108 protein-coding genes, 2 pseudogenes and 2 riboswitches (1 of these 112 cut by a window edge) are annotated in these 113,333 nt (G+C 56.9%); of the genes and pseudogenes, 55 read left to right on the forward strand and 55 right to left on the reverse strand.

Annotated elements, in window-relative coordinates:
• Positions 1 to 108: 108 nt before the first annotated feature.
• The 4 genes and pseudogenes from JQR90_RS15240 to JQR90_RS15255 all read left to right on the forward strand — a co-directional run bounded on the left by JQR90_RS15240 (position 109) and on the right by JQR90_RS15255 (position 3,599).
• Complete coding sequence (locus JQR90_RS15240; protein ID WP_122041821.1) at positions 109 to 906, forward strand: outer membrane protein OmpK; 798 nt, start codon at positions 109 to 111, stop codon at positions 904 to 906.
• 105 nt (positions 907 to 1,011) lie between these two features.
• Positions 1,012 to 1,542, forward strand: a pseudogene (locus JQR90_RS15245) (TetR family transcriptional regulator C-terminal domain-containing protein); the annotation flags it as partial.
• Positions 1,539 to 2,129: an IMPACT family protein gene (locus JQR90_RS15250; protein WP_434140103.1), complete on the forward strand. Its 591-nt coding sequence runs from the start codon at positions 1,539 to 1,541 to the stop codon at positions 2,127 to 2,129. The pseudogene JQR90_RS15245 and the gene JQR90_RS15250, both read left to right, overlap by 4 nt.
• Positions 2,130 to 2,390: 261 nt before the next feature.
• Positions 2,391 to 3,599 (forward strand): ammonium transporter, encoded by a 1,209-nt coding sequence (locus tag JQR90_RS15255; RefSeq protein WP_434140104.1) that lies wholly within the window; start codon positions 2,391 to 2,393, stop codon positions 3,597 to 3,599.
• A gap of 381 nt (positions 3,600 to 3,980) precedes the next feature.
• Here JQR90_RS15255 and JQR90_RS15260 read toward each other — a convergent pair whose 3' ends face one another.
• Positions 3,981 to 5,084 (reverse strand): calcium:proton antiporter, encoded by a 1,104-nt coding sequence (locus JQR90_RS15260; protein WP_010795504.1) that lies wholly within the window; start codon positions 5,082 to 5,084, stop codon positions 3,981 to 3,983.
• Positions 5,085 to 5,507: 423 nt separating this feature from the next.
• On the opposite strand from JQR90_RS15260, the gene JQR90_RS15265 reads away from it, so the two are divergent.
• Positions 5,508 to 6,455, forward strand: a complete 948-nt coding sequence (locus tag JQR90_RS15265; protein ID WP_010795505.1) for an adenosine deaminase — start codon at positions 5,508 to 5,510, stop codon at positions 6,453 to 6,455.
• A 70-nt stretch (positions 6,456 to 6,525) separates the two neighbouring features.
• Positions 6,526 to 7,317 (forward strand): histidinol-phosphatase, encoded by a 792-nt coding sequence (gene hisN / locus JQR90_RS15270; RefSeq protein WP_010795506.1) that lies wholly within the window; start codon positions 6,526 to 6,528, stop codon positions 7,315 to 7,317.
• A 7-nt stretch (positions 7,318 to 7,324) separates the two neighbouring features.
• Here the strand turns inward: hisN and JQR90_RS15275 are convergent, their stop codons facing one another.
• A complete protein-coding gene (locus JQR90_RS15275) occupies positions 7,325 to 8,245 on the reverse strand; it encodes a LysR family transcriptional regulator (protein ID WP_037029754.1) in 921 nt (306 codons plus the stop codon).
• A gap of 93 nt (positions 8,246 to 8,338) precedes the next feature.
• On the opposite strand from JQR90_RS15275, the gene JQR90_RS15280 reads away from it, so the two are divergent.
• The 4 genes from JQR90_RS15280 to JQR90_RS15295 all read left to right on the forward strand — a co-directional run bounded on the left by JQR90_RS15280 (position 8,339) and on the right by JQR90_RS15295 (position 13,293).
• Positions 8,339 to 8,632 carry a putative quinol monooxygenase gene (locus JQR90_RS15280; protein WP_010795508.1) on the forward strand — a complete coding sequence of 98 codons (294 nt, stop codon included), beginning with the start codon at positions 8,339 to 8,341 and terminating at the stop codon, positions 8,630 to 8,632.
• Positions 8,633 to 8,642: 10 nt separating this feature from the next.
• Positions 8,643 to 9,662 carry a zinc-binding alcohol dehydrogenase family protein gene (locus JQR90_RS15285; RefSeq protein WP_010795509.1) on the forward strand — a complete coding sequence of 340 codons (1,020 nt, stop codon included), beginning with the start codon at positions 8,643 to 8,645 and terminating at the stop codon, positions 9,660 to 9,662.
• Positions 9,663 to 9,811: 149 nt separating this feature from the next.
• A complete protein-coding gene (locus tag JQR90_RS15290) occupies positions 9,812 to 13,045 on the forward strand; it encodes a bifunctional diguanylate cyclase/phosphodiesterase (protein ID WP_073449903.1) in 3,234 nt (1,077 codons plus the stop codon).
• A 77-nt stretch (positions 13,046 to 13,122) separates the two neighbouring features.
• Positions 13,123 to 13,293: a hypothetical protein gene (locus JQR90_RS15295; protein WP_010795511.1), complete on the forward strand. Its 171-nt coding sequence runs from the start codon at positions 13,123 to 13,125 to the stop codon at positions 13,291 to 13,293.
• Between the two features lie 5 nt (positions 13,294 to 13,298).
• On the opposite strand, the gene JQR90_RS15300 is transcribed toward JQR90_RS15295, so the two are convergent.
• A complete protein-coding gene (locus JQR90_RS15300) occupies positions 13,299 to 14,477 on the reverse strand; it encodes a Bcr/CflA family multidrug efflux MFS transporter (protein ID WP_010795512.1) in 1,179 nt (392 codons plus the stop codon).
• Between the two features lie 129 nt (positions 14,478 to 14,606).
• Between JQR90_RS15300 and JQR90_RS15305 the strand changes: the two genes are divergently transcribed.
• Positions 14,607 to 15,239 (forward strand): TetR family transcriptional regulator, encoded by a 633-nt coding sequence (locus tag JQR90_RS15305; RefSeq protein WP_010795513.1) that lies wholly within the window; start codon positions 14,607 to 14,609, stop codon positions 15,237 to 15,239.
• Here JQR90_RS15305 and JQR90_RS15310 read toward each other — a convergent pair.
• Complete coding sequence (locus tag JQR90_RS15310; RefSeq protein WP_010795514.1) at positions 15,218 to 15,415, reverse strand: heavy-metal-associated domain-containing protein; 198 nt, start codon at positions 15,413 to 15,415, stop codon at positions 15,218 to 15,220. The genes JQR90_RS15305 and JQR90_RS15310 overlap by 22 nt on opposite strands.
• Positions 15,416 to 15,582: 167 nt before the next feature.
• Here JQR90_RS15310 and JQR90_RS15315 point away from each other — a divergent pair, with 167 nt between their 5' ends.
• The 4 genes from JQR90_RS15315 (at position 15,583) to cyoB (ending at position 21,186) form a co-directional block, all read left to right on the forward strand.
• Positions 15,583 to 16,116, forward strand: a complete 534-nt coding sequence (locus JQR90_RS15315) for a cytochrome b (protein ID WP_010795515.1) — start codon at positions 15,583 to 15,585, stop codon at positions 16,114 to 16,116.
• Positions 16,117 to 16,182: 66 nt separating this feature from the next.
• Entirely contained in the window at positions 16,183 to 18,567 is a 2,385-nt protein-coding gene (locus tag JQR90_RS15320) for a heavy metal translocating P-type ATPase (RefSeq protein ID WP_010795516.1), read from the forward strand.
• On the forward strand, positions 18,564 to 18,974 hold the full coding sequence (cueR, locus tag JQR90_RS15325; protein ID WP_010795517.1) for a Cu(I)-responsive transcriptional regulator: 411 nt from the start codon (positions 18,564 to 18,566) through the stop codon (positions 18,972 to 18,974). Before JQR90_RS15320 ends, cueR begins: the two co-directional genes overlap by 4 nt.
• 187 nt (positions 18,975 to 19,161) lie before the next feature.
• Positions 19,162 to 21,186, forward strand: coding sequence for a cytochrome o ubiquinol oxidase subunit I (cyoB, locus tag JQR90_RS15330; protein WP_010795518.1), 2,025 nt, complete (start codon positions 19,162 to 19,164; stop codon positions 21,184 to 21,186).
• Between the two features lie 77 nt (positions 21,187 to 21,263).
• On the opposite strand, the gene JQR90_RS15335 is transcribed toward cyoB, so the two are convergent.
• The 5 genes from JQR90_RS15335 to JQR90_RS15355 form a co-directional block, all read right to left on the reverse strand.
• Positions 21,264 to 22,127 (reverse strand): isocitrate lyase/PEP mutase family protein, encoded by an 864-nt coding sequence (locus JQR90_RS15335; RefSeq protein WP_010795519.1) that lies wholly within the window; start codon positions 22,125 to 22,127, stop codon positions 21,264 to 21,266.
• 146 nt (positions 22,128 to 22,273) lie between these two features.
• On the reverse strand, positions 22,274 to 22,903 hold the full coding sequence (locus JQR90_RS15340; protein WP_073449899.1) for a phosphatase PAP2 family protein: 630 nt from the start codon (positions 22,901 to 22,903) through the stop codon (positions 22,274 to 22,276).
• Between the two features lie 166 nt (positions 22,904 to 23,069).
• Positions 23,070 to 23,807 carry a substrate-binding periplasmic protein gene (locus tag JQR90_RS15345; RefSeq protein ID WP_010795521.1) on the reverse strand — a complete coding sequence of 246 codons (738 nt, stop codon included), beginning with the start codon at positions 23,805 to 23,807 and terminating at the stop codon, positions 23,070 to 23,072.
• Positions 23,804 to 25,720 (reverse strand): GGDEF domain-containing protein, encoded by a 1,917-nt coding sequence (locus tag JQR90_RS15350; RefSeq protein ID WP_313727630.1) that lies wholly within the window; start codon positions 25,718 to 25,720, stop codon positions 23,804 to 23,806. The genes JQR90_RS15345 and JQR90_RS15350 overlap by 4 nt, the downstream gene beginning before the upstream one ends.
• On the reverse strand, positions 25,711 to 26,469 hold the full coding sequence (locus tag JQR90_RS15355) for a substrate-binding periplasmic protein (RefSeq protein WP_010795523.1): 759 nt from the start codon (positions 26,467 to 26,469) through the stop codon (positions 25,711 to 25,713). Before JQR90_RS15355 ends, JQR90_RS15350 begins: the two co-directional genes overlap by 10 nt.
• 186 nt (positions 26,470 to 26,655) lie before the next feature.
• On the opposite strand from JQR90_RS15355, the gene ada reads away from it, so the two are divergent.
• Entirely contained in the window at positions 26,656 to 27,717 is a 1,062-nt protein-coding gene (gene ada / locus JQR90_RS15360) for a bifunctional DNA-binding transcriptional regulator/O6-methylguanine-DNA methyltransferase Ada (protein ID WP_010795524.1), read from the forward strand.
• A gap of 25 nt (positions 27,718 to 27,742) precedes the next feature.
• Positions 27,743 to 27,982: a hypothetical protein gene (locus JQR90_RS15365; protein WP_010795525.1), complete on the forward strand. Its 240-nt coding sequence runs from the start codon at positions 27,743 to 27,745 to the stop codon at positions 27,980 to 27,982.
• 31 nt (positions 27,983 to 28,013) lie between these two features.
• On the opposite strand, the gene bfr is transcribed toward JQR90_RS15365, so the two are convergent.
• The 6 genes from bfr to JQR90_RS15395 form a co-directional block, all read right to left on the reverse strand.
• Positions 28,014 to 28,505: a bacterioferritin gene (gene bfr, locus JQR90_RS15370; protein WP_010795526.1), complete on the reverse strand. Its 492-nt coding sequence runs from the start codon at positions 28,503 to 28,505 to the stop codon at positions 28,014 to 28,016.
• 44 nt (positions 28,506 to 28,549) lie between these two features.
• The gene (locus JQR90_RS15375) at positions 28,550 to 29,443 is read right to left on the reverse strand and encodes a PA4780 family RIO1-like protein kinase (protein ID WP_010795527.1); all 894 of its coding nucleotides are present in this window, start codon (positions 29,441 to 29,443) and stop codon (positions 28,550 to 28,552) included.
• Positions 29,444 to 29,537: 94 nt separating this feature from the next.
• Positions 29,538 to 30,491, reverse strand: a complete 954-nt coding sequence (locus JQR90_RS15380; RefSeq protein ID WP_010795528.1) for a biotin-dependent carboxyltransferase family protein — start codon at positions 30,489 to 30,491, stop codon at positions 29,538 to 29,540.
• Positions 30,488 to 31,168 carry a 5-oxoprolinase subunit B family protein gene (locus JQR90_RS15385; protein ID WP_010795529.1) on the reverse strand — a complete coding sequence of 227 codons (681 nt, stop codon included), beginning with the start codon at positions 31,166 to 31,168 and terminating at the stop codon, positions 30,488 to 30,490. Before JQR90_RS15385 ends, JQR90_RS15380 begins: the two co-directional genes overlap by 4 nt.
• Positions 31,165 to 31,911, reverse strand: coding sequence for a 5-oxoprolinase subunit PxpA (locus JQR90_RS15390; RefSeq protein ID WP_010795530.1), 747 nt, complete (start codon positions 31,909 to 31,911; stop codon positions 31,165 to 31,167). Before JQR90_RS15390 ends, JQR90_RS15385 begins: the two co-directional genes overlap by 4 nt.
• A gap of 97 nt (positions 31,912 to 32,008) precedes the next feature.
• A complete protein-coding gene (locus tag JQR90_RS15395; protein WP_010795531.1) occupies positions 32,009 to 32,923 on the reverse strand; it encodes a LysR family transcriptional regulator in 915 nt (304 codons plus the stop codon).
• 359 nt (positions 32,924 to 33,282) lie between these two features.
• Between JQR90_RS15395 and JQR90_RS15400 the strand changes: the two genes are divergently transcribed.
• The 3 genes from JQR90_RS15400 to pcp are packed head-to-tail and all read left to right on the forward strand — an operon-like array spanning position 33,283 to position 35,619.
• Positions 33,283 to 34,014 (forward strand): DUF969 domain-containing protein, encoded by a 732-nt coding sequence (locus tag JQR90_RS15400; protein WP_010795532.1) that lies wholly within the window; start codon positions 33,283 to 33,285, stop codon positions 34,012 to 34,014.
• A gap of 4 nt (positions 34,015 to 34,018) precedes the next feature.
• Positions 34,019 to 34,969 carry a DUF979 domain-containing protein gene (locus tag JQR90_RS15405; RefSeq protein WP_010795533.1) on the forward strand — a complete coding sequence of 317 codons (951 nt, stop codon included), beginning with the start codon at positions 34,019 to 34,021 and terminating at the stop codon, positions 34,967 to 34,969.
• 8 nt (positions 34,970 to 34,977) lie between these two features.
• Positions 34,978 to 35,619 carry a pyroglutamyl-peptidase I gene (pcp, locus tag JQR90_RS15410; protein WP_010795534.1) on the forward strand — a complete coding sequence of 214 codons (642 nt, stop codon included), beginning with the start codon at positions 34,978 to 34,980 and terminating at the stop codon, positions 35,617 to 35,619.
• A 58-nt stretch (positions 35,620 to 35,677) separates the two neighbouring features.
• Here pcp and JQR90_RS15415 read toward each other — a convergent pair whose 3' ends face one another.
• Entirely contained in the window at positions 35,678 to 36,529 is an 852-nt protein-coding gene (locus JQR90_RS15415) for an urea carboxylase-associated family protein (protein ID WP_010795535.1), read from the reverse strand.
• Positions 36,530 to 36,695: 166 nt separating this feature from the next.
• On the opposite strand from JQR90_RS15415, the gene JQR90_RS15420 reads away from it, so the two are divergent.
• From JQR90_RS15420 to JQR90_RS15445, 6 genes are all read left to right on the forward strand, one after another.
• Positions 36,696 to 38,057 carry an MATE family efflux transporter gene (locus tag JQR90_RS15420; RefSeq protein ID WP_010795536.1) on the forward strand — a complete coding sequence of 454 codons (1,362 nt, stop codon included), beginning with the start codon at positions 36,696 to 36,698 and terminating at the stop codon, positions 38,055 to 38,057.
• A 174-nt stretch (positions 38,058 to 38,231) separates the two neighbouring features.
• A complete protein-coding gene (locus JQR90_RS15425) occupies positions 38,232 to 39,284 on the forward strand; it encodes a GGDEF domain-containing protein (protein ID WP_434140105.1) in 1,053 nt (350 codons plus the stop codon).
• Between the two features lie 53 nt (positions 39,285 to 39,337).
• Positions 39,338 to 39,478, forward strand: a complete 141-nt coding sequence (locus JQR90_RS15430) for a hypothetical protein (protein ID WP_010795538.1) — start codon at positions 39,338 to 39,340, stop codon at positions 39,476 to 39,478.
• 131 nt (positions 39,479 to 39,609) lie between these two features.
• Complete coding sequence (locus tag JQR90_RS15435; protein WP_010795539.1) at positions 39,610 to 40,137, forward strand: hypothetical protein; 528 nt, start codon at positions 39,610 to 39,612, stop codon at positions 40,135 to 40,137.
• A 474-nt stretch (positions 40,138 to 40,611) separates the two neighbouring features.
• Positions 40,612 to 41,661 carry an acyltransferase family protein gene (locus JQR90_RS15440; RefSeq protein ID WP_010795540.1) on the forward strand — a complete coding sequence of 350 codons (1,050 nt, stop codon included), beginning with the start codon at positions 40,612 to 40,614 and terminating at the stop codon, positions 41,659 to 41,661.
• A 114-nt stretch (positions 41,662 to 41,775) separates the two neighbouring features.
• Positions 41,776 to 42,363, forward strand: a complete 588-nt coding sequence (locus JQR90_RS15445) for an O-methyltransferase (RefSeq protein ID WP_010795541.1) — start codon at positions 41,776 to 41,778, stop codon at positions 42,361 to 42,363.
• Positions 42,364 to 42,409: 46 nt separating this feature from the next.
• Here the strand turns inward: JQR90_RS15445 and JQR90_RS15450 are convergent, their stop codons facing one another.
• The 7 genes from JQR90_RS15450 to JQR90_RS15480 all read right to left on the reverse strand — a co-directional run bounded on the left by JQR90_RS15450 (position 42,410) and on the right by JQR90_RS15480 (position 52,629).
• On the reverse strand, positions 42,410 to 42,817 hold the full coding sequence (locus JQR90_RS15450; protein WP_010795542.1) for a hypothetical protein: 408 nt from the start codon (positions 42,815 to 42,817) through the stop codon (positions 42,410 to 42,412).
• 159 nt (positions 42,818 to 42,976) lie between these two features.
• Complete coding sequence (locus JQR90_RS15455) at positions 42,977 to 43,987, reverse strand: class 1 fructose-bisphosphatase (RefSeq protein WP_010795543.1); 1,011 nt, start codon at positions 43,985 to 43,987, stop codon at positions 42,977 to 42,979.
• 123 nt (positions 43,988 to 44,110) lie between these two features.
• Positions 44,111 to 46,210 (reverse strand): glycogen debranching protein GlgX, encoded by a 2,100-nt coding sequence (glgX, locus tag JQR90_RS15460; protein ID WP_434140106.1) that lies wholly within the window; start codon positions 46,208 to 46,210, stop codon positions 44,111 to 44,113.
• Between the two features lie 58 nt (positions 46,211 to 46,268).
• Positions 46,269 to 48,707: a glycogen/starch/alpha-glucan phosphorylase gene (locus JQR90_RS15465; RefSeq protein ID WP_010795545.1), complete on the reverse strand. Its 2,439-nt coding sequence runs from the start codon at positions 48,705 to 48,707 to the stop codon at positions 46,269 to 46,271.
• Positions 48,708 to 48,894: 187 nt separating this feature from the next.
• A complete protein-coding gene (estP, locus tag JQR90_RS15470; RefSeq protein WP_010795546.1) occupies positions 48,895 to 50,829 on the reverse strand; it encodes an esterase EstP in 1,935 nt (644 codons plus the stop codon).
• A 133-nt stretch (positions 50,830 to 50,962) separates the two neighbouring features.
• Complete coding sequence (gene mutM / locus JQR90_RS15475; protein WP_010795547.1) at positions 50,963 to 51,775, reverse strand: bifunctional DNA-formamidopyrimidine glycosylase/DNA-(apurinic or apyrimidinic site) lyase; 813 nt, start codon at positions 51,773 to 51,775, stop codon at positions 50,963 to 50,965.
• A gap of 29 nt (positions 51,776 to 51,804) precedes the next feature.
• Entirely contained in the window at positions 51,805 to 52,629 is an 825-nt protein-coding gene (locus JQR90_RS15480) for an HDOD domain-containing protein (RefSeq protein WP_371106371.1), read from the reverse strand.
• A gap of 214 nt (positions 52,630 to 52,843) precedes the next feature.
• Between JQR90_RS15480 and JQR90_RS15485 the strand changes: the two genes are divergently transcribed.
• On the forward strand, positions 52,844 to 53,383 hold the full coding sequence (locus tag JQR90_RS15485) for a type 1 glutamine amidotransferase domain-containing protein (RefSeq protein ID WP_010795549.1): 540 nt from the start codon (positions 52,844 to 52,846) through the stop codon (positions 53,381 to 53,383).
• Positions 53,384 to 53,541: 158 nt separating this feature from the next.
• Positions 53,542 to 54,735 carry a class I SAM-dependent rRNA methyltransferase gene (locus JQR90_RS15490; RefSeq protein WP_010795550.1) on the forward strand — a complete coding sequence of 398 codons (1,194 nt, stop codon included), beginning with the start codon at positions 53,542 to 53,544 and terminating at the stop codon, positions 54,733 to 54,735.
• 39 nt (positions 54,736 to 54,774) lie between these two features.
• Here JQR90_RS15490 and JQR90_RS15495 read toward each other — a convergent pair whose 3' ends face one another.
• From JQR90_RS15495 to JQR90_RS15505, 3 genes are all read right to left on the reverse strand, one after another.
• Complete coding sequence (locus JQR90_RS15495; RefSeq protein ID WP_010795551.1) at positions 54,775 to 55,680, reverse strand: AEC family transporter; 906 nt, start codon at positions 55,678 to 55,680, stop codon at positions 54,775 to 54,777.
• Between the two features lie 78 nt (positions 55,681 to 55,758).
• Positions 55,759 to 56,370 carry a CPBP family intramembrane glutamic endopeptidase gene (locus JQR90_RS15500; protein WP_312483163.1) on the reverse strand — a complete coding sequence of 204 codons (612 nt, stop codon included), beginning with the start codon at positions 56,368 to 56,370 and terminating at the stop codon, positions 55,759 to 55,761.
• Positions 56,371 to 56,382: 12 nt separating this feature from the next.
• Positions 56,383 to 56,529: a hypothetical protein gene (locus JQR90_RS15505; RefSeq protein WP_010795553.1), complete on the reverse strand. Its 147-nt coding sequence runs from the start codon at positions 56,527 to 56,529 to the stop codon at positions 56,383 to 56,385.
• A gap of 129 nt (positions 56,530 to 56,658) precedes the next feature.
• On the opposite strand from JQR90_RS15505, the gene JQR90_RS15510 reads away from it, so the two are divergent.
• Together JQR90_RS15510 and JQR90_RS15515 are read left to right on the forward strand one after the other, a co-directional pair.
• Positions 56,659 to 57,924 carry an Hsp70 family protein gene (locus JQR90_RS15510; protein ID WP_010795554.1) on the forward strand — a complete coding sequence of 422 codons (1,266 nt, stop codon included), beginning with the start codon at positions 56,659 to 56,661 and terminating at the stop codon, positions 57,922 to 57,924.
• A gap of 119 nt (positions 57,925 to 58,043) precedes the next feature.
• Positions 58,044 to 58,499, forward strand: a complete 456-nt coding sequence (locus tag JQR90_RS15515; protein ID WP_037030473.1) for a GyrI-like domain-containing protein — start codon at positions 58,044 to 58,046, stop codon at positions 58,497 to 58,499.
• A 9-nt stretch (positions 58,500 to 58,508) separates the two neighbouring features.
• On the opposite strand, the gene JQR90_RS15520 is transcribed toward JQR90_RS15515, so the two are convergent.
• From JQR90_RS15520 to JQR90_RS15530, 3 genes are all read right to left on the reverse strand, one after another.
• Positions 58,509 to 58,775, reverse strand: a complete 267-nt coding sequence (locus tag JQR90_RS15520) for a PAAR domain-containing protein (RefSeq protein ID WP_010795556.1) — start codon at positions 58,773 to 58,775, stop codon at positions 58,509 to 58,511.
• A 93-nt stretch (positions 58,776 to 58,868) separates the two neighbouring features.
• On the reverse strand, positions 58,869 to 60,080 hold the full coding sequence (locus JQR90_RS15525) for an N-acetylmuramoyl-L-alanine amidase (RefSeq protein WP_010795557.1): 1,212 nt from the start codon (positions 60,078 to 60,080) through the stop codon (positions 58,869 to 58,871).
• Positions 60,081 to 60,398: 318 nt separating this feature from the next.
• The gene (locus tag JQR90_RS15530) at positions 60,399 to 61,283 is read right to left on the reverse strand and encodes a lipase family alpha/beta hydrolase (RefSeq protein WP_010795558.1); all 885 of its coding nucleotides are present in this window, start codon (positions 61,281 to 61,283) and stop codon (positions 60,399 to 60,401) included.
• A 183-nt stretch (positions 61,284 to 61,466) separates the two neighbouring features.
• Between JQR90_RS15530 and osmE the strand changes: the two genes are divergently transcribed.
• The 6 genes from osmE (at position 61,467) to JQR90_RS15560 (ending at position 69,759) form a co-directional block, all read left to right on the forward strand.
• Positions 61,467 to 61,799: an osmotically-inducible lipoprotein OsmE gene (gene osmE / locus JQR90_RS15535; protein ID WP_010795560.1), complete on the forward strand. Its 333-nt coding sequence runs from the start codon at positions 61,467 to 61,469 to the stop codon at positions 61,797 to 61,799.
• Positions 61,800 to 61,869: 70 nt separating this feature from the next.
• Complete coding sequence (locus tag JQR90_RS15540; RefSeq protein ID WP_010795561.1) at positions 61,870 to 62,619, forward strand: Mut7-C RNAse domain-containing protein; 750 nt, start codon at positions 61,870 to 61,872, stop codon at positions 62,617 to 62,619.
• A gap of 13 nt (positions 62,620 to 62,632) precedes the next feature.
• Positions 62,633 to 63,919, forward strand: a complete 1,287-nt coding sequence (locus JQR90_RS15545; RefSeq protein ID WP_010795562.1) for a GDSL-type esterase/lipase family protein — start codon at positions 62,633 to 62,635, stop codon at positions 63,917 to 63,919.
• A 350-nt stretch (positions 63,920 to 64,269) separates the two neighbouring features.
• Positions 64,270 to 66,108: a dihydroxy-acid dehydratase gene (gene ilvD / locus JQR90_RS15550; protein WP_125887418.1), complete on the forward strand. Its 1,839-nt coding sequence runs from the start codon at positions 64,270 to 64,272 to the stop codon at positions 66,106 to 66,108.
• A gap of 343 nt (positions 66,109 to 66,451) precedes the next feature.
• Positions 66,452 to 69,103: a bifunctional diguanylate cyclase/phosphodiesterase gene (locus JQR90_RS15555; RefSeq protein ID WP_434140787.1), complete on the forward strand. Its 2,652-nt coding sequence runs from the start codon at positions 66,452 to 66,454 to the stop codon at positions 69,101 to 69,103.
• A gap of 86 nt (positions 69,104 to 69,189) precedes the next feature.
• A complete protein-coding gene (locus JQR90_RS15560) occupies positions 69,190 to 69,759 on the forward strand; it encodes a hypothetical protein (RefSeq protein ID WP_286787903.1) in 570 nt (189 codons plus the stop codon).
• 29 nt (positions 69,760 to 69,788) lie between these two features.
• Here JQR90_RS15560 and JQR90_RS15565 read toward each other — a convergent pair whose 3' ends face one another.
• The gene (locus JQR90_RS15565) at positions 69,789 to 70,403 is read right to left on the reverse strand and encodes a DedA family protein (RefSeq protein ID WP_150346722.1); all 615 of its coding nucleotides are present in this window, start codon (positions 70,401 to 70,403) and stop codon (positions 69,789 to 69,791) included.
• Between the two features lie 59 nt (positions 70,404 to 70,462).
• On the opposite strand from JQR90_RS15565, the gene JQR90_RS15570 reads away from it, so the two are divergent.
• The 3 genes from JQR90_RS15570 (at position 70,463) to JQR90_RS15580 (ending at position 72,688) form a co-directional block, all read left to right on the forward strand.
• On the forward strand, positions 70,463 to 70,603 hold the full coding sequence (locus JQR90_RS15570) for a hypothetical protein (protein ID WP_167517209.1): 141 nt from the start codon (positions 70,463 to 70,465) through the stop codon (positions 70,601 to 70,603).
• 117 nt (positions 70,604 to 70,720) lie between these two features.
• Positions 70,721 to 72,097: a nucleobase:cation symporter-2 family protein gene (locus JQR90_RS15575; RefSeq protein ID WP_010795568.1), complete on the forward strand. Its 1,377-nt coding sequence runs from the start codon at positions 70,721 to 70,723 to the stop codon at positions 72,095 to 72,097.
• A 108-nt stretch (positions 72,098 to 72,205) separates the two neighbouring features.
• Entirely contained in the window at positions 72,206 to 72,688 is a 483-nt protein-coding gene (locus tag JQR90_RS15580; protein ID WP_010795569.1) for a metallophosphoesterase family protein, read from the forward strand.
• A 9-nt stretch (positions 72,689 to 72,697) separates the two neighbouring features.
• Here JQR90_RS15580 and JQR90_RS15585 read toward each other — a convergent pair whose 3' ends face one another.
• From JQR90_RS15585 to JQR90_RS15595, 3 genes are all read right to left on the reverse strand, one after another.
• Positions 72,698 to 74,188: an NCS1 family nucleobase:cation symporter-1 gene (locus JQR90_RS15585; RefSeq protein WP_312601784.1), complete on the reverse strand. Its 1,491-nt coding sequence runs from the start codon at positions 74,186 to 74,188 to the stop codon at positions 72,698 to 72,700.
• Between the two features lie 391 nt (positions 74,189 to 74,579).
• Complete coding sequence (locus JQR90_RS15590) at positions 74,580 to 75,200, reverse strand: TetR/AcrR family transcriptional regulator (RefSeq protein ID WP_150348581.1); 621 nt, start codon at positions 75,198 to 75,200, stop codon at positions 74,580 to 74,582.
• A gap of 65 nt (positions 75,201 to 75,265) precedes the next feature.
• A complete protein-coding gene (locus JQR90_RS15595; protein WP_010795573.1) occupies positions 75,266 to 75,670 on the reverse strand; it encodes an acyl-CoA thioesterase in 405 nt (134 codons plus the stop codon).
• 186 nt (positions 75,671 to 75,856) lie between these two features.
• Positions 75,857 to 75,952: riboswitch (S-adenosyl-L-homocysteine riboswitch) on the forward strand.
• A 69-nt stretch (positions 75,953 to 76,021) separates the two neighbouring features.
• Here JQR90_RS15595 and ahcY point away from each other — a divergent pair.
• The 3 genes from ahcY to JQR90_RS15610 all read left to right on the forward strand — a co-directional run bounded on the left by ahcY (position 76,022) and on the right by JQR90_RS15610 (position 80,485).
• Positions 76,022 to 77,428, forward strand: a complete 1,407-nt coding sequence (gene ahcY, locus JQR90_RS15600) for an adenosylhomocysteinase (protein ID WP_434140107.1) — start codon at positions 76,022 to 76,024, stop codon at positions 77,426 to 77,428.
• A gap of 117 nt (positions 77,429 to 77,545) precedes the next feature.
• On the forward strand, positions 77,546 to 78,394 hold the full coding sequence (metF, locus tag JQR90_RS15605) for a methylenetetrahydrofolate reductase [NAD(P)H] (protein WP_010795575.1): 849 nt from the start codon (positions 77,546 to 77,548) through the stop codon (positions 78,392 to 78,394).
• Between the two features lie 147 nt (positions 78,395 to 78,541).
• A complete protein-coding gene (locus JQR90_RS15610; protein WP_010795576.1) occupies positions 78,542 to 80,485 on the forward strand; it encodes a DEAD/DEAH box helicase in 1,944 nt (647 codons plus the stop codon).
• An 87-nt stretch (positions 80,486 to 80,572) separates the two neighbouring features.
• Here the strand turns inward: JQR90_RS15610 and adeC are convergent, their stop codons facing one another.
• The 6 genes from adeC to JQR90_RS15640 form a co-directional block, all read right to left on the reverse strand.
• On the reverse strand, positions 80,573 to 82,093 hold the full coding sequence (adeC, locus tag JQR90_RS15615) for an AdeC/AdeK/OprM family multidrug efflux complex outer membrane factor (RefSeq protein ID WP_010795577.1): 1,521 nt from the start codon (positions 82,091 to 82,093) through the stop codon (positions 80,573 to 80,575).
• A gap of 2 nt (positions 82,094 to 82,095) precedes the next feature.
• The gene (locus JQR90_RS15620; RefSeq protein ID WP_010795578.1) at positions 82,096 to 85,233 is read right to left on the reverse strand and encodes an efflux RND transporter permease subunit; all 3,138 of its coding nucleotides are present in this window, start codon (positions 85,231 to 85,233) and stop codon (positions 82,096 to 82,098) included.
• 14 nt (positions 85,234 to 85,247) lie between these two features.
• Positions 85,248 to 86,462, reverse strand: coding sequence for an efflux RND transporter periplasmic adaptor subunit (locus JQR90_RS15625; protein WP_010795579.1), 1,215 nt, complete (start codon positions 86,460 to 86,462; stop codon positions 85,248 to 85,250).
• A gap of 383 nt (positions 86,463 to 86,845) precedes the next feature.
• Complete coding sequence (locus tag JQR90_RS15630) at positions 86,846 to 87,424, reverse strand: YceI family protein (protein WP_026003820.1); 579 nt, start codon at positions 87,422 to 87,424, stop codon at positions 86,846 to 86,848.
• Between the two features lie 30 nt (positions 87,425 to 87,454).
• A complete protein-coding gene (locus JQR90_RS15635) occupies positions 87,455 to 88,003 on the reverse strand; it encodes a cytochrome b (RefSeq protein ID WP_010795581.1) in 549 nt (182 codons plus the stop codon).
• Positions 88,004 to 88,199: 196 nt separating this feature from the next.
• Positions 88,200 to 89,774 (reverse strand): flavin monoamine oxidase family protein, encoded by a 1,575-nt coding sequence (locus tag JQR90_RS15640; protein WP_010795582.1) that lies wholly within the window; start codon positions 89,772 to 89,774, stop codon positions 88,200 to 88,202.
• Positions 89,775 to 89,905: 131 nt separating this feature from the next.
• On the opposite strand from JQR90_RS15640, the gene JQR90_RS15645 reads away from it, so the two are divergent.
• Positions 89,906 to 91,309, forward strand: a complete 1,404-nt coding sequence (locus JQR90_RS15645; RefSeq protein ID WP_010795583.1) for an adenosylmethionine--8-amino-7-oxononanoate transaminase — start codon at positions 89,906 to 89,908, stop codon at positions 91,307 to 91,309.
• A 71-nt stretch (positions 91,310 to 91,380) separates the two neighbouring features.
• Here the strand turns inward: JQR90_RS15645 and trxB are convergent, their stop codons facing one another.
• Together trxB and JQR90_RS15655 are read right to left on the reverse strand one after the other, a co-directional pair.
• Positions 91,381 to 92,343, reverse strand: coding sequence for a thioredoxin-disulfide reductase (trxB, locus tag JQR90_RS15650; RefSeq protein ID WP_010795584.1), 963 nt, complete (start codon positions 92,341 to 92,343; stop codon positions 91,381 to 91,383).
• 177 nt (positions 92,344 to 92,520) lie between these two features.
• Positions 92,521 to 93,120 (reverse strand): peroxiredoxin, encoded by a 600-nt coding sequence (locus JQR90_RS15655; protein WP_010795585.1) that lies wholly within the window; start codon positions 93,118 to 93,120, stop codon positions 92,521 to 92,523.
• A gap of 236 nt (positions 93,121 to 93,356) precedes the next feature.
• Between JQR90_RS15655 and cysZ the strand changes: the two genes are divergently transcribed.
• Complete coding sequence (gene cysZ / locus JQR90_RS15660; protein WP_010795586.1) at positions 93,357 to 94,127, forward strand: sulfate transporter CysZ; 771 nt, start codon at positions 93,357 to 93,359, stop codon at positions 94,125 to 94,127.
• A gap of 28 nt (positions 94,128 to 94,155) precedes the next feature.
• Here the strand turns inward: cysZ and JQR90_RS15665 are convergent, their stop codons facing one another.
• Both JQR90_RS15665 and JQR90_RS15670 read right to left on the reverse strand, forming a co-directional pair.
• Positions 94,156 to 94,638, reverse strand: coding sequence for a glutathione peroxidase (locus JQR90_RS15665; protein ID WP_010795587.1), 483 nt, complete (start codon positions 94,636 to 94,638; stop codon positions 94,156 to 94,158).
• A gap of 126 nt (positions 94,639 to 94,764) precedes the next feature.
• Positions 94,765 to 95,250, reverse strand: a complete 486-nt coding sequence (locus tag JQR90_RS15670; RefSeq protein ID WP_010795588.1) for an FKBP-type peptidyl-prolyl cis-trans isomerase — start codon at positions 95,248 to 95,250, stop codon at positions 94,765 to 94,767.
• Here JQR90_RS15670 and JQR90_RS15675 point away from each other — a divergent pair.
• Positions 95,219 to 95,519 (forward strand): annotated as a pseudogene (locus JQR90_RS15675) (DUF3565 domain-containing protein). The gene JQR90_RS15670 and the pseudogene JQR90_RS15675 sit on opposite strands and share 32 nt — an antisense overlap.
• Before the next feature lie 109 nt (positions 95,520 to 95,628).
• Positions 95,629 to 96,558, forward strand: coding sequence for an acyltransferase (locus tag JQR90_RS15680; RefSeq protein WP_010795589.1), 930 nt, complete (start codon positions 95,629 to 95,631; stop codon positions 96,556 to 96,558).
• Here the strand turns inward: JQR90_RS15680 and JQR90_RS15685 are convergent.
• Both JQR90_RS15685 and JQR90_RS15690 read right to left on the reverse strand, forming a co-directional pair.
• Complete coding sequence (locus JQR90_RS15685) at positions 96,540 to 97,325, reverse strand: MBL fold metallo-hydrolase (protein WP_434140108.1); 786 nt, start codon at positions 97,323 to 97,325, stop codon at positions 96,540 to 96,542. The genes JQR90_RS15680 and JQR90_RS15685 overlap by 19 nt on opposite strands.
• 63 nt (positions 97,326 to 97,388) lie before the next feature.
• Positions 97,389 to 97,973 (reverse strand): ACP phosphodiesterase, encoded by a 585-nt coding sequence (locus tag JQR90_RS15690; RefSeq protein ID WP_239382609.1) that lies wholly within the window; start codon positions 97,971 to 97,973, stop codon positions 97,389 to 97,391.
• 82 nt (positions 97,974 to 98,055) lie between these two features.
• Between JQR90_RS15690 and JQR90_RS15695 the strand changes: the two genes are divergently transcribed.
• The 3 genes from JQR90_RS15695 to JQR90_RS15705 all read left to right on the forward strand — a co-directional run bounded on the left by JQR90_RS15695 (position 98,056) and on the right by JQR90_RS15705 (position 100,870).
• Positions 98,056 to 99,021 (forward strand): 2-hydroxyacid dehydrogenase, encoded by a 966-nt coding sequence (locus tag JQR90_RS15695; RefSeq protein ID WP_239382607.1) that lies wholly within the window; start codon positions 98,056 to 98,058, stop codon positions 99,019 to 99,021.
• Between the two features lie 29 nt (positions 99,022 to 99,050).
• The gene (locus JQR90_RS15700; RefSeq protein WP_434140109.1) at positions 99,051 to 100,046 is read left to right on the forward strand and encodes a methyltransferase; all 996 of its coding nucleotides are present in this window, start codon (positions 99,051 to 99,053) and stop codon (positions 100,044 to 100,046) included.
• A 56-nt stretch (positions 100,047 to 100,102) separates the two neighbouring features.
• Positions 100,103 to 100,269: riboswitch (yybP-ykoY riboswitch) on the forward strand.
• A gap of 16 nt (positions 100,270 to 100,285) precedes the next feature.
• A complete protein-coding gene (locus tag JQR90_RS15705; RefSeq protein ID WP_239382603.1) occupies positions 100,286 to 100,870 on the forward strand; it encodes a TMEM165/GDT1 family protein in 585 nt (194 codons plus the stop codon).
• 72 nt (positions 100,871 to 100,942) lie between these two features.
• Here the strand turns inward: JQR90_RS15705 and JQR90_RS15710 are convergent, their stop codons facing one another.
• From JQR90_RS15710 to JQR90_RS15725, 4 genes are all read right to left on the reverse strand, one after another.
• Entirely contained in the window at positions 100,943 to 101,764 is an 822-nt protein-coding gene (locus tag JQR90_RS15710; protein WP_010795595.1) for a M48 family metallopeptidase, read from the reverse strand.
• Positions 101,765 to 101,881: 117 nt separating this feature from the next.
• Positions 101,882 to 102,499, reverse strand: coding sequence for an SOS response-associated peptidase (locus tag JQR90_RS15715; protein ID WP_434140110.1), 618 nt, complete (start codon positions 102,497 to 102,499; stop codon positions 101,882 to 101,884).
• A 67-nt stretch (positions 102,500 to 102,566) separates the two neighbouring features.
• Positions 102,567 to 102,827, reverse strand: coding sequence for a DUF2007 domain-containing protein (locus JQR90_RS15720; protein WP_010795597.1), 261 nt, complete (start codon positions 102,825 to 102,827; stop codon positions 102,567 to 102,569).
• Positions 102,827 to 103,009, reverse strand: a complete 183-nt coding sequence (locus tag JQR90_RS15725; protein WP_010795598.1) for a CPXCG motif-containing cysteine-rich protein — start codon at positions 103,007 to 103,009, stop codon at positions 102,827 to 102,829. Before JQR90_RS15725 ends, JQR90_RS15720 begins: the two co-directional genes overlap by 1 nt.
• A gap of 159 nt (positions 103,010 to 103,168) precedes the next feature.
• Here JQR90_RS15725 and JQR90_RS15730 point away from each other — a divergent pair, with 159 nt between their 5' ends.
• Positions 103,169 to 104,335 carry a 1-acyl-sn-glycerol-3-phosphate acyltransferase gene (locus JQR90_RS15730; RefSeq protein ID WP_010795599.1) on the forward strand — a complete coding sequence of 389 codons (1,167 nt, stop codon included), beginning with the start codon at positions 103,169 to 103,171 and terminating at the stop codon, positions 104,333 to 104,335.
• A gap of 51 nt (positions 104,336 to 104,386) precedes the next feature.
• On the opposite strand, the gene JQR90_RS15735 is transcribed toward JQR90_RS15730, so the two are convergent.
• Positions 104,387 to 104,971: a YajG family lipoprotein gene (locus tag JQR90_RS15735; protein WP_074822384.1), complete on the reverse strand. Its 585-nt coding sequence runs from the start codon at positions 104,969 to 104,971 to the stop codon at positions 104,387 to 104,389.
• A 153-nt stretch (positions 104,972 to 105,124) separates the two neighbouring features.
• Between JQR90_RS15735 and JQR90_RS15740 the strand changes: the two genes are divergently transcribed.
• Positions 105,125 to 105,562, forward strand: coding sequence for an acetyltransferase (locus tag JQR90_RS15740; protein WP_286787891.1), 438 nt, complete (start codon positions 105,125 to 105,127; stop codon positions 105,560 to 105,562).
• A gap of 47 nt (positions 105,563 to 105,609) precedes the next feature.
• Here the strand turns inward: JQR90_RS15740 and JQR90_RS15745 are convergent, their stop codons facing one another.
• The 3 genes from JQR90_RS15745 to JQR90_RS15755 all read right to left on the reverse strand — a co-directional run bounded on the left by JQR90_RS15745 (position 105,610) and on the right by JQR90_RS15755 (position 107,023).
• Positions 105,610 to 105,897, reverse strand: coding sequence for a PA4642 family protein (locus JQR90_RS15745; RefSeq protein WP_010795602.1), 288 nt, complete (start codon positions 105,895 to 105,897; stop codon positions 105,610 to 105,612).
• Between the two features lie 90 nt (positions 105,898 to 105,987).
• Entirely contained in the window at positions 105,988 to 106,464 is a 477-nt protein-coding gene (locus JQR90_RS15750; protein WP_219651135.1) for a WbuC family cupin fold metalloprotein, read from the reverse strand.
• 1 nt (position 106,465) lies between these two features.
• Positions 106,466 to 107,023, reverse strand: a complete 558-nt coding sequence (locus tag JQR90_RS15755) for a hypoxanthine-guanine phosphoribosyltransferase (RefSeq protein WP_010795604.1) — start codon at positions 107,021 to 107,023, stop codon at positions 106,466 to 106,468.
• A 175-nt stretch (positions 107,024 to 107,198) separates the two neighbouring features.
• On the opposite strand from JQR90_RS15755, the gene upp reads away from it, so the two are divergent.
• Both upp and JQR90_RS15765 read left to right on the forward strand, forming a co-directional pair.
• The gene (gene upp / locus JQR90_RS15760; RefSeq protein WP_010795605.1) at positions 107,199 to 107,837 is read left to right on the forward strand and encodes a uracil phosphoribosyltransferase; all 639 of its coding nucleotides are present in this window, start codon (positions 107,199 to 107,201) and stop codon (positions 107,835 to 107,837) included.
• Positions 107,838 to 107,890: 53 nt separating this feature from the next.
• The gene (locus JQR90_RS15765; RefSeq protein WP_019364865.1) at positions 107,891 to 109,105 is read left to right on the forward strand and encodes a uracil-xanthine permease family protein; all 1,215 of its coding nucleotides are present in this window, start codon (positions 107,891 to 107,893) and stop codon (positions 109,103 to 109,105) included.
• A 46-nt stretch (positions 109,106 to 109,151) separates the two neighbouring features.
• Here JQR90_RS15765 and hemH read toward each other — a convergent pair whose 3' ends face one another.
• A complete protein-coding gene (hemH, locus tag JQR90_RS15770) occupies positions 109,152 to 110,177 on the reverse strand; it encodes a ferrochelatase (protein WP_010795607.1) in 1,026 nt (341 codons plus the stop codon).
• On the reverse strand, positions 110,174 to 111,082 hold the full coding sequence (locus JQR90_RS15775) for a TIGR01777 family oxidoreductase (RefSeq protein WP_010795608.1): 909 nt from the start codon (positions 111,080 to 111,082) through the stop codon (positions 110,174 to 110,176). Before JQR90_RS15775 ends, hemH begins: the two co-directional genes overlap by 4 nt.
• A 176-nt stretch (positions 111,083 to 111,258) precedes the next feature.
• Here JQR90_RS15775 and JQR90_RS15780 point away from each other — a divergent pair, with 176 nt between their 5' ends.
• Positions 111,259 to 112,245, forward strand: a complete 987-nt coding sequence (locus JQR90_RS15780; protein ID WP_286790330.1) for an NAD(P)/FAD-dependent oxidoreductase — start codon at positions 111,259 to 111,261, stop codon at positions 112,243 to 112,245.
• A 161-nt stretch (positions 112,246 to 112,406) separates the two neighbouring features.
• Positions 112,407 to 113,333, forward strand: partial view of a YbgA family protein gene (locus JQR90_RS15785; protein ID WP_286790331.1) — the 5' portion only. It continues 45 nt past the right edge of the window; only the first 927 of its 972 coding nucleotides appear in the window; the start codon lies at positions 112,407 to 112,409; its stop codon lies beyond the right edge, outside the window.

Below are 113,333 nucleotides of genomic sequence, written 5' to 3' on the forward strand. Positions count from 1 at the left end.
CCGCCGCCCAAACCTTGGCTCTGTTCTTGCTAAACGGGGAAAAGCCTGACCGAGCGAACAGGTTTGGAGCGTTTATTACTAAAAACGACTTTTCTCTAGGAGCAGACAATGAGCCGCGCCCTTTCTTCCGTTGTATTAGCCAGCGGCCTGTTGTTAACAGGAAATGCTATGGCTGATGGCATGTTACATTGGCAGGACAATAGCCTTACCTACCTATACGGGCAAAATTACAAGGTTGATCCTGATACCCAGCAAACGATCACCTTTGAACATGCCAGTGACTGGTCATGGGGCGATATCTGGTTTTTTGTCGATAACAGTTGGTACAACGGTGTCGGGCGCTCCAACGCCAATGGCCATCACAGTTACTATGGCGAATTCAGCCCTCGCTTCTCGCTGGGTAAGCTGACGGGTACCAAATTAGAGCTTGGCCCGATCACTGATGTGCTGCTGGCCACTACCTATGAGTTTGGTGAAGGTGATGTCGATAGCTACCTGATCGGCCCTGGTTTCGATCTGAAGGTGCCCGGCTTCAATTTCTTTACTCTGAACTTCTACTATCGCAAGCCTGAAGGTAGCCGGGTTCGCTCAGGCGCCTGGCAGGTTACGCCCGCATGGTCCATTACTTTGCCGGCGGGGACTTCAGATATCCTGTTTGACGGCTATATCGACTGGGTCGTTAATAATAGAAACGATAACAAAACTCCTAGTCGCAGCTATCACGCCAATTTCCACTTCAACCCACAGATCAAATATGACCTTGGCAAGGCGATGGGCTACGAAGCCAAGCATATGTATGTAGGGGTGGAGTACGATTACTGGTCTGACAAATACGGCATCAAAGACAGCCAAGCTTTTCGCACGGACCAGAATACTTTTAGCGTAATAGCCAAATATCATTTCTAAAAGCTTAGGCGCAGCGCCTATTTGATGCGCTGCGCCTGCTTATGCTACTCATTTTATCAAGCGCCGTTCTCAAAACGCGGCACTCCTGAGGCCCTAACTGGCTTCATGAATACCATTGCCCAGCGGGTCAGCTTGCCCAAGGCCAACGTACATTACTGTTTCAATAACACGTTAGGCTTCATATGGCTCTGCTGGCCAATATCCTTGAGCTCTGGCAGTACATTTAACACGCTTGCGTTTGAAGAGCATCCTGCCGAAGCATTGGCTCGCTACATTCAAGCCAAAACGACGCTTTCTCGGCGGTATCTTCTAGCCTCGTGTATTTTTGCCATGGAAATTGTTGGTGACGGTACTTGCCTGTATGAATATTTCGATCAGGACTACCGGAACTGGTTTAGGCAGCGGGCAGCTGTCTTTGAAGCATGGATCAAACACGGCAAAATGGATCCCGTTGACCCTGTACATCTTATTTTCGTGTTACGAGGCAGCACTTAGCACTATGCTGACTTTTCCAGCCGACTCTGCCATGTGACAGGACGCAACCAATTGACTGACCAGGATTTCGAGGCAGCGCCCCATACGTTGACTCATATCATATTCAAGGGCTGTAGCCTTCAGCTGCCGGCTCGCATATGAGCGAAACACTATTAGTTGAAGCGGTCTTTCAGGAAGAGATGCGCAAGAGTCGCTTTCAGGCTTTTGCTGCACCTATTTCAAGTGCTGCCGATGCGCAGACTTTTATTGACCGGGTCAGCGACCCTGGCGCTACTCACAATTGTTGGGCCTGGAAGCTTGGCCAACAATATCGCTTCAACGATGACGGCGAGCCTGGCGGGACTGCCGGCCGCCCCATCCTAACGGCCATCGAAGGGCAGAACTGTGACCGTGTGGTTGTAGTGGTAACACGCTGGTTCGGTGGCATAAAGCTGGGGACAGGTGGATTGGTGCGTGCATATGGAGGCTGTGCTGCCAAATGCCTTCAACAGGCTGAGCTTGTGGAGTTGGTACCTCGAGTTCTGGTGGCCTGCCACTGCACTTATTCTGAGCTTCCCCTGCTCGAATCCAGACTACATGAGTTTGATGCTCTTCTAGACGACAAAGCATTCGGTGCCTCGGGTGTCGATATTCGCCTGGCTTTGCCGGAAGAGCGTCTTTCTCCTCTAGAGCGCTTTCTGGCAGATGTTAGCCGGGGCCGCATAGCGTTGCACCGCATCCAGGAATAAGACTACCCAAGCGAAGCGTATAGCTTCGCTCTTCACCGCTTCGAACGGCACAAGAATTGCTGCTTTATGGTGCGCAGGAGAGAGACCCTGCTCTGCAAGCGTGCAATTGAGGCTTGCGGGCTCGTCTTCTCTGCCATTTAACATCTGCACCTAACATCAAAGCATGTAAATCACGTCAGGCAAAATGCGCCATTTCAGTGCGCCGACCTTGAATACTGACTGCTTTTGGTGCCGTTATTCATTCTTGTGTAACTGCCAATCATGAACGAACTGCAAAGCGCCGTAAGCATTCTGATCCACGGATCCAACACATTATTCATTCTGGTAGGCGCTGTCATGGTTTTGGCCATGCATGCTGGTTTTGCCTTTTTGGAAGTAGGCACGGTTCGCCAGAAAAACCAGGTCAATGCGCTATCAAAAATACTGGCCGACTTCGCCATTTCTACCCTGGCTTATTTTTTTATCGGGTATTGGATTGCCTATGGCGTCAACTTCTTTGGCCCGGCTGAAACGCTAATGGCCGATAACGGCTACGCCTTGGTGAAGTTTTTCTTTCTGCTGACATTTGCAGCCGCTATTCCGGCGATTATTTCTGGCGGTATTGCTGAGCGGGCACGGTTTGCACCACAGCTCTGCGCAACGGCTCTAATCGTGGCTTTTATCTATCCGTTTTTTGAGGGAATCGTCTGGAATAACAACCACGGCGTACAAGCGTGGCTTGAAGCCTCTTTTGGCGCGAAGTTTCATGACTTTGCCGGATCGGTTGTGGTGCACGCCGTTGGGGGTTGGCTTGCATTGGGAGCCGTCCTGTTACTCGGCCGCCGTAACGGTCGTTATCGCGATGGGCGGCTGGTGGCGTTCCCTCCCTCCAATATTCCTTTCCTCGCACTTGGCTCATGGATTTTGATTATTGGCTGGTTTGGCTTTAATGTCATGAGCGCTCAGACACTGGACGGCGTGAGCGGTCTGGTTGCCGTAAATTCGTTGATGGCCATGGTAGGCGGTGTCGTGGCGTCGCTTATTTTTGGCCGAAACGATCCGGGCTTTCTACATAACGGCCCACTGGCTGGACTGGTCGCGGTTTGTGCCGGTTCGGATTTAATGCATCCTATTGGTGCATTGGCAACAGGCCTAGTTGCTGGAGGGCTCTTCGTATGGGCATTCACTGCCACCCAGGTGAAATGGAAAATCGATGACGTTCTGGGCGTCTGGCCTTTGCACGGCCTATGCGGCGTCTGGGGTGGTATCGCATGTGGCATCTTCGGGCAACCCGTGCTGGAAGGCCGTGGAGGCGTAAGCCTTGTAAGCCAGCTGATTGGCACATGTATGGGCGTAGCGATTGCACTGGCAGGCGGACTAATCGTTTATGGCGTCATCAAAAAAGTGCTTGGTCTGCGTCTGACGCAAGAGGAAGAGTATTACGGAGCGGACTTATCCATCCACAGGATTTCTGCTACCAATCCAGAATAAGTGCTTGATTTCAAAGCGTGTATAGGATTAGCAGGCGCGTTGAGAGGCTCGACTTGCTCACACTTAACGTGGATGGGGCTGTGGATAAGCCAAGGATACATGTGCCAAACGCATACGTTGCGCGGCCTAGGGAAAATTGATCACTTTTTGATCACTCCATGACGGATTGCTCCTTTATCTTGCTCCCTTATAGATTTTCAGCCCTACCCTACTGCTAATGGCCTACAGGCCTTCCCTTGCCTAGCCGTTTATTAGGAGTCTAGTAATCCCAATTGTTACCAAGAATATGGCAGGCCGAAAATAAGGTGCATTGAATTTTCAAGTTGCCACTTTCTGAACGATGCATGGAGCGGGCAAGCATTACCAAGCCCGCCCTCAGGATCAGAGACCGATGATTGTCAGCATAATAAAGGTCAGGAACAGTACAAAGTGAGTCATGCCTTCAATTGCATTGGTCTCACCGTCATTGAGATTGATGGCAGCAATGATGAGGGTGACACCCATCATGACCGTCTGCACTGGGGTCATAGCCATTTGCATAGGCTGCCCAGTATAAAGTGCAATGGCCTCAACAACCGGCACCGTTAGAATAACGGTGGAAAGCGATGCTCCCAACGCGATGTTGATAACAGACTGCATGCGGTTGGCCATAGCTGCACGCAAGGCAGTAAGAATCTCTGGACTGGCCGAGATAACGGCAACCACCAAGGCAGACACCATAGGCGGAACCGGCAGCCCTTCAAGACCAGCGTCCAGTGATTTTGACATGACTTCGGCCAATGCGCCTGTCACTACCACGCCTACAATCAGCAGACCAACCGATAACCCTGTATTCGCTGGCGCTTCGTGCTCTACGACAGTTGAGTCACCAGCAGGCTTCTTTTTCTTCTTTTCTGGATAGTTGTAGCTGAAGAAGTAACTATGGGGACCAGTCTGCATCCGCAGAAACAGGGCATACATCAAGACCATTACGATAATGGTAAAGCCGGAGTAGACATGCCAGCGCTCGACCGGAATGAATTCCGGCACCAGCATGGAGATACTCACTGCGGTCAGGATCATTACCCCATAACTACGGCTGGAATCATCATTGTAGCGCTGCTCGCCATGCTTGAGCCCTCCAAGAAGAGCGGCCAAGCCGATCAGTCCATTGATATCGAGAATAACAGCTGCGTAGATCGTATCTCGCGCCAGGGTCGGCGAGTGATCGTGCCCCATCATAATGGCTAGGATGATCACTTCTACCAGCACCGCCGAAAGCGTCAGGATCATCGTACCGTAGGGATCACCCACTTTTTCAGCAAGCACCTCTGCATGGTGAGCAACACGCATGGCAGCGCAGATGATGGCTGCGATCAGGGCCACCGCCCCGACCAAGGCAATCGTCTGGCCGCTTCCTACCAATTGATGCTCGAAGACATAGGCCAGCACGCCGGCCGCAATGGCGATCAGCAGGAATGCTTCGCCCCTCAATGTTGAAACCATGTAAGTCGTATCCTTTGAAAGACTCGCCTCATGCGGCGAAAGGCCAGCCAATTGACGGCATAGGGTTACGACATGTTTCAGCGCGTGATTTCGCCATCGGCCTGCAAAAAATCATTGCACTCCGCTAAAACGCTCTCGTGCCACAGGGACTCTTTCAGAAAACGACTGGCAACCTGTAGGTGAGATCGAGCTGCTAGTTGAGGATTTCTATCTGAACGCTTTTCCTGCTCGCCTCTTTCCACAATAAACAACACAGAGGTAAGCCGGGAGGCTGCCAGACTGCAAGGCGTCGGCCTGACACTCTGCACGGGCATTGATAGCGCTTTGCCTGCTTCAATACTCCGCTCAGGCAGTAAAGACCTGCGCAGCGCCGGTGGGCATGACATAATTCCGGGCAAATCGCTGTTAATGAGTAATCCCACCATGTACGACTGGCTCAATGCCCTCCCCAAAGCCGAACTTCATCTTCATCTGGAGGGCACGCTCGAGCCCGAGCTCATGTTCAAGCTGGCTGAGCGCCATGGCATCCAGCTGCCTTTCGAGAATGTCGAGGCGCTGCGCAAAGCCTACTCCTTCAACAACCTTCAGGAATTCCTGGACCTGTATTACCAGGGCGCGAATGTTCTGCGCACTGAAGAAGACTTTTACGACCTGACGTGGACCTATCTGCTCAAGTGCAAGGAACAAAACGTCATTCATACCGAGCCGTTCTTCGACCCGCAAACGCATACAGACCGTGGTATTCCGTTCGAAGTAGTCCTGCGCGGTATCCAGCAGGCGCTCAAGGATGGCGAGCAGAAGCTGGGTGTAACCAGCGGCTTGATCCTGAGCTTCCTGCGTCACCTGTCTGAAGACGAAGCCCAGAAGACATTGGATCAGGCGCTTCCCTTCCGTGACGCCTTTATTGCGGTTGGCCTGGACAGCTCTGAGATGGGTCATCCGCCAAGCAAGTTCAAACGTGTTTTCGACCGCGCGCGCAGCGAAGGCTTTGTTGCTGTGGCACATGCTGGCGAGGAAGGCCCGCCCGAGTACATCTGGGAAGCTCTGGATCTGCTGAATGTGGTCCGTATCGACCATGGCGTCCGTGCAGCCGAAGATGAGCGCCTGCTGCACCGCCTGATTGACCAGCAGATTCCGCTGACGGTCTGCCCGCTGTCCAACACCAAGCTGTGCGTGTTTGATGACATGAGCCAGCACAACATTCTCAAACTACTTGAGCGTGGCCTGAAAGTGACCGTGAACTCTGACGATCCAGCCTATTTCGGCGGCTACGTGACCGAAAACTTCATGGCACTGTACGAAAGCCTGGGCATGACTCAGGATCAGGCCAAACGCCTGGCCCAGAACAGCCTGGACGCCCGCCTGGTCTGACAGGTACTACCGGTCGCTCTCGTGCGGCCGGTTTTCATTGTGCTATCCGTAATCGCCATCGAGAACTTCAATGCCTTTGAATGCCGCTGAAACGACCCAGTATCAACAGTTCGCCGAGCGCCTGGCCGATGCCGCCGCCGTGGCTATCAAGCCGTATTTCCGCTCGCAGCTTCAGGTAGATGACAAAGGCGGTCGCCTATTCGACCCCGTCACGCTGGCCGACAAGGCCGCCGAGCGCGCCATGCGTGAGTTGATCCTGAGCGAATTTCCAGAACACAACATTCTGGGTGAAGAAGAAGATGCTGTTACCGGAAGCAGTTCGCTGACTTGGGTGCTGGACCCTATCGATGGCACGCGCGCCTTCATTACCGGGCTACCGCTTTGGGGTACCTTGATCGCCCTGAACGATGGCTCTCGCCCCGTCATCGGCATAATGAATCAGCCGTTCACAGGCGAGCGCTTTGTCGGCACACCAGAAGGCGCCTGGCTCAATGGCGCCCCGCTAAAGACCCGCGCCTGTGCCAGCCTCTCCAAGGCCCGTGTGATGTGTACAAGCCCCCAGATCCTTGATACACCAGAGCGTCTGGCAGCGTTTGAACGCATTGCCGAACAGGCCCAGCTGGTTCGCTTCGGTGGTGACTGTTACGCCTATTGCATGCTGGCGTCGGGCTTTGTGGATGTCATTATCGAGGCGAGTCTACAACCCTATGATGTCCAGGCGCTGATTCCGATCATCGAAGGCGCTGGCGGTGTCATGACCAGTTGGAATGGTGGCGACGCGCAGAATGGCGGTGCAATCATCGCCTGTTGTGACAAGACGCTGCATGCCGAACTCATTCAGCAGCTTGCTCCCTACGCCTAATTTCTATCTATCGGCCTTGCCAGGGGGCTTTTTCCAGAAGCTTCTGGCAATGCAGCCGGATCAGATCCCTCAATTGCGTCACGGCGCTCGATAGTTGGGCGCGGTGTGGACAGAGCAGGTTAAGCGGCGTTACTTCGCCATGCCACTCCGGTAACGCTAGCTCCAGTAGCCCCGCTTCGACATCACTCGCGACATCCAGCCACGACTTATAAACAAGCCCCTGTCCGGCCACGGCCCAGCGTCGAATGACATCGGCATCATCACTTATGCGGTCTCCCTGAACGGTGACCGTTACCTGTCGCTTGCCATCATCGAATACCCATCGATCATGAGCTCTGGAGCCACGCATATAGCAGAGGCAATTATGCTGACGCAGTTCATCCGGCTGCTGAGGATGGCCTCGTCGTTGAAAGTATGCAGGCGACGCACACAATACACGTCGATTGAGCGGAGCGAGGGGCAAGGCCACCAGGGAAGAATCTTCAGGTGCGCCATACCGGATGGCAATGTCCACAGACTCACGAAACAAATCATTCAGGTGATCGGACAGGAGCAATCGAAAGCTTACCTCAGGATACAGCGCCTGAAATTCGTCCAGCCATTCTAGTAGATGATTGCGACCCAGATCCGAAGGTGCCGACAGATGCAGCACACCCCTGATCCCAGCCTTGCCGCTTTCCAGCAGGCGCTGCCCTTCCTCAAGGCTCTGCAAGGCTTGTCGGGCGTGCTCCAGATACATCTGCCCTTCAGAGGTTAGCCGAAGGCTTCGGGTCGAGCGCGCCAGAAGCCTGGTATCAAGCGCATCCTCTAGACGCTTCAGCGCCGCGCTCGCTACCGCTGCCGATAGACCTAATTCTCGCGCAGCGGCGGAAAGACTGGCGCATTCCACAGTCCTAACAAACAGTTGCAAGTCAGCCAGACGGATCATTTTCAAGATTTTATTGAAAGAGCCTTGCTTTATAACGGCTTTTATCATCCAACGAAAGAGAACACTATTACTGCATTTCACAGGAGAAATACGATGACTACTCCCCTGACACTGGTTGCTACCCTGGTTGCCAAAGAGGGTTCCGAAGCTGAACTGGAACAAGCCCTACGTGGCCTGCAGCCGCAGAGCCGCGCAGAAGATGCCTGCATCCAATATGACTTCCATCGTGATGCCGAGCAGCCACGCACGTTTCACATGATCGAACAATGGCGTGACGAAGCGTCCCTGGCCCAGCACGAGGCAACACCACACTTCCAGGCCGCATTACCGGTTATCGAGCGTACCGCTGAGAAATTCAGTGTGACCAAGATGTACCGTATTTCCTGAGGAAAACAGCATGAAAGTCGTTGCACATTACAAGTGCCTGCCTGTCGACAACCCGGATAGTCTGCAGGACATCGAACTTCCCGAGCCAACCCCAGGCCCGCGTGATCTGCTGGTTGAAGTCAAAGCTGTCTCGGTGAACCCGGTAGACACCAAGGTTCGCCAGGGTTACGTACCCCATGCCGATGAATCGCAACCGCGTATTCTGGGCTGGGACGCGACTGGCATCGTCAAATCGGTAGGCCGCGATGTTACCCTGTTCAAGCCGGGCGATAAGGTTTGGTATGCCGGATCACTGGTACGTCCGGGCAGCAATAGCGAGTTTCAGCTGGTTGACGAGCGCATCGTAGGCCGCATGCCTGAATCGCTGGCGTTTGCTCAGGCGGCTGCATTGCCGTTGACATCCATTACCGCGTGGGAACTGCTGTTTGACCGCCTGGGTGTCACACGTGACAAGGCCGATCGTGGCGAAACCCTGCTGATCGTAGGCGCTGCAGGCGGCGTGGGCTCGATCATGACGCAACTGGCTCGCCAGTTGACCGGGCTAACGGTCATCGGTACGGCTTCTCGTCCTGAAACGCAGGCCTGGGTAACCGAACTCGGCGCGCATCATGTGATCGATCACAGCAAACCGCTCAGCGAAGAGCTCAAACGCATCGGCATTCCGCAGGTTACCTATGTCGCGAGCCTGACCCAGACCGATCGTCATTATGAGCAGATCATCGAGTCTCTGATGCCTCAGGGCAAACTCGGCCTGATTGACGACCCCGAGTCGCTGGACGCCGTACCGCTCAAGCGCAAGAGCCTGTCTCTGCACTGGGAGCTGATGTATACCCGCTCGCTGTACGAGACGCCGGACATGCAGGAGCAGCATAACCTGCTCAACGAGGTGGCTCAGCTGATCGATAGCGGTGTATTACGCACGACGTTCGGTGAGCACTATGGAAAGATCAACGCCGAGAACCTGCGTCGCGCCCATGCCCTGCTGGAAAGCGGCAAGGCCAAGGGCAAGATCGTATTGGAAGGCTTCTGATCGCCAGCAGCTCGGTAGTGAAAAGCTGCCGGGCTGCTTTCAGAGAGCTATCAAGCGTCAGGCCAATGGCATGGCAGTGAACCTCGTCACACGCTACCCTGTCCACTGTGGATATCAGCTTTCGCTTCGTGCGAATGATGGGGACACGGATGCGGACATTTCATCCATTTCGCTTGGCTGGTCTGTATGCCCTGATCGGGATTGCGTGGGTAGGGATCACTGACTACCTTCTGGATCATGCGTCATTCAACGCCAGTACGCTTAGCGCCCTGCAAACGACCAAAGGCATTCTGTTTGTCTGTGGCATTGCCGTCCTGCTCTACTTCTATGTTCGTCGAGAACAGCACGCGCGCCAACAGCTGATTGATGAGTTACAGCGGTACGTAGAGCAACTGCAACAAACATTAAATACCACTGCTCAGGCTGCCGATGATCCCTCCCTGCCCCAGCCTGTTGCTCAGACGCACGCTGAAACACATCATTATCAGGACATAATTGATCATCTCCCGATTGTGGCCTTTCTGGTCGATATAGATGGGCATTGGCGCTTTCTCAGCTCTGCCTGGGAGCGGATGACCAACAAACCCATCGCTCAGACGATAGGCGTTTCGGTTTTCCAGTGTTTCCATAGCCAGGAAAGCCAGCCCATCCGCCAGATGCTCAATGAGTTTCGTGATGGTACGCGACAAGACTGCTCTGCCACGCTGCGCCTGTGTCAGGCAGATGGCTCGCATCGCTGGGTCTCGTTCAGGATTCACAAGGTCATCGATAATGGTCTTCAAGGAACCCTCACTGATATCCATCATCAATTCCAGGCCGACGCCTTACAGCGCGCCCGCAATGCCGTGCTCGACGAACTCCTGCTGGCGCATTCCAAACGCAGCATCCTCACGGGTATTGCTAAGCGTCTGGAGGATATATTCCCTGAAATGCGCGTTATCATTCAGCTAGCGGATTATTCTCAAAACAAACTCCGCGTCAGCGCAGCACCAAGCCTGCCGGATGCGTATATCAATGCAATGGAAGACTCGCCTATTGCTCCAGACTCAGGCACCTGTGGCGCAGCGGTCTATCGTAACGGACTGGTCATCAGCCAGGACATCGAGCACGACCCGAACTGGGAAGGTTTGCGCGAGGCTGCCCGACAGGCCGATATCCGCTCCGGCTGGTCCTTACCGATTCGTGATGAGACCGAAAGTGCTGTTGGGGTATTTGGCATCTATTACCACACGCTCACTTCACCCGAGCAGGCCACCATTGCGCTGGTCAACGAATTTACCCGCCTGGCCGCACTGGCCATCCGGCAACAGCGTCATACTCAAGAGCGGGACGAGATTGAACACCGCTTCCGCGCCACGTTCGAACATGCGGCCATCGGAATCGCTCTGGTAGGGCTTGATTACAAGTGGATGCGTGCCAATCGATACCTGTGCCAGATGGTGGGATATTCGCACGATGAATTAAGGAACCTGACGGTTCATGATGTTACCTATTCCGAGGATTTGCCTTCCGGTACCGAGCGGATTCGCGAACTGCTCGCCGGAACAATGGATAGCTATGAGCTTGAAAAACGCTATGTGCGTCGGGATGGCCAAGTCATCTGGGTCGATCTGAACGTTACCCTGATTCGAGGCACGCAGGGCGAGCCTCACTACTTCATTGCGGTCATCGAGGATATAACGCTGCGCAAGATTCAGGAAGAGTCGCTGCGTCAGGCGGCGGCTCTTTTCGAAAACAGCCGTGACAGTATTGTGGTGCTTGATCAGCGACGCCGTATCCTCATGGCTAACCCAACCTTTCAAGCCTTGTGCGCTCGCTCCATCATGGAGTTGCAGGGTCAGAAACTGCCGCTGCCGCTCAGTGGCCGCCAGGATCATCACTTCTATCGCACCCTATGGCGCACGTTACTGAAGGAAGGCCACTGGGAAGGCGAGGTCTTATGGCGCCGCCCCAACGGCATGAACTTCCCCGGCTGGCTCAACATCAGCCAGATTAGCCAGCGGGACCAGCGTCAGTTCGTCATGGTGCTGAGCGATACCAGCCAACTTAAGGAAAGCGAAGCACGGCTGGCCCATTTGGCCCATTTCGATCCACTAACTGATCTGCCCAACCGCCTGCTCGCCCGGACCCGACTGGATCATGCCTTGAAACGGCTGCAGGGAGAGGGTCAACTGGCCGTGCTGCTGCTTGATCTCGACCATTTTCGTACCGTTAACGAAAGTTATGGCCATCCCGCAGGGGATGATTTGATCAACGCAGTAGCCAATACCCTCAGATCCGGCCTGAGACCCGAGGATACGCTGGCCCGCATTGGAGGAGATGAGTTTCTGGTCATCCTTGAGCAATTCGAACGGCTCGATGAAGTGGCGACGCTGGCGCAAACGCTGCGCCAGCTGTTAGAAGCCCCGCTACGTCTGGAAGATGGCGAGGAGGTCTTTCTTAGCTTGAGCCTGGGTATCAGTGTCTACCCCAGCGATGGTAGCACTGCCGACGAGCTGATTCGCAATGCAGACGCGGCCATGCACTTGGCTAAGAACCAGGGCCGCGACACCTATCGCTTCTATACACAGGCGTTGACAGAGCAGGCTCGTCGGCGGTTAAGCTTGGAATCGCGCCTGCGCGTAGCGTTGCAACGCTGCGATTTTGTCTTGTATTACCAACCCCTGATTGATGTCGCAACGGGCCAACCCATTGGCGCAGAGGCGTTGGTGCGCTGGCGTGACCCGGAATTTGGAATGATCTCCCCAGCCGATTTTATTCCTCTGGCCGAGGAAACCGGGCTGATCGTCCCTCTGGGCTTCTGGATTCTAGAGCAAGCCTGCCACCAAATTCGAGAGTGGCTCGACAAGGGTATTGAACTCGACATCATCGCGGTCAATTTGTCTCCAAGGCAGTTTGCCCAAGCCGATCTGGCTGAGCGCATTACCAGAGCCCTGAATAGACAACATCTGCCTGCCAATAAGCTGGAGCTGGAAATCACAGAGGGAACGCTGATGGAAAATGTCGAGATGGCATTGACCAGCCTTGCGGCTCTAAAAACGCTTGGGGTGCGCATTGCAGTCGATGACTTTGGCACTGGCTACTCGTCGCTTGCCTACCTGCGCCGTTTCCCACTGGATAAACTCAAGATCGACCAGAGCTTCATGCGCGATATCCGTACCGATAATGGCGAACATGGCAATCAGGCCATTGCGTCCGCCATTATTGCCTTGGGGCACAGCCTGCACTTGGACGTTCTGGCAGAAGGTGTTGAAACCGACGAACAGCTTGAAGTGATCCGTAAACTCGGCTGTCAGCAATGCCAGGGGTATCTGTTCAGCCCTCCGCTTCCACCGGAAGCGTTCGAGAAATGGTATTACGATTACCACCGGTCACTAACTTGACCCACGTCACGCTTCTGTAACCTAAGTAATGTCTACACTAAGCGCCCACCGACAACCGAGGGAAGGGGGAATACGCAATGAAAATTGAAGTCCGCCCGTTGACGCGCTCGCCTCAAAGTAGTTGGCAAGTTCGTCTGGATGATCAAGCCATCACCTTTAGAACCGAGGACGAAGCGCGTACATACGTCGATAAGCTCAATGCTCGATTGAAAGCCCCTCATAAGCTGCCGGAAAGCCTTCCGGCCTGATCGGATCAGTGGGGTGCTGGCCTTGTACGTGTTGTCAGCCAGGCCAGCACCGCTGCTGCCACGCCACAGATCGCAATGATTGCCGCCATTGGCCGTGCCGTACCGTCATGCAGCATTCCTACCGCCGCGGACGATAAGGCCGCGATGGAAAACTGCAGGCATCCCAACAGTGCAGACGCACTGCCTGCGTTGCTCCCCTGACCAGCCATTGCGCATGCCGAAGCGTTGGGAATGATGCCGCCTAACGAGGCGATGCAGCAGAACAGCGGCACACAGATCCACCACAACATGGCGGGCTGAAAGGCCGCGATGGCGAGCAGCACAAGGCTTGCCGCACCGTAAAACCGCGTGACTCTTGTCAGCAGCCAGGATGGGCCGTGCCGGCTCAAAAGGCGCGCATTAATCTGACTAAATAAGATGAATCCTGCCGCATTGCTACCAAACACCCAGCCGAAATGCTCTGCCGGTACACCGTACAGGTTGATGAACACAAACGGAGAGCCTGCGATATACGCAAACATGCCTGCCATGGAGATGCCGCCGATAAGCGCAAACCCCATGAAGTTCCTGTCACTCAACATTTGCCAGTATTGCCGCAGCGCGTTGCGCAACAATGGACGCGGTGCCTCGGGCGGCAGGGTTTCTGGTAGCCAGCGCGCAACCGCGCTGCCACATAGCAGGGCAAAGACCACCAAACTGATGAAAATGGCTTGCCAGCCAACATGATTGAGGAGGAAGCCTCCGCCAATTGGCGCGAGGATCGGCGCAACCCCGGTCACCAGAACGATCTGGGAAAACGCCTTGGCAGCATGAATCGGATCGCACAAGTCACGCACTACGGCACGCGAAATCACCATGCCTGCGCAACCGCCTAATGCCTGAACAAAACGCGCTGCAATCAGCCATTCCAGCGTAGGCGCCATGGCACAAGCCAATGAGGCAAGGGTGAACAGAACGATACCCGTGAGTAGCGGTATACGCCGGCCGAACCGGTCTGCCAGCGGTCCGTAGAACAGTTGTCCAATGGACAAGCCTGCGAAATACGCCGAAAGGCTCAACTGGACGTGTTCCACATCCGTTGAAAAGGCTTTTGCCAGTGACGGGAAAGACGGCAGGTACATATCGATGGCAAACGGCGCAAATGCGCTGAGCGCACCCAGCATTAACAAAATGCGAAATGTCATTGAGGAGATCCGGAGGGGGCCAGCGGCCCAAAAGCGATGAACTGCCATGCTGTTACATACAACAATGTTTGTAAATACACGGCCAACCGTTAAACTATCGTTTTAATCCTTGATTTTCATACGAACCTTATGCGCAGAACCAAAGAAGAAGCCGAGCAGACCCGACGCGACATTATTGAGGCCGCTGAACAGCTCTTTCTCGCCAATGGCGTGGCGCATACTAGCCTTGAGATGATAGCTCGTGAATGCGGAGTCACACGTGGCGCTGTGTATTGGCACTTCCAGAACAAGGCACATCTGTTCCATGAGATGCTCAACGAGGTTCGTACCCCCATGGAAGTGCTTAATCAGCAACTCTGCGGTTGTCAGGGACGAGATCCGATTATTTCCTTGAAAGATGTCTGTGTGAACGGCATGCACCGGCTGACTCAGGATGAGCGCAGTCGCCGGGTCATGACCATTCTGCTGCATCGCTGTGAATTTACCGACGAGTTGCGGGAGGCCGAGGAGCGCAATAACGCCTTTATTTCACAGTTCATAGGTTTATGCGAGCAGCTATGGAAGCATCAGGAAAAGCGGCTGCAACCGGGCGTCACGCCTCGCATGGCTGCCTTTGCCGTGCATTCGATGTTCATTGGCCTGATCAGCGACTGGCTGCGCGACCCCGGCCTGTTTGACCCGGTCAAGGATTCGACCGCAATGTTCGATATCCTCTTCCGGGGCCTGGTGCGGGACTGGGATCAGGCGATTTCAGCGGAATAACCTTCTTCGCGAATCGCCTCCAGCAGCGGCTCGGGAGCTTCGCGACTGTCTACCGTGACTTTGCCGGTTGGCAGATCCACGTCGACCCTGGCCGATGCGTCCAATGCGGTGATCGCCTGGGTAACCGCCTTGACGCAGTGGCCACAGCTCATGCCTTGTACATTAAAGGTATGCATGGTGTATCTCCTGACGGGAAAATTTCATTCTCAACCTTCCCACGAGGTCAAGGTCAAGTTCGACAGCTTCTGTTAGCACGGTAAGTCACCTATTATTGCGAAAGGTCGCCTTGCCCTTTCGGAAGAACGGCCTATCACCACTACACCGTGCGGATAGGGACTCGCTCATGGCTACACTGCCGCGTTATTCGAATGCACAGATTCTTTTGCATTGGCTGACGGCCCCTCTGGTCATCCTCATCATTTCCCTTCCCTACTTCGAAGATTTTTTCAGTGGGCTACTGGGCAGCGGAGCCGATGTCTTCACCCTGCATAAATCGCTGGGCATTACCGTTCTGGCTCTGACCGTGATTCGTCTGATGATTCGCTTCAAACATGGCTCACCAGCCCTGTTGCCGCCGAATGCCGTGCTTCAGCAGAAACTGGCCAAGCTGGGGCATGCGGTGCTGTATGCGCTGCTTTTTCTCATGCCCATCACAGGGCTTATCTTCAGCGCTCGCCCTGTCAATTACTTCTGGTTGTTCAGCTTTGGCCCTCTGCCCTTGCCTGAAGCGCTTCGCAGTGCAGCCAAGCAGGTTCATGTCACCGTGCAGTATGCGTTTATCCTGTTGATCCTAGGACATGCCAGCATGGCGATCTGGCACTACGTGGCGCGTCGGGACCGGGTATTGCCCGGCATGTTGCCCCTGATCAAGGATTGATCGGCAGGGCTTGACCTTAACACGAGGTCAAGGTTGATCCTCTATCCTATGATGAGGAGATTAACCATGACCGAATTCGATCTACCCGTACACGGCATGACATGCGCGGCCTGCGCCGGCCGGGTGGAGCGTGCGCTCAGAAAAGTTGAAGGTGTGGAAAACGCCAGCGTCAATCTGGCCAATGAGCGTGTCCGGGTCCACGCACCAGAGGGATCGCTTCCTATCTTGCAGCAAGCCATTACGCGCGCAGGATATAGCGTTCCTACCGAGTCGCTCGAACTTGATATCACCGGCATGACCTGCGCCAGTTGCGTCAACCGGGTCGAGCGCGCGCTACGCAAGGTTCCGGGCGTCAATACCGTAAGCGTGAACCTGGCCTCCGAACAGGCCCATGTCGAGCTGATACCGGGAACAGATTCGAGCCTGCTCCTGGCCGCCATCGGCAAGGCGGGGTATGAGGCCCGACTTGCCACCACCCATGATGACAAAACGGCTGGGCAGCGTTTGGCCCGGGAACGCGGTGCCCTGATACTCGCTTTGTTATTGGCCCTTCCCCTCATTGTGCCGATGCTGCTGCAACCACTAGGTATCCACGCCATGCTGCCACCTTGGGTGCAGTTTACACTGGCAACACCCGTTCAGTTCCTGCTGGGTGCTCGCTTTTATGTGGCTGCATGGAAAGCTGTGCGGGCCCGCTCCGGCAATATGGATTTGTTGGTTGCCCTTGGCACCAGCGCAGCCTACGGCCTTAGCCTATACCAGTGGTGGAGCGTCCCGTCCAACAGCATGCCGCACCTGTATTTCGAGGCGGCTGCCGTAGTTATCGCCCTGGTCCGCCTGGGCAAATATCTGGAAAGCCGCGCCAAGCAGCAGACCGGTGATGCCATCCGTGCCTTGCAAGCCTTGCGACCGGAACGGGCTTTTAGGTTATCCAACGACGGACTGGAGCAGGAGGTCAGTCTGGCGGAGCTCAAGATAGACGATCGGGTACGTATCCGCCCCGGTGAACGGATACCCGTCGATGGTCTCGTGGAGTCTGGAGACAGCTACGCCGATGAAGCCTTGATCAGTGGAGAAAGCCGTCCAGTGGGCAAAGGACCGGGTGATCGTGTCACGGGAGGCTCCATCAATGGCGAGGGTGTGCTGACGGTTCGTGTGACCGCATTAGGCAATGAAAGCGTTCTGTCGCGTATCATTCGGCTGGTAGAGGACGCCCAGGCCGCCAAGGCGCCCATTCAACGCCTGGTCGATCGCGTCAGCGAGGTGTTCGTCCCCGTCGTGCTGGGTATCGCGTTGTTGACGCTGGTTGGCTGGCTGCTGACAGGCGCAGGTTGGGAAACATCGCTCATCAATGCCGTCGCCGTTCTGGTGATTGCCTGCCCCTGCGCCCTGGGGTTGGCCACGCCTACGGCCATTATGGCCGGAACAGGCGTCGCGGCACGCTACGGCATTTTGATCAAGGATGCGCAGACGCTGGAAATAGCCCACGCCGTGGATACCGTCGCATTTGACAAGACCGGTACATTGACCTCGGGGCAGCCTCGCCTGATTCATTTGGCGACAGATACCGTAAGTGAGAAAGAGGCACTTGCCCTGTCGGCCCGCCTGCAACGCGGTAGCGAACACCCTTTGGCTCAGGCCGTTCTCACTGCCTGCGAGCAGAACCTGCTGGACGCACCTGCTGCGCAGAATATCCGCGCCCTGCCGGGGCGCGGCATTCAGGGCCAGATCGACCACCGGCAGTTGGCGTTGGCTAACGGGCGATTGCTCCATGAGCTGGGGCTTGATAAAGGTCCGCTTATCGCTCAGGCCAACGCCTGGGAAGAAGAAGGTCGCACGCTTTCCTGGCTGATTGAGCAGCAGCCCGAACCAAAGGTACTGGCCCTTCTAGCCTTTGGAGATGAGCTCAAGCCGGGAGCGGGTCATGCGATTGCCACGCTTGAAAGGCATCATATCAGCAGCCATCTGATCACAGGTGATACCGAAGGCAGCGCAAGGGTTGTTGCACGGCAGACCGGTATTCGAGACGTTCATGCCCAAGTGCTGCCAGCCGATAAGGCCGCGGTCGTACAACAGCTCAGGTCGCAAGGTCGCTGTGTGGCGATGGTGGGTGACGGGATCAACGACGCACCCGCCCTGGCGGCCGCCGATGTGGGTATCGCCATGGGCAGCGGGACGGATGTGGCCATGCATGCCGCCGGGATTACCCTGTTGCGTGGCGACCCGGCATTGGTGCAGGGGGCGCTGGATATCTGCCGTCGTACGTATCGCAAGATTCGCCAGAACCTGTTCTGGGCCTTTATTTACAACGTCATTGGTATTCCGCTGGCGGCGTTTGGCCTGCTTGACCCGGTCTTCGCCGGGGCTGCTATGGCCTTTTCCAGCGTGAGCGTTGTCAGTAACGCTTTACTGCTCAAACGTTGGCAACCAGAGAAGATGAGTCAGTCATGAACATCAGCCAAGCCGCCCGTGCAAGCGGGCTTACCCCCAAGATGCTCCGGTACTACGAAAACATCGGGTTGCTGGACCCAGCCGGGCGCAGCGCCAGTGGTTATCGACAGTACCGCACCAGTGATCTGGAGACGCTGGCCTTTATCAAGCGCTCGAGAGACCTGGGATTTTCGCTTGAGGAAATCGGCAGGCTCCTGGGACTCTGGCGTGATCGACACCGCTCCAGCGCCGAGGTCAAGGCCCTGGCCAGCGCCCATGTGGATGAACTGAGCCGCAAGATCGCTGAACTGGCGAGCCTGCGTGACACTCTTCAACAGCTGGTGGATCAGTGCCCGGGCAACGAACATCCTGAATGCGCCATTCTGGACTCGCTGGGCAAAGCGTCCTGTCGACATTGCAGTTCTTGAGCGGTACCGGGACCAGCACTGAAGGCATGGCGCTCTTTTCGCTTCGTGCCGCCAATGTTCGTTGAGCCTCATCCTAAACACCGGCCTGCAAAAGGCCTGAGGCGGGCTCGATAGGGTATTGAGTGGAACTAACGAAATCTCCAGCGTTCAGGTCATTACGCCTAGTTACATTGGAGGAGCAACGCGAATGTACGGAAGATTCAGTGTATCGGACATTCCGATTCATGAACCTATTATCATGGGCGCCATCGGCTTCATTATTCTGGTGGCCCTCTCCTCTGTGGGTGCACTCACCTATTTTCGCAAGTGGCGCTGGCTGTGGTCGGAGTGGCTGACCTCGGTCGATCACAAGCGAATTGGCGTGATGTACATCATCGTCGCCATGGTAATGCTGCTTCGGGGGTTCTCGGATGCAATCATGATGCGCGCCCAGCAGGCCATTGCGGCGGGCGGCGCAGAGGGCTACCTGCCCCCGCATCACTATGACCAGATCTTTACCGCCCATGGCGTGATCATGATTTTTTTCGTAGCTATGCCATTGGTGGTCGGCCTGATGAACGTGGTAGTACCGCTGCAGATCGGCGCACGTGACGTGGCCTTCCCGTTCCTCAACTCGCTCAGCTTCTGGCTGTTCGTTGTCGGGGCAGTACTGGTCAACCTGTCGCTCGGCCTGGGCGAGTTCGCCAAGACGGGTTGGGTGGCCTACCCGCCGCTTTCCGGGATCAAGTACAGCCCTGGCGTTGGCGTGGACTATTACATCTGGAGCTTACAGATCTCAGGCCTCGGCACGCTCCTGACCGGTCTCAATTTCTTCGTCACGATCCTGAAGATGCGTACCACCGGCATGACGTTGATGAAAATGCCGATCTTTACCTGGACGGCCTTTTGTACCAGCGTGCTGATTCTGGCCGCCTTCCCGATCCTGACCGTAACCCTGGGGCTACTGAGTCTGGACCGCTACCTGGGAATGCACTTCTTCACCAATGAACTGGGCGGCAACGCCATGATGTACGTGAACCTCATCTGGGCCTGGGGCCATCCCGAGGTGTACATCCTGATCCTGCCGGCGTTCGGCGTGTTCTCCGAAGTGACCGCGACGTTTACCCGCAAGCGTCTGTTCAGCTACAACATGATGATCTGGGCTACGGTGGCAATCACAGTGCTCTCGTTCCTCGTGTGGCTGCACCACTTCTTCACGATGGGCTCAGGAGCTAACGTCAACGCATTCTTTGGCATTGCCACCAGCATCATTGCCATTCCAACCGGCGTAAAGATCTTTACCTGGCTCTTCACCATGTACAAGGGGCGGATTCAGTTCACTACCCCGATGCTGTGGACCGTTGCCTTCATCGTAACCTTTACCATCGGTGGCATGACCGGCGTGCTGCTGGCCGTCCCGGGGGCTGATTTCGTCCTGCACAACAGCCTGTTCCTGGTAGCGCACTTCCACAACGTAATAATTGGCGGCGCCTTGTTTGGCTACTTTGCCGGCATCACCTACTGGTTTCCCAAAATGTTTGGCTTCACCCTGAACGAAAGGCTTGGCCGCTATGCCTTGTTTTTCTGGGTGGTCGGCTTCTACCTGGCCTTCATGCCGCTTTATGTGCTGGGCTTCATGGGCATGACGCGCCGCCTCAACCATTATGCCAACCCAGACTGGCACCCCTGGCTGATCGTGGCAGCGATCGGTGCTCTGACCATCCTGTGTGGCATCATCTGCCAGATAGCGCAGCTGCTCGTCAGCATTCACCAGCGCGCCCACAATAAGGACCTGACCGGCGATCCGTGGGATGCCCGTACGCTCGAATGGTCCACAGCCTCGCCTCCAGCTCCGTATAACTTTGCCGAGCTGCCGGAAGTCCATGGCATTGATGCCTATCTGGACATGAAAGAGCATGGCGTCAGGGAAAAGCACCAGGCGGATTACAAGGATATCCACATGCCGAGCAACACCGGCGCCGGGCTGATCATCGCCGGATTCAGCTTTGTGCTGGGCTTTGGTCTGATCTGGTACATCTGGTGGATGGCCATTCTGGGATTTATCGGCATGATTGCCACTGCCATCCTGCATAGCTTCAAGGACGATCACGGCTATTACATCAAGGCTGCAGATGTGGCCCGCATGGAGGAAGCGCACAAGGCGCAGCGGGAGCAGTGTACGGGGGTGAGTCAGGAGGATGCGGCATCGCCCAAGGCGTATACGATGGTTTAAGCGGCCCGCCTGCTGAGTGGAAGTTCTCCGTTCAGCAGGCAGTCGGGCTCACTGGAGTCGGGACGCGAAGAAGCGCCTTACTCTTTCACGTTCATGTAGTCACGTGCCCAGACACGGTACTCATCAAGCGTGGAATACTTCGTCGAGAGTTCGGAAGCACTCAGGTCGGAAGCATGGATGCCGCGCTGTTCACGCAGGCAGTCGTAGGTGGCCTTGATAGCGGCGAAATAGGCCGCATGGCCATTTAGAACGATACGCACGCCCAGGCTGGCCAGACGCTCGAAATCACGCAGTTCAGGATTGCCATAGGCAACCAGCATCAGCGGCACGCTCAGGTGCTGCGAAATCTGCTCCAGATGATCGAAGTCCTTGATACCCACCATGCAGATACCATCGGCGCCTGCATCCTGATAAGCACGGGCGCGCTCGATAGTTTTCTCAACGCTCAAGACACCGGCATTGGTCCGGGCAAACACGCTTAGTGCCGGATCGATACGGGCCGCCAGTGCCGCCTGGATTTTACCGATAGCTTCGTCCAGCGGAATCAGGTCGGTGGACTTGCGACCATACTGGGCAGGCAGCAGGGTGTCTTCAATAGTCAAGGCTGCCACACCGGCGCGCTCAAGCTCGACGATGGTACGCATGACGTTCAGGGCATTACCGTAGCCATGATCGGCGTCGGCAATGATGGGCAGTGTCGCAACACGACCGATACGGGTCGCCTGCTCAACGAATTCGCTTAAGGTAATGAGGGAAAAGTCAGGTGCAGCCAGAACCTGGAGCGATGCGACAGATCCACCCAGGATACCCATTTCGAAGCCTAGATCGGCCGCGATGCGGGCAGACATCGGATCGAATACCGAACCAACGTCATAGCACTTATTGGATTCAAGCAATGCACGAAACTGCTTTCGCAACTCATGCTGCGAAGGTGTGGCCATAAGACCTCCATTGGACAGGGCTGATGGATTCGAAGCCGATGACACACGAGCGCACCATCTATGCTTCTATGACAGCTGTACGGGAGAAGATTGCTCCATGGCAGCTGTCACTCCTCGGGATGCACCATCATACACCCTACTAAGGTCTAATCGCCTATCGGCTTAACACCTGCACGCTGATGAGCACGCGTATAGGGGTTCGCACCGTTGGCCAGCTTGGTTGCGACATCTTCCATGAAATGCTGGGTTGGTGCATTGAGCCCATAGAGCACCAGCAAGGGGGCCAGCAGGCTGGCAATGACAGCCAGGTTTGATTTCACCACGACCGCTCGATCACGCATGAGCCAGAGAAAGACACCACTGGCTGCAAAGCCGATCGGCACCCCGGTAACCACTTCGGAAACCGAGTGAAACCCCAACTTGATTCGGGTGACCGCAATCGCGAGGGCGAAGAGCGCCCCGGCTCCGGCACAGACCCAGCGCACGACAGACCGGGCCTTGGCTGCCAACAGCCAGAACAGAACCGGTATGACACTGCAGGCCAGCATGGAGTGTCCACTAAAGCCGGTGAAGTCGTAGGCACGGATGCCAATACCCCAGCCAAAGAAAGCCATCTTGGAAATTGCTACCAGCAGGCATGCCCCACCAAATAACGACAGCCAGAGCAATGCCGTACGGCGTGAAGCGCCAAGCCACAGCCATAGAGCAATAATGAATGCGCACGGCAACATGACCGAGGAATCACCAAAATTGGTAATGGTTGTCAAAGCCTGCATCGCTCAATCCCTTAATTACAAAAACAATCCTCAGACACCTTAGGATAACGGCATGTCGGCGCAAGTAATCACCGGATTGCCAAGGTGTGTATTCCTGCAAATAACCGACAATGCGTTACGGTAAAGACGAGACCTGCATCAATTCGTAATGCAGCGAGCAGGTGTCTCAGTGGTTATTCGTGAGCGTACCAATGATCTTGTCGACAACACCTTCCTGCTGGAGCTGTCCGAAGGCGGTGCGGGTGCTTTCCACGACAGCATCATCCGTTGCCACGCTATAAGCCATGTACAGTTCCGCCTCAATGGTACCTAGCGCTGCAACCTGTTCCAGTTCGGTACAGTCAAAATGCTTTCGGGCGCACTCGTGGGCGGCGCTGCTTTCCGTCAGCGGTGCCAGCTGCACCTGTCCATTGATGAGCTTTTGAAAGTTCTCTTCAACCCCAGCCGATATCACCAACCGGGAAAACCCATGGTGCAGTAGATACTGATGCCGGAAATCATCACGCATCACACCTACGCTGTATTGCCGCGCATCCTCCAGGCTCTGCGGATCAATATCCGTACGGGACTTCAGCTTGTAAAAGTAATATTGCATGCTCGTTACATGCCCTACCCATTTGAATAAGGGTTCACGCTGCGGTGTCCGGGCAACCAGATAGATAAGAACGTTTGGCTGGTTAGTCGCGATATCGTAGGCCCTTGCCCAAGGGTAAAGACCAATCCTGTAGTCCGTCTGCCCGGCCCGACTCAGCGTGAGCTCAACGACCTCTGTTGCCGCTCCTCCAATACGCCCATTTTGGACTGTAATGAACTGGCTTTCTTCAGTAACCACCTGAATCGGCTCGGCCATGACATGAGTAACAACCATCCCCGCCAGCAGTGCTATCCATTTTCCAATTTTCATAACGTCTCCCTGAATGTGGCGCTCACCACCCGATTACGACCATCCCCTTTCGCCTGGTACAAGGATCGATCAGCCAGTTCGAGCAGCTCATGAAAGGTACTGGAAATGCCTGCTTCGAACGTGGCCAGGCCGATGCTCAGGGTGACGATGGGTGCGACAGACGATTCGTCATGAGGAATAGCCAAGTCACAGACAGCCTGACGCAATCGCTCTGCCAAGAGGTACGCCGCAGCCTTGTCTGTAGCCGGCAGCAGAACAGCGAACTCTTCCCCACCCAGGCGCGCGACCAGATCACCCGCCCGCGCAATGCTGGCCTTCATGGCCGCCGTCACCAGGCGCAGACACTCATCCCCCTGGGCATGGCCATAGGTGTCGTTGTAGCGCTTGAAGTAGTCGATATCGCACATCAGCACGGACAGGGGTTGGCCCGAACGCTGAGCACGGCTGAACTCAACGTCCTTGACCTCATCGAAATACCGCCGGTTGGGCAACCCCGTCAGCGGGTCGCTCCGCGAAAGTGCTTTCAACTGAGCATTGGCTTCCCGCAACGCCTCCTGGGTTTGCATGATGTCGCCCAGCTGCACGCGATGCCGGGTGCTGTGCAACAGCATTTGCGCCGTCATGGCCAACAAAGCGTGCTCATCGGGTTGCCAGACGTCGATAACCTGCTTGCGAATGAACACCAGAAAACCCAGCTGCTCATCGCCAGCGCCTACCGGGACAAATGCAGTGGCTTCGGCATTCAATAATTGGAAGGCGGCAGCACCATACGCTGACAGCACATCGGTAAGCGCCTTGCCGGAAGTGAACGTAACCGGCTCGCCCTGATCAAGAAGAACCTCCAGATGCGCCAGCTGCGCTGCGGTGATCTGGTTTTCCGGGACGGCGTGGGTTTCACAGCACCAATGCATGGCCAGACGAAAATAAGCACTCGACTCCTCACGGATATACCAAAGGGCATAACAGGCCCCCAGGCGCTGGGCCACTTCGCTCAGGCAGGACTGCTGATACAGCTCCAGCCGCTCATACGGCGCACGGATAAGCCGATTGGACAATAACAGCACCATGTGCTGCGCCTCGGTCAGGCGTTGCAACTCCGCCGTACGGGCCTGTACGCGCTCGGCCAACTGATCCCGGTGCGCGGCCAGCTCCTTTTCGTACACATGTTGCCGCCCCAGATACCCGGACAGGTTGTTCTGTAGCTGATTGATCCCCTGTACCAACAGGGTCAATTCGTCCTCGCGCCTGGCAGAACGAAAAAGCCGTAAGGGAAGGTGAAGCCGCTCGGGGCTCAACTCAGCCAAGTGAAGCGCAATACGCCGGATATGTACCGTGACCAGACGGCTGAACATAAGAATGATCAGGCCGGCCAGCAGCATGGATTGCAGGAGCTGGAACCCGACGATTGATACCACGACCGATTTCAGTTCAGACCAAAGCAGGTCTTCATTGCCATAGAGTCTCAGCTCCCCAACAGTCTCCCTGCTCCCGGCGTACGGTGAAAAGACCAGAGGAACCTGGCGCATCGGAGCCAGGTTTGACTCGATCCATCCGGTCCGGGAGCGCACCTGAACGATCGGCGTTTGCTGAGCGGAAAACACGGTCAGCTGCACGCGCGCCACCGACGCGATATGAACGGCGCTGTCCAGATGCGCCTCGACCGACTCCTGATCCATGTCCCAGATGGCCTTGGTCAGGGTGCGCTGGTAGACCTGCTCGATCAGCCCCAACTCAATGTCCATTTGATGAACATTCTCGTGCCACACCGCCCAGGTACGAACCCCAACGGTGATCAGCGTGAAAAAAAAACAGAACCCCAGCGTGACAACTACCAGACGCCAGCCCAGCGAGTGTCGTCCCTGCTGCCAGTGCTCCGGCAGCTCTGCATGAGTATTATCGGCATCTACAGCCATTTCTTTTTCAATGCCTCATAGATACCGTTACGCTTGATCTGCTCGAACCCTTCTCGGGCTCGGGCGACCACTTCATCGGGCGTCCGGGCGCTGAAAGCCATATATAGCCCTTCGTTGCGTCCGATATCGGTCAGTGGATAAACCTGAGTCACGGTGTCATCAAACGGTTCACCTGCCTGCCGCGCCAGATACTTGGCCATAACGGCATTGGCGACCCACAGGTCCACCCGTCCACGCTTGAGCTTCTGGTAGTTTTGCGCGTAGGTATTGCTGGATTGCAGGTTCAGTCCCACGGAAAAGCCGCGGGACTGCAAATACTGTTCGCCTACATCACCATGTACCGTAGCGATCTGATAGCGCCTGGCATCCTCAAGTGCATTAAGAGAAATATTCCGCGTACGGTCACTGAATAGCCCCCATTGAGCTGGAGCAATGACGCCAACCCATTTGAATAGCCCATCCCGCTGGGGTGTACGGGCAATCGAATAAATCAGGACATTTTCATCGTGCAGCGCCGTCTCGTAGGCGCGGGCCCAGGGCATTGACTGAAAGGCCCCGTCGAGTCCGGCCTGGGCCAATACAGCCTCTACAACTTCTGTACTAAAGCCGGTCAGCTTGCCGGAAATGGTCATGTTGTAAGGCGGCAGCTCTTCCGTCACGACGCGCAGCGCTACCTCGCGGGCCTGAACAGGTTGCAGACCGCCCATGAGAAGCGTCAGAAAAAACAGTGCGGTCTTGATCTGGCTCATTGCCTGGTCCCAGAAGCCCAGAGGCTAGTTTCGTGTTAACTGTGAGAGGGTATCGCTCGAGTGATACAAATCTTTATTCGTCTCGGACGGAGCGTGCCTGTACGGATTTGAAAGCGTGAATCGGATTGCCCACCGCGGCCTGGAAGCCGACAATCATCCAAACCCTGACGAGATGAGATCCCCGCCATGCTCGACATCGACCTCTGCTGGAATGCCGTCTGTACCCGCGATACGGCCCATGACGGCCGATTCGTGTTTGCGGTCCAGACCACTGGCATCTATTGCCGCCCCTCCTGCCCTGCCCGTCGCCCTCGTCAGGAGCGTGTGACGTTCTACACAACGCCACGCGAGGCAGAAGCAGCCGGGTATCGCGCCTGTAAACGCTGTCAGCCGGACCGGGAAAGCCCCGTTAAGCAGCAGGACGCCTTGATTCAGGCAGCATGTGCCCTGCTCGACCAGGCCGAGCAGCCACTCTCCCTGGATCAACTGGCCTCGCGCATTGGGCTTTCACCCTCGCATCTGGCCCGGTTGTTCAAACAGCGTACCGGGCTTACACCCCGCGCCTGGGCTGAAGCCCGTCGCCAGCAACGCCTGCAGGCCAACCTGCCTCGGGCAGATACAGTTCTGGAAGCGGCCCTTGCAAGTGGGTATGGGAGCAGCCGCGCCGTTTATGAACAGCCCAACGCCCTGGCGCTGGCGCAACGTCGGCGCAAGGGTGCGGGAGAACACATCCGTTATGGCATTGCTGTCTGTTCACTTGGGCTGGTATTAGCCGCCAAGACCTCCCGTGGTCTCTGCGCCGTATTGTTTGGGGACGAGGCATCAGCGCTTGAACGGGAATTGGCCGAGCGCTTTGCCGCCGCCCATTGCGAGCATGACGACGCCGCCCTGGCCGATGAGCTTGCCCATGTCCATGCTCAGCTCGATAAGCCGACCCAGGTGCATGCCCTGCCGCTGGATATGCAGGGTAGTGCCTTTCAGCAACGGGTCTGGCAGGCCCTCATGCAGATCCCACCCGGCGAGACCCGGCGCTACGGGGAGCTTGCTGTAGAACTGGACAGTCATCCACGCGCCATTGCCCGCGCCTGTGCCAGTAACACCCTGGGCCTGCTGGTGCCCTGTCATCGCGTCATCGGCGCCAGCGGAGCGTTGACCGGTTATCGCTGGGGCGTTGCGCGCAAGGAGACGCTACTCAAGCGCGAAGCCGAAATGATTGAAACGAGTAAGGCGCCGCCGCGGTCCATCTAGGTACAGGTCCTTCAAGGAGATCGTTATGCATAACCTGCACCGTTACGCCATTCACTACCGCTTTAATGGCGAGCCGCTCGAAGAACAGATGGAGAGTTTTGAACCCATCACTCAGGAGCAGGCCATCATGCAGCTACTGATCAAGCATGTCCCCGAGCCCACCGGTGTGGTGGATGCCCCTTGGGAGCTGCATGCTCAGCCCAGCATCGAGCGACGTGCCGTTGAGGTTGGGCTAAGTGATGTCTGTATTCAGGAAGTGGCCTGAGGCGCTGTATTGCGCCTCATAACCAGGCGCGCTATACCGCCTCGGAAGGCTCGCCGGCCTTCATTTGGGATTGCAGGTAATTTTCCAGCCCCAGCTTGTCAATCAGGCGCAGCTGTTGCTCCAGCCAATAGGCGTGGTCTTCTTCGGTGTCTTCAAGCTGTGCCACCAGGATTTCACGACTGACGAAATCACCCACACTGTTACACAGCGCAACGCCTTGGGCCAGTGCCTCACGCACTTCGTATTCCAGCGCCAGATCGCTGCGCAGCATGTCCGGCACTGTATGGCCTACATTGATGTCCTTGGGGCGCATGTCCGGCTGCCCTTCCAAAAAGAGGATACGACGCAGCAGGGCATCTGCATGTTGGGTTTCCTCTTCCATTTCATGGTTGATGCGCTCGTAAAGGCGCAGATACCCCCAGTCTTCATACATACGGGAATGGATGAAGTACTGATCGCGTGCGGCCAGCTCACCACGGAGCAGGTCCTTTAGATAATCAATGACTTGCGTATGACCTTTCATGGTTACTACCTAATAAAATGATCGCACCGGGCCGAACATCAGGCTCAGCTCAGCCATGGCGGGGGTGGAGGCTCATCGCTGGACGACGGTGCCTCGGCCTCTTTACGAGCCGCTTGGCGACGTGCCTCTTCGCGACGGGCATCTTCGATTTCGCGCATGACGGATGAAACATCGGTCTGCCCCTCGGGTTCAGCATAGATGCCCGTAAGCGGGGTGTGCGGGTATAGCTCGCCCTTCTGATAAAGCGCCCACATTTCCGGTGCATACCGGGTCTGCTTCAGCTCAGGCGCAAAACGCCCAAAATACTGGGCCATGTTTTCCACATCACGGGCGAGCATACGGAAGGCATGGTTGTTGCCCGCCGCATCGATTGCCTGAGGGAGGTCAATGATCATCGGCCCATCGGTCGCCAATAACACGTTGAACTCGGACAAGTCGCCGTGTACCAGTCCGGCACACAGCATAAGCACCACTTGCCGGATCATCAGCTCATGATATTCACGGGCCTCGTCGGGCGTCAGGGTCACGTCATTCAAACGCGGAGCGGCATCCCCCCGCTCGTCCGTCACCAGATCCATCAGCAGGACGCCGTCCAGGAAGTCATGCGGTTTCGGTACGCGAACGCCGGCGCCAGCCAGCCGGTACAGGGCGGCAACCTCGGCATTCTGCCAGGCTTCCTCCCGTTCCTTTCTGCCGTATTTAGTGCTCTTGGCCATGGCGCGTGCCTGACGGCTATTACGCACCTTGCGACCCTCCTGATACTCGGACGCCTGACGAAAGCTGCGCTTGTTTGCTTCCTTGTAGACCTTGGCGCAACGGATCTCGTCGCCGCACCGAACTACATATACGGAGGCCTCCTTGCCGCTCATCAGCGGGCGCAGCACCTCATCAATCAGGCCGTCCTCGACCAGAGATTCCATGCGCTTGGGTGTTTTCATCTGTTTGTACGTTGATCACTTCTGGCCATACCTACATAACGTTATACGTCATGACGCACGGCTCAGCAAAAATCACTCGCACAAACGGCACCCTCTAGTCCGCACATAAGTTCATTTCATGGTGCTTGAAAAACCGATAGAACCGCTTGAGATCACCCTGGGCCTCCTCTAGCTCCATCGGCCTGAAGCGCACTTCATGGTGGGCGGGGCATTGCGCCAGCCGGCAGAGATCCAGCGGATGCACAAAGCCGAGGACCGGATATCCCCCCATGGTCTGACAGTCTGCCATGAGCACAATGGGCTGGCCTTCCGGCGGAACCTGCACCGCTCCGGCCAGAACCCCCAGAGACCACTGACGGACTGGCGCTGCAAGCGGTGCATCGCCCTGTAGACGAATCCCCATGCGATCGGCCTGAGGACTGATTCGCCAGGATGAACCAAAGAACCGATCCCGCTGCTCGACCGCAAAGGCTTCTCCATCGCCCCCGACGACCAGACGCAACACCGGAGACTCGCGGTAGTCGGGAATGAAGCGGCTCGCCGCACCCAGTGCCTTGTCGAAAGCCTCAAGCCCAGGGCTGCAAACCAGAATGTCATCAGCCTGCAACGCTTGACCATCGCCATTCAGGCCGCCCAGACCTTCGCGACAATGTGTGGCCACGCTACCCAGCACGGCCTTACCCCTGAAGCCACCCACTACGCCCAGGTAAGCGCGTTGCCCGGCCTGGGCAAATCCCAATTGCAGCCGCTGCCCGGCCTTCATGCAGAAGCGCGACCAGGCAGGAACCGTCTGTCCATCTACCGTCGCGCCCAGCGGCGCCCCGGTCAGTGCCAGCCAGGTATCGACCTGAGCTTCCAGCTCTACACCACCCAGGGCAATTTCCAGGACCGGACTGCCATAGGGATTCTCGAGTAGATGATTGGCCCAGGCCGCCGCCTGACGGTCCATCGGACCTGATGTGGATACGCCCAGATGACGCCACCCATAACGACCGACGTCCTGCAGCAGGCTCAGCGGCCCCGGTTTTATGACTTTCAACCCTTTCATACCTGACCTCCCGCGGCGCGATAGGCGGCCTCGTCAACCGCAACGAACCGAACCCGATCGCCCACAGCAAGCGGACATGGCAGCTCGGCCTGTGCGTCAAAGAGCGGCCAGGCACTTAGTCCAAGGATATGCCAGCCCGCGGGTGACGCCTGGGGATAGATGGCGGTCATGCGCTCGGCAATCGCCACGCTGCCAGCCTCCACCCGAGGCCGTGGTGAGGCCAGTCGAGGCAGGACAATTCGCTCATCCAACTCGCCCATATAGGCAAAACCGGGCGCAAAGCCGATGGCACCGACCAGATAATCGCGTCCGCTATGCAAAGCAATCAATTCCGCGACCGTCAGCGAGCAGGCCTTGGCCACCGGCTCCAGGTCCGGCCCGCAGTACCAGACGGGCACTTCATGCCGGCGTGAAGAGCTCTGCACGGCTTCCGGCTCCTTGCGCCAACGCTCGACGATCGCCGTGACGCGAGCCTGAATGTCCGTCAGGTCGTAGCGCAGCAAGTCATAGTGAATGAGCAACGTATTCCAGCCCGGCACCAAATCGATCACACCGTCGCCCAGTGTGTGTTCAATCAGATCGGCCAGACGGGCAATACGTCCGGGGAGATCGGGCGTGGGTGTATCCGCCAGGGTCAACATCAGCGCCTCGGCGCCGTAGGGCTCAATCCGGATCATGCCGCATCCAGAGCCGCCCGCAGGCGACGTAACACAGCGAGTGACTCGGCGTTGTCTCCATGGACACACAGGCTGTCTGCCGTCAGGCACATGGGTTGGCCATCGAAACCGGGAAAGGCATCCCCGCGGGAAATAGCGATCGCCTGGGACAGAATACGTTCAGGATCATGATGGACCGAGCCCGTTTCCCGGCGAGGCGCCAATTGCCCGTCGGGCATGTAGGCGCGGTCGGCGAAGGCCTCACGCAGCAAGGGTACGCCGACTTTCTCCGCCAGCTGCTGCTCACGGGTGTTGTCCGTCTTGGCGAGCACCATAAGCGGTAGCCCCTCACGAAACTGCAAACAGGCCTCGAGCACGGCATTGAGCAAGGTATCGTTACGCACCAGATCGTTATACAGGGCACCGTGAGGTTTCACATATTGCACGGTCGTTCCTGCTGCGCGGCAGAAGGCATCCAGTGCACCGATTTGATAGAGCACCAGCGCCTTCACCTCCTCCGGCGAGCACACCATATGCCGGCGGCCAAAGCCGACCAGATCCGGATAGGCCGGATGAGCACCGATTCGAGCACCATGTCTTACGGCCAGGGCCACGGTTTTCTGCATCGTCAGCGGGTCCGAAGCATGGAAGCCACACGCGAGATTGGCCTGGTCCACCAGTGGCATGGCATGAGCATCGTCGCCCATCGTCCAGACCCCGAAGCTTTCGCCCATATCGCAATTCAGAAGGATACGCGTGCTCATATCAGGATTCCCTTGATGCGGAAAAACCAGTCTTTGAGGAAATCATGCCGGCTGTCCAACAAAACTTTCCGGCCCCCGGCGATAAGGCTTTGTTGCTTCAGGCCGGTAATGCCTGTTCAGGTCCCACCTGCGCACAGAAGCCGCCGACCACCTGCTGGCTGAGCGCCACAATGGCCTCGTTCAACGTCAGTCCCACGCCCGTATGCCAACTGGCATACACGGCAAACGGCGGCGGTGCCTCGAAAGGCAGAAGCGCCAGGGCCCCGTGCTTCAGCGCCTCGCTAACGAGGGCCGGGGGCAATGCACCAATGCCAAATCCGTCCCTGATCAACTGGATGATGGCCGCCGCCGAGTTGACGCAGGAGACCCGGGGCGTTGAAATCCCGTGCTGATGCAGAAAGTTAAGCAGGTCCTGATGGGGACGCGAATTACGCGAGAAGGTAATCAACCGCTCGCGGGCCAGCTCATCCAGACTCGTGTACGCGCGGTTGAGCGGCGAGTCGGTTGCAACCACCCAGCGGATGGGATAACTGGCCAGCTTCAGGTTACGCACGCTTTCGGCGCGCAAGAGATCGGTCTGGAATACCAGATCAAGCTGTCCCTTGAGCAGCTGGTCGCTCAAGTTGAGCGCCGTATCGGCCAGCAGCTCGATTTCCACGTTTGGATGGGCGTCGGTTACACAGGTGAACAAGGCGCTCAGCCAGCTGTGAATAACCGTGTCCATGGCGCCGATGCGTATCCGTCCGCTCAGCCGGGTTTCCTGCCCAAGCACTTTGCGCAGGTCGTGCCAGGTATCGATCATCCGCTCGGCATAACCCAAGACCTTCTGGCCATCGGCTGTCAGCGTGACGCCTCGCGGATCGCGCAGGAACAGCTGGACACCCAGCTCGCCTTCAAGCACGGCGATACGGCTGGAAATTGCCGCCTGGGTGCTGGACAGTTTTTCGGCTGTCAACCGAAAGCTGCCCAGACGCGCCACCCAGACAAATGTTTCGAGAAAGCGAAGGTTCATGCTGGCTTACCATCCCCGTGGAGCATTTCACTCTACCCCCTTTGAACGACCTCTCACCACTGGCCGTCAGTCGCCTCGCCCCTGAAAGGCCACGCTTTTTATCAATCAGCGGTGAACACTTTTATTTGTTGGACGTTCTTCACTATCCATACAAAAAATGGGGACGCTTCGCCTTGAGCGAGCCACTGCAGGTTTCTGGTATCGCAGATCGATACCTTTGGCGCGATCGCGCCCGTTGCAGTCATAACAAGAACTGACGCCGGCTCGGGCGGCGTAAACATCAAAGGAGGCGCTCCCGATCGCCTCCACACAGCCGTCAAACCCACCTGCCTGGGCATAACCGGCGAGGGAGACTCCCTATGCAAACCACAGTCAACCTGTGGCCACTGATCGGTGTGCTGGTCATCGTCATCGGCTTTGTGCTGCGCTTCAATCCCATGCTGGTCGTGGCCCTGGCAGCCCTGGCGACCGGTTTTGCGGCATCCATGCCGTTCGAGACCATTCTTGCCACTATCGGCGCCGGGTTCGTCAAGACACGTGCCCTGCCCCTCATCATCCTCCTGCCGCTTGCCGTAATCGGTCTTCTCGAGCGACATGGCCTGCGTGAACATGCCCAGAACTGGATTGCCAAGATCCGCACCGCCACGGTGGGCCGGCTCCTGATCTTTTACCTGTTTGTACGGGAGCTGACGGCTGCGCTGGGTCTGACCAGCCTTGGAGGGCATCCGCAGATGGTGCGCCCTTTGCTCGCGCCCATGGCCGAAGGGGCTGCGGAAAACCGCTACGGCAAGCTGCCTGAGAAAATCCGCTACAAACTGCTCGCCTTGTGCGCTGCTACCGATAATGTCGGCCTGTTTTTTGGCGAGGACATCTTTGTCGCCTTTGGTGCCATCGCCCTGATGCATACCTTCCTGCTCGGCTCCAATATCGATGTTGAGCCGCTGCACATTGCGGTCTGGGGCATTCCTACCGCCATCTGTGCATTCATCATCCATGCCATTCGCCTCAAGCGCTTCAATAGCCAACTGGAGCGCGAGCTGGGCGGAAAACGTCCGGACGCCGACCATACGCCTATCGGCCGTCAGGAGTGATGCCATGATCCTCCCGATTCAATACCTTTACTGGCTGGCCGGCATCATCCTGGCAATCACGGCAATCATGACCTTTGCCGATCGCGCTCATCCCAAGCGCTGGACGACAGGTTTTTTCTGGGCGCTGTTCAGCCTTGTCTTTTTGGTAGGCGATCTATTGCCGCCCGCCTGGGTAGGCGTAGGCGTGCTGGTCATGGCCGTCATTGCAGGCACAGGTGGCGTCGGACTGGGCAAGCATGGGGAATTGCCTGCTGAAAAACGCCAAACCAGTGCGCTGCGCCTCAAGAACAAACTGTTCATTCCCGCCCTGGCCATTCCACTGGTCACCGTTATCGGCTCGGTAGTGGTCAAAGACGTGCAGATCGGTGGCCTTCCACTGCTGGACCCTAAAAATACGACCTTTGTCTCCCTGGGTGTCGGCTGTCTGGTTTCCCTGGCCCTCGCCTGCTGGCTGACGCGCGATACGCCCATGCAATCCATGCGCGAATCACGCCGCCTGACCGAGGCCCTGGGCTGGGCCCTGGTACTGCCGCAAATGCTCGCCATGCTGGGGCTCCTGTTCAACGATGCGGGCGTTGGCAAGGCTGTCGCCCACCTCACCACCTCCTATATCAATATGGATTTCCGCTTCGTGGCGGTGGCCGTGTATGTCGTGGGGATGGCGCTGTTTACCATCATTATGGGTAACGGCTTTGCGGCTTTCCCGGTGATGACAGGCGGTGTGGGCGTTCCGGTTCTGATCGGGCAGTACGATGCCAACCCGGCGGTGATGGCGGCCATAGGCATGTTCTCAGGCTACTGCGGCACGCTGATGACACCCATGGCAGCCAACTACAACATCGTGCCAGCCGCCCTGCTGAATCTGCCGGACAAGAATAGTGTCATCAAGGCACAAATCCCCACCGCCTTGAGTCTATTGGCAGTTAATATCATGCTGCTATATATCCTGATGTGAGGACCACCATGACTACCATCCTGTTGACCGGATTCGAACCGTTCGAGAACGAGCTCGTGAATCCTTCCTGGGAGGCCGTGCGCCAACTGGATGGTTTGAATCTGGGCGATGCCTACATCATCACGCGCCAGCTGCCGTGCGTCTTTGGTGCTGCCTTGGTCTCGCTGGATCACATGCTGGCAGCTCATCGGCCCGCCCTGGTGATTGGTGTAGGCCAGGCCGGGGGGCGTACGGACCTGACCCTCGAGCGCATAGCCATCAACGTGAACGATGCTCGTATTCCCGACAATAATGGTCAACAACCCATCGATACACCTGTAGTGCCAGGCGGTCCGGCGGCCTATTTCTCGACGCTACCTATTAAAGCCATTGTACGGGCACTCAGGGATGCCGGTATTCCTGCCTCGGTATCGCAGACGGCTGGCACATTTGTCTGCAACCATGTGTTTTATGGACTGATGCACCGGCTCGCCGGCACGAATGTGCGCGGCGGCTTCATCCATATCCCTTATCTGCCCGAACAAGCGGCCCGGCATCCAGGCCAGCCCTCCATGGCACTCGAGACCCTGGTAGCGGGCCTTGGAATAGCCGTGAAGGCGGCTATGATGACGCCCAACGACCTCAAGGAAACCGGCGGACAACTGAACTAGCTGTTTACCGTTACGCGGAACAACGGCTGTGCAGTGCAAGGCTCAAAAGGACAGTCCTTCACCGATCCCACGCAGGCCTCACCAGTTCCAGGCCGTGGTTTCCCTTGTAACCCGCCCGCTCCGGGGATGACCAGCCTGCCAGTAGGGTGTCATCCAGCGAATAAACCTCAACGCCCAGAGGGCGGCAGACGGACAGCGGGTCTTGCGCGTCCGGCCCCCACAGCGCAACGGACAGATCACCACCTGGGCAGGTCGACAGAGCGCACAGCACGTCGATCTCCGTGAAAAACTCCAGGTAGTCTCCTTGCTTCGCCGGGCAGGCCTTCATGAAGTACATGTCCTCATCGTTAAGCCCGGTCACCTGAAAAATGTTTAGCACATCATGTACGTCGAACTCGGTCAGCCCGTAGGGCAATACCGCGCGGGTCAGGTTCGAATGGCAGTGATGATGGAAATCTTCTCCGGTCAGGAGCTTGTTGACGTAAGGATCGCAGCGGGTACCCAGCAGGTCATGAATGCGTCCGCCATGTTCGTCGATGCCATAACTAGCCAGGGTGTCGTCCGTGATGGTGACCATTGGCCGCAGAAAGGGCAGGTTCGACCACAGTCGATCATAGATAGACACATGAGCGCCCTGTAGCTGACGGGTACGGGCTGCCCATAGCCGCTCCCGTGGATCATGGGCATTCCAGATATTGAAGTCGCCCACTTGCGGCCCTACAGGCGTCGTCACTCGAAAGACATGCCCGGCCGGCACCCGCCACGCACGACCGGTACGGATCGGAACGTCAAAGGACTCAATAAGCGTCCGCTTGTCCTTGCCCTCCCGAATACGGTCATAGAAGGCCGTATCCACCGACAGGGCCGAACCATGACTTGCTTGATAGGCAGCAGGGTAATGCTTGTACATGTCAGCTCCTTTCCCAAAGAAAAATCACTACACAGGTAATGCCATGCCGATGGCGCACCCTCAACACTAGCCCTACCGCCCCTGCCCGGCCAGTACTGTTTTCTCAGCCATGAAACATGATGATCGGTAAGCCTTTACACTAGGGGTTCTGCTGACTGGAGCCCTTATGTCCACCCTGCTTGCCGATTGGCGCTACCGTCCAATGCATCGTCGTGTCTGGCTGCTGGCCGGCCCGATGATTCTGTCCAACCTGACCGTACCCCTCGTGACCCTGCTAGATAGCGCCATCGCCGGTCATCTGCCGGATGTACATGATCTGGGCGCCGTGGCGGTGGGGGGAAGCCTCTACACTACAATGGTCGCGGTGCTGGGCTTCCTACGCATGGGAACGACCGGCTTCGCTGCGCAAGCCAGCGGCCGTAAGGATGGCAGTGCGCTTCGGCAAATTCTGTTGCAAGGTCTGTTGCTGGCCTGTGTGCTGGCGCTGGGGTTGATCGGCCTTTCACTGCTAGGCCTTCCTCTGCTGCTGAACAGCATGACCTCCTCGGCAGCGTTGAGCGAAGCCACCGAGCGCTTTTTCCAGATTCGCCTGTTGGGTCTGCCTGCCGCCCTGTCGAGCTATGCCCTGATCGGCTGGCTGCTGGGCACCCAGAATGCGCGTGCGCCGCTGGCGATGCTGCTGACCACCAACATCGTCAATCTGCTGCTCGACGTATTGTTCGTGTTCGGCTTTGGCTGGGGCATTCGCGGTATTGCAGCAGCAACCGCCCTGGCTGAGTGGTTCGGCGTGGGGCTTGGCCTATGGCTGGCGCGCCAGACACTGCATCACATGGCAGGCGCGGTTCGCATCGCGCGACTCAAGCGCTGGTCCACCTGGCGCCCCCTGCTGGCGGTTAACCGCGATATCTTTATCCGCTCGCTGGCCTTGCAAGGCGTCTTCTTTCTGATCACATTTCAGGGCGCACGTCTAGGTAATGCCACGGTGGCCGCTAACGCCCTTCTCTTCAATGGCCTGATGGTGACCGCATTCGCCCTGGATGGACTTGCCCATGCGGTGGAAGCGTTGGCAGGGCACGCCATTGGGGCTCGTGATCGCAAGGCCCTCCGGCAAACCTTGGTCATTGCCGCCGGCTGGTCGCTGCTGGCCAGTCTCTTATTTGCCCTGGGGTTTGCCTTGTTCGGTGCACGCTTCATCGACTTGCAAAGCGATCTTCCCGCGGTACGTGAAGCGGCTTATACATACCTTCCGTATCTGGCCGCACTGCCAGTCATTGCCATGAGCAGTTACCTGCTGGATGGGCTGTTCATCGGAGCAACCCGAGCCCGGGAAATGCGCAATGCGATGGTCATTGCCGTCCTGCTCGCCATTCCGCTAGGCATTGCGCTCAAAGACCTGGGCAACCATGGGCTGTGGTTGTCGTTTCTGGGCTTCATGGCCTTGAGAGGTATCGTCCAGAGCTTTCAGGCCTGGCAGATGACCAGACGCAACGCCTGGATACCTGATCAGCACTATCAAGACCCTTCTTGATGCCTAGCAAAGGTTGGCACAGGTAGCCCGGCGGAGAGACGACAGCCGGGCTTCGCCCCTCGCCTCCTATACGCCGCCTATCTCCCTTGGCAACACCGCGCGTTTCCAAGGGTCATATCAAGCGGAACGCCTTCTAAAACAATGTTATCGCACCTACCTGTCACAGGATTCACCATGCACGCTGCGCCTGCACACCCTCGTGAAGCCGAGCGCCAAAAAGCGCTGGAGTCGCTTGAAATACTGGATACTCCGGCGGATGCCTATATGAATGCCCTGGTGCGGATCGCGCGGGACCTGTTCAAGGTCGACCGAGTGCTGATCAGCTTGATCGACCGTGAACAACAATGCATCAAGGCCCAGTGCGGATCACCCTTCAGCGCTACAGCACGCAGTGTTGCCTTTTGTGCCCATGCCCTGCTCGATACCCATCGCCCGCTGATCGTACCGGACGCCTTGAGCGATGAGCGTTTTGCATCCAACCCACTAGTGATCGAGCCCCCGTACATACGGTTTTATGCCGGGCATCCCCTCGTAGCGCCATCAGGTCTGCCCATTGGCACCTTGTGCCTGATGCATTCCGAGCCCAAGCAGCTGACGGCTCAGGAGCGTGACCGCCTGAGGGACCTTGCCCAAATGGCTGACGGCTACTTGAAACTACGCAGCCTTTCAGAGCAGACCCGCTACCTGCGCACCGTTATCTCACGCGAACGCCGCAGGGCGATGCTCGATCCGCTGACACAATTATGGAATCGTGCGGCGCTGGAGCACTTCTATCCGGTCGAGCAAGCTGTCGCACGGCGCAACAACGAGCGAATCGGCGCATTGTTCATCGACCTGGATCACTTCAAGGCAGTCAACGATCAGCATGGCCATGCCGCAGGTGATCAGGTGCTTGTCGAAACCGCCCACCGGATCGCCACCACGCTTCGCCCCCATGACCTGTTACTCAGACTGGGAGGTGAAGAGTTTGCCGTGATTACCCGCATCGACAAGGCGGAGCAGCTGGATGGCATCGCGGAACGCATACGCTTTGCCATTGCCGATACTCCCTTTTTGACCGTCAACGGCCCTGTTACGGTTACTACCAGTATTGGCGGTACAGATGGGGATGCGGATGAGCCTGCCGAGTCACTGTTGAAACGCGCTGATGCAGCTCTTTATCAGGCCAAGCACGAGGGCCGTAATCGAGTCGTGATGGCGTCTGAATCAGGTTCCCAAGGAACCTGACGGGCATTTATCGGCCCAAACAAGAGACCCCGTATCCACTGGAGGACGCCTGTATGCCTGAAGCTGATGACTATCCCAAGGACGATACCCAGCCTGAAACCCTGGATGACACGACGCCGGAACACAGCAAGAAAGAGAACGTCGACAAGATCAAATATGACTCTGACGACATCATTCCTCCTGGCGTCTGGTAATTCACCTCTGAACGGGTAAGCCTGGGCTCCCCTCTCGGCTTACCCGGCGAATGCACCACTTCTTTCAACATCGCTGACATGAGGTATGATGCGCGTCATCATCATTCACCCTTACGTCGGAATGTCATGTAATGCGCAAGTCAGGGTATCTGCTAGGCGTTATCGCTTCGCTGCATGCAGGCCTTTCCCAAGCCGTAGACGGCTATAAGGATTTGCACTTTGGTGATAGCAAGCAAACGGTACTGGAAAGCAAGATCTGCACCCTGACACCGCGTACTGCACCTATCGAGGGGCTGGAGTATTACAGCTGCCCCGATCTTAAGCTGGGCAAGGATAGCCTTGAGGCTGGGCTGTTCTTTATCGACAACCGCTTCTTGCGCCTTTCGATTGTCACGCCAGTTGAAAAGAGCTTTCTCATTGCTCAAGGCCTGACCGAGAAATATGGGCCACCCTCCTCGCAATCGCCGTCCGATCACTTCATCAAACTGGAAAGTCAGCCCAACAGTCATGCGTTCATGGCGTTCGATAACAATACGGTGTTCTACAGGTTTTCCACCAACGCAGACATGAAGCGGCAGGCACTTCTGATCTACACCTCACCCGATTACGAGAAAATCCTCGTCAAACAGCAGCTCAAGGGCATCAATCCAGACCTCTAGATTGCCAGTGAGCACTCCAGCGTGCAGATGTCCAGCCTCAAATGCTGATTTGGCGATCTGCCAGACAGAACAGCGAAATCTTTTCAAAGCGCCACGGAACAATAGCACATCGCCATTGTCAGACCTCGTCGCTGGAGTGGTGATTGTTCCATAAACACGTTTTTATCTTGTTATAAAACCCGTTCTTTATTCAGGGTTTTATTGGCGTATTTAATTTTGCCAATAACAATAAGCGTGTGCAGGTCTGGCCAGACTTTAAAGCAAATCCCGATTGTCGGAATTATTTTTTTAGACTTTTCACTATACGTTTCACATTCTAATTTATGATGGCTTTACGATCTCGCGTTGTTATTAAAGCGGCCAAGCCTGACCAAGGAAGCGGAACTCCTCAGGCACAGGGACGAGCAGTTGGATCCCAACTTACCACCTCTAAAAAATCGTCTTAGTTTCAACCTTTGAATCAAGGATAGTTCAATGAATAACCGAAATGTGTGGGTCGATTATGCCAAAGCCATTGGCATAATCCTGGTTGTCTATGGCCATGTGCTCCGCGGGCTTTTAAATGCCGGCATCATCAAGACCGATGTCGAGACGCACATGCTTGTGGACAGCATCATCTATAGCTTTCACATGCCGTTGTTCTTCTTCCTGTCTGGCCTGTTTTTCTTCAAATCGCTAACGAGTCGCGGCGGCAAGGGTGTATTCGTCAACAAGCTGGACACGGTTGTCTACCCTTTCCTTATCTGGTCAATCCTGCAGGGCGTGATTGAAGCCTTTCTCTCTCGCTATACCAATGGCGATGTGACGCTGGGTGAGGTGTTCTCCCTCTTGTGGCGGCCCAGAGCGCAGTTCTGGTTCCTGTATGCGCTGTTCTTTGTATTTGTTTTGTCCATCGTGCTGTACGGCAGCAAATCGAAGAAGGTTTTCCTACCCATTTTCCTGCTGTCCGCCGTGGCCTACGGGCTCCAGCAATACGCGCCGCGCCAGATGCTGGTCGACTTTCTGATCCAGAACTTCGTGTTTTTCGCCTTTGGCGTCTGGTTTACCAATATTGCTGCTGCCATCGAAGCGCAGCCAGGTCGCATAGCAGCCTTTACGCTTCTGGTTACAGCGGGACTGGAGTATCAGTTCCATATCATCTCGCATCACACTTATACCGACCGCGGATGGATGTCGCTGATGGTGGCGCTATCGGCCATTCTGCTGGTTACGAGCCTGTCCATGCTGCTGGCCCGCAAACCTGTTCAGTGGTTCATTACCATCGGCACGCTGTCCATGCCGATCTATCTCATGCACATCCTGGCCGGGAGCGGCGTACGCGTTATCCTGAGCAAGTTCCTGCATGTCGATAACGTCTATCTGCATATTTTTGCAGCATGCCTTGTTGGCATTGTCGTACCGATTATTGCTGCCAAAATCATGCTGAAACTGCACATGGACTATATGTTCCAGGCACCAAAGTTAAACTTCCTAAAAAAGCACCCAAAGCAGCCGAGTAACGATACACCCCCGGTTGCTTCTTAAAGCGTTAACTAAAAGCCCCGCCAACTATATTGGCGGGGCTTTTTTATTATCCAAACACTTACCATTATCCAGCAGTATTAATTCCCTAAAACAAAAACAGTGAGTGGATACTTAATGCCTTCAGATCTGGATACTTTATTAAAAGAACTGGAAACCTTTGGGGAAATTAACGATAGCCGTACACATGAGCGGCCAAGTCGCATGCTGAACATCACACGTGATACGGGTGAGTTTCTTTATGTCATGGTTCAGGCTACTAATGCCAAGCGTGTCTTGGAAATCGGGACCTCCAATGGCTACTCCACTTTATGGCTGGCAAAAGCAGCTCATACAGTGGGCGGAACCATTCGCACCGTGGAGCTTTCCGAAGCCAAAATCGAGCTGGCACGGCAGAACTTCAAGCGCTCCGGGCTCGAGGCGCTGATAACACAGCTTCACAGTGACGGCGGTGCCATCCTGGCTGCACAGGACAAGTACTCACTGGACCTTGTATTTCTTGATTCCGAGCGCTGCCAGTATTGTGGCTGGTGGCCTGACCTCAGAAGAGTCCTGCGCCCGGGCGGCCTTCTGATCGTGGACAATGCCTTGTCCCATGCCGATGAAATGGCGGCCTTCAAGGCTCTGGTTGAGAGCGATCCGGACTTTTCGACTTGCCTTGTGCCGGTAGGCAAAGGTGAGTTTCTGGCAACCCGTCGGCCTTGAACCTGCCCTGCCGGGAGCACTGCGCTCCCGTGCAGAGGTTACGCCGTCAGATTGTCCCTTTGCCAGATGAGTACGGTGTCGACTGGTGAGCGGAGGTACTTTGCTCAAGGGACAGAACCTCGAAAGTTACAGTACCCGGCGGGTTTGTGGCCGAGACACCAGAGTAATGCCCGGAGAGGTTATGCGGCTCAATAGCCTTACCGTTGAAGCGTTGGGTTGCGATTGTATAGCGCTGACCGGAGCGCCCAAGGCGCTGACTCCAGTGTGGATTTTGGGAAACCCCATCTCCGGTATCGGATTCTTTGGCTGTCTGCAGTAAGTCACGGGTATCCATCACATCACCGCTCGTAGAGCCGACCGGGGTTTCAACAGAAGCATCGCGATCTGCTGCCAGGGCGGTGTAGCTTACGGTATTGATTACTGCAAACGCTGCCATTTTCTGAAAGAGATTCATAATGCTGTCCTCGCTGGCCATGAATGAGCAAGCAGGGGTCAGAGTAGAAAAAGAGCCCTTAACAGCGTCTGAATTGCGGCTTAATACAGGCTGAACAAAGCCTGCATTAGCGAGAGAAGAGAACTGGCCAACGGTAAATGACCATTGGCCAGTCGGTCATCAGGCGTCCTGATGGTAACGGGTAACGCGCTCGACTTCTTCTTTGGAGCCGAGGAAGACGGCTACACGCTGATGCAGGCCTTCCGGTTGCACTTCCAGAATACGCTGGTAACCATTGGTGGCCGCACCGCCTGCCTGCTCGACCAGCATGGCCATCGGGTTGGCTTCGTACATCAGACGCAGCTTGCCGGGCTTTTCCGGTTCACGAGCATCACGTGGGTACATGAAGATACCGCCACGGGTGAGAATACGATGCACATCGGCCACCATAGAGGCGATCCAGCGCATATTGTAGTTCTTCTCCAGCGGGCCTTCCTTGCCAGCCAGCAGCTCGCTTACGTAACGCTGTACCGGCGGCTCCCAGTGACGCTGGTTGGACATGTTGATAGCGAACTCGGCAGTTGTCTCAGGAATGGAGATGTTTTCGTGTGTCAATACGAAGCTGCCCAGCTCACGGTCCAGGGTAAAGCCTTTGACGCCATCACCCAGGGTCAGAATGAACATGGTCTGGGGGCCATAGATGGCATAGCCTGCAGCGACCTGCTCAGTGCCCTTTTGCATGAAGGCTTCTTCAGTGGTATCACCGTAGGTGGCACCTCCATGATCCTTACGCAGAACGGAGAAGATAGTGCCAACCGACACGTTCACGTCAATGTTGGAGGAGCCGTCTAGCGGATCGAACATCAGCAGATAAGCACCCTTGGGGTACTCACCGGGGATCTGGTGAACCTGGTCCATCTCTTCGGACGCCATGCCCGCCAGGGTGCCGCCCCACTCGTTGGCTTCAAGCAGGATTTCGTTGGACAGGACGTCCAGCTTCTTCTGAACTTCGCCCTGAACGTTTTCAGTGCCCATGCTGCCCAGTACGCCACCTAGCGCACCCTTGGATACCTCATAGCTGATTCGCTTGCAGGCACGGCCTACGACTTCGATCAGAAAACGCAGATCGGCTGGGGTTTTATGACTACGGGTCTGTTCGATCAGATAGCGGCTCAGCGTAATACGGGACATGTGAGGCTCCGGTAGAAAAGGTTCGCGCAGTGTAGCGCGGATGCTCAAGCTCCGTCTCAAGCGAAGCGGCCTACAAGCCCCACCCAACGTTCTGATTGTTCGAGAGACAAGGTCTGCACGCCGCTAGGGACGCAGCAACTCCACGGCTATGCTAACACCGCGGCCGAGCGCTAGGCTTTCGGCGCTGGAGTAGACTGCATGACCGGCTTCCAGTTCAGGTCGTGCACTATCTAGAATGAGCGACCAGTGATGGCCGTCACGAGATAGCGCTAACCGACACGTCTGAGGATGGTTAAGCGGCTGGAAACAGAGCCATAACCGCTCTGCCCTGAGGTGCCCGGCACCGTTCATGGGCGAGAGCACCAGTGCCAATGGTGCAGATTCGGGCCTATTCCAACCCGCCTCGTCCAGGGGTTCACCCTCTGCATCGAGCCATTGCACGCTAACCCAGTCACCGTGAGCGGGACGCCCGATGAAGTGCTCGGCTTGCAACGCCTTGTATTGACGACGCAGCGCAGCCAGCCGGGCGACAAAATCGATCTGGCGTTTGCCGGTTGGGCTGCTGGCAAGTGCCCAGTCCAACCATGACAGCGGATTATCCTGAACATAGGCATTGTTGTTGCCATGCTGAGTGCGACCGAATTCGTCGCCAGCCGTCAACATCGGCGTGCCACCTGCCAGCAGCAGCGTTGCCAGCAGGGCACGCTGATCAGCTGCACGCTGCTCATTGATGTGGGGATCGTCGGTCGGGCCCTCGGCACCGTTGTTCCAGCTGTGATTGTCTTGAGTCCCGTCGCGATTTTCTTCGCCATTGGCTTCATTATGCTTATGTGCATAAGTCACAAGGTCTGCCAGCGTGAGCCCATCATGAGCCGTCACAAAGTTGATGCTGGCGTCGATGTTCCGGCCGTGCCGGTCATACAGATCGGCGCTTCCTGACAATCGGGTCGCCAGTGCGCCACGCATGCCGTCGTCGCCCCGCCAGAACTTGCGAACATCGTCGCGAAAATCATCATTCCATTCAGCCCAAGGGCTGCGGAACTGCCCGACCTGATAGCCGCCCGGGCCAATATCCCAAGGCTCGGCGATCAGCTTGACCTGTTTTAGGATCGGATCTTGGGCAATGGCCAACATGAGTGGCGCGTCGACGCTAAAGCCGGTCTCAAGCCGCCCAAGTGCGGGCGCCAGATCGAAACGGAAACCGTCTATACCTGCCGCCTGCACCCAATAGCGCAGCGAGTCCATCGTCAGCCTCAGCCCTGGCTCGCGTTGCAATGCCAGGCAATTACCGCAACCTGCATCATTGACGTAAACCGAAGGATCGTCCGGATGCAGCCGGTAATAGCCTCGGTTATCCAGTCCTCGCATACAAAAGGTCGGACCCAGCTCGTCACCTTCACCGGTGTGGTTGAACACCACATCAAGGATGACCTCGAACCCTGCCGCATGCAGCGCTGCCACGGTTTCACGTAACTCAATAATGGCGTCACGTCCTGCCAGACGGGGGTCGACAGCCATCATGGTGACGGGGTTATAGCCCCAGTAATTGCCAAGCCCAAGCTTGGGCAGATGACGATCATCCGCCCAGGCCGCAATAGGGAGCAGCTCCAGCGTAGTCACGCCAAGCTTTTGCAGATACTCGATCACGGCAGGCTGCCGAAGCCCGGCCAGTTTGCCACGCATGGTTTTAGGAACTTTGGGATGCTGCATGGTCATGCCACGCACATGCAGCTCATAGATGAGGCTTTGGCTACCCTTGTAACGCGGGCCTTCCAGCTCAAGCGGTGTTAGCGGTGCCTGAACAATGGCCTTGGGAACATGAGCCGCGCTGTCGCGATGGTCCGGGCGATCATGGTGGTCTGGATCGAAGCCATAGACACTGGGATGCAGCACGAACGGGCGGTCCACTGCTTTGGCGTAAGGATCGACCAGTAGCTTATGAGGGTTGAAGTAAAGTCCTTGAGAAGGCTGATAGGCACCGTAAGCCCGCAGCCCATAACGCTGCCCCGCCTTACCTCCCGGAAAATGCCCGTGCCAGACACTGCCTGTCTTTTCGTGGAAGACGAGTCGATGGGTTTCATGCTCGCCCTTGGCATCGTACAGGCAGAGCTCTACCCGCTCGGCCTCTGGCGCCCACACGGCAAAGTTGATGCCATCGCCGACCAGTGTCGCGCCCAGTTCAGCAGGGTTTCCGGTTTCGAGATGAGTCACGTGGCGGGGCACAGAAAATCTCCGTAAAACAGAAAAAAGCCGGCACGCGAAAGGTGCCGGCTATTGAGACTTACAAGACTTGCCAGATATCCGTGGCGTATTCACGAATGGTTCGATCGGAGGAGAACCAACCCATACTGGCCGTGTTGAGTACCGCTGAGCGCCACCACTCGTCCGGCTGATTCCAACGCTCCTCGACGGCCACCTGAGCATCCCAATAGGCATCAAAATCAGCACAGACCAAGAAGCGGTCGTGCCAGGTCAGCACGTCCAGCAGCCCGTTATAGCGAGAGGGATCATCCGGTGAAAACTGCCCGCTGCGAATGGCCGAAAGCACGGCCGACAGCCGTGGCGAGCTGTTGATGATGTCCGAAGAGTTGCCCCCCATACGCTGGCGCTCTTCAACCTCGGCCGCCTTTAGGCCAAAGATGAACATATGTTCCTGACCGACAAACTCGCTCATTTCAACGTTAGCGCCGTCGAGCGTGCCAATGGTAAGTGCGCCGTTCAGGCCAAATTTCATATTGCTGGTGCCTGACGCCTCGAGACCCGCTGTGGAAATCTGCTCGGAAAGGTCGGCCGCCGGGATAATGACTTCAGCCAGGCTCACATTGTAGTTAGGCAGGAACACCACTTTGAGCAGGTCACGAATGGACGGGTCATTATTAACTACCTTGGCCACGTCGTTGGCCAGCTTGATGATGAGCTTGGCCTGGTGATAGCTGGCAGCTGCCTTGCCCGCGAAAATCTTTACACGAGGCGTCCATTGCCCGTTGGGGTTGTCCTTGATGGCCTGATACAGCGCAATGGTCTGTAGCAGGTTCATCAGCTGCCGCTTGTATTCATGGATGCGCTTGATCTGCACATCAAAGATGGCGTCGGTACTGAGGGAGACGTCCAGCGTCTTTTTCACCAGTTCGGCAAAACTGTTCTTGTTATGCAACCGCTGGTGGGCAAAACGCTCTCGAAAATTGGCATCGTTGGCATAGGGCTTGAGCCGGGGGAGCGCTTTTTCAGGATCGTGCTGGACATCCTCGCCCAATACATCCACCAGAAGATCGGTCAACGCAGGGTTGGCCTGATAGAGCCAGCGGCGGAAGGTAATGCCGTTGGTCTTGTTGTTGATTCGATCCGGGAAGAGCCGGTGCATGGAGCGGAAGACGGTCTTGCGCATCAGCTCGGTATGCAATCCGGACACGCCGTTGACCTTGTGCGAACCGATAAAGGCCAGGTTGCCCATACGTACCCGACGGCCGTGGCTTTCATCGATCAGGGACACGTAAGACAGCATGGAGCCATCTGTCTCGCCCCGCGCACGGAGCGAGTCGAGGAACTGGGCATTGATCATGTAGATGATCTGCATGTGGCGCGGCAGGAGGCGCTCCATCAGATAGACCGACCAGGTTTCCAATGCTTCTGGCAGAAGGGTGTGGTTGGTATAGGACAGCGTGTTGACGGTGGTGCTCCAGGCAGCGTCCCATGGCAGACCGTACACATCCACCAGCAAGCGCATCAACTCGGCTACGGCAATGGCTGGGTGAGTATCATTGAGCTGGATGGCCGCGTATTCGGGCAGGCTCATGATGTCGCCGTGCTGCTTGATATGGCGCCGGGTCAGATCTGCCAGCGAGGCGGCCACGAAGAAATACTCCTGCCGCAGGCGCAGCTCCTGCCCCGCCTCGGTGCTGTCGGCCGGATACAGAACCCGAGAGATGCTTTCAGCCCGGGCCTGATCGGCTACGGCCCCGACATGGTCACCTGCGTTGAAGGTGTCCAGCTTGATGTTTTCCAGCGGGCGGGAGCGCCACAGGCGCAGCGTATTGGCCCCTTCCCCACCCCACCCCATGATGGGCGTGTCATAGGCAACCGCACGAACTTTCTCACCCGGCGTCCAGACCTGGCGCAAGGAGTTGCCTTCATAGGGCGTGACATGACCGCCGAACCCGATCTCGTACACGACCTCGGCACGCTCGAATTCCCACGGATTACCAAAATCAAGCCAGTTCTCCGGCTGCTCGTGCTGGAAGCCATCAGCGATGACCTGACGGAACAGGCCGTGCTCGTAGCGAATACCATACCCATGAGAAGGAATACCCAGCGTCGCCATGCTTTCCATGAAGCATGCTGCCAGACGGCCCAGACCACCATTACCCAAGGCAGCGTCCGGCTCCAGTCCGCGGATACGCTCAAGGTCGACACCCAGGTCTGCCAGTGCGCGACGGGTTTCCTCCAGTATGCCCAGATTGGACAGGCTGTCGATCAGCAGGCGGCCAATGAGAAACTCCAGGGACAAGTAATAGACGCGCTTCTGGTTGGCCCGGTAAGCCTCACGCGTCCGACTCATCCAGCGATCGACGATATAGTCACGCGTCGCCAGGGCAGTCGCCATGAACCAGTCATGATCCAGGGCGTGCTCGGGGTCCTTGCCTACGTCATAGGTCAGCTTGGAAAGAATGTTTGAACGCAGAGCAGCAACTTCGTTGGGCGAGATAAAACGGGCTCTCGTCATCTAGTAACAACCTCGGCATAACGAACACTGATAGGCTGACCGGCAGGCGTGTCTGAAAGGCATTGGCGACACACATCGACCGGCCCATGATTAAGGGTGCATACCTATCTTTGTAGGTCGAAACGGCAAATAGGTCCAAGGAATCGACGACTTTTTTATGCGCCGACTCCCATTTCAGACCTCTTTATTACCACTGCCACGACACGCTGAGGCCTACAGACTGCTGGGCATCGTCTTCCCGGCTCTTGCGATAGGAATAGCTCGCACGCACTGCCACATCGTCGGTCAGCTGTTGGCTAACCCCTAGCGAAGCACGGTCCAACCGATCCGATGGCGTATAGCCCTGCAACGTATAGCTGAGTCCTGGCAGGTCAACCTGAGACATCGTAAGGTCCTGCGTACTGTCCTCGAATTCCTTTTCCCGAGCTACTTCTGCGAAAACCTGCGTTCTGGTGGTCAGCTCGAACTGCCCCTGCAGACCAGCGCCCAGGCGCCGCGAGCGGCGCTTTTGCTCGTCGATGTTCAGCGCCGTTGCTCGATCACTGTTTTCCGAATAACTGTCCACGGTAATTCGCGCGTAGTCGGCACTGATGAACGGCGACAGGTGCCAGGCGCTTTGTGGCTGGGCCAGATCAAAGCCCAGCCGTCCGCTTGCCGCCCACAGATGACCGTTGGTATCGCCTTTTTCGCTACGCTCAGTCGGCCCCAGGGCGAAGGTACGCTTGAGATCATGGTAATCCAGGTGTCCCCCGGTCAAGGCCAGGTCGGCCCACCAGTGATTCTGCTGATATTGCGCGAAGGCGGTAGCGAAATAACTGCGCAGGTCATAGCGAGAATCAGCAGCACCCACGTTTAGATCCTGCTTGTAAAACCCGGCGGCCACGCCCACACGCCAATAGTCATTCAGGCGGAAACTGCCTCCCAAGTCCAGGCTGTAGCCGTCGCCATCACCGCTCACGCTGCTGGACTGTCCATCAAAGTTCTGACGCAACCCGCCCGGCGATACGAAGGAATTCCATGTGCCTACTGGCTGCCAGTGATTGCGGTCACTCAGCCATTGCGAATACAGCTGCCCCTGATGGGCAGTCAGCGAACCGTAGGCCATTTCCGGCAGCAAGGTCAGCTCCCAGGGGGCCGCCAGAATTGAATAGGCATAGTCGGCGATCAGGCGCTGACCAGTAATCGTAGGGTGCACACGGTCGTTGTAGAGCAACCGGGTCGGATCAGGGTTGGCGCTGTCGAGGCCGTAAACAGCGTTCTGCTGCGTGCAGTCATCGAAACAGGTAGCCGTCAGGTTCTGGTCGGCCGCCAGGCCGTAACGGGCAGGATCGGCCAACACCTCACTTAGAAGTCGTGGCACATTCAATGGAATGATTTGCGCATCAATGGTGGAAAGCTGTGATACCAGCTGGTTGTTGAACACAGCACTGAGCTGGGACGCAGCCGCTTGCTGCGGGGTTCCGCTCAAGGCAGGCGTAAGGCCGATATCAGGCAGCAGCCAGACCATGATGTAGCGGGCACCGGCCTGCTGCAATGCGCTGGCACTGGCAGCCAGTTGATTGGCCGCTGTCTGGGCGGTTGCAGGCGATGTGACCACACCCTGCAGGAAGTCATTTCCCCCTCCCGTCAGGTAATACAATGCGTTGGAATCAAGGCCTTGGCCCTGATCCGCCAGATCGACCAGATAGCCATCCCGGCGGCGAAGCGTCAGGCCATTGGTGGCTACAACAGAGCCATTCTCCTCGGTAATCGACGCGAGAATCTGGTCGGTTCGATAACCGCCTACCGCCCAGTTGTTGCCGTCGGGAAGTCCCAACACGGAATTGATAAGCGATGTGGATGGCCCAAGCTCTTGGCTGGAAAAGCCTAGTCGGCCGCCCAGCAGCATGACGCTGGTAGGCCCGACTGGCTCACCACTCCCCGGTTGGTACGTGGGCCCTACCCGATTGGTAAAGCGCAGCGAGGAGCCTAACGGGCCATTCAAGTCGGGAAACTGTCCCGAGTCGCTCAGGCTATCGCCAAAGACGACCAGATGACTGTAAGGGTTGGGAGCGGCATGGGCGGCGCTGGCGAAGGAAATCGCAGCGCAGAGGGAGGCAAGAGCGAGACGACGGACTGACATGGCTTATCCTTGATCTTGTGGGTCAGTTCTGCTGTTTGGCAAGCGACCACAGCCTAGACCAGGATTCCGCCCTATGCAGCCCGTACGTTAACCGGCTGACTTACAAAAAGAGAAATAGCTCACGCACGTTCACTTATCGCTGGCATTTGCCGCAATAGACACTGGCGCGTTGCCCCAGCCGTATCTCACGTAGCCCTGAGCCGCAGTTCTTGCAAAACTCACCTGCCCGGCCATAGACAAACAGCTCCTGCTTGAAATAGCCCGGCTTGCCGTCGCCACCCACAAAATCCCGAAGGGTCGTGCCCCCGGACTCGATAGCCAGTGCCAGGATGCGTTTGATCTCCTGGGCTAACCGGTCGTAGCGCGCTCGGGAAATGCTGCCCGCCGCCCGACGCGGATCGATACCGGCCGCAAACAGGGCCTCCGTCGCGTAAATATTGCCAACGCCCACCACAACGGCGTTATCCATGATGAAGGGTTTTACCGCCATGGAGCGACCACGCGACATTTCGTAGAGACGCCGCCCGTCAAACGCCTCGGTCAGAGGCTCCGGCCCCAGCGACTTGAGCAGCACATGCTCCAGAGGCTCATGGGACCACAGCATGGCGCCAAAGCGGCGAGGGTCGGTATAGCGCAGCGACAATCCTGACTCGAGTTCGATATCCACATGCTCGTGCTTAACCGGCGGCGTCCCGACCGGCACCATTCGCAGGCTGCCGGACATGCCCAAATGAGCAATCAGCGTACCTGCCTCGGCACGAATCAACAGGTACTTGGCGCGCCGCTCGACCGCCTCGATCCTCTGGCCGGACAGGCGAACATCCAGGTCTTCCGGAATGGGCCAGCGCAGCCGGGCATCACGAATAATGACGCGGGATACACGCTGCCCCACCAGGTGTGGCGCTATTCCACGCCGGGTCGTTTCGACTTCAGGTAATTCAGGCATTCAGCCCTCGACAGAGAAACAATATGCTCTTAAAAATGGATGTGCCCAAGCCCCATTTCAAGGATGTTGTTCTTGAGCATATCGAAGTCATACTCGGAAAGACCGATGTAATCCAAAACCTGATTACTGACCAGATTCCACTCGGCGTCCTGAGCCTGATTGCCCAGCACGCGATAACAGCCACAGATATGCTCGGCCATTTTCAGAATGGCCAATAGGTTTTTCATCGGCACACTGCTGGCGTCACCGTCGACAAAAATCCGGTGGGCATTGTGATGATTGGAAATGGCCTCAGCGACATGGGCCGGCAAACGCCATGAGCGGGCCGTGTAATAACCGACGACCGCATGGTTGGTGTTGAAGTAATGGTTTTCCGTATCCACGACACGCCTTTCAGGCCCAACCCGCCCATAGGCCTCCTCCAGCACTTCCATATAATGAGGAAACCGCCCTAGCATCAGCGGTATGCCGCAGTTGTGAAAGAGCCCAAGAGCGTATGCCTCATCCGGAGCCTGATAGCCTGTCCGCTTGGCCAGTGTCAGGCAGGTTTCCGCCACATCCTGGGCGGTGTCCCAGAAGCGGTTGAGCGTCACGATCGTCTCATCACTCATCTCGCTCTTTATGGACTGCGCATTGATGAGATTGACGACGGAATTGATCCCCAGGAGGTTGACGGCCCGCTGGATAGACGTAATCCGGTTGGCCAGCCCGAAACAGGGTGCATTGACAAGCTTGAGCAGCGCACCTGCCAAGCCGGGGTCCTGGCTGATCAGCTGCGCAATCACCTTGAGACTAGGATCCGGGGCAAGCTGCTCAAGTTGTAGATCAACCATGACCTGCGGTTGAGGCGGGATGGTGATTCCCTGAAGCGCCTGGCGAATCTGCTCGGGTTGAAGCTCTAGCGACATGGATCAGATACCTGTGAATGACCTCACATTTTAGCCCACCCTACGCTCAGCAACCACTGATCACTGGAGGAACTTGCCTGCTTTCCCGGGTTCGACTCATACAGAAGCCGTGGAAACGCATCTCCACTTAATCCTAGATCACATAGCTTACGGAGGTTCCATGATGGCATCGTTAGAAGGCAAAAAAGTAGCAATCCTGGTAACTGACGGTTTCGAGCAGGCCGAGCTGACCGGTCCCAAGGAGGCCCTCGAGAAGGTAGGCGCCAAGACTCATATCATTTCTGCCAAGTCTGGCACCGTCCAGGGTTGGAACCACACCGACCCGGCGGACACATTCAATGTCGACCTGACGTTCGATGCTGCCAACATCGGCGACTATGACGCGGTGGTTTTACCAGGCGGCGTCGTCAACTCAGACACCATTCGCACCGATGAGCGTGCGCAGACTTTGGTCAAAGAGGCCAGCAGCAGCGGCAAGCCGATCGCCGTGATCTGCCATGGTGCCTGGCTGCTGATTTCCGCCGGTCTGGTGGATGGCAAGACCATGACTAGCTGGCCTTCGCTGACCGATGACCTGAAAAATGCCGGTGCCCAGTGGGTGGATAAGGAAGTCGTCGTGGACGGAAAACTGGTCAGCAGCCGCAAGCCTGATGACATTCCCGCGTTCAATCGCGAGCTGATCAACATGATCGCTGCCTGATCTCCAACCTGCCTGATCCATGGCCCGCGCTGTATCAGCCGGGCCATTTTTCATCCGTACGTCGTGTTTCTCTCTATCTTTGAGACTGATCTTCAAGCGCGAAGGCGCCGTGCCGCCCGGGCAGGTATACTTCGCCCCTTTTTCTTGGAGTCCCTCAAATGTCCTTGCCCAGCCTGCGACTGAAAGCCAATGCCGAGCGCCGTCTGCGCGCCGGGCACCTTTGGGTCTACAGTAACGAAATTGACGTGGCAGCCACTCCGCTGACCGCTTTCCAGGCCGGCGAACAAGCCGTTCTCGAAGCCGCTGGCGGCAAGCCGATCGGTATCGTTGCCCTGTCCCCACACAATCTGATCTGCGCGCGTCTGATCTCCCGCGATACCAAGCATGTACTGGACAAGTCCCTGCTTGTCCATCGCCTGAAAGTCGCCCTGAGCCTGCGTGAGCGCCTGTTCGATAAACCGTTCTATCGCCTCGTCTACGGCGACTCGGACCTGCTGCCTGGCCTGGTGGTGGATCGCTTTGGCGATGTTATCGTGGCTCAACTGGCATCGGCCACCATGGAGCGTCACAAGGATGATGTGCTGGCTGCACTGCTTCAGGTGCTCAAGCCAGCGGCCGTATTGTGGAAAAATGACTCTAGTGCTCGAGAAGCCGAGGGCCTGCCCCGCTATGTCGAGTCCGCCTACGGTGACGTACCGGAATGGGCTGCCCTGGAAGAAAACGGCGTGAAATTCGAAGCGCCTATCGTTGAGGGCCAGAAGACCGGCTGGTTCTATGACCATCGCATGAACCGTGCCCGCCTGGCACCTTATGTACAAGGCAAGCGCGTTCTGGACCTGTTCAGCTACATTGGTGGCTGGGGCGTGCAGGCCGCTGTATTCGGTGCCAGCGAAGTGATGTGCGTGGATGCCTCCGGCTTTGCCCTGGATGGTGTAGAGCGCAATGCGGCCTTGAACGGCGTTGCCGAAAAGATGGCCTGTGTAGAAGGCGACGTGTTCGAGGCCCTGAAGGAGCTGAAGGCTGCTGACGAGCGCTTCGACGTGATCGTGGCCGACCCGCCCGCCTTCATCAAGCGCAAGAAGGACGTGAAAAACGGCGAGGCCGCCTATCGTCGTCTCAACGAGCAGGCCATGCGCCTCTTGAACAAGGACGGCATTCTGGTCAGCGCCTCCTGCTCGATGCATCTTGTTGAAGAGAACCTGCAGGAAATCCTGCTCAGCAGTGCACGTCACCTGGATCGTCATATCCAGCTGATCGAGCGTGGTGCCCAGGGCCCTGATCATCCGGTCCACCTTGCCATCCCCGAGACCCGCTACATCAAGAGTCTGACCTGCCGTATCCTGCCCAGCTGATCCCACGCTCTGGCCGTCCGATTTTTACCGGACGGCCAGTCACCGATTCAGTCCGACCAGTGCCATCCACAACGGCACGGTTACGACAGCCAGAACGGTTGAAAGAAACACCGTTGAGCTGACGACACGGTTTTCCTCAAGCGTCCGGGCAAATGCCAATACGTTTACCCCGCTCGGGCAGGCGGCCATCAGCATCAGCACACTTCGTGCTGCACCGCTCAAGCCCGGCAGCCACAGGCATACCGTCCAGACCACGAAGGGAAAGACCAGCAGCTTTATTGCCGTCAACCCGACAACGGAAAGGCTCGGCCTTAGCCGGTAGCGTGAAAGGTTCACGCCCAGCACAATCAAGGCGCAAGGCAGACCGGCTTGTGCCAGCCAGGTCGCGATTTGCCATATCGGGCCCGGCAAAGTTAGCCCCGATACATTCACGGCAGCCCCCAGCAAAAGTCCGACGATCAACGGGTTTGCCAGACTCATCAGCAGCTCTGGGATGCTAACCTTTTCCGTGCCGCCAAAGGCCGTATAAAAGCTCTGCATGGCAAACAACGTCAGGCTATGCAACGCCAGAATAGCGAACACATAGACGAGATTTTCCTCCCCCATCAAATTGACGACCAGAGGAATACCGATCAGGACATTGTTCGAATAACTGGCCGTCAACCCGAACGCCGTAGGCTCACGCCAGCGCCAATGCACAAACAGATTGACCAGTAGAAACACCAGCAGGACCGGGCCGAAATATCCGAGCAGCAGTAAAGGTGACAAACCATGGCGCAAGTCTGCCTTGGCAATTCCCGTGAACAGCACAGCCGGCATGAACACCTTGAACGCCAGTTGGGTCAGCCCACCCATAGACTCTGGCGTCAACCACTGCCGCCACCCTAATACATAACCCAGCACAATCAGTCCGAATACGGGCATGATTGCGAGGACAACCACCATGTACGTCTACTCCTTGCCTTAACCATCGGGACGCCGGACTGAGGATTCAGACGCCATGAACATGCCTACCGATGCAAGCTAGGACAATCGCAGCGGATAGCTGGGCAGCAGAACATGCAGCACATTGACAGCCAAATGCAAGGCCACGGCCATACTCAGTCGCCGTCCACTCCGCTCGAATATCGCACCGTACCCCAGAGCCGCCACGGCAGCGACCAAGGCAAAACCGGCACTGAATGGCCAGTGCGCCACGCCAAACAAGACTGCCGTTACCAACAGACCTGCCCAGAGCCCAAACCGATCAATCAACCCGCGCTGCAGCAGGGCTCGAAACAGCAGCTCCTCCGCCAGTACCGCAACGCCCAGATTAAGAGAAAACCAGGTCCAGAACAGTGCTGGCCATTTGGGCTGGAAGGCCACTAATCTCATTCCTAACGCTAGGGGAGGCACTACGGCAAGGGTACCGACAGCAATCAGCACGCATGGCCTGACCTGCAGCATACGCCGCGTATCGTACGGAACCGCCTTGCCAAGCCACCAGGCCAGTAGCGTCACTCCCACCAGTGCCTTATCCCAGCTTAACCTTAGCCACACTGGCCCGGCGTCCGGGCTGTATTGCAGCGGCCCGCCGAGCACATGAGGAGAGAATCCCGGCGCGACATGAATGGCGAGCGCAACACTGGACGCCAATGCCCCAAACCATCATAGCCAGGACGGCAACCGCTCCTCGCTCAGCACCCAGCCGACATAAAGTGCTCCGGTCAACAACCCCGCTTCGTCAATATCGCCCAGCCCATAGCCCAGCGCCAGCAAAAGTCCGGGAAGCAACATTTGTAGATGAAACGGCATGGCTACTCCCAAACAGAAGATGACAACGTAACATCGTGCAGCATGCTAACCGAGCCTTTTGCCTGACCGAGCGGACAGGTCCGGCAAGTCGCGATAAACTGTGCGGCTGCTTCTGGATGGACCAGCACCATGACTATCGCTTTACCCGCACGTGCCTGCGGTATCGACTTTGGCACGTCGAACTCCACTGTCGGCTGGCTGCGCCCCGACTCGGATATCCTCATACCTTTAGAAGACGGCAAGGTGACGCTTCCCTCAGTCATTTTCTTCAATGTGGAAGAGCGCCGTCCCGTCTACGGCCGTCTGGCGCTTCATGAATACTTGGAAGGCTATGAAGGCCGCCTCATGCGCTCGCTCAAGAGCCTGCTCGGCTCCAAGCTGCTCAAGAGCGAAACCAGCATTCTAGGCAGTGCCCTACCTTTCAAGGACCTGCTTGGCCTGTTTCTCGGTACGCTGAAAAGCCGCGCCGAAGCCACGGCCGGACGTGAGTTCGACAGTGTCGTGTTGGGCCGCCCTGTTTACTTTGTGGACGATGATGAAACCGCCGACCGCGAAGCTCAGGACACATTGGTTGCCGTAGCGCAAAAGCTAGGCTTTAAGGACATTTCCTTTCAATTCGAGCCTATCGCGGCAGCATTCGACTACGAGCGAACACTGAATCAGGAAGAGCTGGTGCTGATCGTCGACATTGGCGGCGGTACGTCCGACTTTTCCCTGGTACGTCTGTCACCCGAGCGCCGGCAGCTGGCGGATCGCCAATCGGATATTCTCGCCACCGGCGGGGTACACATCGGTGGTACCGACTTTGACAAGCAGCTTAGCCTGCAGGGCGTCATGCCGCTTTTCGGCTATGGCAGCCTGATGAAAAGCCAGGCACTGATGCCTACCAGCCACTTCATCAACTTGGCGACCTGGCACACCATCAATACCGTATACAGTCAGAAGGCACAGCTTGCCCTCAAGGACATGCGCTACGACGCTCAGGACACGGCCGGGATGGATCGGCTGTTCAAGCTGATCGAGCAGCGCGCCGGGCATTGGCTCGCAATTCAGGTGGAAAACAGCAAGATAGAGCTGACCCATGCCGATCGGTTGAACCTGAACCTGTCGCATATCGAGAAGGACTTGTCTGCTGAACTGACCCGCCCATTGTTCGAGGAGTCGATCGCTCAGCTATTGGCGCGTATTCAGGCAAGCGTCAATCAACTGCTGGCCTCGGCAGGCGTTTCCCATGAGCAGATCAATACGGTCTTTTATACCGGCGGCTCGAGTGGTATTCCGGCGCTGCGCCACAGCATTGACCAATTGCTGCCCCAGGCACGCAAGGCAGAAGGCGATCAGTTCGGCAGCATCGGTAGCGGTCTTGCCATCGAGGCCTTCAAGCGCTACGGCTAGGCTATACAGCAACCTGACCTATCAAGGCAGTTGAACTCGACCCATCGAAACAGGCTCAACTGGAAATATTCCTCATGGGCCTGTCCGGGCGAGACGCCTCTATCTACAAGGAGACCACCATGCCGCTCAGTATCACCGAGCTTCCAGCGTTTACCGTCATGGGCCTGGAGTACACGGGCGATGGGCAGGGCGGCAGCATTGCACAGCTCTGGCATGACGTTACGCATCGGCTAGCCGAGCTGCAATTGCCTAGCGCCCCGCAACAGTGGTTCGGTCTGACACTCGGTCCGCCCCCGGGTGCGCTGCGCTATCTGGCCGGTATAAAGGTCGACGAGAACACACCCGTACCGGAAGGCATGCTCCGTTACACGGTGCCTGCGCAGAAATATCTGCAGTTCACCCACATCGGAACGACAGACACGCTCCCAGATACCTACGAGTATCTGTATGCCCGCGTCCTGCCTGAGCGTGGTCTGGAACCCAAGAAAGCCGTCAGCTTCGAGCGGTACGACGAGCACTTCAAGGGGCCGGATAACCCAGCCTCTGAAGTGAACCTGTACATCCCGATCTACTAGGCCTTCCAATCAGCCTGTCAGAACATCACCGGAGCCTGTGATGATCACGCCACCATGGGCGGTTGCGCTGCCCAGGTAAGCCAGCGGCTGGCCATTGACGAATACGGTAGCACTTCCTACCGCCACGGTATCACCGCAAGCGCTGGAGTCACCGACACGCAAGGCAGGTAGGGAGTTGATCAGAACGTCGGGGGAGCCAGTCACGGTCGGGTTGGGGCCGTGGCCCGTCATGGGGCAGGCGTTGACGTCGGAGAGACGAGCAGCGGGGTTGGCCATGTGCGCTTTCCTTGTGGACATGAAAGCGCACACTTTACCGCGGATCAAGAAAAAATACCGTGCCCGTGCACAGAAACCCAAGCGTCTTTTTTCTTAGCCGGTGGCCTGTTCCTTGATACTGGACAGGTAGGTTCCTGTCGGTGGACGCTCACTGAAATAATGATGGATACCGCCAAAAATGGATTGGGCTAACGCCTTCTGATGACGTGGATTCAGAAGCTTCTGGCTGTCCCGATCATTCGACATGAAGCCGGTTTCCACTAGAATCGACGGTATATCCGGCGACTTGAGCACGGCAAAACCGGCTTGCTCGACGCGTTTCAGATGCAGACCTGTGACATTGGATAGGCTGTTCAGGACACGGTCTCCCAGATCGAGACTCGACGAGATCGTGGCATTCATGGACATATCCAGCAGTACGCCCGCCAGGACCGGATCCTTGTTTTTCAGGATCTCATTGGCACCAATCAGGTCGACATCGTTTTCCTTGTTGGCCAGCCAGCGTGCCGTTGTCGAGGTCGCCCCATGTTCGGACAGGGCATATACCGAAGCTCCTGAAGCCGTGCGGCGCGGCGCAGCATCGGCATGCACGGAGATGAACATGTCTGCGTTGTACTTGCGCGCAACATCCACACGCTTGCGCAGCGGAACGAAGAAATCATCGTTACGTACCAGCTTGGCCTTGTAGCCCTTCTGCTGATTGATCATGCGCGCAAGATTTTGCGCAATGATCAAGGCGACATCCTTCTCGCGGTCCCCGCGTTGGCTCAGCGCGCCTGGGTCTTTGCCACCGTGACCGGCATCGACGACCACAATAATGTCGCGGCCTTTGCCAGCCCTTGTCACAACGGGGGCTGATGCGAGCATTGCCTCAGGCTCCGGTACAGGGATGCTCGGTACCTGGGCAGGCTTGAGATCCAGCACCAGACGATGCCCTGCATTCTCGGCAGGCCCGAGCAGGAAGCTATCCAGGGTAACCGGCTGGGAAAGTTCGAGGACGACACGGGTATCGGATGAGCCGAACGGGGCACTTCGAATGGAGCGCACCGGGGTATTCTTGAGCGGCACATTGTTGAGTGCGGCTACCTGTTGCGTATTGGCTAGATCCAGGATGATCCGGTCAGGCGCACTAAGTCTGAACGTCTTGAATCGGACAGGGCCGCTCAGATCGAAAACCAGGCGAAATTTATCCGAATCCAACCAGGCGCGTGCGCTGGTCAGACGCTGAGGAAGCGCCAGCACTGGAAAAGCAGCGGGTAGTGTCAGGCTGGCCAGGAGCAGGTTGAGCAAGCGGCGGCGATTCATGCGACCCTCTGACGTAGCAAGTAATATTTTGAAATATTATAACGATACCAATACGGCGCATGTTTAGATAGCGCGCACGACGTCCAAATCAGTATTTCTTCCTTTTAAATCGGAAGGATAGGCACTTTTTTTAATGTCATCTATAGATAGACCAACAAGCCGACAAGGGGTCATTTCAGCGCGTAAACGGCAGACAGGACTCTTCTTGAGCAGTAGGAGGAATCAGTGTGCTGACCAACCGGCATTTCGAGTGCCAGCTTGAATAACGAGCTCAGATCGGCAAGCTGTTGAGTCTGCTCGACATTTGGCCGTGCGCTGTCAAAGTCCGTCGGCTTTCAGCCGAAGCGCATGGTCGGTGTAGAGCACTACCGGATTGATGCCATGCCCTATCGCACCGGCCAGTTGATTGATGATATCGAGGTGATCAAGCGGATAATCGGAGCGGATGACTTTCCCCAAATGTGAACTGAATCGCCCAACGAATCCATCGTTTTGATCTGCTTCCAGCTCGAAGCAGCGAGACAGGCGCACACACATGCTATGGGTAGGGTCGAGCCGATTGGCACCTCGGTCCGTCAGCTCCGGCACCAGAATGCCGGACCAGGAGTAATAATGGACGTCATTGACGACAGGAGCACCTTCACCGCCCCAGGTAGCGGGAAGTCCTTGCGGGTATTTATCGTTGAATGCTGCCACGCCTTCGGTAGTAAGTGACTCATGACTGGCAATCGCGCTCTGGGGATAACCATTACTGCGATCCAGAAAGGCCATGAACTTGGCCATGCATTGAACATACTCGGAGGCCAGATGCGCCTTCAGGCTACTGGTACGCATGGAGAGCTGGAGCATATCGGCCAGCTCCGACCCATGATTGGGACCTGCTACAGAGGTGACTGACGCAACCCGCTCAGGACGAATGGCGGCTGCGTAGCGCGCGGTCAGGGCTCCTTGACTGTGACCGATCAGATTGACCCGCTCGGCCTTGCTGTCGCGCACGATATCCTCGATAAGCGCAAGCAGCTGTTCCCCCCGCACTTCGTTGCTATGAGCACCGGAAAGCCGTACCGGATAGACCTTGACCCCCATGGACTCCAACGCCGAAACGATGCCATACCAGTATGGATAGCCTGCAATTTCCACAAACCCCAGCAGACCATGGACCAACACTAGCGGATAGCGGGTCAGGTTTTGATGCTCGCTCATGCCACTCCCAGAATTACCCTCTGACCAGTCAACCGTTGGATCTCAATCATCACGGTTGTTTCTTCCTAGGGTACGCCTCTTTATTTGAGACCGTTTCGTTGAACATCACGAATTCAGTGAATTTCTGGGCAACGGCACGCTCAAAGAAGTGACCGGTCATCAACGACCTTATAGGAGAATCATATGTACAAGAAGACACTCGCCGTTGTTGCTCTCGCTGCCGTGGCCGCTGGTTGTAGCTCCGTCAAGGAAAACGTCGATACGGCCAAGGATCGTATTGAATACCGTGAACAACCACTGGTTCGCGACGTGAAGACAGGCATGACCAAAGAGCAGGTGCTGCAGATTGGTGGTACCCCATCCACCCAATACACACGCAAGGTCAAACCAGGCTCCTGCAATAACTACGTACTCAACAGAGACGGCAAGGAGCAGGTGTTTTCGGTAGGCTTTGACAGCGCGGGTCGCGTCGATAGCAAAGGTTTCGAAACATGCGAATCGGCCGATCATTACTGATTAGCCGCTCTACGCTTTCGGTAACGACCGCTTCCGGTCGTGTCATGTCTGATACGACCGGATGGCGCGTATGAACAACGCGACATTTCGTTTCTACGCACGCCTCAATAACTTTTTACCTCCGGCTCGCCGCCAGCGCAGCTTTACGCTCAGCTGCAACCCGAATTCCACCGTCAAGCACATGATCGAGGCTCTGGGCGTTCCGCATCCAGAAGTCGAATTCATTCTGGTGAATGGTAAATCCGTAGGGTTTGACTATCTGATACAACAGGATGATCGGATAGCAGTCTACCCGCCCTTTTATCGGCTGGAAGTAGAAGATGCTGTCCCCTTGCGCGATCGGCTAACGGCGTTTCGCTTCATTGCCGATGCCCATATGGGCGCGCTAGCGCGGCTGTTACGACTGGCTGGATTCGATACGCTGTATTATCCGGCCATTCATGACAATGAAATTGCCAATTACTGTGCGCGAGAACCTTATATTGTCCTGACCCGGGACCGCGAACTGCTCAAGCGAAGCCAGATTGTCTACGGCTGCTACGTCCGCTCAAACAAGCCTGAGGCACAGCTGCGCGAAGTATTCGAGCGCTACAACCTGGCTGACCATGCTGCGCCCTTCAGCCGGTGCCTGGTCTGTAACGATACCCTTCATTCCGTCGATAAGAGTGTCGTCCTCGATAGCCTGCCGCCACTCGTGCGGGAGCGTCATGATTATTTTTTGAAATGCTCGGGCTGTGATCGTGTCTATTGGGAAGGCACCCACTGGGAGAACCTGCAAGCCCAGCTGAAAAGCCTGCTTAAACCAACGTCCGATACCTGATCAAGGAATCCTCATGCGCCTGTTAACCCTTCTGGCTGCCGGCCTGTTTGCACTCGCGTCCAAGCCCGGACATGCCGATGATTGGAAAACAGCCTGGACAGCCCCCGTGCAGGCAGCCTACCCCAACGGTTCGCCCATCGCCCAGCCAAAGCTGGAAGGTATTATTTCGGCTAGTGGGGCTCAGGATCAAAGTATCCGGCAGATCATTCGACCTAGTGTATGGGGAAGCCAGGCACGCCTGCGATTCTCGAATACCTTTGGCAACAGGCCCATTACCTTGCGCAGTGTCTATATCGGGCAACCTTTAGGGGGCGCAGCTCTGGTACCGGGCAGTAATCGCCCGGTCAGCTTTGACGGCCAGAGCGAAATTCAGCTTCAACCTGGTGAGACTCGCTGGACGGATCCGGTCCCGCTACCCAAAGCACCTTCCCACACCCTGGCGGTAAGCTTTCATCTCGCTGGGAACAGCGGCCCGCTGAGCTGGCATGCTGCAGCGCTCGCAACCTCCTATTTCAGTGTTCGCGGCACCGACCACGCCGCCGAGGAGCAGGAAAGCGCCTGGCCCTTTACTACGACCTCGACGTTCTTGCTCGACGCGGTTGATATCCAGGCACCAGACGTTGCGCGAGTCATCGTAGCCTTGGGCGATTCCATTACCGACGGTACCGGCTCAACACCCAATGGATATGACAGCTGGCCAGACATCCTGAATCGTCGCCTCGCCCAGTTGGCACCGGGACAGTACTCGGTAGTGAATGCTGGCATTTCTGGCAACGAGGTCGCAGGCCCTCTGAATGAAAGCACCCGGCAAGGCTACGGTGGCGGTCCATCTATCATGGATCGTCTGGAACGGGATGTATTAAGCCTTTCTGGTGTAACAGACGTTATCTGGATGGAAGGTATCAATGATTTTTCACCGGGTACTGGTGCGTCCGTCGAGGTCGTCGAGACAGCCATGCGCAATGCGATTGAACGTATGCGCAAAGCGTTGCCCGGTGTACGCCTTCACGGCGCGACCCTGACCAGCAGCCTGGCGGCCAATCCTGCAGACCCGGCCTTTCAGGAGCAGGATCAGAAACGTATGGCACTTAATCGCTTCATAAAGGAAAGCGGTCTGTTTGACTCGATCATTGACTTTGATGCGGCCACGCTCGATCCCACTACGGGCGGCCTGCGTGCAGAGTTCATTCCCAGCAGCGCAGGCGGCCCTGGCGATGGACTGCATCCCAACCGGGCAGGTTATGTGGCGATGGCAAATGCTATTGATCCAAAGATATTTGGCCTGCACGCAAACAAATGACGCCTTCTTGACCCGTGAAAGCGCAAGCCAAGACATACCCCTTGTCGTGCGCTTTCCTCTTTGAACAAATGCGGAGTAGAATCGGGAGATTCCCTCGCCATTATCCCCGGCGGGTCTGTGAGCCCAAGCCAGTCACGCGGAGATCCCGCGCTATCCGACCGGCCCAGAGCACGGCACTCGGTCCACTTCCGTTTGCTTTGCGCTCCATCCGCGCTCACGATAGCCCTGAGCCTATTCAATGCTCGCGTGCCCTAAGCCTCCACTGCTACCTTTACAGCTATACGGTGGATACGCCGCAGTGTTTGAACAGATTACCGTGATAAGCAAAGCCGCCCCGGAGAGCAGCCTCCATGCCTGATTACCGCTCGAAAACCTCCACCCACGGCCGCAATATGGCTGGTGCCCGCGCACTTTGGCGTGCCACCGGCATGAAGGACGAAGACTTCAAGAAGCCGATCATTGCGATAGCCAACTCCTTTACCCAGTTCGTGCCAGGTCATGTTCACCTAAAGGACCTGGGCCAGCTGGTCGCCCGCGAGATAGAAAAAGCCGGTGGTGTTGCAAAGGAATTCAACACTATCGCTGTGGATGACGGCATCGCCATGGGTCACGATGGCATGCTCTATTCCCTGCCGTCCCGCGAGATCATCGCTGATGCCGTGGAGTACATGGTCAATGCTCACTGCGCCGACGCGCTGGTATGCATTTCCAACTGCGACAAGATCACCCCCGGCATGCTGATGGCGGCCCTGCGCCTGAACATTCCGGTCGTATTCGTCTCCGGCGGCCCAATGGAAGCCGGCAAGACCAAGCTGGCCAGCCACGGCCTGGATTTGGTCGACGCTATGGTCATCGCCGCGGATAGCACCGCCTCTGATGAAAAAGTAGCCGAGTATGAGCGCAGCGCTTGCCCAACCTGCGGCTCTTGCTCCGGCATGTTTACGGCCAACTCCATGAACTGTCTGACCGAGGCCCTGGGCCTGGCACTGCCGGGTAATGGCTCGCTGCTGGCAACCCATGCCGACCGCAAGGAGCTATTCCTGCAAGCCGGCCGTACGGCGGTCGAGCTGTGCAAGCGCTACTATCAGGAGAACGATGCCTCTGTACTGCCACGTAACATTGCGTCTTACAAGGCCTTTGAAAACGCAATGACGCTGGATATCGCGATGGGTGGCTCCACCAATACCATCCTGCACCTTCTGGCGGCGGCTCAGGAAGCCGAGGTCGACTTTGATCTGCGCGCCATTGACGCCCTGTCCCGTAAAGTACCCCAGCTGTGCAAGGTGGCGCCGAACATCCAGAAATACCATATGGAAGATGTTCACCGTGCCGGCGGAATCATGAGCATTTTGGGTGCACTGGCTCGCGGCGGCCTGCTCAATACGGATCTGCCAACCGTGCACAGCAGAACCCTGGGCGAAGCCATCGAGAAGTGGGACATCACGCTTACTCAGGACGAAGCGGTCAAGACCTTTTTCCGCGCAGGTCCGGCCGGTATCCCCACGCAGGAAGCCTTCAGTCAGGCGACTCGCTGGGACACCCTGGATGACGACCGCGCCGAAGGCTGCATCCGTAGCGTCGAGCATGCCTACTCTCAGGAAGGCGGTCTTGCCGTGCTGTATGGCAATATCGCGCTGGACGGTTGCGTGGTGAAAACGGCGGGTGTGGATGAATCCATCCATGTTTTCGAAGGCTCGGCAAAGATTTTCGAAAGTCAGGATGCCGCGGTGAAGGGCATCCTGAACGACGAAGTGAAAGCTGGCGATATCGTTATCATCCGCTACGAAGGTCCCAAGGGCGGCCCGGGCATGCAGGAAATGCTCTACCCCACCAGCTACCTGAAGTCCAAGGGACTGGGCAAGCAGTGCGCCCTGCTCACCGACGGCCGTTTCTCGGGCGGCACGTCAGGACTTTCCATCGGCCATGCTTCGCCAGAAGCGGCGGCTGGTGGTGCGATCGGCTTGGTGAAAGACGGCGACAAGGTTCTGATCGATATCCCCAATCGCAGCATCAACCTACTGGTTAGCGATGAGGAGTTGTCTCACCGCCGCATCGAACAGGACAAAAAGGGTTGGAAGCCTGCCACGCCACGTGCGCGACGCGTGAGCACGGCGCTCAAGGCGTATGCCCTCTTGGCCACCAGTGCCGACAAGGGTGCAGTCCGCAACAAGGCGATGCTGGAAGACTGATCTGGGATCGTGTTGAGCACGCCGCCTTCGGGCGGCGTTTTTGTGTCTGTTCCGCAAAAAGCGCAGCCTCTCCACTGGTCTGCTTGGGACTCTCTTACTCTTGGCAAAAAGCCTGTTTCAGGCAAGATGGCGTCGCCTGTAGAACGTCTCCCTTTCTGCTCGATGATAGCCCTCCGACAGCATGGTAAATCGTTACCTTCGTATCTCATGGATGATTATGAATTGAGCCATTGCCCAGAACGACTACGCTTTTTATAGAGTCCTGTTTTAGACGCACCGCTGCTGTGCCGCGCCCGCAAGACGTGGCAGATCAATCGATAGTTGGAAACTTCGAGTGAACGATATGCCGGACACCAATGCCGAGCCCAGGGTAAAAAAGGATGTCAACACCGCCCCCTCGCCTTCCTCCTCCGCTGCTGAACTTGAGGCACGTCTGCAGTTCGCGCTCGATGTAGCGGATCTGGGTGAATGGGAACTGGACGTCGCTAGCGGAACGCTGACCTGTCTGCTGAGAAACGGGCCGGATTTCGGTACGTCCATACAGCCGGACACATGGGCGCTCGAGGAGTTTTTCGAGCGTATCCACACGGATGACCAAAGGCATGTACGCCGCGTCATCGAAACGGCAGCGAAACGTGCTGAGCATTGGCATTTCGACTGCAGGTTGCTGCTGTCAGACGGCCGCACCCGCTGGATCAGTGTTAAAGGCAAGGTGCTGAGCGACGCTGACAGTCTCCGGCTACGGGGTATTGCGTCAGATATCAGTGATCTGAAACGCACCGAGGCCCTGGCCAACGGTCAGCAGCAGGCACTGGCACAGGCCGTCACGGGAGCCCCGCTCAAGCAGATTCTCGATACCCTGACCCGCTCTGCGGAAGAGCAGGCAGGTGGCAATATCTGGGCATCGGTCATGCTCATGGACACCGATGGCCTGCACCTGCGCTTTGGCTCGGCCCCCTCGCTCCCCCAATCGTTCAATCAGGCCGTAGAACGCATACCCATCGGCCCCCTCGCCGGCTCCTGTGGGGCTGCCGCGCATACCGGGACCTCGACTATCGTCAGCGATATTGAGAACGATCCGCGCTGGGTTGAAGCCAAGTCTGTGGTACTTGGTTATGGTTTCCGCGCCTGCTGGTCTCACCCGATCCTGTCATCCTCTGGAAGAGTATTGGGCACCCTGGCCTATTATTGCAGGGAGGCGCGCGAGCCGAGCGATTCGGAGCAGGAGTCCATGCGCCTGCTGGTCAATACTGCGGCGCTGGTTATCGAGCGCGACCGGGAAACCTCGGAGCGCAAAGCGGCAGAGTTGGCGCTTCAAGCCAGCGAACAACGCTTTCGCTCACTGGTAAATGCTACAGGAGCCATCGTGTGGACGGCTTCGCCTACCTTGGAGATTGTTTCTCCTCAGCCGGACTGGTGTGCCTTTACCGGCCAGACTCCGGAGGAAATGCAGGGGTTTGGCTGGATGAACGTGGTTCACCCGGACGATCAGGAGCCCACCGCTGCGCTGGGAGCCAAAATGCTGCAGGACCGCCAGCCGGTATATGCCCAGTACCGGCTGCGCCGGGCCGATGGTCAATATCGCCATGTCAGTGGTTATGCCGTTCCCATTCTTGATACGGAAGGTCAGCTTATCGAGTGGGCAGGCAGCTATACGGATGTCACCGAGCAGAAGCTGGCCGAAAGCCGCCTGCACCAGCTGGCCAACCATGACATGCTGACAGGGCTGCCCAATCGGGCGTACCTGAACGAGCATTTGCAGGCTCTGATCAATTTCACGCCGCTTAACAGCTGCCTTGCCATCATGCTAATCGATCTGGACCGCTTCAAGCAGGTCAACGACTCGATGGGGCATGATGCAGGCGACACAATGCTGCGCGAAGTGGCGCAGCGATTGAGGGCAGCGGTACCTCAGGGTGATCTGGTGGCGCGCCTGGGTGGCGATGAGTTTGTCGTGGTGGCCCACACCCCGGAAGGTGAAATCTCCGTTCAAGCGGTGGCTGACGCCATCATCCGAGCGGTTGCGGCTCCGATCGAAATCAATGGCAGCCGTGTTTTTTCCGGTGCGTCGGTAGGGATAGGACTCTACCCTGAGCACGGCCATACCAAGGAACAACTGGTCCAGCATGCAGATATTGCGATGTATCGTGCCAAGGCGGCAGGCGGCCATTGTTGCCGCATCTTCTCAGAAGAAATGAGTGTCGAAGCCAAAAACCGCATGGTGCTGGAAACGGCGTTGTACCACGCCTTGGAGCAGAATCAGTTTTCGCTTTACTACCAGCCGCGTATTCGGCTGCCTGAGGGCACTCCCCAGGGCGTTGAGGTCTTGATCCGCTGGCATCACCCGGAGCGGGGATGGATTTCTCCTGTGGATTTCATTCCGATTGCCGAAGAGATTGGGATGATAGACGAGCTGGGACTGTGGGTTCTGCAAAAGGCCTGTCAGGACATTCACGACCTGTCCAGTCGACTTGGGCAGTCGCTGGAACTGTCCGTGAACCTGTCACCCCACCAGCTCAAGTCACCACATTTGAAGGACAGGATAGAAGCGATTCTGCACACAACCAAACTGAGACCCTGTCACCTGGAGCTCGAGTTGACCGAGGGGGCTTTCATTGAAGACATGGACGCCTCCAATCAGGCGCTCGGAGCGCTGAAAACTTTGGGTGTCAAACTGGCAGTAGACGACCTGGGAACTCGCTACTCCGGCCTGTCCTATCTTAGGCGTTTTCCTATTGATACCGTCAAACTCGACCGCACGCTTATTACCCATCCCGCCGAAGGGTTGGACCGCTACGTGTTCATCAAGGCCATTACCGACATGGCCCATGCCTTGAACCTTGTTGTCGTGGCGGAAGGTGTGGAAGACGAAGAGACGCTCGAACTGCTCAAGCAGGCGCGTTGCGACGAGGCGCAGGGCTATTTTCTGGCCGAGCCACTGCCTCTGGAAGGCTTGTTCGATTTTCTGTCAGCAGCGCGGCACTCCCTAGCCTGACCTTCACGGTTTTCTTCAGTAACCGTTTAGATGACCTGACCGGCAAGGTGCTAGAGTGGCATGCAGGTACGTTAGAGGGGATTGCTATGAAGTGGGCAATTCTGGCGGTTGCGGTCTCAAGCTTGGGCGGCGTCACCCATGCCCAGGCAGACACCATACTCAAATGCGTCGACAAGGCAGGCCAGATCACGTTTACACAAGGCCATTGCCCATCTGATCAATCCCTGGCCGACCGTATCGAAGTTGATAACCCTCCACCAAGAGGCAGTGGCCCGGTCACCCGTATGGCCGACCCGACGCCACCACCGGTAGTAGAAAAGCCCAACACTAAGCCTCGAGACGAGACGTCTCGGCCAAGCACTCGCACACCGTCAGACGCTGATCGTTATTACGATCTCGACGATGATGACTATGATGTCCCGCCACCGATCCGGCAGGACCGCTACTATCCCTATCCAGAGCCCTATTACGATTATGGTGGACACCGTCCGCCCTGGCATCATTATCCCAGGCCAACCCCACCAACGCCCCAGCCAGCCCCCGAGCCCGCACCGCGCCCCAGCGTAACAGAGCGTGGACGCGCCGCGATCGAGCAGAAAAAGGCGCAGGTAGAAGCACAGAAAGCCGAGCGCAGGCGTCTGCTGGATCAGCGCTAGGACTCATCCCTGGCGCTATTCCAACCCGTCTAGCCTTCCCGGCAGTCTTCCCGACTGTTGGTTTTAAACAGGCGATACAGGTAAACGAGCACAATCACTGCCAGAACTATTTTGGAGGCCGGATCCAAAAGCGTCGCGACACGCTCGTATTCGGCATTCAGCAGGTAACCCGCCAGTGTCAGCACCGTTGTCCAGATCAGAGAACCCGCCAGGGTATACCCGGCGAAGCGACGAAACGGCATATGGGCAATACCGGCCGGTACAGAAATCAGGGTACGGATTGCCGGTACCAGGCGGCCAAAGAAGACAGCCTTACTGCCATGCGACCTGAACCAGAGAGAGGCCTCACTGACGTCCTTGGCCGAAAGAGTCAGCCAGCGCCCGTAACGCTGCGCCAGCTTGCGCATGCGCGCCTCTCCCCATACCGCACCAGCGTAATACCACGGTAGCGCGCCCAGAAAGGACCCCAGCGTTCCCGCCAGCACCACGCCGATGAAATTCAGCTCCCCTCTCGCCGCTAGAAACCCTGCCAGCGGCATAATGACCTCCGATGGAATAGGCGGAAACACGTTTTCCAGAAACATGAGCAAAAGAATGCCCAGGTAACCCCCCTGTTGAATCAACCCTGTAATCGCGTCAAACACGCAAAAGCCCTCGGTAAAAGAAGAAGGTATGGGCAACCTGGCTGCTGGATCTGCATGGCATGACTGCTGAAGTGCTTGCCATGAAGCCCGGCGGGATTGGAGTAGTGAATGCCAAGCGCCTGCCATCAGAACAAGGCCTAAGACCCTGGATACTGGTAAAGTTAGGCCGTGAGACTTTCGTCTTTATTACTGAACGTTAACGCCATGCCCAAGGCGCATGGCAGCAGCCTGTCCTATCGCCCGTCTCTTTTATGGGATGAAGACTGTGCGGCGCAGCACCGGAACAGTACACTTGCCGCCTTTTGCGGAACCGCTACATGAGCCAGCCGGACGCCTCTCCCTCCCGCCATGAACTGGTCTACGGTCTCGACGATCGGCCTCGCCTGCCTATCGCCCTGCTCGCTGCGTTGCAGCATCTGCTGGCGATCATCGTGCCTATCGTCACTCCAGGCCTTCTAATCTGCCAGGCACTGGGTGTCTCACCACGGGATACCAACCTGATCGTGTCCATGTCTCTGGTGATTTCAGGCATTGCCACGTTCATCCAGTGTCGCCGCTTCGGCCCGTTCGGGGCAGGGCTACTAATCGTTCAGGGTACCAGCTTCAACTTTGTCGGCCCCTTGATCGCTGGCGGCGCGCTGATGGTTAAGCAAGGCACGCCGGTCGAAGCCGTAATGGCTGCCATTTTTGGCGTGGTCATGGCAGGCTCTTTCGTCGAGATGGGTATCTCCCGGATATTGCCTTTCGTGAAGCGCCTGATTACTCCGCTAGTAACCGGCATCGTGGTGCTGATGATTGGTCTTACCTTGATCAAGGTCGGACTCATCAGTATGGGCGGCGGCTTCTCAGCCATGAGCCAGGGCACCTTTGCCAACGGCGAGAATCTGCTGCTGTCCGGCGTGGTGCTGGCAATCATCGTCGTGCTCAACCGCGTTCGCGTGGTATGGGTGCGTAGCGCGGCCATCGTCATTGCGCTCCTGGTCGGCTACGGCCTGGCGGCCTATCTGGGACGTCTGGATTTTACCGGCATGCATGAAGCGCCTCTGTTCCAGGTGCCGGTTCCCCTGCATTTTGGGCTGGGTTTTTCCTGGGCACTGTTCGTTCCCATGCTGGTGATCTATCTCGTCACCTCCCTGGAAGCCATCGGTGACGTGACCGCAACCAGTAAAGTGTCCCGCCAGCCGGTAGAGGGTCCGGTCTGGATGGCTCGGATCAAGGGCGGTGTACTGGTCAATGGAGCCAACTCCTTGTTGGCCGGACTGTTCAACAGCTTTCCCAGCTCAATCTTTGCGCAAAACAACGGCGTGATCCAACTGACGGGTATCGCCAGCCGCCACGTCGGGCTGTGGATTGCCGTCTTTCTCGTTCTGCTCGGCCTGTTTCCAGCCGTTGCTGGCATTATTCAGGCCGTACCAGAGCCAGTATTGGGTGGCGCCGCACTGGTGATGTTTGGCGCCGTTGCAGCTTCGGGGATCAACATTCTGGCCGGCATTCAGTTGGACCGCCGTGCCCTGTTGATTATTGCCGTTTCCCTGGCACTGGGTCTGGGTGTGTCCCAGGTCCCTGAGTTTCTCGCCCACATGCCAGCAGCGCTACGTGATGTGCTGAATTCAGGTGTGGCCACAGGAGGGCTTTGCGCTCTGATCATGAACTGGTTCCTGCCAGACAGCACCACAGACATAGCGCAGGAATAAAGGGCGCTTGTGATCGACGCCTGCACTAGGCGTCGATCACACTCATTCAACCCTTACACACTTTATCGGTCAGAGGTTATACAGACCCAGCCTGTATACGGGAGAACCATGCCTGCCTCCAACCATCCGATTTTTCGCATTGGCGTTATCGCCGATACGCACAATCTTCTGCGTCCCGGCGCATTGAGCGCACTTGAAGGGAGCGACCATATCATCCATGCCGGTGATATCGGCAAGCCCGAAATCCTTGAGCGACTTCGGGAAATAGCTCCCCTTACCGTCGTCCGCGGCAATAACGACACGGACGACTGGGCCCAGACCCTACCTGAAACAGCTACGCTTCGTTTTGGCGAGGTCGATCTCTACGTGATCCACATCCTCCAGGATCTGGTGATTGATCCGGCGGCCGAAGGTATTCGCGTTGTAATCTGCGGGCATTCACATAAGCCAAAACGGGAGGAGCGCGAGGGCGTGCTCTACTTCAACCCAGGCAGCCCTGGCCCTCGCCGCTTCAAGCTGCCTGTCTCTCTGGGACGCCTGACCATACAGGGTACTGAGGTCAACGCCGAACTCATTACCCTGGAAGTCTAGTCAGGGCCTTCACAGCGAAGGCCTGGCCAGCGGCGCCGGGCTGCGATGACGCTGCCCGGCGCAGGCAAAGTAGATCACCCCACCAAGTGCCGAACCGGTAAACCAGCCGTAATCGTAAAACCAGGTCATGACACCCGTTGTCAACGCCATGAGCGTCAGCACGACAGGAATGCCGAACGCGACGAAGCCTGCCACGTTGTAGGCTGGGTAATAGTCGTCACGGTATAACCCGGCCAGATCAAGCTGCTGCTTTTTCACGATGAAGTAGTCCACCACCATGATGCCGGCGATGGGTCCCAGAAGACTGGAGTACCCCAGCAGCCAGTTCGAATACACGCTCTCCAAGCTGACATCCGAGACAATCCAGCCTAGTTTCTTGAGCAGTTCATGGGCCATCAGCGCCAGGCCCACCAACCCAGTTATCAATACGGCTCGGGTCCGATTGATGAGCCGGGGCGCAAGATTCTGGAAATCATTCGTGGGCGAAACGATATTGGCAGCTGTATTGGTCGACAGCGTCGCAACTACGATCAAGGCCATGGCCAAGGCGACCCAAACAGGGCTCTGGATATGACCGATAAGCGAAACCGGATCAGACACCGTCTCGCCCACCAGGGCCGCCGAAGCGGCCGTCATTACCACGCCCAGGGAGGCAAACAGGAACATGGTGACCGGCAGGCCAATTACCTGCCCTATGATCTGATCCTTCTGGCTTCTGGCATAGCGACTGAAGTCTGGAATGTTCAGCGAGAGAGTCGCCCAGAAACCCACCATGGCAGTCAGGCCTGCCAGAAAATATTTGGTCACCCCCTCGCCTTCCGGTCGTTTGGCTGGCTGGGACAGGAGCTCCGTCATCGACACATGGGGCATCGCCCACATCAGAAGACCGACCCCGACAAGTAACAGGAGCGGCGCAGACAAGGTCTCCAGCCACTTGATCGACTCAGCGCCTCGAATGACCACCCATAGATTGGCCGTCCAGAACACCATGAAGCCAATGACCTCACCCGTACTGCCCAAGGCCTTCCAGCCCTCGAAAAGTGACCCGAGAAACAGGTGAATCGCCAAACCGCCAAACATCGTCTGGATGCCAAACCAGCCGCAGGCCACGACTGCTCGAATCAGGCAGGGCACGTTCGAGCCCAGAATACCAAAGGAGCTGCGCAGGAGGACCGGAAAAGGAATCCCGTACTTGGTGCCTGGAAATGCATTCAATGTCAGGGGAATCAGCACGATCAGGTTGGCCAGCAGAATGGTAACCAGCGCCTCGCCCACTGATAATCCAAAATAAGCCGTCAGTACGCCACCCAGGGTGTACGTGGGTACGCAGATGGCCATGCCCACCCACAGCGCTGCGATATGCCACTTATTCCAGGAACGCTCCGCTACCTGAGTAGGCGCCATGTCGTGGTTATAACGTGGGCTGTCCAGAACATCCGGGCCGGCATGAAGCTCATGAAGACCATCGCGCACAATCACTTCGGATCTGTTGTATGGCATGGCATGCTCTCCCTGTTTTCTCTCATAGGGGTGAGTAGGTCCTGCTAGCAGGCTGATCGCCCTTTCTCTCAATAAGCGTGCCGGAACCGTGATCGAAAACAGTCAGGGGAGCGGGCCTTGCGCTAAGTCCTTGATATCACACCTGGAATATTGGTTTGCCTAGCAAGGCAATGGCAGCTGATCACCGAAGCGAAGCGTCCTAACAGCGTTGTCAGGAATCAAACTGGTGCAGAAAAAAGGCAGTGTGATCGCTTGCAAGCGTTGCAAAAGCAACCAACTCATTGATTAAGTTCAGAAAAGCCAAGCCATAGCCTGTGCAACAATTTGGTGAGCGACGATCACCAAGGCAGCGCCGGATACCCTTTATTCCTGACAGCTACGTTAGGAATGCTCAAGGCTCCAGACCAATTCCTCGCAGGATAACCGCCGTCACCGTCTGTACAGCCTGCTCGAATTGCCGATCGCTCAAGGGCATATGGCCGTTGATTAAGTCGATCTGATAATTGAAATCTGCATAGTGCTGGGTCGAGGCCCAGATCATGTAGAGCAGATAAGCCGGCTCTACCGGCAGGATACGTTTGTCATCCACCCACTGCTTGATCTTGGCCTGCTTGAGTCTGGCCCACTCCATCAGGTGTTCATCCAGAGCGGCCCCCAGCAGCGGTGCACCATGCATGATTTCGTTGGCCCAGATCTTTGAGCCATAAGGGCGAGTACGGGAGTGGTTCATCTTGGCGCGGATATAGCTCGTCAGCACTACCCGGGGATCATCGAACTGCTCGAAACAGATGGCATCCTGTTTCCAGAGTTCCAGTAATCCGAGCACCACCTCACGGTACAGGTCATCCTTGGTCGAGAAGTAATAATGCAGGTTCGACCGCGGCAGCTCTGCTTCCTGGGCAATATCGCCCATGGAAGCAGCACCAAACCCTTTCTCGGCAAACACCTTTTCGGCAGCCAGCAATATCTTCTGCGTATTCCTGCGGCGGATCTCGATCTTGTGATTAGCCATGGCATTTCCGATACGAGCAGTAAACGCCAAGGCTACCCCAAGGTCTGTCGCGAACCTAGAGCGACTCAGGCGCCCTTTTCTTCATCCTTGAACTGATCTTCGATGTACGTGATCTTCGTCTTGCCATGGGGAGTCGGATTACCCTCCTCGTCCAGGTTGACAAAGACGATCTTGTCGATGGTCAGAATGCTCTTGCGGGTAATCTTGTTGCGGACTTCACAGCGCAGGGTAATGGAGCTGCGGCCAAATTCAGTAGCCGTGATCCCTAGCTCGATGATGTCACCGATACGCGATGCGCTGACAAAATTGATCTCGGAAATATATTTGGTGACGACCCGCTGGTTGCCCAACTGAACGATGGCATAAATCGCAGCCTCTTCGTCTATCCACTTCAGCAGGCTGCCGCCAAACAGAGTGTTGTTGGCGTTCAGATCCTCGGGCTTTACCCACTTGCGTGTATGGAAATTCATGTCGTCTCCTTGAGTAATAGCGGTCCACAAGCTTAACCCCTTCCGCCGGTTAGAGAAGCCACCAAAGCGGTCGTTCCTCTCTATGCAGTCAATTACTGATCATCATGAATCCGGTACACCTACAAAGCCTGGGGATTGCCCGCTATACTTCGAGCCCATGGCGATTTTCAAATCGCCACCCGCCATCCTACCGAGGGGCGCTGCAGCAGGGTTTCCCTGTCAGGCTCGGGGGAGCGTAGCCGCAGGCCTAGCCTGCACACGCATCAACGGCGCCCATTCGCATTTACAGCTGTCCTGCAGCGGCACGTTATCGCCGGGGCAGCCAACAACTTCGAACGAATGGAGAGCTTAATGAGCGCTGTTATCACGCCTGCCGGTTTCAACGACTACAAGGTTGCCGACATTTCCCTGGCTGACTGGGGCCGCCGCGAAATCATCATCGCCGAGTCCGAAATGCCAGCCCTGATGGCCCTGCGTCGCAAGTACGCCGGCGAGCAACCGCTCAAGGGTGCCAAGATCCTGGGCTGCATCCACATGACCATCCAGACTGCCGTGCTGATCGAAACACTGGTCGCGCTGGGCGCTGAAGTGCGTTGGTCCTCCTGCAACATCTTCTCTACCCAGGATCAGGCCGCAGCCGCCATTGCCGCTGCCGGTATTCCTGTCTTTGCCTGGAAAGGTGAAACCGAAGAAGAATACGAGTGGTGCATCGAGCAGACCATCCTGAAAGATGGCCAGCCTTGGGATGCCAACATGGTCCTGGACGATGGTGGCGACCTGACCCAGATCCTGCATGACAAGTACCCGCAGGCCCTGGAAAAAATTCACGGCGTTACTGAAGAAACCACTACTGGTGTACATCGCCTGCAGGACATGCTGAAGAAAGGCACCCTGAAGATCCCGGCGATCAACGTCAATGACTCCGTTACCAAGAGCAAGAACGACAACAAGTACGGCTGCCGTCACAGCCTGAACGACGCCATCAAGCGCGCTACCGACCACCTGCTCTCCGGCAAGCAGGCGCTGGTTGTCGGCTATGGCGACGTAGGCAAGGGTTCTGCTGCCTCCCTGCGCCAGGAAGGCATGATCGTAAAGGTGTCCGAGGTCGACCCGATCTGTGCCATGCAGGCCTGCATGGACGGCTATGAAGTCGTTTCGCCCTACAAGAATGGTCAGAACGATGGCACCGAAGCCTGCGTTGATGCCGACCTGCTGGGCAAGATCGACCTGATCGTCACCACAACCGGCAACGCCAACGTCTGCGACGCCAACATGCTGAAAAAGCTGAAGAAGCGCGCCGTGGTGTGCAACATCGGCCATTTCGACAATGAAATCGATACAGCCTTCATACGCAAGAACTGGGGCTGGGAAGAAGTGAAGCCGCAGGTTCACAAGATTCACCGCACCGGTAAGGACATCGATCCGGCCAACGATGATTATTTGATCCTGCTGGCCGAAGGTCGCCTGGTCAACCTGGGCAACGCAACCGGCCACCCAAGCCGCATCATGGACGGCTCCTTTGCCAACCAGGTTCTGGCGCAGATGCACTTGTTCAACGAGAAGTTTGCCGACCTTCCTGTAGTCGAAAAGACCAAGAACGTCACGGTCATGGTTCTGCCCAAGAAGCTGGACGAAGAAGTGGCGCTGGAAATGGTCAAGGGCTTCGGCGGTGTCGTGACACGTCTGACCAAAGAACAGGCGGACTACATCGGCGTTGAGCAGGACGGCCCGTTCAAGCCGGAAACCTATCGCTACTAAGCGGTAGGCATCAATCGACACGGAGAAGGTCTTCCCCTTCTCCTCGGCAGTTCAGGACAACACCGCCCAAGCGGCGGTGTTTCTTGAGGAAGCGCCAATGCGCTCCAGGGATTACCCATGACTCGTACCACACCCAACGTCAGTTTCGAGTTCTTCCCGACGAAGACCGAAGCCGGCCACGAAAAATTGCTCAATACTGCTCGCCAGCTGGCCGGCTACTCCCCAGAATTCTTCTCCTGCACTTATGGTGCTGGCGGCTCGACCCGGGACCGTACCCTCAATACCGTTCTTCAGCTCGACAGCGAGATTCGGATTCCTACAGCGCCCCACCTCTCCTGCGTAGGCGACTCCAAGGCCGAATTACGGGACCTGCTGATTCGCTACCGTGAAGCGGGCATCACGCGTATTGTGGCACTGCGCGGTGATCTTCCTTCCGGCATGGGGATTTCCGGCGGCGAACTGCGTTACGCCAACGAGTTGGTCAGCTTTATCCGCGAAGAAACCGGCGATCATTTCCACATTGAAGTTGCCGCTTATCCGGAAGTTCATCCCCAGGCACGCAACTTCGAAGCCGATCTCGCCAATTTTGTTCGCAAAATCAAGGCTGGAGCCAACGGCGCGATCACACAATACTTTTTTAATGCCGACAGCTACTTTCATTTTGTCGACAGAGCGTGCAAGCTAGGCGCAGACGTACCCATCATTCCTGGCATCATGCCGATTACCAACTACAGCAGCCTGGCTCGCTTTTCCGAAGCCTGTGGCGCCGAAATCCCACGCTGGATTCGCAAGCAGTTGGAAGCGTATGCTGACGATGTCAAAAGCATTCAGGCGTTTGGCCAGGAAATCGTGACAGACATGTGTGAACGCTTGCTGGCCGGCGGAGCGCCTGCCCTGCACTTCTACACATTGAATCAGGCTGAACCCAGCCTGGCCATTTGGAATAACCTTGGCTTTAAAAGCTGAACATCATCGCCTGGAGCCATTTTCCAGCCTTCCACCCAGCGCAGGGCGGTAGCGTGTGGAGAAGACGAACACATTATTGTCGTCCGTTTCAGGCGAAACCGCGCCCCAACGTCGGCGGGACGCCGACTTAGTAGACAGGAACCCCGCATGTCCTTCACTTCCCTCGGTCTCTCCGAGGCCCTATCCCGCGCAGTAAACGACGCGGGTTATGTCAACCCGACTCCCGTTCAACAACGGGCCATTCCCGCTGTACTGCAAGGCCGTGACCTGATGGTTGCCGCCCAGACCGGTACTGGCAAGACGGGTGGATTCGCCCTCCCCGTTCTCGAGCGGCTCTTTCCGAACGGACAACCTGACGGCAAAAAAGCCGGTCCGCGCCAAGCCCGTGTGTTGGTATTGACGCCTACCCGGGAGCTGGCCGCCCAAGTGCATGATAGTTTCAAGATCTATGCACGCGACCTTCCCATGCGTAGCACCTGCATCTTTGGTGGTGTTGGCATGAAGCCCCAGGTCACTGCGCTCTCCAAGGGCCTTGACGTCCTGGTAGCGTGCCCTGGTCGTCTTCTGGACCTTGCCGGTCAGAATAACGTCGATCTGTCAGCCATCGAGATTCTCGTGCTGGACGAAGCTGACCGCATGCTCGACATGGGCTTCATTCACGACGTGAAGAAGGTTCTCGCCCTGCTTCCCAAAGAACGGCAGAACCTGCTGTTTTCGGCAACGTTCTCCAAAGACATTACCGATTTGGCCGACAAGCTCCTGCGTAATCCCGAGCGCATCCAGGTCACGCCGCCAAACACCACGGTCGAACGTATCGAGCAGCGTGTCTTCCGTATTGCCGCTGCCCAGAAACGCGCCTTGCTGGCTCATCTGATTACTCTTGGCGCCTGGGAACAAGTGCTGGTCTTCACACGGACCAAGCACGGTGCCAACCGCCTGGCCGAATACCTGAACAAGAACGGCCTTCCGGCTGCGCCTATCCATGGAAACAAGAGCCAGAACGCACGTACCAAAGCGCTGGCCGACTTCAAGGACAATTCCATTCGCGTGCTCGTAGCAACCGATATTGCCGCTCGCGGTCTGGACATCGACCAGCTTCCCCATGTCGTCAACTTCGAGTTGCCGAACGTGGAGGAAGATTACGTACACCGCATCGGCCGTACAGGTCGTGCCGGTCGTAGCGGCGAAGCCATATCCCTTGTGTCTCCCGACGAGGAGAAACTGCTGCGCGCCATCGAGCGCCTGACCAAGCAGAACATCCCTGACGGTGACATGCAGGGCTTTGACCCTGCCAGCGCACCGGTTGAGAAAGTGGAAGCGCGTGAGCCACGCGAGCCCCGCCGCCAGGCACGACAGCCACGTGCACCCCGCAAAGAGCAGCCTGCAAGAGCAGCGGAAGGTGAAGTTTCTGCTGAACACGCAGCACCACAGCACGAGGAGCGGCAGGCACGCCAGCCACGGCGTGGCCGCCAGCAGAACCAGAGTCAGGGTCAGGACCAGGCACGCGCCGGTAGAAACAAGCCACGCCAGGAGCGCAGCGGCGAGCGCCAGCCCCAGCAGACAACTCAGAGCCCCCAGAACCGCGATCCGGAAGAGTTTCTGGATGACGATTTCGATAACTTTGGTAACCGGGTCGATTATGTCAGCCCTTATCAAGGCAAGAATCGCCGTAATGGTGGTCCGCGTCGTCCAGGTCAAGGGCAACCGCCGCGTACCCATAGCCAAGGCGCAGCGACTTCAGGCGCTACGGCTCAAGCACGCCCGCCTCGTCCTAGACAAGGTGCGGCCAATGCCAGCAACGCGCCTGCAACCGATAGTCGTGGCCCAGCTCAGAACAAGCGTCGCAACAAGCCGGCCGGACAACGTCCCCGTCAGGAGAATCGTCCTTACCAGCCACGCGAACCCCGTGAGCCGCGTCCCGCTATGACAGAGGAGCGTGCACCCAACAAGCCGCAACCTCGCATTCTGCACAAGCCTTCTCGTGCAGACCGCATGCTGACGCCTGAGCAGCTGGATTCGCTCCAGGTTCGTCCAAAGGCTGAAAAGCCTGCCTTGCTGACACGTAATCGCTCGGCTGACTCTGACGCTTGATGCGTTTTCCCTCCAGCGCAGGCTGGAGGGAAAAATAGGCATAAAAAAAGCCGACTCAATCGAGTCGGCTTTTTCATGTCTGCCTTACTAGCGCTTTGATGTGATTGCGGGCGTCGCACTGACGTTGTTATCCGTCGTACGCTCCAACCAGCCACCGCCTAACGCCTTGTACAGCGTCACACTGCTGCTGAGCTGATTAAGGCGGTCTGCGAGCAGCTGCTCCTGAGCCGAATATAAGGATCGCTGCGCATCAAGCACAGTCAGGTAGTTATCGATGCCCTGACGGTAACGCTTCTCAGCCAGATCGTAATACTCCTGACTTGCCGTCACCAGATCACGCTGGGCCTGAAGCTGGTCATCATAGGTTCCCTGTGCAGCTAGAGAATCAGACACTTCCCGGAAGGCTGTCTGGATGGCTTTCTCATACGCAGCGATATTGATGTCCTTCTGGATCTTGGCCGCATCGAGGCTTGCCTTCAGACTACCGGCGGTAAAGATCGGGATATTGATGCTGGGTGCGAATGTCCAGTATCCCGAATGGGCATCAAACAAGCCAGAAAGCTCCCGGCTACCCGTTCCACCCTGGGCGGTCAGGCTGATGCTTGGGAAGAACGCTGCCCTGGCGGCTCCAATATTGGCATTGGCTGCCTTGAGGTTAAGCTCGGCCTGCAAAACATCCGGACGGCGCTGTAACAGCTGCGACGGCAAGCCAGCTGGCAGCTTGGCCAGCAGGTCATTGTCATCCAGGCTCTTGCCGGCCGGTAGATCGGTCGGCAAGGGCGCGCCCAACAGCAACCCCAGCGCATTGCGATCCTGCGCCTCCTGACGAGTGTACTGCGCAAGACTCGCCCGAGCGCCCTCCAGCGCCGTACGGGACTGACGTAGATCCAGACCGCTACCCACCCCATTATCCAGCAGACGCTTGGTCAGATCGAATGAGCGCTGATAAGCGTCCAATGTATCGCGGGTAAGCTGGAGCAATTTCTGATCGGTTTTCCAGGTGAAGTAGGCGTTGGCCACTTCGGAAATCAGGCTGATCTGGGTACTGCGCCGCGCCTCAACGGTTGCAAAATAACTTTGTAAGGCCTGCTCATTCAGACTGCGCAGCCGACCGAACAGATCCAGCTCATAGGCCGACATGCCAAGCGTTACCGTGTATTGGCTGTTGATCGAGCCGCTACGAGAGCTTCCCGCGCCAGCCTGACCAGTGTTTTGCAGCAACTCCTGGATCGCCGCTGCCGAGCTCATGTCTGCCGGCGTACGCGTCCGCGAACCATTGGCATTGACGCCAATGGTCGGGAACAGCTCTGCACGCTGGATACGATACTGCGCCTGATACAGGCGAACATTCAGAGCCGCCTGCCGCAGATCACGGTTGTTATCCAGAGCGACTTGAATTAGACGCTGCAATTGCGGATCGCTATAGAACTCACGCCAGCCAATATCGGCCGTGTATTCCGAACCACTGCTGGTTGGATTGCCTTTGTACGCCTCGCCTTGCGGCCAAGCGTTTTCCACAGGCGATGCAGGCCGCTCGTAGTCGGGAATCAGGGTGCAGCCCGAAAGCAGCACTGCACCTATTGCGATGGATAAAAGAGACTTCTTCATACTCAATGTCTTCCCTCGGCGCCTGATTCCTGATCACGTGAAGCCTTGTCCTTGAACAAACTGCTGACCACGACGTAGAACATGGGAATCCAGAAGATCGCCAAAACGGTTGCGGTTACCATCCCGCCAATCACGCCCGTACCAACCGCATGCTGACTACCGGAGCTGGCACCATTGGAGATGGCCAGCGGAACCACGCCCAAGATAAAGGCCATGGACGTCATGATAATCGGGCGTAGACGCATCCGTGCGGCTTCTACGGCGGCATCGACGATGTTCTTGCCGCCCTCGTGCAACTCCTTGGCAAACTCCACGATCAGAATCGCGTTCTTGGCTGACAAACCAATGGTGGTTAGCAGGCCCACCTGGAAGAACACGTCGTTTGCCAAACCTCGGAAGTAGGTAGCCAGGAGCGCACCGATCACGCCCAGCGGTACTACCAGAATGACCGCAATCGGGATCGACCAGCTCTCATATAGTGCTGCCAGGCAGAGGAAGACCACTACCAGGGACAAGGCATACAAGGCAGGTGCCTGCGAACCTGAAAGTCGCTCTTCGTACGACATGCCGGTCCAGGCAATACCAACGCCCTGCGGTAGCTCCTTGGCCATGTTCTCGATTTCGGTCATGGCATCGCCCGTACTGTAACCAGGCGCAGGAGAGCCCTGGATCTCGACAGACGAGATACCGTTATAACGCTCAAGCTTGGGTGAACCGTAGACCCACTCGCCATGGGCAAAGGCCGATACCGGCACCATCTCGCCATTGCTGTTACGTACGTACCACTTGCTCAGATCTTCCGGGTTCATCCGTGAATCGGCTTCGCCCTGTACATACACACGCTTTACGCGGCCTCTGTCGATGAAGTCATTGACGTAACTGGAGGCCCAGGCAATTGACAAGGTCTGGTTGATATCGGTCTGGGACAGACCTAGCGCACGGGCCTTTTCATCGTCGATGATCAGCTTGTACTGCGCTTCGTCATTCAAACCATTGGGGCGAGTCTGAGTCAGCTTCGGATTCTGTGCCGCCATGCCCAGCAATTGATTCCGCGCCTCCATCAACTTCTCATGGCCAAGGCCGGAGTTGTCCTGAAGATAGAAGTCGAAACCGGTAGCGTTACCCAGCTCAAGTACCGCTGGCGGAACGATGGCAAAGATCATGGCATCCTTGATCTGCGACAGATAACCCATGGCGCGTCCGGCTACAGCACTGGCGCGGTCCTTGGCATCCGGACGATCTTCCCAAGGCTTGAGCTGAACGAATGCAAGGCCGGAGCTCTGACCACGGCCGGCAAAGCTGAAGCCGTTGACCGTAAACATGGAGCTGACTGCCGACGGCTCGTTCTTCATCATCATTTCGCGCATCTGATCCAGCGCAACCTGGGTACGTGCCGCAGACGATCCGGTTGGTGTGGTTACCTGCACGAAAATTACGCCCTGGTCTTCCTCAGGCAGGAAGGATGATGCAATGCGGGTAAACATGAACGCCATGCCAGCCAGAATGACGACATATACCAGCAGGAACGGTACCTTGTGACGGATAACAGTAGCGACGCTGCGCTCATAACGGTTGACGCCACTGTCGAACTTGCGGTTGAACCAGCCAAAGAAGCCGCGCTTCTCGTGATGGTTCTTGTCGACCGGCTTGAGGATCGTGGCACACAGCGCTGGCGTCAGGATCAAAGCAACCAGCACCGATAGGGCCATAGCGGAAACAATGGTAATCGAGAACTGCCGGTAGATCACCCCGGTCGAGCCGCCAAAGAAGGCCATCGGCACGAATACCGCTGACAGCACCAGAGCGATACCCACCAGCGCGCCCTGGATCTGGTCCATGGACTTGCGGGTCGCTTCCTTGGGACTTAGCCCCTCTTCCGCCATGACCCGTTCGACGTTTTCCACCACAACGATGGCATCGTCCACGAGCAGACCAATCGCCAGCACCATCCCGAACATGGTCAGGATATTGATGGTAAAGCCTGACGCGAACAGGATACCGAACGTACCCAGTAAGACGACCGGAACTGCAATAGTCGGGATCAAAGTGGCTCGGAAGTTCTGCAGGAACAGATACATCACGAGGAATACCAGCAGAATCGCCTCGCCCAGTGTCTTGACCACCTCATGAATGGAGGCAGTTACTACAGGTGTAGTGTCGTACGGGTACACCACTTCCATGCCTTCAGGCATGAACGGCTTGAGTCGTTCAATGGTCGCACGAACGGCCTTGGACGTATCCAAAAGGTTAGCCCCAGTTGCCAGACGCAGCGCCATACCCGACGCAGGCTTGCCGTTGAACTGGGCGTCGATCGAATAATTTTCACCGCCCAGCTCGATACGTGCGACGTCACGCAGCCGCACCTGGGAACCATCGGGATTGACCTTCAGGAAAATGTTACCGAACTGCTCTGGGGTTTCCAGACGGGTACGGCCAATGATCGTAGCGGTGAGCTGCTGGTTTTCAACGGCAGGCAAACCGCCCAGCGAGCCCGAAGCCAACTGGACGTTCTGGCTCTGAATGGCATTGGAAACATCTCCGGGAATTAACTGATATTTATTCAGTTTGGCCGGATCCAGCCAAATACGCATGGCGTACTGCGAGCCGAAGACCTGGAAATCACCTACACCCGGGGTCCGCGCGATGGGGTCACGCATGTTGGATACGATGTAGTTGGACAGATCCTCACGAGTCAGGGAGTCGTTGTTTGACACCAGACCCACCACCAGCATGAAGTTACGCTGATACTTGGCCACCCGAAGGCCCTGCTGCTGCACCTCCTGAGGCAGAAGCGGTGTCGCCAGCTGCAGCTTGTTCTGTACCTGAACCTGCGCAATGTCCGGGTCCGTGCCTTGGTTAAAGGTCACGATAATGGTCATGCTGCCATCGGAGTTGGACTCCGAGGAGAGATAACGCAGGTTGTCGATCCCGTTCATCTGCTGCTCGATGACCTGGACGACTGTATCCTGAACGGTCTGTGCCGACGCGCCGGGATAGCTCACCTGGATCGAAACAGCCGGTGCCGCGATGTTTGGGTACTGGTTGATCGGTAGGTTAAGAATGGCGAGACCGCCCGCCAGCATGATCACCAGGGCAAGTACCCAGGCGAAAATGGGGCGGTCAATAAAGAATCTTGACATCGACAGCGGCTCCCTTATTGCTGCTTGTCGGCACTACCCTGCTGAGCAGGTTGTGCCGAATCGCCAGGCCCAGCCACATTGGTGGCCGGCTTGGTCGTAACCGAAGCACCCGGGCGAATACGCTGCAGGTTTTCCGTAATCAATTGGTCGCCCGCCTTCAGGCCATCGGAGATCAGCCAGTTGGTGCCGATCGTACGCTCGGTCTTCACGGTACGCTGCTCGACCTTGTTGTCCGGCGTAACAACCATCGCTACGGCGTTACCTCTCAGGTCGCGCGAGATGCCCTGCTGTGGCGCCAGGATAGCCGTCTGACGGACTCCTTCCTGCAGTTGCGCACGCACGAACATGCCTGGCAGCAACAAACGGTCAGGGTTGGGAAACTCTGCACGAATGGTAACCGAGCCGGTTCCCTGATCCACTGACACCTCAGAGAACTGCAGCTTGCCCAGATGCTTGTATTCGGAACCGTCTTCCAGCATCAGCTTCACCTGGGCGGCATCCTCACCCGCCCGCTTGATCAGACCGCTGTCCAGCTCACGTCGCAGACGCAGCATCTCGGTACTGGACTGCGTCACGTCCACATAAATGGGATCAAGCTGGTTGATGATGGCCAAGGCAGTCGCCTGATCAGCAGTAACCAGAGCACCTTCTGTCACCAGTGAACGACTGATCTGTCCCGAAATCGGCGCCGTCACCTTGGTATAGGCTAAATTAATCTCTGCAGTACGCAGATCAGCCTTGGCAGTCTCTACCTGGGCTTCGTTCTGCTTGAGAGTCGCCTGGGCGTCATCCGCTTCCTGGCGGCTAATCGCTTCGTCTTTTACCAAGGCAGCATAGCGCTGGGCCTTGAGCCGGTTGGACGCCATAGTCGCCTGCGCCTGTGCCAAAGTGGCCTTGGCTGCATTCAGGTTGGCCTGATAGGTGCGAGGATCGATCTGATAGAGCTGCTGGCCAGCCTTGACCTCAGAACCTTCCTTGAAGTAACGCTTCTGGAGAATACCACCGACCTGAGGTCTGACTTCCGCTACACGGAATGCCGAGGTCCGGCCAGGTAATTCAGTCGTCAGGGTAACCGGCTGTTCCTTGAGCGTAACCACACCCACTTCAACCGCTTGTGGCTGCTGTTGCTGAGCCTGCTGATCCTGATCCTGCTTACCGCATCCATTGAGCGTCAGCGTCGCCAGTAATAAAACCGGGACAAAATAAGCATGCGCCGACTTGATGTGCATATCGGAGTCCTTGAACAAAACCTTTGAATAGGGTGCTAGGCAACGCGACGCTATGCGGCCGCATCATTCTTGGCAGATTCTTGTGATCGCCCAATATACTTACGTACATGGTTGTTTGTAAACAGGAACAAGTCGCCTGCGGGGACTTATCCAAGCGATTGAAAAAACCATTTGGCATCTTGCTCCTGAGCTTTCAACAGACCCGCATTCGATGTGATGCGTTTCATGGTTAACAGGCTAGAGCACTGCTGAACTTGGTTATTTAGCCTAGACAGTGTGCAGAAGTTATGAAGATTTAAAGGCTATTATCACGTTTGTCAGACTAGGCCCATAAAAAAAGCGCAGCCCTTGCGGAACTGCGCTTTGTGTATCGAAATATTTAGTTACTGGCGTACACCTTCCAGTGACAGGGTCAACTCAACCTCTTGCGAAGCCGGACCCAGGTCACGTTGGATGTTGAAATCCTTGAGCTTGAGCTTGGTCGAGCCTTCAAATCCGGCGCGGTAGCCACCCCACGGGTCATTGCCCTGCCCCATCAGCTTGGCCTTGATCACGACAGGCTTGGTCACGCCGTTGAGCGTCAGATTGCCTTCGATGTCAGCTGCATTATCACCTGTCGGCGTCACCTTGGTGGACTCGAAGGTTGCCGTCGGATGCGCTGATACGTTCAGGAAGTCGGCGCTGCGTAAATGCTTGTCACGTTCGGCATGGTTGGTGTCGACGCTATCGGTCTTGATCGTAACCTTCACCTTGTCTGCAGACGGATTTTTTTCGTCATAGGTGAAATTGCCATCAAAATCCTTGAATGTCCCATAGAGCCAGCTATAACCCAGGTGCTGAATACGGAACTGGATAAAGGCATGCTGCCCTTCCTTGTCGATCTTGTAATCGGCGGCCATGGCGTGGCCGGCGGTCAACAGTGCAGTTCCCAATGCCAGAGCAGCGAAGCTTTTCTTCAACATCATGATGTCTCCCTTCTGAAATAGGTCACGTCATGCCCGGCGTCGGCCGAACATGCGTAACAATGTGGCATCGCGGTCGATAAAGTGGTGCTTGAGCGCGGCAAGTACATGCAGCCCGCTCAGAATGATCAACGTCCAGGCCAACCAGAGATGAATCGCCCCAGCCCAATCAGCCTGATCACGCAACCCACTGACGGTAGCCGGCACATTGAACCAGCCAAATACGTTGATCGGTTGGCCTTCAGCCGTCGAGATGAAATAACCGGCGACCATAACGCCCAGCATGAGTGCATACAGCGCCAGATGGCCAAACGTGGCAGCCAATTGAGTCGTTCGGCTTCCTTCGATGGCAGGCGGCCGGCTGACGAAACGCCAGACGATACGCATGAGCAGAGCAATCAGCAGAATGATGCCGATGCCCTTGTGAATCTCGGGTGCTCGGTGATACCAGGGACTGTAGTAATCAAGCCCCCGCATCCACAGTCCAAGCCAAAAGAGGGCAACGATGGCGATCGCCATCACCCAATGCAGGGTTACGCTGACAAGCCCATAGCGATGCGGATCGTTACGCCAATTCATCATGAATCTCCTTGTTCATGCTGCTAGCAAGCCTAGCGATAAACGTATCGAAATGAAGCGGAAAAAGTTGCTTTAATCGATCGTTTTATTAGATAGAACAAGATGATAACTCTGGCTGAACGGAAAACGTAGGTGCTAGAGGGGTAAGGCTAGAAGACCGCCCGGCAGGACGCCAGGCGGTGAAACATGTCGTAAATCAATGCATCCAGGAGAACATGCGAGAAAAGAAGCCCTTTTTCTCGTCAGTAGCTTTAGGTGCTGCGTCAGGCGCAAGGCTGGCAGGCTTGGCATCGGTAGGCTTGGTCTCAGGCGCAGCGGATTTGCCTGCTGCGAGATCTTCGACCTGTCGAGCGGCCCGCTGACCGCTGGCCAAGGCGCCTTCCAATGTCCCCGGATGCAGCGCATCGGTATGCTCGCCAGCAAAGACGACGCGCCCCTGAGGCTGCTCCCATACACGCCAGTAACGGCTGACCTGCCCCGGGCCATAGGCCAGATAGGAACCACCTACACCTGGGTCGGTGCTGTAGCGACGCACTTCGTAGCCGGAAAATGCACCGCGAGCCTTGGGATAAAAAGCGTTCAGACGGATCAGGACTTGATCTGCCAACTGGCGATCTCCGAACGCCTGCATCACGCGGGCATTATCACCGGACAGATTGATCAGCACGTTGGCGCCACCTTTCACGGCCGGCTCGATCCACAGCATGCCCAGCCCCTGATCACTATAGATTTCGCCAGACAGACGAGATTTGCTGTCCCAGACCGGCGTCTTGAACTTCAGAAGAATCTGGTCTCTCCATCCATAGTTCGTGCCTTTGAGCGCAGCCCGCTGTGCCTCGGCCAGTTCCGGCGTCATTTGGATCGAGCTTAAGGCACGCAGGGGCACTGCCATGACCACATAATCGGCATGGTACCCCGTAGGCCCTACCTTGACGGTCACGCCATCCTTGTCCTGCGAGATAGCCGACACCTTGGAGTTGGGCTTGAGCGTCTTGATCTGCTTGACAAATGCCTGGGCCAGCACGGTACTACCACCCGGCAGACGGGCCGCACGCAGATCGGCGTCACTGATATCCCGGTAGGCGCGGGTCTGCTGAGCCAGATACAACAGCGACAGGCGCGATGGCTCATCATAGCGGCTACGGATACGCTGATTGATCAGTTTGCGCGCCAATGGCGGTAGGTTCTGCTTATCCAGCCAGCTGGCCACGTTCGTCTGATCCAGTGCGAACAGGCCTTTTCCAGCGGTCGGCTTGAGCGGATCGCTGATTGATGCCGCAAGCTCATCCAGCGCCTTGTCGACGCGCTTGAGTGCAGCGCTCACGTCCGGCATTTTTTGAGCAAGATCTTCTGGCGAATAATACTGCCCATCGATTAGATAACCCGGCGTGCGCACATAGCTAGGTGCATCGACCGTCTTGATCTTGAAGGTATCCAGATAGCTATTGAGGGCCGGCTGAGCCTTGGCATTACCGATCCACTCACTGGTCGCCAGCGCTGAACGTCCGCCAACACTGGGCTTGGCTTCAAGTAGCGTCACCTGCCAACCGGCTTTTTGCAGCTCATAGGCCGAGGCCAGACCGGCCATGCCGGCGCCGATTACGATGGCCGACCGACCATTACCTTTGGCAACAGGCTGCTCCGATTCCTTTGCGGTCGGTTTTTCCGCATGCTTTTCAACATGCTTTTCCACCTTGCCTGCAGCCAGCGCAGATACGCTGAACAACCCATAAACAGCAAGCGCTCCGAGACGCGCTACACGTACCGACATCTTTCAGACTCCTCAGCCCCAACGGCGGTGCGCAGCATACGCCAGCGAAGCGGCATCCACTAGACGCGCCTTGCTACCGTTCGGAGCATTGCATAGGCTTGCCAGCCAAATGTGTTTGGAGGATGACCTTTATGGGCCTGAATGCCGAGTGGATGCAGCGTGACCTGGATGTGTTGTGGCATCCCTGCACCCAGATGAAAGACCATGAGCGCTTGCCAGTCATCCCGATCAAATCTGGTCGTGGTGTATGGCTGGAAGACTTTGAGGGCAACCGCTATCTTGATGCGGTCAGCTCGTGGTGGGTCAATGTATTTGGTCATGCCAACCCACGTATCAACCAGCGGATCAAGGATCAGGTCGACCAACTGGAGCATGTGATTCTGGCCGGCTTCAGCCACCAGCCTGTGATTGAGTTGTCCGAACGGCTGGTGCAGCTGACCCCAGCGGGCCTTGATCGCGTCTTCTATGCCGATAACGGATCGTCCTGCATCGAAGTTGCGTTGAAAATGAGCTATCACTACTGGCTCAACAGTGGAAAGCCAGAAAAGAACAAGTTTGTCACCTTGACCAACAGCTACCATGGCGAAACGGTAGCGGCCATGTCGGTAGGCGATGTTGCGCTTTTCACCGAAACCTATAAATCGCTCTTGCTGAATACCTTCAAGGTTCCCAGCCCCGACTGTTACCTGCGCCCGGAAGGCATGGATTGGGAAACGCATTCCCGCGCCATGTTTGCCCATATGGAGCAGACCCTGGCGGAGCATCATCAGGAAGTAGCCGCTGTCATCGTCGAGCCGCTGATTCAGGGTGCCGGTGGTATGCGCATGTACCATCCGGTTTACCTGAAGCTACTGCGTGAGGCCTGTGACCGCTATGGCGTGCATCTTATCCACGACGAGATCGCCGTCGGCTTTGGCCGTACCGGAACGATGTTTGCGTGCGAGCAGGCCGGTATCCGCCCGGATTTTCTGTGCCTGTCCAAGGCTCTTACAGGCGGCTATCTGCCTCTTGCAGCCTGCCTCACTACAGATGACATCTACCAGGCGTTCTATGATGAATACGATACCCTGCGTGCGTTCCTGCATTCCCACAGCTACACAGGCAACCCGCTGGCCTGCGCCGCAGCCCTGGCAACGTTGGATATCTTTGCAGAAGACAAGGTAATAGAGGCCAATCAGGCACTGGCTGCAAGGATGCAACAGGCCACCCGGCATCTGGTGGATCATCCCAATGTCGCCGAAGTGCGCCAGACCGGAATGGCGCTCGCCATCGAGATGGTTCAGGACAAAGCCACCAAGACACCATTCCCCTGGCAGGAACGACGTGGCCTCAAGGTATTCCAGCATGGACTTACCCGGGGAGCCCTGCTTCGTCCGCTGGGTAACGTGGTCTACTTCTTGCCGCCCTACATCATCACGCCAGAAGAGATTGATTTCCTGGCCGAGGTCGCCAGTGAAGGAATCGACATAGCCACCCGTGAAACCGTACAGGCTCCAGTGAGCGGCTTTCATCCGAATCATCGCGACCCGGGTTGATTCAGCCAAACAAAAAAGCCCCGCACAAGCGGGGCTTTCTCATGAAACCACAGGGTTTACCAGAGACTGGCTTACCAGAGGTTATCGCCCAGGCCATCCAGGTAGCGCTCGACATCCAGCGCAGCCATGCAGCCAGCGCCTGCCGAGGTAATCGCTTGGCGGTAGGTGTGGTCGGCGATATCACCAGCAGCAAACACACCCTCGATGCTGGTTGCCGTAGCATTGGACTCACGGCCGCCCTTGACCACTACATAGCCATCCTTCAGCTCAAGCTGACCTTCGAACAGCGAGGAGTTTGGCGTGTGGCCAATCGCAACGAACAGGCCGGCAACCTGGATTTCATCCATGCTGCCATCGTTGTTCTTCAGGCGAACACCAGTAACGCCCATATTGTCGCCCAGCACTTCGTCTACAGCTGCGTTGAGCTTCAGCTCGATCTTGCCTTCGGCCACACGGGACTTCAGCTTGTCCTGCAGAATCTTTTCAGCGCGGAACGTATCGCGGCGGTGGATCAGCGTGACTTTGCTGGCAATGTTGGCCAGGTAAAGCGCTTCTTCCACAGCAGTGTTACCACCGCCCACTACAGCCACTTCACGATTACGGTAGAAGAAACCGTCACAGGTAGCGCAGGCCGATACGCCCTTGCCCATGAAGCTCTCTTCGCTGGTCAGGCCCAGGTAACGGGCACTGGCGCCGGTTGCGATGATCAGTGCATCACAGGTATAGGTGCCACTGTCACCCGTGAGGGTGAAAGGCTTGTTGGCCAGATCCACACCGTTGATATGGTCGAACACGATCTCGGTTTCAAAGCGCTGGGCATGCTCACGCATCCGCTCCATCAGCGCAGGCCCTGTTAGATCGTGAGGGTCGCCCGGCCAGTTGTCTACCTCGGTCGTGGTAGTCAGCTGTCCGCCCATCTGCATGCCAGTAATCAGTAACGGCTTGAGGTTGGCGCGTGCAGCATAGACTGCCGCGGTGTAACCGGCAGGGCCGGAACCGAGAATGATGACTCGAGCATGACGAACTTCAGACATGTTTGTCTCCATGCCGCGCATAGGGCGTCGGCACACGTGCTAATAATAAAAAGGGCTGTCGAAGCACCAGGGGAAGGCTTACAAAGTCGACAGCCCGCGAACCGTGCGGGATTTCCCGCTTATTGTCCAGAACCTTGTCTGGATGACAGGCCCGTATAGGACCTGCCTGCCCAATAGTTACAGATTATGAGCGTTTTCAGCCAAGTAGTTAGCAACGCCCTCTGCGTCGGCCTTCATACCTTTCTGCCCCTTGCGCCAGCCAGCCGGGCAGACTTCGCCATGCTCTTCGGTGAACTGCAGTGCCTCAACCAGACGCACCATCTCATCCACTTCCCGGCCCAGCGGCAGGTTGTTGACCACCTGGTGTTGCACGACGCCTTCCTTGTCAATCAGGAAAGACGCTCGCAACGCCACGCCATCCGAATGCTCGATGCCATAGGCGCGAACTACTTCGTGCTTGACGTCAGCCACCATGGTGAACTCGACCGGGCCAATGCCGCCTTTCTCTACTGGCGTATTACGCCAGGCGTAGTGCGTGTAGGTAGAGTCAATGGACACACCAACGACCTCTACGCCCAGCTCACGGAATTTAGCGATGCGGTTATTGTGGGCAATGATTTCCGACGGGCAAACAAAGGTGAAATCCAGCGGCCAGAAGAACAGCACAACGTATTTGCCACGCAAAGTGGACAGCTGGAAGTTCTCGACGATAGTACCGTTAGCTAAAACAGCTGGAGCTGTAAAATCCGGGGCCTGCTTGTTTACCAGAACGCTCATTAGCCTCTCCTTAACGCGATAAGGCAGCAGCCTACGCGGCTTGCCGCTTTGGATAAAATGGCGAGTTTTAATCCAAATCATAGGCATAACCTATGCGGACCCGCCTGATGTCGGACACTATGGTACGCCACAACGCACAACCCTAGAATCACGTCACGGCTGTTTACAGGTCACTATTGGCATTCGACCGTAATAAGGCTTCATTATTGCGCTCTTACTCGCTACCGGAGTTTTGAATGAGCAAGCCTTTATCCGGCCCTTTGTATTTCAGTGAAGGCCTGAAACTGATCCTGCGGCCTGGCCTGCGTCGCTTTGTCGTACTGCCCCTGTCGATCAATCTTATCCTGTTCATCGCAACGATCAGCTTTGCGCTAAGCAAGTTCAATGGCTGGGTGCATCATCTGATGCCTTCCATTCCTTCATACTTAAGCTTTCTGGATTATGTACTGGTACCGTTGCTGTACGTTTTTTTCTTCGTACTCGTCCTGTTCATGATCTATTTCACGTTCACCATGGTGGCTAACATCATTGCGGCACCTTTCAACGGCTTTCTCTCTGAGAAGGTTGAGGTCGTGGTACGCGGCCAGGACGACTTCCCGCCGTTCAGCACGGGAGAGTTAGTTGCCATGATTCCCAGAACCATGGCGCGGGAATTCAAAAAACTGCGGTACTACCTACCCCGTGCACTGGGGTTATTGGTGCTCTCGTTCATTCCAGGGCTTAATCTGATTGCTCCACCGCTTTGGCTGCTGTTTGGCGTCTGGATGATGGCGGTGCAGTACATCGACTATCCAGCGGACAACCACAAGCTGGGCTTTACCGAAATGCTGGCCTGGTTACGTAGCAAGCGGACACGCTGCCTGGGATTTGGCGGAATTACGTACCTGGCCCTTCTGGTCCCGGTCGTGAACGTTCTGTTCATGCCTGCAGCAGTGGCCGGCGCGACGCTGTTCTGGGTCAGAGAGGGTGGCGCAAAGGCATTGCCTGCAGCGGGGGAGCCTCGGTAACTGCGCGGCTCGCCCCGCCGCCTTTGCGCTAGGGAAGCGCTTTCTCGATGGCCTGAACCAGATTGGGATCATCTGGCGCAGTTCGTGGGCTGAAACGAGCCAGAACCCGGCCATCGGGACCTACCAGGAATTTCTCGAAATTCCAGGTGATCTCTCCGGGAAACTCCGCACCTTCACCAGCCAACTGCCGGTACAGGGTATGACGTGTCGGGCCGTTTACCTCGATCTTGCTCGACAGGGGAAACGAAACGCCATAGTTCGTGCTACAGAATTGTTGAATATCCGCATCGCTTCCAGGCTCCTGGCCTGCGAATTGATTGCATGGAATGCCCAGGATGACCAACCCGCGGTCGCGGTAGGTCTGATACAGCGATTCCAGGCCCGCATATTGCGGGGTCAATCCGCATTTGGATGCCACATTAACCACCAACACCACCTTGCCTTTGTAAGGTGCCAGGGGGAGATCCTTCCCATCCAGCCCTTGCAAGGTGAGATCGTGGAACGCACTCATGATGTGCTCCTTGTGAATACAGTAGGCGTAAAAAAAGCGTCCGACCGGGCTGTTCCCTTTCGGACGCTCTCGCTTGGACATTCTAGTGTGGGTTCGTTCCCGCCACACCAGGATTTCCGTCGCGTTTTAGTGCTGATGACCACCTTCACCGTGTACGTGACCGTGAGCGACTTCTTCAGAAGAGGCATCACGCACGTTCACAACCTTGACCTTGAAGTTCAGGCGCTGGCCAGCCAGCGGGTGGTTGCCGTCAACGGTCACGTCATCGCCATCGATGTCGCGCACGGTAACGATCTGCATGCCGCCGTCTGGACCGGAAGCGTGGAATTGCATGCCCACTTCCAGCTCGTCCACACCTTCGAACATGCTGCGGTTCAGGGTAGCGACCAGCTCAGGGCTGTACTCGCCATACGCATCTTCAGGCTCGACGGCAACGTTGAGTTCATCGCCAGCCTGCTTGCCTTCGAGCGAACGCTCAAGGCCCGGAATGATGTTGCCTGCACCGTGCAGGTATACCAGCGGGGCGCCGCCAGCGGAACTGTCGATAACCTCACCGGCGTCGTTGGTCAGGGTATAGTCGATGGAGACCGCTTTGTTGGCCGCAATCTGCATGGTAAAAACCTTTGAATAAGATGAATGAAAGGTCAAGTGTACGCGGCAATCGCCCCGATTGCGACCCACCGCCATCAAAGCAGACGAGTGTCATTCTGGATTTTTATCAGGATGAAGAGGGTCATTGGGTAGTTTTATTGAGTTGTGGACACAGCCAGCACCTCCGCCACGACCCGCCCTGGCAAACCCGTGCCTGGGTAAACGACGAGGCGCAGCGCTTGAAGCATATCGGACAATCATTTCCATGCGGCTGGTGCGCCAAAAGCTGAATGGCATGAGGTCAATCCGGTTTAATCCTGCCGTGAGCGCTTATGAAGCATGTTTCCCGACGCTGGCTTGTTTTATGATTTGCCGCCTTTTTGCTGTTGGGAACGCTTGATGCTTCATTATCTACCTAGCCTGGTCCGTGGTCTTGTGGGCGGCCTGCTCCTAGCGGCCAACACCCTGTTCTGGTGCTGGCCACTGTTTGCCGTAACGCTACTCAAGCTGTGCCTGCCCTTCCCGACTGCACAACGGCTGTCCAGACGCCTCATGAATGCCATCCACGAGGCCTGGATCAGTGGCAATCATCTCTGGATTCGCCTGACGGGTCGCATCCACTGGGACGTCCGCGGGCTCGCCAGCCTCGATTACAAACACTCCTATCTGGTGACCAGTAACCATCAGAGCTGGGTTGATATCTTTGCGCTCCAGTACCTGATGAATCGCCATATCCGTCCGCTCAAGTTCTTCCTCAAACAAGAGCTTATCTGGGTGCCTGTCATTGGATTGTGCTGGTGGGCACTCGACTTTCCCTTCATGAAGCGCTACTCGAAAGCGTATCTGGCCCGCCATCCTGAAAAGCGTGGCAAGGACCTTGAGACTACACGTCGGGCCTGCGCGCGCTTTCGCGATACGGCGGTGGGAATCTTCAATTTTCTGGAAGGAACCCGTTTCACCCAAGCCAAACATGACGCCCAGCGCGCGCCGTATCGTCACTTGTTGAGCCCGCGTGCGGGCGGTATCGCCTTTGTGCTGGATGCGATGGGAGAGCAGCTGCATTCGCTGGTCAACGTTACCATCCACTATCCCAACGGAACGCCGAGCCTTTGGGATCTGCTCTCCGGCCGGATTGCAGCCATTGTCGTGCGTGTCGAAGAGATTGCCATCCCCGCAGCTTTTCTGGGCAAGAGCTACGACCTGGACAGCGAATACCGCGCAGCCTTCCAGGCCTGGGTTAACCAGCTTTGGACAGCCAAGGATGAACTGCTGGAGCGGCTACATCAGGAGTATCCGCCCAAGCATTACCTTCATGCAGGCAAGCGATAGTCTTCCTGCGTCATTAGGTCGATCCCGCATTCCAGGGTTTCGATCCAGTCCAGAAACGCCTTGATCACGGGCGGCGACGCAAAGGGCCGCCCGTGCTGAGGCACAATCATGGCAACATTCATTTCCCTGACCATGCCTGCCCATAGCCGGCAGGCCTTGTTGCAGGCCATGTAGCGTCGATGAAAGCACTCCATGCTGGGCATGTGAGCCTCGAAATTCTCGACCGGTGCCGCGTCATCCACGAGTGAGGCGCCCATATCGCCCGAAAAGAGAATTCGACTGACAGAATCGTATAGCTGGAAATTACCGACTGAATGCAGAAAGTGGGCGGGAACGGCCATGAGGGCGCATTGGCCCAGCCGGAAAGATTGGCCCCGATCAGGCAAGGGTATGATTCGCTCAAAGACCGACAGGTTGTGACTAATGGACAGATAACCGGCCGTCAAATGAGGCAGAAAGCGTGCCCACAGCTTCGAGCAGATGACCTGAGCCCGCGTATGCAGCAGCCATTTGTCCAGCGCCGCGATAATGTCGGGGTCCTGGTGCGATGCAAAGATATAGGTCAGATCCTGCAGCGGAATATGCCTGGACAGCTCCAGCGACAGCGGCGTATAGGTCAGATCACCGCCGGGATCGAATAGTAGATATTCATCATGATCGATGATGAGAAACTGGTTGGATTGCACTCCGTCTCCTGTAACCAGGCTATCGAAGCACAAACATTTATGGGAGCCGTTATCAAACAGCACAATGGGATCGCGGCGCATAGGGACCTCGTGTAATAGCGCGGTGACTCTATGCGCACAAGCCGTTGCGCATGTTGACCTGAATCAATAGCGATCCCGCTGCGCCTGACGAACGAACGCCAGCAGTTCGGGATAAAAGTCAAAGAAGTCCTGCTCAAGCAACGCATAACGCGCTTCTACTTCCGCAAAGGCGCCCTCAAGGAGTACAGGCCGGGACAGTCGACTCGCCATACCATTGATGACCTGTTCGATGATCCTGAATTCCTGATAACTGCCTAGCCAGTCCTGAGCTGCCATACGCGGCGCGATCCTCGCCAGCCGTGGCGGCAAATCAGGCTCCGACAGCAGAATACGATAGAACCGCGCAATAAAAGCCTCTAATGGCTGGTCGGCGTAAGCAGCCCAATGCCGGCTGAGGCAGTGATCGAAAAAGACATCGACCAGGATACCGCTGACGCGCCGGCGCGCCTCGGGAAAGCGTGCACGGGCACGATCGATCAAGGGATGGCTGTCGGTAAAGGCATCAATACGGCGATGCAGGCGGATAGCCTGTTCGATAGCCAAGGGCCAGCGATTATCGAGAGGACCTTTGACGAAGTCACCGTAAAGACTTCCCAGCAGCTGTTCACGATCTGAACCGCCAAGATGAAGATGAGCGAGATAATTCATGCCTGTCAGCTTACTACCTTGCCCCTGCGCCAGGGGCTTCTGCTAGGCTGGCAGTTCCGGCCAATAATCATAAGGACACCCCATGAGCCTAGCCCGTCGTGCCGCCTTTCTGGATTATGCCTCATTGGACCTGGGAGATCTGGATCCAGCTCCGTTGAAGGCAGCCTTCAGCGAATTCCACGTCTATCCGGCCACCGCGCCCGACGAGATTATCGAGCGCCTGCAGGCCGTGGAGGTGGCTATCGTGAACAAGGTCAGCCTGACCGCTGACTGCCTTTCTGCATGCCCATCGCTCAAGCTGGTACTGGTCAGCGCCACCGGCACCAATAATGTGGATCTGGACGCAGCACGCCAATATGGGATAACCGTCTGCAATTGTCAGGGGTACGGCACGCCTTCCGTTGCACAGCACACGTTCGCGCTCCTGCTGGCCCTGGCCACGCGACTGCCGGATTATCAGCGCGATGTTCAGGCCGGACGCTGGCAGGAAGCCAAGCAGTTCTGCCTGCTCGACTATCCCATCATGGAGTTGGAAGGCAAGACGCTTGGCATCCTGGGTCACGGTGAGCTTGGCGGTGCAGTTGCTCGCCTGGCGGAAGCATTTGGCATGCGTATCCTGCTGGGTCAGTTGCCTGGACGGCCAGTGCGCGAAGGCTACATACCGCTGGAAGCGCTACTGCCCCAGGTAGACGCGTTGAGCCTGCATTGCCCCCTTACCGACGCCACGCGCAACCTGATCGATGCTCCGCAACTGGCTGCCATGAAGCCCACCGCTTTTCTGATCAATACGGCTCGAGGCGGTATCGTGAACGAACAGGCATTGGCCGACTGCCTGCGGAGCGGTCATCTGGGAGGCGCCGCCACGGACGTCCTCACCCAGGAGCCGCCAAAAGGCGGAAATCCCCTGCTCGCCCACGACATTCCCAGGCTTATCGTGACGCCTCATAATGCATGGGGAAGCCGGGAGGCTCGCCAGCGGATCATCGGTCAGCTGACCGATAACGCAACCGCCTTTTTTGCGGGCGCGCCGACTCGCACGGTCTGCTAAGCTTCGCGCTTTTTTTACCGAGGACGCCCATGGATCCACGCAGCGAAGTCCTGCTCCGTCAGCCCGAGCATTTTCAAGGCCGAACCTTGCTGGCAGGATTACCTGCAGATGATCTATTGAGCCACCTCCCGGAGGCACATGGCTGGACCTGGCATGCAGGCGATGAGGCCTATTTCCAGGCTCGCTTTCCCGGGAGAGTCGACTTCGGAACCTCTACACCTGCTCAGCCATACGATACCGCCGTACTGTTCCTGCCCAAGTCCAGAGAGCTGACGGATTACCTGCTCAGCGTCTTGGCGGCCATGGTCCCTCAAGGGGCACTGTATGTGGTAGGCGAAAAGCGGGGTGGAATCGAGCGGGCTGCCAAACAGCTGGCTCTGCTGGGCGCCGCCAGCAAGCTGGACAATGCTCGGCACTGTCAGTTGTGGAAGGTCTCACATCCTGAGGCAGCCCCCGTCATGCTGCATGAGCGGGCCGAGCGCTTCGAGCTGGATGTTGCCGGTTCAATGCTTCATGTAGTCAGCCTGCCAGGTGTGTTCAGCCACGGGCGGCTCGACAAGGGGAGCGCCCTTCTGCTCGAACACCTCGATAATCTACCTGCTGGTGCGCTGCTGGATTTCGGATGCGGCGCAGGTGTAGTAGGTGCATCGCTCAAACAGCGCTATCCCCACAATGACCTTCATATGCTCGACGTGGACGCATTTGCGGTAGAGAGTAGCCGCCTGACCTTGGCTGCCAACAGGCTGGACGGCACCGTATTGGCTGGCGACGGTATCGCTGCGGCGCCCATTGGGCTGGCCGCCATTATCAGCAACCCGCCGTTTCACCAGGGCGTACACACTCATTATCAAGCCAGCGAGACCCTGCTACGCGAAGCCGTCCATCACCTGCGCCCAGGCGGCGAGCTACGTATTGTGGCCAACAGCTTTCTCAGGTATCCCCCACTGATCGAGCAATATCTGGGGCCCTGCAAGGTGTTGGCAGAGCGTGACGGCTTTCGTATCTACCAGGCCTTCCGCTGCTGATAGAGACAGCGTATCGCTCTTTTGAATTGCACCTGCCTGGATGTTTGGGCAGAATGCGCGCCGTCCTAGGGGAGTAGTCTCTGGCCATCAGCGCCAGGCGTCCGTCAACATACTTGGTCCTCGACCATGGCGTTCGCGACCTGCGGGTTTGACAAGACCTATGACATGCAGCCTTTACCCGGGGTGGGAAGGCATGCATGTCATTTGTCTAATTAATGCCCACCCCTTTTGGAAACCTGATGGAATCCCTGTTAGTCCCTACGCTGGTCGTCGCCCTTGCAGAAATAGGCGACAAGACTCAGCTGCTTGCTCTGTTGCTGGCTGCCCGATTTCGTAAGCCCTGGCCTATCATCATGGGAATGGTGGCTTCGACGCTGGCCAACCACTTTGTTGCCGGCGCCGTTGGCAGCTGGGTCAGCCGCTTCTTCAGCGAGACGGCCCTGAGTTGGATTCTGGCGATTTCATTTGTAGCCGTCGCCCTCTGGACGCTGATCCCGGACAAGCTGGACGAAGATGAGGCATCAGGCCTTAAAAAGAGCTCTGGACCTTTCCTGACAACGCTGGTGGCGTTCTTCCTGGCGGAAATGGGAGACAAGACACAAGTCGCCACGGTGATGCTGGCAGCCCAATACCCTCATTTCATTCTGGTCGTCATGGGCACGACACTGGGTATGCTTGTGGCCAACGTACCCGTTGTACTCGCAGGCAACTTTGCCGCTGACCGGCTGCCATTGGTGTTGATCCGCCGACTCGCCTCTACGGCATTCGGCATCCTGGCTCTCGCGGCGGCTTATCACGCGCTTGAACTAAGCGGTGCGTTCTAATTATTCCTTTCTGAGCATAAAAAAGCCCCGGCTATCAGCAGCCGGGGCTTCTGGTTCTCGATAGCCGACCTGTCACGACTTACGGCTGGCCTCATAGAACGGCATGACCTTGGGAATGGCAGCCTCCAGATTGCTCATCCGCTTGTCATCGGACGGGTGGGTGCTGAGTATCTCTGGTGACTGGTTACCATTACTCAGCTTGGCCATCTTCTGCCAGAGCGTCACGGCGGCATTGGGGTTATAGCCCGAGCGCGCGGCCAGTTCGAGCCCGATGAGATCTGCCTCGTTCTCGTTGGAACGGCTGAACGGCAAAGTCAGACTAACCTGGGTAACCTGATCCGCCACCTGCATACCACCCTGACCAATACCCAGCAGCGCCCCGCCGATATTCTGACCCATCTCGATGGCATAGGCGCGGGACATCTGCTCGCGGCTGTGTTCACGCAGTGCATGGGCAATCTCATGCCCGATCACAGCGGCCAGCTCATCGTCCGTAGGCTTCAGTTGATCAAGCAGGCCGGTATAAACAAAGATTTTTCCACCCGGGCCGCAGTTGGCATTCACTTCATCATTCTGGAGCACGTTGACCTGCCAATCCCAGTTGGCCGCATCCGCCCGCAGCGCAGACGTATGAGCAATCAACTGCTTGGCTATTGCCTGTACTCGCTTGCCCTGAGCCGTATCGTTGGCCAGCTTGCCGGCGTTTTTCGCCTCGGTAACCGTCTTCTGGTACGACTGCGAGTACATCTGGTTGACCTGATCAGCCGACAACATGCTGAACATATACTGCTTACGCTCAACCCCAACAGCATTTCCGCTAGTGGTATTCACCGCCTGACATGCGCTGAGCAGTACTGAAAGCGAAAGACCGACGATGGGTAAAACACGACGCATGACACTCTCCTGATTGCGCGACTGCGCAGATGGTAGGTCGCGCCGCCAGTCTCGACAACTCCTACCGACCAAGCGACGAGTGACACGGCTAGCAGTTCGGCATTGCCAGCCCAACGCCTAAAGCGGCGTCAGGCATTCCGGCCCGTCTACCGAGGGATCATTCACAATACCGGCAAGCACTCTCTCACGCAGCGGCATTGAGGGCTTCAGCAGGATCTCATTCAGGACGCGCGGCTCTGTCGTGGATGACAGCCAAGCGTCCCGTTCGGCCTCGGCCAGCACCAGCGGGCGACGGAGTCCTCCAGCGGGCTGAGTCAGCATGGCCACACTCAAATAGACCTGCCCCATGACCGGATAGGCCTCCCAGATGCCTGCAAAGAAAGCCAGCGGCTCGCCATTGATCATCCAGAAGGCCCGCTTGCGCGAAGTCCCTCGCCATTCATAAAACCCATTGGCCAGTAACAGGCAGCGGCGCTGGGCAAATGCTTCGCGAAACATAGGCTGATCCGCTACCGTTTCCGCCCGGGCATGGGTGGGCGTGCGCGAGAGATCCGTGAACCAGGCGGGCGTCAGGCCCCAACGGCCACTGTCGACACGACACTCGCCCTCATGGTGCCGCATGAATAGCACCTGGGCATGGGGAGAGATGTTCCAGCGCGGCTGATAGTCCGCTGGAAAACCGGTCATCCGAGTTACCTCGGGAGGCCAGCGAAACAAGGCGTAGCGTCCAGACATACACAACCAGGCAAGAAAACAAACAGAGCGATTCGGTTCGCCTTTTCAGGCAAAGCCGACTACCGCTTCAGCACAATAACACGGCCGGCCCGCTGTCCGGGTCCTCATAAGGCAATGGCTGAGCAGCGTTGTAATCGGCAATCAGCTCGCGGGCGCGCGGAGCATCTGCGTCATGCACGGCAATTCCCAGAAGCCCAATAGCAGGCAACTCGCCAATGGCGCCTATCAAATGGCGTCCCGCCAAATGCGCGTCAATACCCTCACTGTCCAGCATGGCCAGTAGCATTTCTGCCTCCAGGAGATCCCGCGGCTCATAGATCCTGAGCATCATTCATCCTCTCGCCGACTTTCGAGAGACCATGTCATACCCTCTGTGTGTAAGATAAAAAAGATAGGTCTGCAACAGACGGGGCAATCCTCATAGTACGACTGATCGCCACCCGACAGGTCTACCACCGCCTCGGCAGGTTCTCCGCAGTAAGGACACTCATACGGTTGGCTTTCCAGCATAATGGGCTCCTAATAGGCTCCGGCACCGTGTTTTTGCGATGATTGGAATCGCCAGGGGCGACATTAACGCCGTATTCGGCTTGCATCTCTCGCTGCGCGCTCTACTATGGCCGCCACTTTGCGACACGTGTCGCCACTTGTTATTAAAAAGAGAACGATATGGGCGAGTTCGAAGCCATTCGACCCTTCAACGATACAGAAGTCCCTGCCGTCTTGGCCCGACTCATCAATGATGAGCAGTTTATCGACATCCTGACCCGCTACCGCTTCCCCAAACTGTCCAGCCCGTTTGGATGGCTGCTCAAGCCTATGCTGCGCCATCGGCTGAGGCAGGAAGTGTCCGGTATCACCAGCGTCAGCATGCTTCAGGACAAACTGGAGCCTTATGTCGATCGTACGATCGAGAAAGCCACCGATGGTGTGACTTATTCGGGCCTGGATAATCTACGTAGCGGCTGTGCCTACTTGTTCATGGCTAACCACCGTGACATCGTTATGGATCCAGCTTTCGTAAATTACGCCGTGTATCATGCCGGGCTGCCAACCCCGCGCATCGCCATTGGCGATAACCTCTTGCAGAAGCCCTTCGTCAGCGACCTCATGCGCTTGAACAAGAGCTTTATCGTCCACCGCTCCATCACCGGACGGCGTGAAAAGCTTGCGGCGTATCAGACGCTTTCGGCTTATATCAATTACTCCATTCGCCAGGATGGCCAGTCCGTCTGGATCGCCCAGGCCGAAGGCCGGGCCAAGGATGGAGACGACCGCACCGACTCAGCCATCCTCAAGATGTTTCACATGGGCTGCAAGGACGACTCCTTTGCCGATATGGTAAAGGCGTTGCACATCGTGCCTGTGTCGATCAGCTATGAGTATGATCCCTGCGATCTGGCCAAGGCCCGTGAACTCTATATTCGTGAAACCACCGGCACCTATGCCAAGGCGCCTGGCGAGGATGACGTCAGCATTGCCTTGGGCATCACGGGCTACAAGGGACGCGTGCATGTGGAGTTTGGCGAGATGCTGACCGGCGAATTCAGCGATGCCAAGCAGCTGGCAACCGAAATGGACCGCCGCATCCTGACTAACTATCGACTTTTCCCTGCCAACCACCTGGCCTATGAGCGCTGGGACGGCCGTGACGAGTCACTGACCGTACCCTCGGCAGAAAGCCTGTTCCCAGCAGACGAGCTGGCTGAAGCTCGGCAGAAGTGGCAGGAGCGCCTCAATAACTGCCCTGCCGAATACCGCCTGCAGATGATCCGCCAATATGCCCAGCCTGTACTGAACAAGTATCGGCTCCTGGCAGGGCGACCACTGGATTAAGTTGGTTGAATCAAAAAAGCCCCGTTGCCGGGGCTTCTTCAGATAACAGGCTTACTGCCCGTTAAGAACCTGGGCGATAGTCTGGTCCTTGAAGACGCGGGTCAACGCATCGCTCAGCACATCGCTTACCAGCTTGGTATTGGTTGCCGTATTGGGTGCCATACCGAAACGCTGCTCCAGCGAGGCGCCATAGCGACCGCTGTAGCCACGCATGCTGTTACGCACATCCACCTTGAAGGTTGCGCCAATATTGGCCGAGGTGACGTATAGCTCCTTGGGCGACTGATACTTCAGTTCCGCCAGAGTCAGCGTCAGCTGGGGAGCATTGTAGGCATTGGCCGTTGGCGTGAAGCCCAGCAGACGAACCGCTGACTCCGCTTCAGCCTGAAGCTTTGGAATGACATCGTTGCTCTGGACCGACACGGTACTGGTTTCAGGATACAAACCGCCCCGAGTTCCCAGCGAGAATGACGAGCGACCGTCCACGACACGTACCGAAACAGGCTGCCCGTGCCCGACCGCAGCGATTGGGGCTGTCAGTTTGGGTTGCGGACTCAATTGCTGTGGACTGCTGGCACAGCCGGCAATAGCCAGTCCGGCAACAGCGATCAGACCAAGCAACAAGCGATTGCGCATGCTCTACTCCATCTTCATGTGGGTCGTTGATGGCAGGCAGTATACCCAGCCCGTGAATGCCTGACAGCACTGTATGAGCCGCCGCAAGCGAAACGCTGCAAACAGCCGGGCGACGTGCTCAAATAAATGCATCACGTACACACGAGGCATACCATGTCCATAAGACGCGCAACGCCTACAGACATTCCCTTGCTGGTCGAGATTTGGGAACAGGCCGTCAGGGCAACCCATCACTTTCTACCTGAGGACGACATCGACTTTTTCCGCCCGCTGGTGCGTGACAGCTACCTGCCCAGCCTGGAAACGTGGGTCAGCTTGTCCGATGACGATCAACCTGCAGGATTCATCGGTCTTACCCAGGCCAGCGTAGACATGCTTTTTGTTGATCCAGCCCGACATGGTCAAGGACATGGGAGGCGACTCTTGCGCCATGCGGCCGGGCTACACGGCCGACTAACGGTAGACGTCAACGAGCAGAACGATGGGGCCAAAGGCTTTTACCTGGCACAAGGGTTCACCGTGACAGGGCGCTCTGCCGTAGATAGCCTCGGCAAGCCTTACCCTATTCTGCATCTCAAGCAAAAGGCGTAAAAAAGCCCGCGTCCTTATCAAAGAGGCGGGCTTTTCAGAACAGGTGATCAGGCGTGAGCGCCACGCACCGCATCCACGTACGGCTCAGCCTTGCGATGGGCACGGATCAGATCGATGAAGTCCTGACCCTCTGCATCACGAGCGTCTAGGTCATAACCTGCTTCAACGAAGAAACCAACGAAACGTTCAAAGTCGTCAGCTCTCAATCCACGGTATGCCTTTACCAGTTTATGCAGGGAAGGCGGCGTATCATCGGCCGGTTCGACTGCGAGAAACAGCTTGATCTTATCGTCGCTGATTTCCTCGCCGATTACCTGCTTTTTGTCCTTACGCATCGCAAAGTACCTGTGCGGAAAACGAGAGGGCCGCATATTACTCCGCCCCACCCCGTCACTCAACGCCCAAAATCATGCTCAGCCGAGCGGTCAGGACTCGAAGCGGGCCGCCATCCAGTCTCGATAGGCCTGGGTTCCCGGCTCGCCCTCGCGCGGCGCCCAGGGGCCATACTCGTTATCCTGCAAGGCGCGGAAAGGGCCTGCCTTGCATTCGAAGATAACAGTATCAGTCTCAAGCACTACCAGCGAATGATAGAGGCCTGGAGGAAAATCGACCCCCACACAATCACCACCCGCTTCAAGCAGACGCTGTCCGGTCAGCGCTCCCTCTTCATCAAAGAACAGGACACCAATACGTCCCTTGAGCACTAGCAGCGTTTCGGCCTTGGTCAGGTCCATATGCCGGTGAGGCGCAATGTAGGTGTCTGGCTGCATGCCGATTGACAGGCGATGACAGGGCTCATCCATGGTATGAAAACCATGGTGGTAGCGCAGGCGAGGACTGTCTGCCGCCTGTTGGGTAAGCCCGGCGAACAGTACCTGATCGATGAACGCCGGACCCCGCATATCAGAGACCTTTTACCGCGTAGATACCGGGTGCGTTGCGCCAATAGCCCTTGTAGTCCATACCGTAGCCAAAAATGTAACGATCGATACAGGACAGCCCGGAATAAGTAGCTTTCAGGCCAGGAACGGCCTTGCGATCATGATCCTTATCGATCAGTACGGCTGTATGCACCGCCTTGGCACCGGCATGCTTGCAGAATTCGATGATGGCATTGAGCGTATGCCCTTCGTCGAGAATGTCGTCGACGATCAGTACATCACGGTCAATAAAGGAAATTTCCGGCTTGGCCTTCCAGAACAATTCACCGCCAGTTGTCTGATTGCGATAGCGGGTCGCATGCAGATAGGACATCTCCAGCGGAAAATTGAGCTTGGTTGCCAGCTTGCCGGCAAAGATCAAACCGCCATTCATCACGCAGAACATGACAGGATTACGGTCAGCCAGATCAGCCGTAATTGCCTCGGCCACCTTGCCAATGGCTGCCTCTACCTGGCTTTCGTCGAACAGGCAGTCGGCCTCCGCCATGACATTACGGATATGATCGAGATCGGCGGACATAGGGGACTCTCCAGACATGGTACACACCTGCCTGCGGGGCAGGCTTGGGTAAAAGGCGGCAAAGTTACCGGGCTAACCGTCGGCGAGCAAGCCAATCGCGACAAAACATCTGCCCGAAAGGGACCCTAATGATTTAATCTAGCGTAATTTTGCCAGTACGCCGGAGACCATTCCCATGCCCATCCATGAAATTCGACATCCGCTGATCCGCCACAAGCTTGGATTAATGCGGCGGGCCGATATTAGTACCAAAAATTTTCGGGAATTGGCACAAGAAGTCAGCGCCCTGCTCACCTATGAGGCTACAAAGGATCTTCCTGTCGAAAACGTCGACATCGAAGGCTGGTGTGGCACCGTAGCGGTTGAGAAGATTTCTGGCAAGAAGGTAACAGTCGTACCGATCCTGCGCGCCGGCATCGGCATGCTTGACGGCGTCCTCAGCCTCATTCCCAGCGCCAAGGTGAGCGTAATCGGCTTGGCGCGCAACGAGGAAACGCTTGAAGCCCATACCTATCTGGAAAAGCTCGTCGGCGAGCTCGATCGCCGTCTGGCCATGATCATCGACCCTATGCTGGCGACGGGCGGCTCCATGATTGCCACCATCGATATGCTCAAGAAAGCAGGTGCCAAAGAAATTCGTGCACTGGTCCTTGTAGCTGCACCGGAAGGCATTGCTGCGGTCGAAAAGGCTCACCCCGATGTCAGCATCTATACCGCCTCCGTAGATCAGCGTCTGGATGAGCATGGCTACATCCTGCCTGGACTTGGTGATGCCGGTGACAAGATCTTCGGCACCAAGCAAAAGGACACCTGATAGTGCAGTCTCATAACGATCCGCTATGGCGACAGATTTTGTCTGGCGCGCAAATGCTGTTTGTCGCCTTTGGCGCATTGGTCCTGATGCCGCTCATTACCGGCATGGATCCAAACGTTGCGCTCTTTACTGCCGGATTGGGTACGCTCTTGTTCCACCTTGTGACAGGCCGTCAAGTGCCGGTCTTCCTGGCGTCAAGCTTTGCGTTCATCGCTCCGATCATTGCGGCCAAGGCCGAGTTCGGCCTGCCTTCCGTGCTGGGTGGCGTGGTCGCGGCCGGTTTCGTGTATACCTTCCTGGGCCTGGCCGTTAAGCTCAAGGGGATTGGCTTCATCGACCGGCTCCTGCCCCCGGTCGTGATTGCACCAGTCATCATTTCCATTGGTCTTGGCATGTCCCCGGTGGCAGCTAATATGGCCATGGGCAAGGCTGGCGACGGCAGTGCGCAGCTGGTCCCCTATGCCACCGCCATGCTGGTCTCCATGCCTGCGCTGATAACCACGCTGATTGTGGCTATCTACGGCCGTGGCATTTTCAAGCTGGTACCGATCCTGGCAGGCATCATCGTGGGTTACACCCTTGCGTTCCTGTTTGGCCTGGTGCATACCGATGCGATTGCTGCAGCCCCCTGGCTGGCCGTTCCCCATTTTGTCGCCCCCGAATTCCACTGGGGAGCGATCCTGTTCATGGTGCCGGTCGCCTTGGCGCCAGCCATCGAACATGTGGGCGGCGTTATTGCCGTGGGTGGCGTCACTGGCAACAACTACCTGAAAAAACCTGGCCTGCACCGTACCTTGCTGGGTGATGGTATCGCCACTTCATCGGCCGGCCTGTTTGGCGGACCGCCCAATACGACCTACGCCGAAGTAACCGGCGCGGTCATGCTGACCAAGAATTACAACCCCAAGATCATGCTGTGGGCGGCCGGCTTTGCCATTGCCCTCGCCTTCGTCGGTAAATTCGGTGCCGCCTTGCAGAGCATTCCGGTGCCAGTCATGGGCGGCATCCTCTGCCTGCTGTTCGGTTCGATTGCCGTGGTCGGCCTCAATACCCTGATTCGTCATCAGGTCGATCTGTCCGAGGCACGTAACCTTGTAATCGTATCGGTGACCCTGGTCTTTGGGATCGGCGGCATCGTGATCGGTAATGGCGAGGTTGGTCTGAAGGGCATTTCGCTTTGCGGCATTGTAGCCATTGGGCTCAACCTGCTGCTACCGGGACACAATCACTGGCGTAAGGACGCACCGCCGCCGGATAGTCTTCTGTAAAAAAAAGCCCCGCTAGAGCGGGGCTTTTTATATTCAGATTCCAGACTCACACCGCACGGGGCACCCGCTCACACAGGGTGGTGAGCGCATCAACCCACGCGGGATGATCATTCAGACACGGCACCAGTACCAGCTCCTGACCACCGGCTTCTTCAAACTGCTCCTTGCCGCGCATGCCGATTTCTTCCAGCGTCTCGATACAGTCCGCGACAAACGCAGGACACATTACCAGAAGACGCTTCACTCCCTGGGCAGCCAGCTCATCGAGGCGTGCCTCGGTGTAAGGCTCGATCCACTTGGCGCGACCAAGGCGCGACTGGAACGAGAAGGACCACTGATCCGGCCTCAGGCCTGCCTCGCGGGCAAACCCTTCCGCTGTGCGGATACATTGCGCACGGTAGCAACTTTCCAACACCGTACCCTTGGCGTTCTGGCAGCAGTCAGCGCCCTTCAGGCAATGTGTACCGCTTGGGTCGGACTTGTGCAGATGCCGCTCAGGCAGACCATGAAAACTCATCAATATATGATCGAACGGCTGCTGGAGATAGGATTCGGTGCTCTTAACCAGCGCCTCCAGGTACTCAGGCTGGTCATAAAACGGCGGAAGCACATGCATCTTCAATTTCAGCCGCTGCTCCAGAATGACCTTGCGAGCCAGCTCCACAGCGGTAGTGACCGTGCTGTCGGCAAATTGAGGATAAAGCGGCGCAAAAGTAACTTCGGAAACGCCCTGCTTCGCCAACCGGGTCAATACCGACTCAATGGAGGGTTCGCCGTACCGCATCGCCAACTCCACCGGGCCATGGGTCCATTTGGCGCGCATGGCATCCTGCAGGCGACGGCTGAGCACAACCAGCGGAGAACCCTCTTCCCACCAGATGGACGAATAAGCATGGGCCGAGGCCGCCGGCCGCTTGGCCAGGATCAGGGAGACCAACAGGCGACGCGCGGGCCATGGCAGATCTACTACGTAGGGGTCCATCAGGAACTGGTTGAGATAGCGCCGTACATCAGGTACCGACGTCGACGCCGGGGAGCCCAGGTTGACGAGCAATAATGCGTGATCAGTCATGAATAGTCCTTAGCGCGCAGCAGGTCATTCAGTGCCGCGTCCAAATCGGTAAAGCGAAAGGTATAACCTGCATCCAGCAATCGCTGAGGCAAGGCTCTCTGCCCACCCAGCAGCAGACTCGACATCTCTCCCATCAGGCGCAAGGCAAAGGCGGGAACAGGTATTCGTGCGGGACGATGCAGTGCACGTCCTAGAGCCTGTGCAAAATCGGCATTACGTACCGGTTGTGGTGAACACAGATTATAAGGGCCACTGGCCGACTCCTGGTTCAGAAGAAAATCGATGGCCCCGATTTGATCTTTCAAATGAATCCAGGGCATCCATTGACGTCCGCTGCCCAGGCGCCCGCCCAGGCCCAGGCGAAACATAGGCAAAAGACGCTGCATAAAGCCATCATCCGCGGCCAGCACCAACCCTGTCCGAAGGGTGACGACACGAACCCCCAGAGCCTCTGCCTCATTAGCGACCTGCTCCCAGGCTACACATAGCTCGCTGGCAAAGTCATGACCAGGGACCGCATTATCCTCCTTGAGCGGCTTCTCTCCCCCATCGCCGTAATAGCCGACAGCAGATCCGGAAAGCAGCACCCTGGGCGGCTTTGGCTGCGCCCTCATCCAGTCCGCCAGGGATTCGGTCAGCGCAATCCGGCTTCGCCAGAGTTCAGCCTTGCGCGATGACGTCCAAGGCTTATCCGCTATAGGCGCGCCGGCCAGGTTGATAACCGCATCGACCGGCTCGCCGTTTATTTCGTCCAGACGGGCAATGGCACGCACCGAGGCGCCGCACTCACGGGCCACTTTGTCGGGCGAACGGCTCAACACGGTCAGGCTATGCCCTTTCGTCAGCCAGTCATGACACAACGCCCGGCCGATCAAGCCTGTACCGCCGGTCAGCACTATATGCATGTCGTCGTTCCTTCATCATTTGGGGCCAAATTAACGCGTCGCGCTGAAGACCTCTTCAGGTTTGTTTGTTAAGGTCATAGTGCAACTGGATCAGCTTTGTCACAGTCGTACTCGTAGAGCCTGCTTAATTGCAAAACGTTCGTCGACAGGTTCTGCCAAGACAAGCGAGGCCTTTCATGACAGCACCCATCGCCATCATCGGCGCCGGCATCGCCGGGCTTTCCGCCGCCCATGTCCTCAACGCGGCAGGACATAAGGTTCATCTGTTCGAAAAAAGCCGTGGAAGTGGAGGCCGTATGGCCAGCAAGCGGAGCTATTTCGGCTCGCTTGATCTGGGGGCCCAATACTTCACTGCCCGTGACCGCCGTTTCATCGATGCGGTCAGCCAATGGCGCACCCAAGGCTGGGTAGCGGAGTGGGACCCAGCTCTGTACCAGTACCGTTCGGGCGCGCTCACACCCTCTCAGGATGAGCAGCCGCGCTGGGTCGGCATACCCCGTATGAGCGCCATTACCCGAGCCATGGTCGGTGATCTGCTGGCATCCTTTGGCTGCCGGATTACCGAAGCATTCCGTGGCCCCCAACATTGGTCCCTGCAGGACGCCGACGGTCACAACCACGGCCCGTTCAGCCACGTTATCATCGCAACACCTGCACCCCAGGCGACGCCGCTCTTGGCCACTGCGCCAAAGCTTGCCGCAGTGGCGGCCGGTGTGGTGATGGATCCGACCTGGTCGGTTGCACTGGCCTTCAAGACGCCGCTTGATACGCCTGTTGAAGCCTGCTTCGTTCAGGAAGGTGAGCTGGACTGGTTTGCTCGCAACCGCTGCAAGCCAGGCCGGGAAACCGACTACGACACCTGGGTTCTCCATGGAACCAGCGCCTGGAGTCGGGAACACCTGGATGCATCCAAGGAACAGGTTATCGAACAGCTTCATGGTGCCTTTGCCGAACTCATCGGTTGCGCAGTACCCGAACCGGCCTTCACGCTGGCTCATCGCTGGCTTTACGCACGTCCGGCGCAAGGCCATCAATGGGGCGCGCTGGCTGACGCGGACCTGGGTATTTATGCATGTGGAGACTGGTGTGGTACAGGCCGTGTAGAAGGTGCCTGGCTGAGCGGTTTTGATGCCGCCAGCCGCTTGCTTGATCATCTGGAGTGACCCCATCCAGCGCCGCGCAAGGCTCGCGGCGCTCCGCAGCACACCTACCTTGCGTCTGATTTGTCGAATTATCACCGCCACCCCTGGTCAATAACGATATTGAACTTGTACAAGAATAATAGTTTGTATAAGTTTTGTACGTTCAATTTTGGAGGTGGCGCATGCCTTTTCGCCAATCGACGTCATTACCTCGTCCCAAGCTAGGAATCAGCGCTTGCCTGCTGGGCGAGCCGGTCCGCTACAACGGCGGACACAAGGAATCCCGCTTGTGCAGCCACACGTTTGCCGAACATTTCGATTTTGTACAGGTGTGTCCGGAAATGGCGATTGGCCTGGGTACGCCCCGTGAACCGATCCGTCTGGTTGGCACACCTGAACAAACGCGAGCCGTAGGTACAGTCAACCGGGAACTCGACGTAACGGATGCGCTGGCCAACTATGGCAAGAAAATAGCGACCGAGCTGGATGATCTATCTGGATTCATCTTCATGCAAAAATCGCCTTCCTGTGGAATGGAGCGCGTAAAGATCTATTCAGAACACGGCATGCCCAGTCAGCCTGAAGGCCAGGGTGTATTTGCTCGTGTCTTCTGTGAGCTTCGCCCAGAGTTACCGGTTGAGGAAGCAGGTCGGCTGAATGACCCTGTGCTCCGGGAAAACTTCGTGACACGTGTGTTCGCCTATGCACAGTGGCAACAGCTGTTGCGTGAAGGCCTGACACGCAAAGCGATCCTGGGCTTTCATTCCCGCTATAAGTACCAGCTGATGGCCAATGCCCCCGAGCAGTTCAGAACACTAGGACGCATGCTGGGTGAAATCGGGCTACACGATCCACAGGAGCTGGGCCCTCACTACTTCAAGGGTGTGATGAGCGCACTCAAGCGTTGCGCTACCCGGGGAACCCACTGCAACGTCCTGTATCACCTATTTGGTTATTTGAAGAATGCGCTGAGCCCGGCGGATAAAGAAGAAATGCAGCGCCTGATTGAGCAGTATCACAGTGGTATTGTTCCACTGGTGGTGCCCCTGACACTGCTCAAGCATCACTTCCGCCGCCATCCCCATGACTACGTGATCGAGCAATCCTAC

The organism is Pseudomonas sp. JZ114, assembly GCF_051027705.1.
GTDB lineage: Bacteria > Pseudomonadota > Gammaproteobacteria > Pseudomonadales > Pseudomonadaceae > Chryseomonas > Chryseomonas luteola.

Coding starts and splice junctions, on each gene's coding strand:
- JQR90_RS15585 (WP_312601784.1), bottom strand. CDS start 74,188: ATGCCATACAACAGATCCGAAGTGATTGTGCGCGATGGTCTTCATGAG.
- JQR90_RS15530 (WP_010795558.1), bottom strand. CDS start 61,283: ATGAGCGAGCATCAAAACCTGACCCGCTATCCGCTAGTGTTGGTCCAT.
- JQR90_RS15295 (WP_010795511.1), top strand. CDS start 13,123: ATGAAAATTGAAGTCCGCCCGTTGACGCGCTCGCCTCAAAGTAGTTGG.
- JQR90_RS15575 (WP_010795568.1), top strand. CDS start 70,721: ATGAGCCAGCCGGACGCCTCTCCCTCCCGCCATGAACTGGTCTACGGT.
- JQR90_RS15455 (WP_010795543.1), bottom strand. CDS start 43,987: ATGTCCCGTATTACGCTGAGCCGCTATCTGATCGAACAGACCCGTAGT.
- JQR90_RS15320 (WP_010795516.1), top strand. CDS start 16,183: ATGACCGAATTCGATCTACCCGTACACGGCATGACATGCGCGGCCTGC.
- JQR90_RS15685 (WP_434140108.1), bottom strand. CDS start 97,325: ATGCGCCGCGATCCCATTGTGCTGTTTGATAACGGCTCCCATAAATGT.
- JQR90_RS15705 (WP_239382603.1), top strand. CDS start 100,286: ATGGAATCCCTGTTAGTCCCTACGCTGGTCGTCGCCCTTGCAGAAATA.
- JQR90_RS15560 (WP_286787903.1), top strand. CDS start 69,190: ATGAAGTGGGCAATTCTGGCGGTTGCGGTCTCAAGCTTGGGCGGCGTC.
- pcp (WP_010795534.1), top strand. CDS start 34,978: ATGACTACCATCCTGTTGACCGGATTCGAACCGTTCGAGAACGAGCTC.
- JQR90_RS15510 (WP_010795554.1), top strand. CDS start 56,659: ATGACTATCGCTTTACCCGCACGTGCCTGCGGTATCGACTTTGGCACG.
- ahcY (WP_434140107.1), top strand. CDS start 76,022: ATGAGCGCTGTTATCACGCCTGCCGGTTTCAACGACTACAAGGTTGCC.
- JQR90_RS15365 (WP_010795525.1), top strand. CDS start 27,743: ATGCATAACCTGCACCGTTACGCCATTCACTACCGCTTTAATGGCGAG.
- hisN (WP_010795506.1), top strand. CDS start 6,526: ATGCCTTTGAATGCCGCTGAAACGACCCAGTATCAACAGTTCGCCGAG.
- JQR90_RS15435 (WP_010795539.1), top strand. CDS start 39,610: ATGCGCAAGTCAGGGTATCTGCTAGGCGTTATCGCTTCGCTGCATGCA.
- JQR90_RS15400 (WP_010795532.1), top strand. CDS start 33,283: ATGCAAACCACAGTCAACCTGTGGCCACTGATCGGTGTGCTGGTCATC.
- JQR90_RS15540 (WP_010795561.1), top strand. CDS start 61,870: ATGAACAACGCGACATTTCGTTTCTACGCACGCCTCAATAACTTTTTA.
- JQR90_RS15720 (WP_010795597.1), bottom strand. CDS start 102,827: ATGCTCAGGATCTATGAGCCGCGGGATCTCCTGGAGGCAGAAATGCTA.
- JQR90_RS15725 (WP_010795598.1), bottom strand. CDS start 103,009: ATGCTGGAAAGCCAACCGTATGAGTGTCCTTACTGCGGAGAACCTGCC.
- JQR90_RS15775 (WP_010795608.1), bottom strand. CDS start 111,082: ATGCATATAGTGCTGACCGGCGGTACAGGCTTGATCGGCCGGGCGTTG.
- JQR90_RS15285 (WP_010795509.1), top strand. CDS start 8,643: ATGAAAGTCGTTGCACATTACAAGTGCCTGCCTGTCGACAACCCGGAT.
- JQR90_RS15425 (WP_434140105.1), top strand. CDS start 38,232: ATGCACGCTGCGCCTGCACACCCTCGTGAAGCCGAGCGCCAAAAAGCG.
- ada (WP_010795524.1), top strand. CDS start 26,656: ATGCTCGACATCGACCTCTGCTGGAATGCCGTCTGTACCCGCGATACG.
- JQR90_RS15690 (WP_239382609.1), bottom strand. CDS start 97,973: ATGAATTATCTCGCTCATCTTCATCTTGGCGGTTCAGATCGTGAACAG.
- JQR90_RS15645 (WP_010795583.1), top strand. CDS start 89,906: ATGGGCCTGAATGCCGAGTGGATGCAGCGTGACCTGGATGTGTTGTGG.
- JQR90_RS15755 (WP_010795604.1), bottom strand. CDS start 107,023: ATGTCCGCCGATCTCGATCATATCCGTAATGTCATGGCGGAGGCCGAC.
- JQR90_RS15700 (WP_434140109.1), top strand. CDS start 99,051: ATGGATCCACGCAGCGAAGTCCTGCTCCGTCAGCCCGAGCATTTTCAA.
- JQR90_RS15390 (WP_010795530.1), bottom strand. CDS start 31,911: ATGAGCACGCGTATCCTTCTGAATTGCGATATGGGCGAAAGCTTCGGG.
- ilvD (WP_125887418.1), top strand. CDS start 64,270: ATGCCTGATTACCGCTCGAAAACCTCCACCCACGGCCGCAATATGGCT.
- trxB (WP_010795584.1), bottom strand. CDS start 92,343: ATGTCTGAAGTTCGTCATGCTCGAGTCATCATTCTCGGTTCCGGCCCT.
- JQR90_RS15520 (WP_010795556.1), bottom strand. CDS start 58,775: ATGGCCAACCCCGCTGCTCGTCTCTCCGACGTCAACGCCTGCCCCATG.
- JQR90_RS15745 (WP_010795602.1), bottom strand. CDS start 105,897: ATGCGTAAGGACAAAAAGCAGGTAATCGGCGAGGAAATCAGCGACGAT.
- JQR90_RS15680 (WP_010795589.1), top strand. CDS start 95,629: ATGCTTCATTATCTACCTAGCCTGGTCCGTGGTCTTGTGGGCGGCCTG.
- JQR90_RS15345 (WP_010795521.1), bottom strand. CDS start 23,807: ATGAAAATTGGAAAATGGATAGCACTGCTGGCGGGGATGGTTGTTACT.
- upp (WP_010795605.1), top strand. CDS start 107,199: ATGCCCATCCATGAAATTCGACATCCGCTGATCCGCCACAAGCTTGGA.
- JQR90_RS15490 (WP_010795550.1), top strand. CDS start 53,542: ATGTCCTTGCCCAGCCTGCGACTGAAAGCCAATGCCGAGCGCCGTCTG.
- hemH (WP_010795607.1), bottom strand. CDS start 110,177: ATGACTGATCACGCATTATTGCTCGTCAACCTGGGCTCCCCGGCGTCG.
- JQR90_RS15380 (WP_010795528.1), bottom strand. CDS start 30,491: ATGAAAGGGTTGAAAGTCATAAAACCGGGGCCGCTGAGCCTGCTGCAG.
- cyoB (WP_010795518.1), top strand. CDS start 19,162: ATGTACGGAAGATTCAGTGTATCGGACATTCCGATTCATGAACCTATT.
- JQR90_RS15765 (WP_019364865.1), top strand. CDS start 107,891: ATGCTGTTTGTCGCCTTTGGCGCATTGGTCCTGATGCCGCTCATTACC.
- JQR90_RS15445 (WP_010795541.1), top strand. CDS start 41,776: ATGCCTTCAGATCTGGATACTTTATTAAAAGAACTGGAAACCTTTGGG.
- JQR90_RS15625 (WP_010795579.1), bottom strand. CDS start 86,462: ATGCACATCAAGTCGGCGCATGCTTATTTTGTCCCGGTTTTATTACTG.
- JQR90_RS15495 (WP_010795551.1), bottom strand. CDS start 55,680: ATGGTGGTTGTCCTCGCAATCATGCCCGTATTCGGACTGATTGTGCTG.
- JQR90_RS15590 (WP_150348581.1), bottom strand. CDS start 75,200: ATGGCTAATCACAAGATCGAGATCCGCCGCAGGAATACGCAGAAGATA.
- bfr (WP_010795526.1), bottom strand. CDS start 28,505: ATGAAAGGTCATACGCAAGTCATTGATTATCTAAAGGACCTGCTCCGT.
- JQR90_RS15465 (WP_010795545.1), bottom strand. CDS start 48,707: ATGACGAGAGCCCGTTTTATCTCGCCCAACGAAGTTGCTGCTCTGCGT.
- JQR90_RS15735 (WP_074822384.1), bottom strand. CDS start 104,971: ATGCGCAATCGCTTGTTGCTTGGTCTGATCGCTGTTGCCGGACTGGCT.
- cysZ (WP_010795586.1), top strand. CDS start 93,357: ATGAGCAAGCCTTTATCCGGCCCTTTGTATTTCAGTGAAGGCCTGAAA.
- JQR90_RS15290 (WP_073449903.1), top strand. CDS start 9,812: ATGCGGACATTTCATCCATTTCGCTTGGCTGGTCTGTATGCCCTGATC.
- JQR90_RS15505 (WP_010795553.1), bottom strand. CDS start 56,529: ATGCCGTTTCATCTACAAATGTTGCTTCCCGGACTTTTGCTGGCGCTG.
- JQR90_RS15240 (WP_122041821.1), top strand. CDS start 109: ATGAGCCGCGCCCTTTCTTCCGTTGTATTAGCCAGCGGCCTGTTGTTA.
- metF (WP_010795575.1), top strand. CDS start 77,546: ATGACTCGTACCACACCCAACGTCAGTTTCGAGTTCTTCCCGACGAAG.
- JQR90_RS15395 (WP_010795531.1), bottom strand. CDS start 32,923: ATGAACCTTCGCTTTCTCGAAACATTTGTCTGGGTGGCGCGTCTGGGC.
- JQR90_RS15595 (WP_010795573.1), bottom strand. CDS start 75,670: ATGAATTTCCATACACGCAAGTGGGTAAAGCCCGAGGATCTGAACGCC.
- cueR (WP_010795517.1), top strand. CDS start 18,564: ATGAACATCAGCCAAGCCGCCCGTGCAAGCGGGCTTACCCCCAAGATG.
- JQR90_RS15260 (WP_010795504.1), bottom strand. CDS start 5,084: ATGGTTTCAACATTGAGGGGCGAAGCATTCCTGCTGATCGCCATTGCG.
- JQR90_RS15515 (WP_037030473.1), top strand. CDS start 58,044: ATGCCGCTCAGTATCACCGAGCTTCCAGCGTTTACCGTCATGGGCCTG.
- JQR90_RS15665 (WP_010795587.1), bottom strand. CDS start 94,638: ATGAGTGCGTTCCACGATCTCACCTTGCAAGGGCTGGATGGGAAGGAT.
- JQR90_RS15340 (WP_073449899.1), bottom strand. CDS start 22,903: ATGCAGGCTTTGACAACCATTACCAATTTTGGTGATTCCTCGGTCATG.
- JQR90_RS15780 (WP_286790330.1), top strand. CDS start 111,259: ATGACAGCACCCATCGCCATCATCGGCGCCGGCATCGCCGGGCTTTCC.
- JQR90_RS15670 (WP_010795588.1), bottom strand. CDS start 95,250: ATGCAGATTGCGGCCAACAAAGCGGTCTCCATCGACTATACCCTGACC.
- JQR90_RS15280 (WP_010795508.1), top strand. CDS start 8,339: ATGACTACTCCCCTGACACTGGTTGCTACCCTGGTTGCCAAAGAGGGT.
- osmE (WP_010795560.1), top strand. CDS start 61,467: ATGTACAAGAAGACACTCGCCGTTGTTGCTCTCGCTGCCGTGGCCGCT.
- JQR90_RS15740 (WP_286787891.1), top strand. CDS start 105,125: ATGTCCATAAGACGCGCAACGCCTACAGACATTCCCTTGCTGGTCGAG.
- JQR90_RS15250 (WP_434140103.1), top strand. CDS start 1,539: ATGAGCGAAACACTATTAGTTGAAGCGGTCTTTCAGGAAGAGATGCGC.
- JQR90_RS15710 (WP_010795595.1), bottom strand. CDS start 101,764: ATGCGTCGTGTTTTACCCATCGTCGGTCTTTCGCTTTCAGTACTGCTC.
- JQR90_RS15525 (WP_010795557.1), bottom strand. CDS start 60,080: ATGAATCGCCGCCGCTTGCTCAACCTGCTCCTGGCCAGCCTGACACTA.
- JQR90_RS15555 (WP_434140787.1), top strand. CDS start 66,452: ATGCCGGACACCAATGCCGAGCCCAGGGTAAAAAAGGATGTCAACACC.
- JQR90_RS15350 (WP_313727630.1), bottom strand. CDS start 25,720: ATGGCTGTAGATGCCGATAATACTCATGCAGAGCTGCCGGAGCACTGG.
- JQR90_RS15715 (WP_434140110.1), bottom strand. CDS start 102,499: ATGTCTGGACGCTACGCCTTGTTTCGCTGGCCTCCCGAGGTAACTCGG.
- adeC (WP_010795577.1), bottom strand. CDS start 82,093: ATGAAGAAGTCTCTTTTATCCATCGCAATAGGTGCAGTGCTGCTTTCG.
- JQR90_RS15450 (WP_010795542.1), bottom strand. CDS start 42,817: ATGAATCTCTTTCAGAAAATGGCAGCGTTTGCAGTAATCAATACCGTA.
- JQR90_RS15405 (WP_010795533.1), top strand. CDS start 34,019: ATGATCCTCCCGATTCAATACCTTTACTGGCTGGCCGGCATCATCCTG.
- JQR90_RS15255 (WP_434140104.1), top strand. CDS start 2,391: ATGAACGAACTGCAAAGCGCCGTAAGCATTCTGATCCACGGATCCAAC.
- JQR90_RS15750 (WP_219651135.1), bottom strand. CDS start 106,464: ATGCGGGGTCCGGCGTTCATCGATCAGGTACTGTTCGCCGGGCTTACC.
- JQR90_RS15335 (WP_010795519.1), bottom strand. CDS start 22,127: ATGGCCACACCTTCGCAGCATGAGTTGCGAAAGCAGTTTCGTGCATTG.
- JQR90_RS15485 (WP_010795549.1), top strand. CDS start 52,844: ATGATGGCATCGTTAGAAGGCAAAAAAGTAGCAATCCTGGTAACTGAC.
- JQR90_RS15545 (WP_010795562.1), top strand. CDS start 62,633: ATGCGCCTGTTAACCCTTCTGGCTGCCGGCCTGTTTGCACTCGCGTCC.
- JQR90_RS15440 (WP_010795540.1), top strand. CDS start 40,612: ATGAATAACCGAAATGTGTGGGTCGATTATGCCAAAGCCATTGGCATA.
- JQR90_RS15415 (WP_010795535.1), bottom strand. CDS start 36,529: ATGTACAAGCATTACCCTGCTGCCTATCAAGCAAGTCATGGTTCGGCC.
- JQR90_RS15375 (WP_010795527.1), bottom strand. CDS start 29,443: ATGAAAACACCCAAGCGCATGGAATCTCTGGTCGAGGACGGCCTGATT.
- JQR90_RS15695 (WP_239382607.1), top strand. CDS start 98,056: ATGAGCCTAGCCCGTCGTGCCGCCTTTCTGGATTATGCCTCATTGGAC.
- JQR90_RS15355 (WP_010795523.1), bottom strand. CDS start 26,469: ATGAGCCAGATCAAGACCGCACTGTTTTTTCTGACGCTTCTCATGGGC.
- estP (WP_010795546.1), bottom strand. CDS start 50,829: ATGTCAGTCCGTCGTCTCGCTCTTGCCTCCCTCTGCGCTGCGATTTCC.
- mutM (WP_010795547.1), bottom strand. CDS start 51,775: ATGCCTGAATTACCTGAAGTCGAAACGACCCGGCGTGGAATAGCGCCA.
- JQR90_RS15610 (WP_010795576.1), top strand. CDS start 78,542: ATGTCCTTCACTTCCCTCGGTCTCTCCGAGGCCCTATCCCGCGCAGTA.
- JQR90_RS15265 (WP_010795505.1), top strand. CDS start 5,508: ATGTACGACTGGCTCAATGCCCTCCCCAAAGCCGAACTTCATCTTCAT.
- JQR90_RS15620 (WP_010795578.1), bottom strand. CDS start 85,233: ATGTCAAGATTCTTTATTGACCGCCCCATTTTCGCCTGGGTACTTGCC.
- JQR90_RS15275 (WP_037029754.1), bottom strand. CDS start 8,245: ATGATCCGTCTGGCTGACTTGCAACTGTTTGTTAGGACTGTGGAATGC.
- JQR90_RS15300 (WP_010795512.1), bottom strand. CDS start 14,477: ATGACATTTCGCATTTTGTTAATGCTGGGTGCGCTCAGCGCATTTGCG.
- JQR90_RS15580 (WP_010795569.1), top strand. CDS start 72,206: ATGCCTGCCTCCAACCATCCGATTTTTCGCATTGGCGTTATCGCCGAT.
- JQR90_RS15730 (WP_010795599.1), top strand. CDS start 103,169: ATGGGCGAGTTCGAAGCCATTCGACCCTTCAACGATACAGAAGTCCCT.
- JQR90_RS15635 (WP_010795581.1), bottom strand. CDS start 88,003: ATGAATTGGCGTAACGATCCGCATCGCTATGGGCTTGTCAGCGTAACC.
- JQR90_RS15430 (WP_010795538.1), top strand. CDS start 39,338: ATGCCTGAAGCTGATGACTATCCCAAGGACGATACCCAGCCTGAAACC.
- JQR90_RS15420 (WP_010795536.1), top strand. CDS start 36,696: ATGTCCACCCTGCTTGCCGATTGGCGCTACCGTCCAATGCATCGTCGT.
- JQR90_RS15655 (WP_010795585.1), bottom strand. CDS start 93,120: ATGAGCGTTCTGGTAAACAAGCAGGCCCCGGATTTTACAGCTCCAGCT.
- JQR90_RS15315 (WP_010795515.1), top strand. CDS start 15,583: ATGGCTACACTGCCGCGTTATTCGAATGCACAGATTCTTTTGCATTGG.
- JQR90_RS15305 (WP_010795513.1), top strand. CDS start 14,607: ATGCGCAGAACCAAAGAAGAAGCCGAGCAGACCCGACGCGACATTATT.
- JQR90_RS15310 (WP_010795514.1), bottom strand. CDS start 15,415: ATGCATACCTTTAATGTACAAGGCATGAGCTGTGGCCACTGCGTCAAG.
- JQR90_RS15385 (WP_010795529.1), bottom strand. CDS start 31,168: ATGATCCGGATTGAGCCCTACGGCGCCGAGGCGCTGATGTTGACCCTG.
- JQR90_RS15640 (WP_010795582.1), bottom strand. CDS start 89,774: ATGTCGGTACGTGTAGCGCGTCTCGGAGCGCTTGCTGTTTATGGGTTG.
- JQR90_RS15570 (WP_167517209.1), top strand. CDS start 70,463: ATGACTGCTGAAGTGCTTGCCATGAAGCCCGGCGGGATTGGAGTAGTG.
- JQR90_RS15630 (WP_026003820.1), bottom strand. CDS start 87,424: ATGTTGAAGAAAAGCTTCGCTGCTCTGGCATTGGGAACTGCACTGTTG.